Annotated in this window: 103 protein-coding genes (2 of these 103 cut by a window edge); 44 read left to right on the top strand and 59 right to left on the bottom strand. The window is 72.1% G+C overall.

What is annotated here, in order from left to right; genetic code table 11:
- The 5 genes from HQN59_RS08505 to HQN59_RS08525 all read right to left on the bottom strand — a co-directional run.
- Positions 1-1925: the 5' portion of a hybrid sensor histidine kinase/response regulator gene (locus HQN59_RS08505; RefSeq protein ID WP_176068091.1), read on the bottom strand. It extends 76 nt beyond the left edge of the window; only the first 1925 of its 2001 coding nucleotides appear in the window; the start codon lies at positions 1923-1925; its stop codon lies off the left edge, out of view.
- 221 nt (positions 1926-2146) lie between these two features.
- A complete protein-coding gene (locus HQN59_RS08510) occupies positions 2147-2836 on the bottom strand; it encodes an ArsR/SmtB family transcription factor (protein WP_176068093.1) in 690 nt (229 codons plus the stop codon).
- Between the two features lie 51 nt (positions 2837-2887).
- Positions 2888-3226, bottom strand: a complete 339-nt coding sequence (locus tag HQN59_RS08515) for an NIPSNAP family protein (RefSeq protein WP_176068095.1) — start codon at positions 3224-3226, stop codon at positions 2888-2890.
- A gap of 163 nt (positions 3227-3389) precedes the next feature.
- Positions 3390-5312: a bifunctional sugar phosphate isomerase/epimerase/4-hydroxyphenylpyruvate dioxygenase family protein gene (locus tag HQN59_RS08520; protein ID WP_176068096.1), complete on the bottom strand. Its 1923-nt coding sequence runs from the start codon at positions 5310-5312 to the stop codon at positions 3390-3392.
- A 9-nt stretch (positions 5313-5321) separates the two neighbouring features.
- Complete coding sequence (locus HQN59_RS08525) at positions 5322-6155, bottom strand: shikimate dehydrogenase family protein (protein ID WP_176068098.1); 834 nt, start codon at positions 6153-6155, stop codon at positions 5322-5324.
- A gap of 412 nt (positions 6156-6567) precedes the next feature.
- Between HQN59_RS08525 and HQN59_RS08530 the strand changes: the two genes are divergently transcribed.
- On the top strand, positions 6568-7578 hold the full coding sequence (locus HQN59_RS08530; protein ID WP_176068100.1) for a TRAP transporter substrate-binding protein: 1011 nt from the start codon (positions 6568-6570) through the stop codon (positions 7576-7578).
- Positions 7579-7689: 111 nt separating this feature from the next.
- On the opposite strand, the gene HQN59_RS08535 is transcribed toward HQN59_RS08530, so the two are convergent.
- The 3 genes from HQN59_RS08535 to HQN59_RS08545 form a co-directional block, all read right to left on the bottom strand.
- The gene (locus HQN59_RS08535; RefSeq protein WP_176068102.1) at positions 7690-8079 is read right to left on the bottom strand and encodes a VOC family protein; all 390 of its coding nucleotides are present in this window, start codon (positions 8077-8079) and stop codon (positions 7690-7692) included.
- 94 nt (positions 8080-8173) lie between these two features.
- Positions 8174-8836 (bottom strand): hypothetical protein, encoded by a 663-nt coding sequence (locus tag HQN59_RS08540; protein WP_246294771.1) that lies wholly within the window; start codon positions 8834-8836, stop codon positions 8174-8176.
- A 212-nt stretch (positions 8837-9048) separates the two neighbouring features.
- The gene (locus HQN59_RS08545) at positions 9049-10491 is read right to left on the bottom strand and encodes a flagellin N-terminal helical domain-containing protein (RefSeq protein ID WP_176068104.1); all 1443 of its coding nucleotides are present in this window, start codon (positions 10489-10491) and stop codon (positions 9049-9051) included.
- Positions 10492-10653: 162 nt separating this feature from the next.
- On the opposite strand from HQN59_RS08545, the gene HQN59_RS26490 reads away from it, so the two are divergent.
- The 4 genes from HQN59_RS26490 to HQN59_RS08560 all read left to right on the top strand — a co-directional run bounded on the left by HQN59_RS26490 (position 10654) and on the right by HQN59_RS08560 (position 16096).
- Positions 10654-10779, top strand: coding sequence for a hypothetical protein (locus HQN59_RS26490; RefSeq protein ID WP_259372716.1), 126 nt, complete (start codon positions 10654-10656; stop codon positions 10777-10779).
- A 15-nt stretch (positions 10780-10794) separates the two neighbouring features.
- Positions 10795-12366 (top strand): phospholipase D-like domain-containing protein, encoded by a 1572-nt coding sequence (locus HQN59_RS08550; RefSeq protein ID WP_176068107.1) that lies wholly within the window; start codon positions 10795-10797, stop codon positions 12364-12366.
- 123 nt (positions 12367-12489) lie between these two features.
- Positions 12490-13446, top strand: coding sequence for a CysB family HTH-type transcriptional regulator (locus HQN59_RS08555; RefSeq protein WP_176068109.1), 957 nt, complete (start codon positions 12490-12492; stop codon positions 13444-13446).
- A gap of 181 nt (positions 13447-13627) precedes the next feature.
- A complete protein-coding gene (locus tag HQN59_RS08560) occupies positions 13628-16096 on the top strand; it encodes a DUF6351 family protein (RefSeq protein WP_176068111.1) in 2469 nt (822 codons plus the stop codon).
- A 168-nt stretch (positions 16097-16264) separates the two neighbouring features.
- Here the strand turns inward: HQN59_RS08560 and HQN59_RS08565 are convergent, their stop codons facing one another.
- The 6 genes from HQN59_RS08565 to HQN59_RS08590 all read right to left on the bottom strand — a co-directional run bounded on the left by HQN59_RS08565 (position 16265) and on the right by HQN59_RS08590 (position 20927).
- Positions 16265-16972 (bottom strand): DUF998 domain-containing protein, encoded by a 708-nt coding sequence (locus HQN59_RS08565; protein WP_176068114.1) that lies wholly within the window; start codon positions 16970-16972, stop codon positions 16265-16267.
- Positions 16933-18012 carry a hypothetical protein gene (locus HQN59_RS08570; RefSeq protein WP_176068116.1) on the bottom strand — a complete coding sequence of 360 codons (1080 nt, stop codon included), beginning with the start codon at positions 18010-18012 and terminating at the stop codon, positions 16933-16935. Before HQN59_RS08570 ends, HQN59_RS08565 begins: the two co-directional genes overlap by 40 nt.
- Before the next feature lie 166 nt (positions 18013-18178).
- Positions 18179-18682, bottom strand: a complete 504-nt coding sequence (locus HQN59_RS08575; RefSeq protein WP_176068118.1) for an Hsp20/alpha crystallin family protein — start codon at positions 18680-18682, stop codon at positions 18179-18181.
- 216 nt (positions 18683-18898) lie between these two features.
- Positions 18899-19618 carry a host attachment protein gene (locus HQN59_RS08580; protein WP_176068120.1) on the bottom strand — a complete coding sequence of 240 codons (720 nt, stop codon included), beginning with the start codon at positions 19616-19618 and terminating at the stop codon, positions 18899-18901.
- A gap of 213 nt (positions 19619-19831) precedes the next feature.
- Positions 19832-20110 (bottom strand): DUF3297 family protein, encoded by a 279-nt coding sequence (locus tag HQN59_RS08585; RefSeq protein WP_176068122.1) that lies wholly within the window; start codon positions 20108-20110, stop codon positions 19832-19834.
- Between the two features lie 97 nt (positions 20111-20207).
- The gene (locus HQN59_RS08590) at positions 20208-20927 is read right to left on the bottom strand and encodes a PEP-CTERM sorting domain-containing protein (RefSeq protein ID WP_176068125.1); all 720 of its coding nucleotides are present in this window, start codon (positions 20925-20927) and stop codon (positions 20208-20210) included.
- A gap of 387 nt (positions 20928-21314) precedes the next feature.
- Between HQN59_RS08590 and HQN59_RS08595 the strand changes: the two genes are divergently transcribed.
- Entirely contained in the window at positions 21315-21722 is a 408-nt protein-coding gene (locus tag HQN59_RS08595) for a cupin domain-containing protein (RefSeq protein WP_176068127.1), read from the top strand.
- Positions 21723-21740: 18 nt separating this feature from the next.
- Here HQN59_RS08595 and HQN59_RS08600 read toward each other — a convergent pair whose 3' ends face one another.
- Complete coding sequence (locus HQN59_RS08600; protein ID WP_342451160.1) at positions 21741-22571, bottom strand: amidohydrolase family protein; 831 nt, start codon at positions 22569-22571, stop codon at positions 21741-21743.
- 506 nt (positions 22572-23077) lie between these two features.
- Here HQN59_RS08600 and HQN59_RS08605 point away from each other — a divergent pair.
- On the top strand, positions 23078-23326 hold the full coding sequence (locus HQN59_RS08605) for a hypothetical protein (RefSeq protein ID WP_176068131.1): 249 nt from the start codon (positions 23078-23080) through the stop codon (positions 23324-23326).
- 46 nt (positions 23327-23372) lie between these two features.
- On the opposite strand, the gene HQN59_RS08610 is transcribed toward HQN59_RS08605, so the two are convergent.
- Together HQN59_RS08610 and HQN59_RS08615 are read right to left on the bottom strand one after the other, a co-directional pair.
- A complete protein-coding gene (locus HQN59_RS08610; protein ID WP_176068133.1) occupies positions 23373-25568 on the bottom strand; it encodes a SagB family peptide dehydrogenase in 2196 nt (731 codons plus the stop codon).
- Between the two features lie 78 nt (positions 25569-25646).
- Positions 25647-26603, bottom strand: coding sequence for a CvpA family protein (locus HQN59_RS08615; RefSeq protein WP_176068135.1), 957 nt, complete (start codon positions 26601-26603; stop codon positions 25647-25649).
- Between the two features lie 245 nt (positions 26604-26848).
- Here HQN59_RS08615 and HQN59_RS08620 point away from each other — a divergent pair, with 245 nt between their 5' ends.
- Positions 26849-30448, top strand: a complete 3600-nt coding sequence (locus tag HQN59_RS08620) for a DUF349 domain-containing protein (RefSeq protein ID WP_176068137.1) — start codon at positions 26849-26851, stop codon at positions 30446-30448.
- 242 nt (positions 30449-30690) lie between these two features.
- Here HQN59_RS08620 and HQN59_RS08625 read toward each other — a convergent pair whose 3' ends face one another.
- Together HQN59_RS08625 and HQN59_RS08630 are read right to left on the bottom strand one after the other, a co-directional pair.
- Positions 30691-31452 carry a ParA family protein gene (locus HQN59_RS08625; RefSeq protein ID WP_176068139.1) on the bottom strand — a complete coding sequence of 254 codons (762 nt, stop codon included), beginning with the start codon at positions 31450-31452 and terminating at the stop codon, positions 30691-30693.
- Between the two features lie 60 nt (positions 31453-31512).
- The gene (locus tag HQN59_RS08630; protein ID WP_425342699.1) at positions 31513-32847 is read right to left on the bottom strand and encodes an MFS family transporter; all 1335 of its coding nucleotides are present in this window, start codon (positions 32845-32847) and stop codon (positions 31513-31515) included.
- 202 nt (positions 32848-33049) lie between these two features.
- Here HQN59_RS08630 and HQN59_RS08635 point away from each other — a divergent pair, with 202 nt between their 5' ends.
- Positions 33050-34204: a zinc-dependent alcohol dehydrogenase gene (locus HQN59_RS08635; protein ID WP_176068142.1), complete on the top strand. Its 1155-nt coding sequence runs from the start codon at positions 33050-33052 to the stop codon at positions 34202-34204.
- Positions 34205-34233: 29 nt separating this feature from the next.
- Positions 34234-34908, top strand: coding sequence for a hypothetical protein (locus tag HQN59_RS08640; protein ID WP_217703967.1), 675 nt, complete (start codon positions 34234-34236; stop codon positions 34906-34908).
- A gap of 146 nt (positions 34909-35054) precedes the next feature.
- On the opposite strand, the gene HQN59_RS08645 is transcribed toward HQN59_RS08640, so the two are convergent.
- The gene (locus HQN59_RS08645) at positions 35055-35546 is read right to left on the bottom strand and encodes a hypothetical protein (RefSeq protein WP_176068144.1); all 492 of its coding nucleotides are present in this window, start codon (positions 35544-35546) and stop codon (positions 35055-35057) included.
- Positions 35547-35763: 217 nt separating this feature from the next.
- Positions 35764-36213, bottom strand: coding sequence for a DUF4383 domain-containing protein (locus tag HQN59_RS08650; RefSeq protein WP_176068146.1), 450 nt, complete (start codon positions 36211-36213; stop codon positions 35764-35766).
- 157 nt (positions 36214-36370) lie between these two features.
- On the opposite strand from HQN59_RS08650, the gene HQN59_RS08655 reads away from it, so the two are divergent.
- Together HQN59_RS08655 and HQN59_RS08660 are read left to right on the top strand one after the other, a co-directional pair.
- Positions 36371-36733, top strand: coding sequence for a hypothetical protein (locus tag HQN59_RS08655; protein WP_176068148.1), 363 nt, complete (start codon positions 36371-36373; stop codon positions 36731-36733).
- A 175-nt stretch (positions 36734-36908) separates the two neighbouring features.
- Positions 36909-37421 (top strand): DUF2231 domain-containing protein, encoded by a 513-nt coding sequence (locus HQN59_RS08660; RefSeq protein WP_176068150.1) that lies wholly within the window; start codon positions 36909-36911, stop codon positions 37419-37421.
- 42 nt (positions 37422-37463) lie between these two features.
- Here the strand turns inward: HQN59_RS08660 and HQN59_RS08665 are convergent, their stop codons facing one another.
- Positions 37464-37754 carry a hypothetical protein gene (locus HQN59_RS08665; RefSeq protein WP_176068152.1) on the bottom strand — a complete coding sequence of 97 codons (291 nt, stop codon included), beginning with the start codon at positions 37752-37754 and terminating at the stop codon, positions 37464-37466.
- 112 nt (positions 37755-37866) lie between these two features.
- On the opposite strand from HQN59_RS08665, the gene HQN59_RS08670 reads away from it, so the two are divergent.
- The 4 genes from HQN59_RS08670 to HQN59_RS08685 are packed head-to-tail and all read left to right on the top strand — an operon-like array spanning position 37867 to position 39837.
- Positions 37867-38244: a hypothetical protein gene (locus tag HQN59_RS08670; RefSeq protein ID WP_176068154.1), complete on the top strand. Its 378-nt coding sequence runs from the start codon at positions 37867-37869 to the stop codon at positions 38242-38244.
- A 31-nt stretch (positions 38245-38275) separates the two neighbouring features.
- Positions 38276-39115, top strand: a complete 840-nt coding sequence (locus HQN59_RS08675) for an SAM-dependent methyltransferase (RefSeq protein ID WP_176068156.1) — start codon at positions 38276-38278, stop codon at positions 39113-39115.
- A gap of 27 nt (positions 39116-39142) precedes the next feature.
- Positions 39143-39496 (top strand): YidH family protein, encoded by a 354-nt coding sequence (locus tag HQN59_RS08680; protein WP_176068158.1) that lies wholly within the window; start codon positions 39143-39145, stop codon positions 39494-39496.
- A gap of 2 nt (positions 39497-39498) precedes the next feature.
- Positions 39499-39837 carry a DUF202 domain-containing protein gene (locus HQN59_RS08685; protein ID WP_176068160.1) on the top strand — a complete coding sequence of 113 codons (339 nt, stop codon included), beginning with the start codon at positions 39499-39501 and terminating at the stop codon, positions 39835-39837.
- Positions 39838-39882: 45 nt separating this feature from the next.
- On the opposite strand, the gene HQN59_RS08690 is transcribed toward HQN59_RS08685, so the two are convergent.
- The 5 genes from HQN59_RS08690 to HQN59_RS08710 form a co-directional block, all read right to left on the bottom strand.
- Complete coding sequence (locus tag HQN59_RS08690; RefSeq protein ID WP_176068162.1) at positions 39883-41250, bottom strand: glutamine synthetase family protein; 1368 nt, start codon at positions 41248-41250, stop codon at positions 39883-39885.
- A 15-nt stretch (positions 41251-41265) separates the two neighbouring features.
- Positions 41266-41529 (bottom strand): gamma-glutamyl-gamma-aminobutyrate hydrolase family protein, encoded by a 264-nt coding sequence (locus tag HQN59_RS26495; protein WP_176068483.1) that lies wholly within the window; start codon positions 41527-41529, stop codon positions 41266-41268.
- 112 nt (positions 41530-41641) lie between these two features.
- Positions 41642-42085 (bottom strand): hypothetical protein, encoded by a 444-nt coding sequence (locus tag HQN59_RS08700; protein WP_176068164.1) that lies wholly within the window; start codon positions 42083-42085, stop codon positions 41642-41644.
- An 87-nt stretch (positions 42086-42172) separates the two neighbouring features.
- Entirely contained in the window at positions 42173-42403 is a 231-nt protein-coding gene (locus tag HQN59_RS08705) for a DUF167 domain-containing protein (RefSeq protein WP_217703968.1), read from the bottom strand.
- Between the two features lie 22 nt (positions 42404-42425).
- On the bottom strand, positions 42426-43913 hold the full coding sequence (locus HQN59_RS08710) for a glycoside hydrolase 5 family protein (RefSeq protein ID WP_217703970.1): 1488 nt from the start codon (positions 43911-43913) through the stop codon (positions 42426-42428).
- A 186-nt stretch (positions 43914-44099) separates the two neighbouring features.
- Between HQN59_RS08710 and HQN59_RS08715 the strand changes: the two genes are divergently transcribed.
- On the top strand, positions 44100-44309 hold the full coding sequence (locus HQN59_RS08715; protein ID WP_176068168.1) for a DUF3606 domain-containing protein: 210 nt from the start codon (positions 44100-44102) through the stop codon (positions 44307-44309).
- 90 nt (positions 44310-44399) lie between these two features.
- Here the strand turns inward: HQN59_RS08715 and HQN59_RS08720 are convergent, their stop codons facing one another.
- A complete protein-coding gene (locus HQN59_RS08720) occupies positions 44400-46508 on the bottom strand; it encodes an FUSC family protein (RefSeq protein ID WP_176068170.1) in 2109 nt (702 codons plus the stop codon).
- 128 nt (positions 46509-46636) lie between these two features.
- Here HQN59_RS08720 and HQN59_RS08725 point away from each other — a divergent pair, with 128 nt between their 5' ends.
- Complete coding sequence (locus tag HQN59_RS08725) at positions 46637-47134, top strand: flavodoxin family protein (RefSeq protein WP_176068173.1); 498 nt, start codon at positions 46637-46639, stop codon at positions 47132-47134.
- A gap of 50 nt (positions 47135-47184) precedes the next feature.
- On the opposite strand, the gene HQN59_RS08730 is transcribed toward HQN59_RS08725, so the two are convergent.
- Positions 47185-47805: a rhomboid family intramembrane serine protease gene (locus HQN59_RS08730; RefSeq protein WP_176068175.1), complete on the bottom strand. Its 621-nt coding sequence runs from the start codon at positions 47803-47805 to the stop codon at positions 47185-47187.
- A gap of 208 nt (positions 47806-48013) precedes the next feature.
- Here HQN59_RS08730 and HQN59_RS08735 point away from each other — a divergent pair, with 208 nt between their 5' ends.
- Both HQN59_RS08735 and lhpI read left to right on the top strand, forming a co-directional pair.
- Entirely contained in the window at positions 48014-48481 is a 468-nt protein-coding gene (locus tag HQN59_RS08735) for a hypothetical protein (RefSeq protein WP_176068177.1), read from the top strand.
- Between the two features lie 90 nt (positions 48482-48571).
- Complete coding sequence (gene lhpI, locus HQN59_RS08740; protein WP_176068179.1) at positions 48572-49510, top strand: bifunctional Delta(1)-pyrroline-2-carboxylate/Delta(1)-piperideine-2-carboxylate reductase; 939 nt, start codon at positions 48572-48574, stop codon at positions 49508-49510.
- A gap of 40 nt (positions 49511-49550) precedes the next feature.
- On the opposite strand, the gene putA is transcribed toward lhpI, so the two are convergent.
- Complete coding sequence (putA, locus tag HQN59_RS08745; RefSeq protein WP_176068181.1) at positions 49551-53384, bottom strand: trifunctional transcriptional regulator/proline dehydrogenase/L-glutamate gamma-semialdehyde dehydrogenase; 3834 nt, start codon at positions 53382-53384, stop codon at positions 49551-49553.
- A 191-nt stretch (positions 53385-53575) separates the two neighbouring features.
- Here putA and HQN59_RS08750 point away from each other — a divergent pair, with 191 nt between their 5' ends.
- The 3 genes from HQN59_RS08750 (at position 53576) to HQN59_RS08760 (ending at position 57644) form a co-directional block, all read left to right on the top strand.
- Entirely contained in the window at positions 53576-53857 is a 282-nt protein-coding gene (locus HQN59_RS08750) for a hypothetical protein (protein WP_176068183.1), read from the top strand.
- A 128-nt stretch (positions 53858-53985) separates the two neighbouring features.
- Positions 53986-55365 carry a lipase/acyltransferase domain-containing protein gene (locus tag HQN59_RS08755; RefSeq protein ID WP_176068185.1) on the top strand — a complete coding sequence of 460 codons (1380 nt, stop codon included), beginning with the start codon at positions 53986-53988 and terminating at the stop codon, positions 55363-55365.
- On the top strand, positions 55362-57644 hold the full coding sequence (locus tag HQN59_RS08760) for a TCAD7 domain-containing protein (RefSeq protein ID WP_176068187.1): 2283 nt from the start codon (positions 55362-55364) through the stop codon (positions 57642-57644). The genes HQN59_RS08755 and HQN59_RS08760 overlap by 4 nt, the downstream gene beginning before the upstream one ends.
- Positions 57645-57759: 115 nt before the next feature.
- Here HQN59_RS08760 and HQN59_RS26675 read toward each other — a convergent pair whose 3' ends face one another.
- The gene (locus HQN59_RS26675; RefSeq protein WP_280926626.1) at positions 57760-58890 is read right to left on the bottom strand and encodes a transglycosylase SLT domain-containing protein; all 1131 of its coding nucleotides are present in this window, start codon (positions 58888-58890) and stop codon (positions 57760-57762) included.
- Between the two features lie 159 nt (positions 58891-59049).
- Between HQN59_RS26675 and HQN59_RS08770 the strand changes: the two genes are divergently transcribed.
- Both HQN59_RS08770 and HQN59_RS08775 read left to right on the top strand, forming a co-directional pair.
- Positions 59050-59865 carry an SHOCT domain-containing protein gene (locus HQN59_RS08770; RefSeq protein WP_176068189.1) on the top strand — a complete coding sequence of 272 codons (816 nt, stop codon included), beginning with the start codon at positions 59050-59052 and terminating at the stop codon, positions 59863-59865.
- A gap of 139 nt (positions 59866-60004) precedes the next feature.
- On the top strand, positions 60005-61225 hold the full coding sequence (locus HQN59_RS08775) for a PEP-CTERM sorting domain-containing protein (protein ID WP_176068191.1): 1221 nt from the start codon (positions 60005-60007) through the stop codon (positions 61223-61225).
- 16 nt (positions 61226-61241) lie between these two features.
- Here the strand turns inward: HQN59_RS08775 and HQN59_RS08780 are convergent, their stop codons facing one another.
- A complete protein-coding gene (locus HQN59_RS08780; protein ID WP_176068193.1) occupies positions 61242-61664 on the bottom strand; it encodes a hypothetical protein in 423 nt (140 codons plus the stop codon).
- Between the two features lie 217 nt (positions 61665-61881).
- Between HQN59_RS08780 and kaiC the strand changes: the two genes are divergently transcribed.
- From kaiC to HQN59_RS08800, 4 genes are read left to right on the top strand one after another with little or no spacing between them, the layout of a single operon-like run.
- Entirely contained in the window at positions 61882-63471 is a 1590-nt protein-coding gene (kaiC, locus tag HQN59_RS08785) for a circadian clock protein KaiC (RefSeq protein ID WP_176068195.1), read from the top strand.
- A complete protein-coding gene (locus HQN59_RS08790) occupies positions 63471-63797 on the top strand; it encodes a circadian clock KaiB family protein (protein WP_217703971.1) in 327 nt (108 codons plus the stop codon). Before kaiC ends, HQN59_RS08790 begins: the two co-directional genes overlap by 1 nt.
- Positions 63798-63833: 36 nt before the next feature.
- Positions 63834-64127, top strand: a complete 294-nt coding sequence (locus tag HQN59_RS08795; RefSeq protein ID WP_176068197.1) for a circadian clock KaiB family protein — start codon at positions 63834-63836, stop codon at positions 64125-64127.
- A 38-nt stretch (positions 64128-64165) separates the two neighbouring features.
- Complete coding sequence (locus HQN59_RS08800; protein WP_176068199.1) at positions 64166-66238, top strand: PAS domain-containing hybrid sensor histidine kinase/response regulator; 2073 nt, start codon at positions 64166-64168, stop codon at positions 66236-66238.
- A gap of 3 nt (positions 66239-66241) precedes the next feature.
- Here HQN59_RS08800 and HQN59_RS08805 read toward each other — a convergent pair whose 3' ends face one another.
- Entirely contained in the window at positions 66242-66694 is a 453-nt protein-coding gene (locus HQN59_RS08805) for a DUF1810 domain-containing protein (protein WP_176068202.1), read from the bottom strand.
- A gap of 104 nt (positions 66695-66798) precedes the next feature.
- On the opposite strand from HQN59_RS08805, the gene HQN59_RS08810 reads away from it, so the two are divergent.
- A complete protein-coding gene (locus HQN59_RS08810; RefSeq protein WP_176068204.1) occupies positions 66799-67131 on the top strand; it encodes a hypothetical protein in 333 nt (110 codons plus the stop codon).
- A gap of 34 nt (positions 67132-67165) precedes the next feature.
- Here HQN59_RS08810 and xth read toward each other — a convergent pair whose 3' ends face one another.
- From xth to HQN59_RS08825, 3 genes are all read right to left on the bottom strand, one after another.
- A complete protein-coding gene (gene xth, locus HQN59_RS08815; RefSeq protein WP_176068206.1) occupies positions 67166-68044 on the bottom strand; it encodes an exodeoxyribonuclease III in 879 nt (292 codons plus the stop codon).
- 139 nt (positions 68045-68183) lie between these two features.
- On the bottom strand, positions 68184-68516 hold the full coding sequence (locus tag HQN59_RS08820; protein ID WP_176068208.1) for a thioredoxin family protein: 333 nt from the start codon (positions 68514-68516) through the stop codon (positions 68184-68186).
- A 19-nt stretch (positions 68517-68535) separates the two neighbouring features.
- The gene (locus HQN59_RS08825; RefSeq protein ID WP_176068210.1) at positions 68536-69375 is read right to left on the bottom strand and encodes a hypothetical protein; all 840 of its coding nucleotides are present in this window, start codon (positions 69373-69375) and stop codon (positions 68536-68538) included.
- Between the two features lie 127 nt (positions 69376-69502).
- Here HQN59_RS08825 and HQN59_RS08830 point away from each other — a divergent pair, with 127 nt between their 5' ends.
- Positions 69503-69967, top strand: a complete 465-nt coding sequence (locus tag HQN59_RS08830; RefSeq protein ID WP_176068212.1) for an NUDIX hydrolase — start codon at positions 69503-69505, stop codon at positions 69965-69967.
- A gap of 128 nt (positions 69968-70095) precedes the next feature.
- Complete coding sequence (locus tag HQN59_RS08835) at positions 70096-70464, top strand: hypothetical protein (RefSeq protein ID WP_176068214.1); 369 nt, start codon at positions 70096-70098, stop codon at positions 70462-70464.
- Positions 70465-70697: 233 nt separating this feature from the next.
- Here HQN59_RS08835 and HQN59_RS08840 read toward each other — a convergent pair whose 3' ends face one another.
- From HQN59_RS08840 to HQN59_RS08860, 5 genes are read right to left on the bottom strand one after another with little or no spacing between them, the layout of a single operon-like run.
- A complete protein-coding gene (locus HQN59_RS08840; RefSeq protein WP_176068216.1) occupies positions 70698-71450 on the bottom strand; it encodes a haloacid dehalogenase type II in 753 nt (250 codons plus the stop codon).
- Positions 71451-71460: 10 nt separating this feature from the next.
- Positions 71461-73674, bottom strand: coding sequence for a cyanophycin synthetase family protein (locus HQN59_RS08845; RefSeq protein ID WP_176068218.1), 2214 nt, complete (start codon positions 73672-73674; stop codon positions 71461-71463).
- Complete coding sequence (locus HQN59_RS08850; protein WP_176068220.1) at positions 73661-74575, bottom strand: cyanophycinase; 915 nt, start codon at positions 74573-74575, stop codon at positions 73661-73663. The genes HQN59_RS08845 and HQN59_RS08850 overlap by 14 nt, the downstream gene beginning before the upstream one ends.
- Positions 74572-75003: a hypothetical protein gene (locus HQN59_RS08855; RefSeq protein WP_176068222.1), complete on the bottom strand. Its 432-nt coding sequence runs from the start codon at positions 75001-75003 to the stop codon at positions 74572-74574. The genes HQN59_RS08850 and HQN59_RS08855 overlap by 4 nt, the downstream gene beginning before the upstream one ends.
- Complete coding sequence (locus HQN59_RS08860) at positions 74996-75262, bottom strand: hypothetical protein (RefSeq protein ID WP_176068224.1); 267 nt, start codon at positions 75260-75262, stop codon at positions 74996-74998. Before HQN59_RS08860 ends, HQN59_RS08855 begins: the two co-directional genes overlap by 8 nt.
- Positions 75263-75487: 225 nt before the next feature.
- Between HQN59_RS08860 and HQN59_RS08865 the strand changes: the two genes are divergently transcribed.
- Positions 75488-76222: an SGNH/GDSL hydrolase family protein gene (locus HQN59_RS08865; RefSeq protein ID WP_176068500.1), complete on the top strand. Its 735-nt coding sequence runs from the start codon at positions 75488-75490 to the stop codon at positions 76220-76222.
- Positions 76223-76372: 150 nt separating this feature from the next.
- Complete coding sequence (locus tag HQN59_RS08870; RefSeq protein WP_176068226.1) at positions 76373-77509, top strand: sensor histidine kinase; 1137 nt, start codon at positions 76373-76375, stop codon at positions 77507-77509.
- Positions 77510-77617: 108 nt separating this feature from the next.
- Here the strand turns inward: HQN59_RS08870 and HQN59_RS08875 are convergent, their stop codons facing one another.
- From HQN59_RS08875 to HQN59_RS08895, 5 genes are all read right to left on the bottom strand, one after another.
- Complete coding sequence (locus HQN59_RS08875; RefSeq protein ID WP_176068228.1) at positions 77618-78103, bottom strand: Dps family protein; 486 nt, start codon at positions 78101-78103, stop codon at positions 77618-77620.
- A gap of 288 nt (positions 78104-78391) precedes the next feature.
- Positions 78392-79690: an HD-GYP domain-containing protein gene (locus HQN59_RS08880; RefSeq protein ID WP_246294772.1), complete on the bottom strand. Its 1299-nt coding sequence runs from the start codon at positions 79688-79690 to the stop codon at positions 78392-78394.
- A gap of 69 nt (positions 79691-79759) precedes the next feature.
- On the bottom strand, positions 79760-80338 hold the full coding sequence (locus HQN59_RS08885; protein ID WP_342451161.1) for an acyl-homoserine-lactone synthase: 579 nt from the start codon (positions 80336-80338) through the stop codon (positions 79760-79762).
- 90 nt (positions 80339-80428) lie between these two features.
- Positions 80429-80800: a DUF4902 domain-containing protein gene (locus tag HQN59_RS08890; RefSeq protein WP_176068231.1), complete on the bottom strand. Its 372-nt coding sequence runs from the start codon at positions 80798-80800 to the stop codon at positions 80429-80431.
- Between the two features lie 129 nt (positions 80801-80929).
- Positions 80930-81643 carry an autoinducer binding domain-containing protein gene (locus HQN59_RS08895; RefSeq protein ID WP_176068233.1) on the bottom strand — a complete coding sequence of 238 codons (714 nt, stop codon included), beginning with the start codon at positions 81641-81643 and terminating at the stop codon, positions 80930-80932.
- 345 nt (positions 81644-81988) lie between these two features.
- Between HQN59_RS08895 and HQN59_RS08900 the strand changes: the two genes are divergently transcribed.
- Positions 81989-83275, top strand: a complete 1287-nt coding sequence (locus HQN59_RS08900; protein ID WP_176068235.1) for a M20/M25/M40 family metallo-hydrolase — start codon at positions 81989-81991, stop codon at positions 83273-83275.
- A gap of 142 nt (positions 83276-83417) precedes the next feature.
- Here the strand turns inward: HQN59_RS08900 and HQN59_RS08905 are convergent, their stop codons facing one another.
- From HQN59_RS08905 to HQN59_RS26505, 3 genes are all read right to left on the bottom strand, one after another.
- On the bottom strand, positions 83418-85664 hold the full coding sequence (locus HQN59_RS08905) for a helicase-related protein (RefSeq protein WP_176068237.1): 2247 nt from the start codon (positions 85662-85664) through the stop codon (positions 83418-83420).
- A gap of 186 nt (positions 85665-85850) precedes the next feature.
- Positions 85851-86387 carry a superoxide dismutase family protein gene (locus HQN59_RS08910; RefSeq protein ID WP_176068239.1) on the bottom strand — a complete coding sequence of 179 codons (537 nt, stop codon included), beginning with the start codon at positions 86385-86387 and terminating at the stop codon, positions 85851-85853.
- A 51-nt stretch (positions 86388-86438) separates the two neighbouring features.
- Positions 86439-86561 carry a hypothetical protein gene (locus HQN59_RS26505; RefSeq protein ID WP_259372710.1) on the bottom strand — a complete coding sequence of 41 codons (123 nt, stop codon included), beginning with the start codon at positions 86559-86561 and terminating at the stop codon, positions 86439-86441.
- 159 nt (positions 86562-86720) lie between these two features.
- On the opposite strand from HQN59_RS26505, the gene HQN59_RS08915 reads away from it, so the two are divergent.
- From HQN59_RS08915 to HQN59_RS08925, 3 genes are read left to right on the top strand one after another with little or no spacing between them, the layout of a single operon-like run.
- Positions 86721-87248 carry a (2Fe-2S)-binding protein gene (locus HQN59_RS08915; RefSeq protein ID WP_176068241.1) on the top strand — a complete coding sequence of 176 codons (528 nt, stop codon included), beginning with the start codon at positions 86721-86723 and terminating at the stop codon, positions 87246-87248.
- Positions 87245-88279, top strand: coding sequence for an FAD binding domain-containing protein (locus tag HQN59_RS08920; protein ID WP_176068242.1), 1035 nt, complete (start codon positions 87245-87247; stop codon positions 88277-88279). The genes HQN59_RS08915 and HQN59_RS08920 overlap by 4 nt, the downstream gene beginning before the upstream one ends.
- Positions 88276-90513 carry a xanthine dehydrogenase family protein molybdopterin-binding subunit gene (locus HQN59_RS08925; protein ID WP_176068244.1) on the top strand — a complete coding sequence of 746 codons (2238 nt, stop codon included), beginning with the start codon at positions 88276-88278 and terminating at the stop codon, positions 90511-90513. The genes HQN59_RS08920 and HQN59_RS08925 overlap by 4 nt, the downstream gene beginning before the upstream one ends.
- Positions 90514-90646: 133 nt before the next feature.
- Here the strand turns inward: HQN59_RS08925 and rocF are convergent, their stop codons facing one another.
- From rocF to HQN59_RS08965, 8 genes are all read right to left on the bottom strand, one after another.
- Complete coding sequence (gene rocF, locus HQN59_RS08930; RefSeq protein ID WP_176068246.1) at positions 90647-91564, bottom strand: arginase; 918 nt, start codon at positions 91562-91564, stop codon at positions 90647-90649.
- A 4-nt stretch (positions 91565-91568) separates the two neighbouring features.
- Entirely contained in the window at positions 91569-92456 is an 888-nt protein-coding gene (locus HQN59_RS08935; protein WP_176068248.1) for an LOG family protein, read from the bottom strand.
- Positions 92457-92710: 254 nt separating this feature from the next.
- Positions 92711-93466, bottom strand: a complete 756-nt coding sequence (locus HQN59_RS08940; RefSeq protein WP_176068251.1) for a HesA/MoeB/ThiF family protein — start codon at positions 93464-93466, stop codon at positions 92711-92713.
- 127 nt (positions 93467-93593) lie between these two features.
- The gene (locus tag HQN59_RS08945; protein WP_176068253.1) at positions 93594-95030 is read right to left on the bottom strand and encodes a S41 family peptidase; all 1437 of its coding nucleotides are present in this window, start codon (positions 95028-95030) and stop codon (positions 93594-93596) included.
- Positions 95031-95312: 282 nt separating this feature from the next.
- The gene (locus tag HQN59_RS08950) at positions 95313-95732 is read right to left on the bottom strand and encodes an Hsp20/alpha crystallin family protein (RefSeq protein ID WP_176068255.1); all 420 of its coding nucleotides are present in this window, start codon (positions 95730-95732) and stop codon (positions 95313-95315) included.
- 32 nt (positions 95733-95764) lie between these two features.
- Positions 95765-96205: an Hsp20/alpha crystallin family protein gene (locus HQN59_RS08955; protein WP_425342704.1), complete on the bottom strand. Its 441-nt coding sequence runs from the start codon at positions 96203-96205 to the stop codon at positions 95765-95767.
- A 199-nt stretch (positions 96206-96404) separates the two neighbouring features.
- On the bottom strand, positions 96405-97157 hold the full coding sequence (locus HQN59_RS08960) for an ion channel (RefSeq protein WP_246294773.1): 753 nt from the start codon (positions 97155-97157) through the stop codon (positions 96405-96407).
- Positions 97158-97898: 741 nt separating this feature from the next.
- On the bottom strand, positions 97899-100946 hold the full coding sequence (locus HQN59_RS08965; protein ID WP_176068259.1) for an ATP-binding protein: 3048 nt from the start codon (positions 100944-100946) through the stop codon (positions 97899-97901).
- Positions 100947-101239: 293 nt separating this feature from the next.
- Between HQN59_RS08965 and HQN59_RS08970 the strand changes: the two genes are divergently transcribed.
- The 5 genes from HQN59_RS08970 to HQN59_RS08990 all read left to right on the top strand — a co-directional run bounded on the left by HQN59_RS08970 (position 101240) and on the right by HQN59_RS08990 (position 108998).
- Positions 101240-102115 (top strand): hypothetical protein, encoded by an 876-nt coding sequence (locus HQN59_RS08970; RefSeq protein ID WP_176068261.1) that lies wholly within the window; start codon positions 101240-101242, stop codon positions 102113-102115.
- A 24-nt stretch (positions 102116-102139) separates the two neighbouring features.
- On the top strand, positions 102140-105127 hold the full coding sequence (locus HQN59_RS08975; RefSeq protein ID WP_176068263.1) for a hypothetical protein: 2988 nt from the start codon (positions 102140-102142) through the stop codon (positions 105125-105127).
- Complete coding sequence (locus HQN59_RS08980; protein WP_176068265.1) at positions 105124-106059, top strand: hypothetical protein; 936 nt, start codon at positions 105124-105126, stop codon at positions 106057-106059. Before HQN59_RS08975 ends, HQN59_RS08980 begins: the two co-directional genes overlap by 4 nt.
- Before the next feature lie 87 nt (positions 106060-106146).
- Positions 106147-108678: a hypothetical protein gene (locus tag HQN59_RS08985; RefSeq protein WP_176068266.1), complete on the top strand. Its 2532-nt coding sequence runs from the start codon at positions 106147-106149 to the stop codon at positions 108676-108678.
- Between the two features lie 26 nt (positions 108679-108704).
- Entirely contained in the window at positions 108705-108998 is a 294-nt protein-coding gene (locus HQN59_RS08990) for a hypothetical protein (protein WP_176068269.1), read from the top strand.
- Between the two features lie 299 nt (positions 108999-109297).
- On the opposite strand, the gene HQN59_RS08995 is transcribed toward HQN59_RS08990, so the two are convergent.
- Together HQN59_RS08995 and HQN59_RS26770 are read right to left on the bottom strand one after the other, a co-directional pair.
- Entirely contained in the window at positions 109298-109540 is a 243-nt protein-coding gene (locus HQN59_RS08995; RefSeq protein WP_176068271.1) for a hypothetical protein, read from the bottom strand.
- Positions 109537-110760 (bottom strand): transposase, encoded by a 1224-nt coding sequence (locus HQN59_RS26770; RefSeq protein WP_176068273.1) that lies wholly within the window; start codon positions 110758-110760, stop codon positions 109537-109539. The genes HQN59_RS08995 and HQN59_RS26770 overlap by 4 nt, the downstream gene beginning before the upstream one ends.
- On the opposite strand from HQN59_RS26770, the gene HQN59_RS26775 reads away from it, so the two are divergent.
- Positions 110728-110823, top strand: the 5' portion of a protein-coding gene (locus HQN59_RS26775) for a hypothetical protein (RefSeq protein WP_176068275.1). The gene runs 1329 nt beyond the window's last position; only the first 96 of its 1425 coding nucleotides appear in the window; its start codon is at positions 110728-110730; its stop codon lies off the right edge, out of view. The genes HQN59_RS26770 and HQN59_RS26775 overlap by 33 nt on opposite strands.

The raw sequence follows: 110823 nt of genomic DNA on the forward strand, positions 1-110823 counted from the left end.
CCCGCCTCGGCCGTTCGCGCGCGGTCGCGGTCCTGGCCCCAGCCGGTGAGCGCGACCAGCAGCACCGATCGATGCTGGGGCAGCGTGCGGATGCGGCGCGCCGCCTCGATGCCGTCCATCACCGGCATGCCGAGGTCGAGGATCACGACGTCCGGCCCGACCGCGTCGAGTCGGTCGAGCGCCTGCTGGCCGTCGCCGACGGTCCAGACGTCGTGGCCGAACAGGCGCAGCATCTCGGCGAGCGATTCGGCCGCGTCGCCGTTGTCGTCGGCGACGAGGATGCGCTGGCGCTGGCCGCGCGCCTCGGCGCCGGCCCGGGTGTCGCCGGCGCCCGCGTGCGGCGCCTCGATCGCGGGCAGGCGCACGGTGAAGGTGCTGCCCTGGCCCTCGCCGGCGCTCGTCGCCTCGACGCTGCCGCCGTGCAGCGCGACCAGGCGCTTGACGAGCGCGAGGCCGATGCCGAGTCCGCCGCCGTAGCGGCCCTGGTGCTCGCGCACCTGCGAGAAGAGGTCGAACACGTGGCCGACGGCGGCGGGCGGTATGCCGATGCCCGAGTCGCTGACGCGCACCCGGGCATCGTTGCCGTCGCGGTCGAGCACGACCCGGATGCTGCCGCCCGATTCGGTGTACTTGGCCGCGTTGCCGAGCAGGTTGACGAACACCTGCGACAGCCGATCGTGGTCGCCCAGCACCCACAGCGGCTCGTCCGGAGCGTCGACGACGAGGCGGTGCTCGCGCGACTCGACCGTGATGCGGGTCGATTCCATCGCGCTCGCCAGCGCCCGGCCGATCTCGATCGGCTGCTGCTTGAGCTCGAGCTTGCCGGAGCTGATGCGCCCGACGTCGAGCAGGTCGTCGACCAGCCGGACCAGATGCGACAGCTGGCGGTCCATCATGCCCAGCGTGTTGCGCAGGCGGTCGTCGGTGCGACTGTTGAGTCGCGCGATGTGCAGCCCGTTGCGCAGCGGCGCGAGCGGGTTGCGCAGCTCGTGCGCGAGCGTGGCGAGGAATTCGTCCTTGCGGCGGTCGGCGTCGCGCAGCGCTGCTTCGGCGCGCTTGCGCGCGCTGATGTCGTTGAACAGCACCGCCACCCGATGCTGCTCGGGCGCGCCGACACGGAATGCGAACACGTCGAACCAGCGGTCGTCGACGTGCTCGGCGTGATTCTGAAAACGCATCGGCTCGCCGGTCCGCGCGACCCGACCGTACATCTCGAACCAGTGCGCCTCGTGCTTGGGCGCGAACTCGCGGATCGTGCGGCCCAGCGCGCCGGCGAGTCCGGTGTGGCGCTCGAACGCCGGGTTCAGCTCCAGAAAGCGGTAGTCGAACGGCTGCCCCGACTCGTCGAACAGCATCTCGATGATGCAGAAGCCCTCGTCGATGGCATCGAACAGCATGCGGTAGCGCTGTTCGCTCGCGACCAGCGCCTGCTGCTGTGCGGCGAGCAGCGCCTGCTCGGCCATGACCTTGTCGGTGGTCTCGAACGCCGCCGACAAGAAGCCGCGCACCTCGCCTTCTTCGTCGCGCAGCGGCGACCACGAAAACGTGAACCAGCTCATCGGTTTGCCGGGGCGACCGCGCAGCGCGACGGGGCGGTCGACGAAGCCGTGCGGGCGACCGGCCATGGTCGCCTCGACGAGCGGGCGGAACTCGTCCCAGACCTCGGCGAAGACCTGCGAGAACGGCTGGCCGAGCGCCGACGGGTGCTTGGCGCCCAGGATCACGGCGTGGCCATCGTTGTAGAGCGACGTGAGGTGGTCGCTCCAGACCAGGAACACCGGGTGGGCGGACTCGAGCATCAGGTCGACCGCGCTGCGCAGGCTCTGCGGCCATTCTTCGATCGGCCCGAGTGGGGTCGTCGTCCAGTCGAAACCGGCGATGCGCCTGGCCATCTCGCCGCTCGCGTGCGGCCAAACCTTGTTCATGCCGCTCCGTCGGCAACGTCGATGCCCGAGGATAAGGGTCGCGCCGGAGCGGTCACCGGCGGTGCGCCGCGCCGAGCGTGCGATACGCCGCATGCAGGCGCCGTCGGAACGCCGCGTGAAGAAGCCTGGCGAGCACCTCCCGGCCGACAGCTCCCGAGGCGCGGCAGCCGTTCCGCGCGCGGGCGATCGCGCGTCGGCTCGCGGGGGGCCGGGCGGTTGGGTCAGCGCGCGCCCTCGCGCAAGCGCGGCATGAGTTCCCGCTCGCCCGCCGGCGTGATCTCGACCGCGCGCCCGGAGCCGCGGCGCAGCCAGCCCGCGGCAACGCAGTGCCCGTAGATCGCGTCGGCGAGCGAGCCCGCGAGGTGGTCGCGGCGCTCCGACCAGTCGAGGCAGCGGTACGCGAAGCGGCGCCGGCCGCTCCGCGCCGGCGGATGCATGCCGAGGTTCCCGAGCCAGCGCGTGCCCGTGTCGGTGAGGACGTAGCCGTCGGCGCTCTCGGCGAGACAGTCGTCGCGCTGCAAGGCGTCGAACACCAGCACGCCCAGGCGGCCGGCGAGATGCCCGTAGCAGCAGCGCGCCTCGCGCAGGCGCCGGCGCTCGGGGTGTGCCCACGCGCGGTCGTGCGTGTCGCGTTCCGCGACCAGCGCCATTGCCTCGAGGGCGTGGGCGACGTCGGCGTCGGCCAGCCGGTAGTAGCGGTGCCGGCCGCGCGGTTCGCAGGCGACGAGGCGCGCGTCGAGCAGCCTCGCCAGGTGCGTGCTTGCGGTCGCCGGCGTCACCGACGCGACCCGCGCCAGCTCGCCGGCGCTCGCGTACTCGCCCGACAGCAGATACGCCAGCATGCGCGAGCGCGCCGGGTCGGCCATGGCGGCGGCGACCCGGGCGACGCGCGGCTCGTGCGGCGTGCTCATCGGGGTCGTCTCAGAAGAGCGACGCGCGCGAGTCGCTGGGGGCCTGCTCGATCATGGCGTCACCTCGGCGGGCCGGTCGCGCGTTGCCGGCACGTCCTCGAGCCAGTCGCGTTCCTCGCGCAGGATGAAGCGCTCGCGTTGCGCGAACTCGAAATTGGCGCGCCCTTCGGGGTCGGCCTTCAGCCGCGCGCGATAGCGCTCGTACGCGGCCATGTCGGCGAAGCCGATCAGCCCCCAAGCGACGTCGTTGTGGCCCTCGTGCGGCAGGAAGTAGCCGATCAGGGTGCCGCCGCAACGCGGAATGATGCGGCCCCAGGCGTTCGCATAGCGCGCGAAGGCGTTGCGCTGGAACGGGTCGATCCGGTAGCGGATGAAGCAGGTGATGGTCATCGCGTGCGCTCGTGTGGTGGCAGGACGCCGACTGTGTGGCGGTGGCGACGGGCGATGTTTCGATGCGCGGCGAAGCGAGGGCTGGCGGCGCGTGCTCGCGCGCGTCGATCGCAGCGCGGCGTGCCGTGCGATCGCCGCCGGAGGAGACGGCTGCGGGCGGCGTTCAGCCGCCGCGCTCCGCGGCCTGCGCCTCGGATGCCAGTCGCGCCGGCGCGTTGAGCGCGCCGTACGCGTCGTAGCCACCGACGCGTTGCACGATCTCGAAGAAGAAGCGGCCCGCGAACGAGGCGGTGTAGATGTGCAGGTAGTCGCCGTCGGCGGAGCGGTCGAACAGGATGCCGAGCTCGCGCAGCGTCGCGAGCCGCTCGGCGCCGAGGTCGATGCGCGCGGCGAGGTCGTCGTAGTAGTTGGCCGAGATCGGCACGAACGGCACGCCGGCGGCGCGCATCTGCCGCACCGTGGCGACGATGTCGTCGCACGCGAACGCGATGTGCTGCACGGCGACGCCGCCGCTCGCGCTCGCGCTGAGCGCGGTCCGCGTCGCCCGGCTGCTCGAGGTGTTGAAGACGATGCGCAAGCTGCGCCCGCGATCGGCGACGCCGAGGCTGCGCACCAGGCCGAACGGGTCGGCGAGCTCGAGGCTGTCGCCCGGCTCGAGTCCGAGCACGGCGCGGCTGAACAGCACCCAGGTGTCGAGCTGGTCGGGCGAGAGGCCGAGCGCGACATGGTCCACGTGGCAGAGGCCGCTGCCGTCGTCCGGCGTCGTGTTGTCCGCGGCCACGAAGTCGGCGCCGATCGGGTCGACGCCGGGTCCTACCCCGGCGACGAAGTGCACCAGGTTGCCGCCCGGCGAGACGATCGCCGGCATCGCGAGCTCGCGCGCGCCGCGCGGCCCGTCGAAGCGCGCCGACTGCAACGCGACCGCGCGGTTCACCGCGCGTTCCGCGTCGGCGGCGGCGATGCCGATGGCGCACACCGAAGGCCCGTGCTCGACGAAGCGGCGGCGCGCGAACGAGTCGGGCTCGGCGTTGATGACGAGGTTGATCGCGCCCTGCCGGTACAGCGTCACCGCCTTGGAGCGATGCCGCCCGGCGCGCACGAAGCCCATCGCGTGGAGCAGGGCGGCGAGCGCCTCGGCCGCGGTATCGTCGACCGCGAATTCGAGGAACGCGTAGCCGCCGAGACGCGGCACCGCCGGCGGGTCGAACAGGGCGACGCGCTCGCTCGCCGCGCGTGCCGTGCCGTCGTCGCTTTCGGCGGCCTCGCGCGCGAGGCGCTGCCGCACCTGACTCTCGAGCAGCAGCAGCGAGCGCATCGCGTCGGTCGCGGTGCGCCGGTTCGGCGTCTCGCGGAACACGTCGTTGAAGATCTCGAGCGAGAGCGGGCCCGCGTAGCCGGCGCGCAGCACGCGCGCGAGAAAGGTCTCGAGGTCGAACTGGCCCTGCCCCGGAAAGCAGCGGTGGTGGCGCGCCCACTGCAGCACGTCCATCGCGAGGATGGGTGCGTCGGCCATCTGCAGGAAGAAGATCTTCTCGCCGGGGATGGTCGCGATGGCCGACGGGTCGTCGCCGAGCGAGAGCGTGTGAAAGCTGTCGAGGATGAGGCCGAGGTGCGGGTGGTCGGCACGCTCGACGATCGCCCACGCCTCGCGATAGCGCTTGACGTGGCGCCCCCAGGCGAGCGCCTCGTAGCCGATGCGCAGGTTGCGGCGCGCCGCGCGCTCGGCGAGCTCGTGCAGCTGCGCCGCGCTGCGCTCGGCGTCGCCGAGGCTGCGCGGCGACGTGTTCGAGCACACCAGCAGGGTCGGCGCCCCGAGCGCCTGCATGAGGTCGAACTTGCGCTCGGCGCGCTTGAGGTTGCGCGCGTGGTCGGCGTCGGGCATGCCCTCGAAGTCGCGCAGCGGCTGGTAGAGGTCAATGGTCAGACCAAGGTCGCCGGCCATCGCCGCGAGTTCGGCGGCACTGCCGTCGAAGCTGACGAAGTCGGGCTCGAACAGCTCGATGCCGTCGAAGCGGGCGGCGGCGATCGCCTGCAGCTTCTGGCGCAGCGTCCCGCTCAGCGAGACGGTGGCGGTCGATCGGCGCATGGTGCGGGGTCAGTAGCTGAGGCGCGCGAGCGAGCGCAGCACCTCGGGCGTGGTCGAGGGAAGGCCGAAGAACTCGAGGTAGGCCGGGATCTGCTCGAACAGCATGTCGGTTCCGATCTGGAACCGGCAGCCGCGCGCTGCCGCCGCTTGCAGGAACGCGGTCATCTCGCTCTTCATCACGACCTCGCCGACGAAGCTGGTCGGCGCGATGCGGGCGACGTCCATCGGCATCGGATCGCCCTCGTTCATGCCGAGCGGGGTCGCGTTGACGACGATGTCGAAACCCGCCGGATCGCTGGAGCCGGTGCGTACTTCGAGCGTGGGGTGATGCGTGCGCAGCCGCCCCGCGAGCCCCTCCGCGACCTCGGCACGTGCGTCGAAAAGGCCGATCGCTGCCACGCCGGCACCCGCGAGCGACGCCGCGATCGCCGAGCCGACGCCGCCGGCGCCGACCACCAGCGCGCTCGCGCCGGCGACCTGGCAGCCCTTGCGCGCGAGCCCGCGCACGAAGCCTTCGCCGTCGAACAGGTCGCCGACGAGACGGCCCTCGGCGTCGCGCCGCACCGCGTTGCACGCGCCCGCGATCTGCACCGCCGGCGATGCGACGTCGAGCAGCGCGGCGGTGCCGACCTTGTGCGGCATGGTGACGAGCGCACCGCGAATGTTCTCGAGCGTGAAGACGGCGCGCAGGAACGCGGGGTAGTGCGCCTCGCGACAGCCCATCGGCACGACCACGGCGTCGATGCCCGCGTGCTCGAACCACGGGTTGTAGATCATCGGCGCCTTGAAGGCGTGAGTCGGCCAACCGATGTGGGCGACCAGGGCTGTCGTTCCGCGAATCATCGAAACCTTTCCGGTCGCTGGCGCAGCATCCGAGTGTGCACGGCTGCGCGGCGGCGCGTTTTACCCGCAGCCACGATGAAGTTCAACCCGGGTTGATGCGCAAGTGAACACCCCAGGCTTCACAAAATCTCCAGCCGTTTTTTTTGGGCGCTTGGCCCACAGAATCGCGACCGACCGGACGGGACGATCGTCGTCGCCGCGTGCCGCCGCGAGCGCCTCCGCGCCCGCGGCGATGCACGCGACGGAACCCGCCTCGAGCGTCGTGGGATCAGGGCGAACCCTTGGCGCGCGATGTATCGGGCTGACGCTGTCAGCGCAATCGACGTCGTCACGTTGTCTCCCTTGCGCTTGGGTGCCGCGCACACACCGGGCCAGATCGATCCTTCACCTTGCTTCGTACACAGGAGAAACCATGAAACTGAAGCTGATCCGCCTGACGGCGATGCTGTCGCTGCTGGCCGCCGGTAGTGTGGCAATGGCCCAGAACATCCAGGAACGGACGATTCGTTTCGGCCACCTGAACAACCCCGACCACCCGACCAGCATGGGGGTCAAGAAGTTCGCCGAGATCGTTGCGGCCAAGAGCGGCGGCAAGCTGACGGTGAAGGAGTTCCCGTCGAGCCAGCTGGGCAACGAACTGCAGCAGCAGTCGGCGCTGCAGGGCGGCGTGCAGGAGATGTTCGTCGCCTCGACGACGTCGCTCACCGGCATCGTCAAGGAGTTCGGCCTGTTCGACTTCCCCTTCCTGTTCAGCAACGCCAGGCAGGCCGACGCGATGGTCGACGGCCCGCTCGGCAAGATGATCACGGCGAAGCTGCCCGAGAAAGGCATCGTGGTTCTCGGCGCGTTCGACCTGGGCTTCCGCAACGTCACCAACAGCAAGCGCCCGATCACCAAGGGCGAGGACCTCGAAGGTCTCAAGCTGCGCGTGATCCCGAACCCGGTGTTCCTCGACACGTTCAAGACGTTCAAGGCCAACCCGATTCCGATGCCGTTCGCCGAGCTCTACAACGCGCTCGAGAGCAAGGCCGTCGACGGCCAGGAGAACCCGTACACGGTGATCCTGTCGAGCAAGTTCTACGAGGTGAACAAGTTCGTCAGCGGGACCAACCACGTGTACGCGCTGAACCCGGTGCAGGTCAGCAAGCGCTTCTGGGACCGCCTCTCGCCGGCCGAGCAGAAGATCCTGCAGGACGCCGCGATCGAAGCGCAGAACTACCAGCGCACCGTGAGCCGCGAGCTCGCCGGCAAGGCGCTCACCGAGCTGCGCGCCAAGGGCATGGTGTTCAACGAGCTCGCGCCGGCCGAAGTGGCGCGCATGCGCAAGGAAGTCCAGCCGATCTACGAGAAGTTCGGCTCCTCGTACGACCCGGCGGTCATGACCCTGTTCAAGACCGAGCTCGAGCGCGTCTCGAAGCTCTGAACGCCGCCCCGGCCGGGAGCGGCCGGCTGAGGGCACGCGAGGCATCGCCCGGCGTGCCCTTTTTCTTTGCCGGCATGGCTGCCGTGCGGGGTGCTGCGTCGGACCGCGCGATCAGGCGTCGACGCTCTGGAACTGCAGCTCGACACCGTTGCCGGCCGGGTCGCGCATGATGAGCTGGACCAGCGCGGTGCCAGGTACGGTGGTGCGCCGGAACGCGATGCCTCGGCTTTGCAGCAGCGCCTCGGCGTCGGCGAGGCCGCTGCAGGTGAACGAGACGTGGTCGATGATCGGCCCGCGCGCGCCGGTCGCGGCGGCGACGCCGTCGTCGTCGACCAGATGCACCGCCGGCACGTCGCCCAGGTAGAGCCAGTAGCCCGTCGACTGGAACGGCGGGCGCCAGCCGGCTCGCAGCCCCACCACGCTCTCGTAGAAGTCCTTCAACTCGGCGACGAGCGCCCGCGGCGCGCGGATGTTGACGTGGTTGAGGGCGTGAACGGGCATGCGGCGGCTCGGGAAAAAGGAATGGCCGCGGACGTCGAACGCCAGCGGCCATGCGGACGGAGGGAGCCTGGAGCTCCCGGCGCTCGGCGAGAGCTTAGCGCCCGTCGCCGTCCGAGTCGCCCGGGATCGCGCGCTCGACGGTGTTGCTCACGCGCGTCCAGGCGTCACGCGAGGCATGCTTGGCGCGCTCCCAGCCGAGCGACGAGCTGCCGCGGTTGCTGTCCCAGTCGCGTCCGAGGTCCGACTCGACATCGTCGAACGAGCGGTCCGGATACTTCTGGTAGGCGTTCACGCCGTGGCGGTACGCAGGAGCGTAGTCGTCGTAGCTCGAGCCGCTTTCGACGTACGGACGCGACGAGTAGTTGTCGCGCCAGTAGTTGTCCTCGGCGACCGGGTCGACCGCCTTGGCGATGCCCTTGCCGGCGAGCGCGCCGGCAACCGCGCCGACCACCGCGCCGACCGCGGCGCCCACCGGGCCGGTCATGCCGCCGACCGCTGCGCCGGCAGCCGCGCCTCCCGCCACCCCGCCGCCGACCCCGCCAATCACCGCGCCGATGCCGGTCGCTGCCGGATGCGAGTCGTCCGTCGTGGTGCGGGTGGTGTCGCTCAGGTTGCTGGTCGAACCGGTGCCGGTGCTGCCCACGTTGGTGCCGGTCGTGCCCGGGCTGCCGCCGTAGTTGCCGCTCGTGCCGCTCGTCCCCGAGCCCGTGCCCGTCGTCCCCGAGCTGTAGTTGTTGCCACTGGTGGTGTTGTCCATCACGAACTCCTTGAATCCAAGCAGGAGCCTCAGCGTAGGTCACCCGCCGAGCCGTGCCGCTCGGGCTGTGCCGCGTCGGCCCGTAGGCTGGTGCCGGCCGCGCGTGTCAGCCGGAGGCCGACAGGAACTGCGCGATCGCTTGGAGGCTGAACGTGCACGGGTGGCGCAGCCACGCCCGTGCAGCGTCTCGCTCGCGCGACGTCGGCCGTGGTTCAGCTGCGCAGCAGCTTCAGCACGTCGGCACGCCTCGAGTTGGCCTGCGCCAGCATCGCGAGGCCGGACTGCTGCAGCACCTGAGCGCGCGTGAGGGCGGCGATCTCGACCGCGTAGTCGGCGTCGACGATGCGGCTCCGCGCGGCGCTGGCGCTCGTCGACTCGGTGTGGATGGCCTCGAGTGCCGCGGCAAAGCGGTTCTGCGTGGCGCCGAGCCGCGCGCGCATCGCGGCGACGGTCGCGAGTGCCGCGTCGGCGGTGAGGAGCGCCGACGCGGCGCCGCCCGCGCTCGCGAGATCGATCTGGCTGACCCAGCCGCCGCTCGTCGGCGGCGGTGGCGGCGCGGTCATTGGCGGCAGCCCCAGGGCGCTTGCCTTGCTGCCGGCGATGGTGAGCCCCCCGCTGCCGGTGTAGCTGAGGTCGACGTGGCTGTAGGTGACGCCGTCGGTACCGACGCCGTAGGTGATGCCGCCGAGGCCGAGCGCGGACGGATCGCCCGTGCCGACGTTGAGCACGACGTTCGAGCCGTCGGCGCGCGTCAGCGTCAGGCCGTTGCCATTGTCGACCGCGGTCGTCCCCTGCCAGACATTGGCCTGGTTGAAGAGCCACAGCATCGTCGAAGTCACGGTACCGGGCGGCGCGTTGGTGAAGTCGTAGTACAGCCCCGACCCGTTGATGAAGATGGTGCCGGCCGGCGACGCAGCCGGGTTGAGCGAGCCGACCGCCGTCAGCGGCGCGGCCGTGGCGACGAGGCCGGCAATGCCGGCGGCGTTGATCGCGGCCGCCAGGTTCTTCGCGTCCGCCGTCACCGTGCTGCCTTGCCACACGTCGACGCCGTTGATCACGAGCTGCCCAGGGCCGGTGATGGTGCTGGCGGCGGTCAGGTCGGCGCCGGCGACGCTGGTGGTGGTGGGCGGCGGCGGGGTCGGGGCGACACCCAGGGCACCGGCGCGGACGCTGGCGAGCGTGCCCACGTCGGCGGTCTGCCCGGGGTCGCTGCCGACCTGCAGCGCGGCGGTCGAGAAGCTGCCGTCGAGCAGCGCCTGGCCGTTGAACCGCGTGGTGCGGGCGACGCGGTCGATCTCGTCGACGAGCCCGGCGGCTTCCATCTGCAGTGCGGCGCGTTCGGAGCTGCCGTTGCTGGCGTTCGCCGCCTGCACCGCGAGCTCGCGCACGCGCTGCAGGTTGCCGGCGATGCTGCCGAGCGCCGCTTCGGCCGTCTGCGCCATCGAGACGGCGTCGACGGCGTTGCGCCCGGCCACCCTGAGGCCGCGCACGCGCGCGTCGAGGCGCGACGCGGCGGCGAGCCCCGCGGCGTCGTCGGCGGCCTCGGCGACGCGAAGACCCGACGCCAGCCGTCGCGTGATCTTCGCGAGGTCGGTCTGCGCACGGTCGAGCGCGCCGCCCGCATGGAGGCGGTTCGGGTTGAGGGAGAGCGGCACGGCTCGATTCGAAACGACAGGGGAGGACTGCGGGTCGATCGTTATCGGCCGCCGGCGATGGCGCTTGAGTCGATCCTGCGGCGCGACGGCGTCCGTGGACAGCGACGGGTGCACCCGATCGGGGGTGTTCGCGGGTAAGCTGCGCCGATTCAGGAGGCAGGGATGTCGTTGGCCGTCGCAAAGCGCCTGATCCGCGTCGGCATCGATCACGCCGGCGCAGCGATGCTCGCGTCGAGTGCGCGGCGCGTCGGCGTGGCCCATTCGTTCCGTCGCATCGACCTCGCCTGACGCGAGAAGGCGCGCATGCGGTCGCTGTTCCGGCACGTCCTTCTCGTCGTCGTGCTGGCCGCCATCGGCGGCTGTGCGAGCCTGCCGCCGAACCCGCCGCGTACGCCCGAGTTCGCCGGCACCGACACCGCCGAGACGCCGCTCGGGCGCATCGCCGCGGCGAGCGTCGGCGAGCCGGCAAGCCCCGAAATCTCGGCGTTCCGCCTGCTGCCGATCGGCGATCAGGCGTTCAACGCGCGCCTCGCGCTGACGCGCCGCGCGACCAAGTACGTCGATGCCCAGTACTACCTGCTGAGCCCCGACGACGTCGGCCTCCGCTTCGTCACCGAGTTGCGCGACGCGGCGGCGCGCGGAGTGCGCGTGCGGCTGCTGGTCGACGACCTCTACGCCGGCGGCAGCGACGAGTTGCTCGGCACGCTGGCCGCGCACGACAACGTTGAGGTGCGCATCTTCAACCCGCTTCCGGTGCGCGGTTTCGACATGGTGCCGCGCCTGCTGCTGTCGCTGCACGAGTTCGGGCGCATCAACCGCCGCATGCACAACAAGCTGTTCATCGCCGACAACGCGTTCGCGATCACCGGCGGCCGCAACATGGCGGCCGAGTACTTCATGCGCCACAGCAGCGCCAACTTCATCGACCTCGACCTGCTGTCGGCCGGCCCGGTGGTGCACAAGCTCTCGAGCGTGTTCGACGACTACTGGAACAGCCCTTACACGTATCCGGCGCAGGTGCTGGGGCTGGTGCCGGTCGATCGGGCCGAGGCGCGGCGCCGCTTCGACGCGCTGGTGCGCGCCGCCGCGCCCGATTCGCCGTCGAGCCCGCTCGATCCGTTCGACCGCCCGCCGGTGGAGTTCGAGCTGGCACGCGGCCACGTCGGCCTGGTGCGTGCGCCGGTGCAGCTGTTCGCCGACTCGCCCGAGAAGGCCGGCGGCCGCACGGCGGTCGGGCCCGGCGCCGACACCGTGACCGAGCGCGCGCTCGCGGTGTTCGACGCCGCGCAATCGGAGGCGGTGATCGTTTCGCCGTACCTGATCCCCGGCAAGCGGGGCCTTGCGATGCTCGAGCACGCCGCCGCCCGCCACGTCAGCGTCAAGCTCTTCACGAACTCGCTCGGCTCGACCGACGAGCCGCTGGTGCACTGGGGCTACAAACGCTATCGCAAGGCGATGCTCAAGCTTGGCGTGCACATCTACGAGGTAGGCGCGACGCTCTCGCGCCAGTCGGGTCGCTTCGGCGAGTTCCGCCGCTCGCTCGGGCGCCTGCATGCCAAGGCCGCGCTGATCGACCGGCGCTGGCTCTACGTGGGCTCGATGAACCTCGACCTGCGCTCGTCGCGCGTCAACACCGAACTCGCCCTCGTGATCGACAGCCCGCGCCTCGGCGAGGAGGCGATGCACCTGCTCGAGCGCGACGGCTACGCGAGCATGTATCGACTGCGCCTGCGCGAGCCGGACGATCGCATCGAGTGGGTCTCGGTCGGCCCCGACGGCGAGGACATCGCCACCGTCGACGAGCCCGAGGGCAGCTGGTGGCTGCGCTTCAAGACCTGGCTGCTGTCGCCGCTCGCGCGCGAGGACCTGCTGTAGTCCGCACGTCTGCACGCACCGCCGGGGTGCTTATGCCGGCAGCGCGATAGCAAACGCGTATATGTTCGAAGCGGACGCTTCTAGGCTGCTCAAAATGCGGAAAGCAAATATCGACCCCCTGCCTTGAACTTCCAGCAACTCCGTTCGGTCCGCGAGGCGGTGCGCCAGGGCTTCAACCTGACCACCGTCGCGCAGACCCTGCACACCTCGCAGCCGGGCGTGAGCCGGCAGATCCGCGAACTCGAGGACGAGCTCGGCATCGAGATCTTCGGGCGCGCCGGCAAGCGCCTCACGGGCCTCACGCCGCCGGGTGCGACCGTGCTGCCGATCATCGAGCGCCTGCTGCAGGAGGCCGACAACCTCCGGCGCGCCGGCGACGACTTCGCGTCGGCCGGGCGCGGCGTGCTGACGATCGCGGCGACGCACTCGCAGGCGCGCTACACGCTGCCGCCCGCCGTGCGCGACTTCAGCGCGATGCACCCCGACGTGCTGCTGCGCATGCACCAGGGCTCGCCCAAGCAGGTCGCCGAAATGCTGATGGCCGGCGAGGCCGACATCGGTGTCGCCACCGAAGCGCTCGCCGACTACCCGGCGCTCGTCGCGCTGCCGAGCTACCAGTGGACGCACAGCGTCATCGTGCCGGTCGGCCACGCCCTGGCGGACGAGAACCGGCGCGGCGTGCCGCTGACGCTCGAGCGCCTGGCCGAGCTGCCGATCATCACCTACGAGACCGGCTTCACCGGCCGCAGCCACATCGACGACGCGTTCGCGCGCAAGGGGCTCGCGCTCAACCTGGTGCTGTCCGCGATGGACGCCGACGTGATCAAGACCTACGTCGAACTCGGCATGGGCGTCGGCATCATCGCCGGCATGGCGTACGACGAGTCGCGCGACCAGGGGCTGTGCGCGGTCGACGCGCGTCACCTCTTCGCGTCGAACATGACGCGCCTGGCGCTGCGCCGCGGCACCTTCCTGCGCAGCTACGTCTACGACTTCATCGGCGCGTTCGCATCGCCGCTGACGCGCGAGCTGGTCGACCGTTCGCTCGCCGCCGCACCCGGCACGCACTTCGACATCTGAGCGGCGGTCGCGGCGCGTCGCGCCGCCGCCTGCCCGCGGAGCCCGGGTTTCCACCCGTCGCATCCGCGTCGCAGGGGCGGGTTTACCGGGTGTCGACGACGATGCCGCCTTCGTAAGCTGGCCCGACGGTGCCCGTCGCGGCGCCGCATGCCCCCGGCCCAGAGCCGAAACAGGAGACTCCATGACCCGCCCCATTCCGAGCCGCCGTCCGCGGCGGCTCCGTCTTGCCGTGCTCGTCGGCACGTCCCTCGCCATCGCGTCCCTCGCGGGCTGCGGCGGCGGCGACGATGACGACGCGGTCGAGATCCGCACCCTTTCGAACCGCGCCGACCTGATCAGCGACGGCGACGCGCTGGTCGAGATCGTCGCCCCCGACGGCGCGAGCGGCAGCGGCCTCTCGGTCCGCGTCGGTACCCGCGACGTGACGAGTGCGTTCGCCAAGCGCGCCGACGGCCGCATCACGGGCCTCGTCAGCGGCCTCGCGGTCGGTGACAACGTCCTCGTTGCCTCCATGGACGGCGCCAAGGCGGCGCAGCTCACCATTACCAATGCGCCGCGCAGCGGCCCGGTGCTCTCGGGCGCGCAGACCAAGCCGTTCTACTGCGCGACGCCGACGCCGACCGTCGCCAACGGCAACACGCCGGCCACGCCGGGCAGCGGCCTCAGCGGAACGCCGGACGCCAACTGCAACGTGCCGGCCGAAGCCAAGCTCTACTACCGCACCACCGCCGCCGCGCAGAGCACGGCGAACCCAACCGGCTGCTCGTTCGGGTTGCCCGACCCCGTGTGGAACATCGGCGCGACCGCGACCACGGTGCCGGCGGCGCCGACCGCGCCGGCCAACGGCTGCTTCAAGCCGTACACCGGCGGCACGCCCGCCGACATCGCGACGACGACCACCGACGCCGGCGTCACGGTGCCGTTCATCGTGCGTGTCGAACGCGGCAGCATCAACCGGGGCATCTACGACATCGCGGTGCTGACGAATCCGACCCAGCCGTGGACCGCGGTCAGCCCGCAGAACACCTGGAACGGCAAGGTCTACTACACGTTCGGCGCCAGCACCGGCCAGCCGCGCCGCCAGGTCCGCCCGGCGACCAACTGGACCTCGGCCGAGGACCAGCTCAAGCGCGGCTACCTGGTCGCGACCAACAGCATGACCGACTCGTCGCGCAACTCGAACCGCGTGATGATGAGCGAGACGGTGATGATGATGAAGGAGCACATCACCGACACCTACGGGCCGATCAAGTACACCCTCGGCACCGGCTGCTCGGGCGGTTCGATCAACTCGAACATGAACGCGTCGATCAACCCGGGCCTGCTCGACGGCATCGTGACCAGCTGCACCTACCCCGACTCGGAGACGACCACGCTCGAGGTCGGCGACTGCGTGGTGCTGGTCGAGGCGTACCAGAAGTCGCAGATGCTGAACCTCTGGACGGGCCTCGGCCTCACGCAGGACCAGATCAACACGCGCAAGGGAGCCATCAACGGCCACCCCGACCAGACCGCGTGCCACGGCTGGTACAACGCCTTCGGCAGCAACGGACGCGCCGGCCTGTTCCAGCAGCGTCTGGTGTCGAACAACGTCACCGGCGCGATCACGCAGGCGACGACGTTCTCGAACAACTGCGAGCTGCCGAACAGCGCGGTCTACGACCCGGCGAACCCGGTCGCCACGGCCAACCTGCCGCGCTGCAACGCGTGGTCGTGGGCCGAGTCGATCTGGGGGCGAGTCGCCGGCAGCCCGGCCGCACGCGACACGCGCGACAACGTCGGCGTGCAGTACGGCCTGAAGGCGCTGCGCGACGGCGCGATCACGCCCGAGGAGTTCGTGACGCTGAACGAGATCGCCGGCGGCATCGACCGCGACTCGACGCCGCGCAACGCGCGCACCGCGGCCGACCCCGAGGCGCTCGACGTCGCGTACCGCTCGGGCATCGTCGCCAGCGGCAAGCAGCTCGCCAAGACGGCGATCATCGACCTGCGCGGCTGGGACGATTCGAACATCGCCGCCAACCTGCCGCCGGGCCAGACGCCGGGAACGATCCCGATCCACCACCAGTGGTACAGCTGGGCGATCCGCGACCGCATCACCCGCGACGCGGGCGACGCGCAGAACCAGGCGCTCTGGCGCTTCGCGCGCACGGGTCTGGCCGCACCGGGCACGCTGGGCACCGACGCGTTCCTGTCGATGGATGCGTGGCTGACGGCGCTGAAGGCGAACACGAGCAACGCGACGCTCGAGCAGAAGGTGCGCGCCGCGCGCCCGCTCTCGGGTGCCCGCGACACGCGTGACTTCTGCCTGCTGCCCGAGGACGCGACGCAGTCGAACAAGGTCTACGACATGGCCGCCTGTGACGCCAACCGCTTCCTCAAGCCGTCGCTGTCGCCGCGCCAGGTGGCCGGTGGCCCGCGCGCCGAGGACGTGCTCAAGTGCCAGCTCAAGCCGCTGGTGCAGTCCGACTACGCCGGCATCACCTTCACGACGGCGCAGTTCACGCGCCTGCAGGCGGTGTTCCCGAGCGGCGTGTGCGACTGGAGCAAGCCGGGGGTCGGCCAGCAGGTCGCGGTCAGCCCGCTGACGTTCAAGGCCGGCCCGGGCGGTCAGCCGCTCGGCGCCGCGCCGGAGTCGCGCGAGCAGTAAGCGTCCGAACCAGCCCGCAGCCGGTCGTCGAACCGGCGCGGGTTTTCGGCAACGGGTCGGTGGTGTCGCGGGGCAGCAGCTTCGCGGAGCCGCCGGCCTTTTTCTTCGTGGTTGGATGCGGGGGCTCTCGCGTAGCGGCGAGACATTCCCGCGAACGACGACCGAGTGTCAGCGTGCCCGGCGCGCCTGCCGAGGCAGGGTCGTGAGCAGCCACGCTCCCGTCAGCGCCTCCCACGCGACGATGGTGTAGACGCTGATGCGCTCCCAGGCGCCGCCCGCAAGCACGTCGATGCGCGTGCTGGCGACGTCGACGCCGAGCATCAGCAGCGCCGCGATGCCGGCGCCGCCGAGCACGAGGCTTGCACGACGGTGCAGCGGCGAAAGGCCGAGCGCCGCGCCGACCCGCGCTCCCGCCATCACCGCGGCATTGCCGCCGGCGATCGCCGCGAGCGCGCCGGCCCGGTGGATCCACAGGCTGGCGTCGACTCCCGCCGCCGCATCCGTCGGGAAAGCCGCAACGAGCGCGAGCCCAGCGCCGTGCGTGAGCGCGAGCGCCGCGAACGCCGTGCGGCCGGTCCTGGCGGCGCGGCCCGCGGCGAGCGCCGCCGCGGCGAACAGCAGCCCGTGCAGCACGAAGGCGGCGTTCATCAGCGCGTGGCGCGGCGAGCAGATCGCGCGGCCGTCGATCACGATGCCGCAGTCCGGCACCCCGAGGTCGCTGATGTAGTCGATCGCGTAGCGGTACGGCGGCACGAACGCGACGGCAGCGAGCGCTTCGCCGCCGAGGTAGACCGCAGCGGCAGCGAGCCAGAGCGCCGCTGCCAGGGCGGCGGGCGTCAGCCGCCCGGCACGATCCAGCGGCAGCTGCTGCGCCACACGTGCACCGGTTGCCGCGCCGGGTCGCGCCGGAACGCCTCGCACTCGGCGATGGCGGTGCTCGCGAGCACCGGAAACAGGCGGCGCACCTCGGCCCAGGGTGCGCCTTCCCACTCGTCGCCCTCGAACCAGAACGCGTGCTCGGGACGCGCGTCGATCATCTCCCGCTCGGCTTGTCGCAGCGCGGCAGGGGAGAGCGCTGCGACGCGGTCGAGCCGCGCACGGGCGCGCACCGGTGCGAGACGCAGGCCGAGCGGCACGTACACGCGCGCGACGGGCAGATCGTTTGGGTGGCCCGCCTCGCGCAGCGCCTCGGCGACCGATTCGCCGGTCGACGCGCCGAAGTTGCCGCGCATGAAGGCGGCGCCGAGCTCGTCGAGGCGTGCGGTCGCGCCGCGCACCCAGTCGTCGTACCAGCCGAGGCGCTTCAGCGTGGCAACGATGTCGGCGCGCCGCGCCGGCGCGACGCCAGCGGCACCGGCGCGCTCGAGCAGCGTCGTCTTCAGGCGTGCGTTGGCACGTACGGCATCCGGGTCGGCGGCGATCCACTGCAGCGCGCGCTCCTCGCCGGCCACGTGCCGCGCCTCGCCGTAGAGCGGAACGATCGCGGCCGGGCTGAGCGCCAGCACCTCGCCGATCATCTGCTCGCGCCCGCGCCGGTCGGCGAACGAGCGCATCTCCTTGAGATGGCAGACGCCGAACTCGACCTGCCGAGCGAGCAGCACCGGGTTCGTCGCGACGCTGCCGAACTGCGCGCGCAACTCCTTCACCAGTTCGTAGGCGCGTTCGCAGTCGCTGCGCATCGCTTCGCTGACGCCGACGATCGCCTTCACCGCAAGCGCGTCCCAGGCGGCGCTGCGCTGGGTCGGCGCGACGTCCTTCAAGCGCGCGACCGCCTCGGCGTACTCCCGGCGCGTGACCAGGGCGTCGAGGTCGGCCATCGAGTAGCCCTGCGCGTGGGCCGCAGAACTCGCGAGCAACGCGGCGACGAGCGCCGGCACGAGGCGTGTGGCCGCGGCGCGCAGGGTGCGGAAGGTCATCGCGCGATTGTCGTGGCGCGCGTGATCCGGCGCGTGATGCCTTCCCTGCTGCGGCGCCGCGGCGGCGGCCGCGCGCTGCGAGAGGGCCGGTCGGCTCGCACGCCCCGCGAGCCCTCGAGCCGAAGCGATGCCGTCGCGGCGCCCTCCCGCCGCTGCCGCCGCGGGATCAGCTCACCGGCACGCTGAACCGGCTCGCCGCGCCGCCGGGCGCCTTCGGCAGCTCGACGCGCAGCACGCCGTCTCGATAGGTTGCGGCGGCGCGCTCGACCTCGACGTCGCCCGGCAGCCGGATCTCGCGGTCGAACGCGCCGTAGGCGCACTGCACCAGGCGGTAGCCACCGCTCGTCGACTCGTGGTCGACGCGCTTCTCGCCGTGGATGCGCAGTGTCTGCCCGCGCACCTCGACCTGGAAGTCCTCGCGGCGCATGCCCGGCGCTTCGAGTCGGACGACGATGCGGTCGTCGCGCTCGATCACGTCGGCGGCCATGAACGCCCAGCGGCCGAGGCGCGGGATGCCCTCGACCCCGCCGCCTCGGAGCGCGTCGTCATCGTTCGAGCGGAAGCGCGTCAGCGCGCCGCCGGCCCTGGCACGCAGCTCGCGCCAGCCCTCGGCCAGCGTCTCGAACGCCTGCTCGGCGCCTTCCTTCAGTTGCCTCGTCAACGTGGTCATCGATCGCCTCCCTTTGCATGAGTCGGACACGATGCCCGGCGCCATGCCGAAGGTTCCTCGAGCGGAAGGCGCCGGACGAACGCGGCCTTGGATGCGGAAGGCGTGGCGCGGGTTCCGCGCCAGGACAGGCAGACGCCGCGAGGCAGCGCCGCTGGAAGGTGAGTCAGAAGAACGACGGCCGCCTTGCGCCTAGGGCTCGGGCGGCGTCGCGGCCGATCAGGCGCCGGCCTGATCGGCGAACAGGCGCTGGCTGATCGCGCGGTTGTCCTCGTGAATGAGGTCCTTGTTCACCTCCTGGGTCACGAGCGCGCCGACCTGCGGCGAGAGCTCCTTGCGCAGGAGGCCGAGGAAGCGCGGCGCGGCGACCAGACGCAGTTCGTCGAAGCGCTTGCGCTGCAGGGCTTCTGCCAGGTGCTGCGCGACGCGCCTGGCGAAGCCCTGCGCTTCCTGGTGCTGCTGGTCCTCGCCGGCCGACGCGGTGACGCTCGAAGTGCCGCGCAGCCTGTGCTGCGGCGTTCCCTGGCTCGAGCCCTGCGGGGCGGCGCCGGCGCGGCGGCCGGCCGCATCGCGGTGGAGGTCGCCCTCCCGCGCGTGGGCGGCCGAATCGCTGAGCGCGTCGATCTCCTCGAGCTCGTTGCCGGTCTCCGGCCATCGAAGGAAGCGTGCGAGGCCCTCGTCGGCGACCACCACCCAGATCGTCCTGGCGTCGGCGCGCGGCACGACGCCTCGGTTGGCCCAGTCGCCGGCATGGCTGCGGCCGCTCACGTCGGACGCGCCGCCGTCGGGTGCGTCGCTGCTCTCGCGGACGTCGCCGGTGCGCTCGGCACCGCTCTGGCCGGCCTGCTGGCCGGGGCGCGCCGGAAGGCCGCTGTCGTTGCGATCCTGCCCTTCGGAGCGGTCGAGGCCGCCCGTGCTTGCCTTCGAATCTTGACTCATCGCCATCGCCGGTTGGTTGTCGAGACCGCCGCGCTGCAAGCGTCGTGCCCAGGGCGGGTCGGCCCGGGAGGTGCGGCGTGCCTGGCGGCCGAAGAGGCAAAGGGCGATGCCGCGCCAAGCAGCGGCGTTCCCCGGCCGTCGCGCAGGCTCGCGACCGTCACCATGGGCTTCGAAGACGACGGCGCGCGAGGCGACGCGCTGCCGCCAGCCGGCTCAGCGGTAGAACGCCTCGACGGTGCCCTTGAGCTTGATCAGCATCGGCCGGCCCTTGCGGTCGAGCGTGCGCCCGGCCGCGACCTTGACCCAGCCTTCGCTGATGCAGTACTCCTCGACGTCGGAGCGCTCGTTGCCGTTGAAGCGGATGCCGATCGGCCGCTCGAACACCTCGGCGACGTGATGCGGGCTGCGCGGGTCGACCGCGAGCCGGTCCGGCAGCGGCGGCAGGGCGGCGTCGGTGGCCGGTGTCTCGGGCGTCGGGGTCGTCTCGTTCATGGGCGCGCAATCTATCACCGTGGTCGAGGCGAACTCCGGGTGCGTCGACCGGCCGAGCAGCGGAGCCAGCGCGGCACCGCTGCTCGGCGCCGGCGCGTCAGGTCCGCCGGCGGCGCGTACCCGCGAGCGCGAGCAGCGCGAGGCTGCTGAGCGCGAGTGCGCCGGGTTCCGGTACCGTGCCGGCGAGCGGCACGAATCCGAGTCGCGCGTCGCCGTAGGTGGCTCCGCCCGCCACGCTGTAGCCGAACGACTGCGACAGGTTGAGGCGGATGCCGGCGGCGGTCTCGCCGGCCGGCAGACCGAAGCCGCCGACGCCGAGCGCGTTCGCCGTGAAGACCGACAGGTCGATCGCCGCCTCGATCACGTCGGGACTTCCGACGTTGTCGAGTGCGACGAAGCGAATGAGGTCGGCCGCCGTGTCGTTGTAGTAGATGCCCGTGTTGGGATTGAACGCTCGGTCGTTGGTGATCTCGAAGGCGATCGACGACCCGTTGTTGCCGTACGTGCCCGGGCCGTAGCGCAGCGAGTAATAAAGATTGCTGAACAACAGTCCTGCTGCATCGCCGCCGCCGGTCGTCTGTACCGCAGCGTAGAGATAGTTGGAGTCGCGGCGCGTGAAGATCTGGTAGGCCGTCGAGTTGCTCATGTTGGTCGGCGCGCCGAAGTTGCTGGTCGGCGCCGCCGGGTTGTACAGCACCTGGACAGGCGTCACGCCGGCCCATTCGGCACCGATGGCGCCGTCGAGCCCGACGGGCGCAGCGAACGAGGAATGGGTGATGGCCGCGATGGCGGCACCGATGAGAACTTGCTTGAGCATGGTCGACTCCGGGTTGGATGCGCCAGCCTCGAATGCAGGAAGCATGCCCTTCAGAGTTATCAACGACTTGGCGGCTCGTCGCGTCGGAGTTGTCAACTCGGGCGACATGTAAATAAGTCACGACTGCAATTCGTGACCGGCGATGCGCAAGTCGCCGAACTGGATGTCGTGTCGGCTTGCCAAGTCGAGATTGCCTCGCTTGCAAGTCGAGTCACCTGGCCGGTGTCAAGTGAATTGTCGGCAGATCGGCCGTCCTCACGCCGAACGGTCGACCGCGGGTGTGTGCGATCGTGTCGTGCGGACGAATGGTGGGGCGGTTGCCGGCGCCCTTGACAGGGGCCTGCGGCGCGCCGCAGTCTCGCCGCGCCGACACTGAAGGAGATCGCGATGGACGCTGCCGACCCCCCCGACGTGAAGCCGATCCGACCGCTCGAGGAGGTGCTGACGCGCCAGCGCCTGCCGTATTTCGTCGGCATTTCGGGATCGACGGTCGGCGCGCGCGGGCTGTCGATGCATCTGGTCGTGATCCCGCCCGGAGCGCGTGCCGACCCGCACTCGCACCGTGGCTACGAAACGGGCATCTACGTGCTCGAAGGCCGCGTCGAGACGCGTTATGGCCCGCGCCTCGAGCAGTCGGTGATCAGCCAGGCGGGCGACTTCCTGTTCATTCCGCCGGGCGTGCCGCACGAGGCCATCAACCTCAGCGCCACCGAACCGGCACGCGCGGTGGTCGCGCGCAACGATCCGGCCGAGCAGGACAAGGTCGATCCGTACCAGCCGGCGGCTGCGGGCTGAGCGCCGGCAGCCTGCCGGCTACGGCGCCGCGAGGCCGAACAGCGCGGCGCCGTTGTCCCACGCGATGCGCCGCGCCACCGCCGGCGGCAGGCTGCCGAGCCAGCCGCGCGCCTGCCGCATCAGGCCCTCGTAGTCGTCCCAGCGGGCGTTGATCCAGGTGTCGGAGCCGACCAGGAAGCGGTCGGGCATCGCGACCAGCAGCGCGCGCCACGCGGCGCTCGCGCTGCCGTCGGCGTCGACGAGCCCGGGCCGGTACGAGAGCTCGCCCATCAGCCGTGGATGGCGCTCCAGCAGCGTGCGCACGCGCTCGACCGGCACGCCGCCGATGCCGGTGTGAGCCCAGATCAGGCGCGCGTTCGGCGCATGCGCGAGCAGCTTCTCGACGGCGACGTCGTCGACGTGCGCCAGCACCGCGAGGTCGCGCTGGGCGGCGAGCTGCATCAGGCGGCGCGCGGTCGGTCCGTCGGCGTTGGCGCTGTCGTAGAGGTGGAACTCGCCGAGCCCGCGGTACGGCCCGGCGGCAGTTCCTGCGGCGAGTTCGCTCAGCACCATGTCGACGATCGTGGGATCGGCGTGCCAGCCCGTGTAGTCGGCGCGATTGCGGTAGAGCCGCACGAACGGCACGACCACGACGCCGGCGCGCCGCGTCGCGTCGGCCGCCGCGAGCGCCTTGCTGCCGTCGTTCGGCCGACTGTTGGCGATCACCGCGCGCACGCCGCTGCGCTGCATGCGGCCGAGCACGTCGGCGAGCGGGTAGCGCTCGGTGGCCTCGACGTTGTAGTGCAGGTGGGCGTCGAACAGGGGGCCACCATACGGCGTCGGCTCGGCGCGCGCGGCGGAGGCGGCCACCAGCGCGGCCAGGGCGAGGCCGGCAAGCTGCGCCGCGACCGCGGTCGCGCCTTTGCGACTCGGCGGCCAGCGGTGCGCATCGCCGGATGCGTTCCCGCTCGCCTGGAACCGCGCCGGCCCTCGCAGCGCGCTGCTGCGTCCGCCCAGCCACCCCCGCACCCTGGAAACGACCGCTTTCCCCACCCGCGCCGACTGCATCCGAACGTCTCCCGTGCGCTTCGCGCTGTAACGCCTGCAGGCGCCGACGTGGCGCCGCACGGGTCGATTCTGTGGCGCCCGAGCGCTCGTCGCACACCGGAACGAGGCCCTACCGCCGGCCGCGCCCGCCGGTCCGGCGCGGCTTGACACTCGCGCCGATCGGGTAACTCCCTGAAACCCGACGCCTTGGCAAGGGCGGGGTGCCGGTGCTAGAACCGGGCCGGCTCGGCGCAGGGCGACGGGAGATGGAGCGGGCTGTCGTGTATCACCGCAGGCGAGTAGCGATCAAGGAGCGCCGGATCTGGCGCATGACGTCGGATGCACCCACGGGAGAGCTGGTGGTGATCAGCGAAGAGGCCGCGAGGTCGGTCTCGCCACCGGCAGCGGCACCGGAACCCGAGGCCGCCCGGCCGCGCCGCGAAATCTCCGAGGCCGGGTGGCTCGGCTCGTCGTTCGACCTCCTGAACGGGGTCGAGATCACCGAGAACGCCGACAACAACGGCGGCGACGTGTTCGACACCTTCTTCAAGGAAGCGCCGCCGCCCCGGCGTACCTGAGGGACGGCGACGCGCCGCGCGCCATCGGTTCGACGGCGCTGCCTGGTCAGTCGGGCACGCCGAGCGCCGCGAAGTGCACGACCCACTCGTGCTCGGGCGAGCCGCCGACGAGCGCCGACGCCTCGGCGTCGTAGAACGCGCCGACCGCGCACGCGCCGAGGCCGCGCGCGGCGGCCTCGAGGTAGATCCGCTCCCCGACCCTGCCGGCTTCGATGAACGCGTGTCGATAGCCGCGTCCGGGGCCGAGCGGGTCGGCGGCGAAGGCGGCGCGATCGATCGACAGCACGAACACGGCCGCCGCCTCGCCGATCACGTCCTGGTGGAGCGCGGCGCCCCGCGCGGCGTCGCGCAAGGTGGCGGGAACCCGGCGCGGCCGCAGCGCGTCGGCCGCCGGGTCGTAACGGTAGGCGCCGGGCACCAGTCCGTCGACCGCGTGGACGACGACGTCGATGCGAACCGCGTGCGACAGCGTCGCTCCGTGGCCGGGCAGCGCCGCCAGCACACCGGCCAGCGCCGGCAGCGGCAGCGGCGCGGCTGCGAAGCGCCGCACCGAACGGCGCGCCGCGATGCGCGCCAGCACCTCGCCCGCGCGCTGCGCGCCGCCGGGCAGCACGAGGGTCGGTGCCGGCGCCGCCGCGCCGGCACGCAGCCCGCTCGCGCGGGGTTCCGGCGCGCGTGCTGCGCGCAGCGACGTCGCCGCATGGATCGCCGCGGTGACGCCGAGCGGCGCGGCTGACGCGAGATCGAGCGCCGGCGCGCGCCAGGCCGTCGGCGCCGCACCGGCGGGATCGCTGCCGCCGACGCCGGTCGCCGGCGCTTCGAGCGTCAGGACCGCGAGCACGCCTTCCTCGGCCTCGTCGATGCCCAGTGCGCCGGCGGCACGCGATTCGTCGAAGGCGGCGAGCGGGCGCGCGACCAGCCCGAGCGCGCCGGCGGCCACGACCAGGTTCTCGAGCGCATGCCCGAGGTCGGCGAGCACATAGCGATAGGTGCGGTCGCGGTACTTGTGTCCGGTGCGCCGGAACATCGCCGTGGCGACGACGCGCAGGCGGGGCGTGCCCGCGGGTGGTGACGCCGCCGCGGCCGTCGACGCGTTCCTGCTCGCCGTCGGCAGCGAGGGCTCGGCGGGGAGGCCCAGCTCCTCGTCGCTCGGGGCCGCGTCGCGCAGCCGTGCCAGCGCGTGACGCTCCGGGTCGTAATGCCAGAGCCCGTCGGCGAGCCCGGCGACTCCGCGCGCGACCACGTACAGCTCGGTCGCGTGCAGCGCTCCGGACGAGGGCGAGGCGCGCAGCAGCAGGCCGCCGCGCCGTTTGGTGACGCCGGTGGTGTGCCACAGCACGCTGCCGACCGCGCCGATCTCGAGGCCGCGTGCGCGCACCGCGCGCGGCGACGGCAGGGCCAGCGTCGGCCGCGCCGGGTCGCGCTTGAACGGCGGCGGCGGGTCGCCCCAGGCGACGTTCGGAACCCGCAGCAGCACGCCGGCGCGCGCGTGCGACGACGCGGCGTGGAAGCGCTCGACCGCCGCCAGCGTGGCGGCGGCGGCTTCGCGGCCCGGCGACCCAAGCAGCACCGACCTGCCCGGCGCCGGCAGCGCGTCGGAACGGCCCGAGCGGCCGATCCGCATGCCGAGCCCGAAGCCCACCGCGCCGGTCGCGAGCGCGGTGCCGGCGACCAGCCAGCGCCGTCGACCGGACCGGACTTCGGTGCCCGCCGGCGCGGCGACCGGTGCGCTGCCGATCTCGTTTGCGCGAGACGGGGCCGGCGCGCTGGCCGGCGCGTCCTCAGGCGAGGCTGCGGGAGCCCCGTGCGTCGTGTTTGCCGCTGCGCCGAGCCGGCGGGCCGCAGGTGGCGCCTCCGAGCTGCCGGCTGGCGAGGAGGGTGTCGTCACGGCGGCGCTCGCCGACCAGCCCAACATGCGCCGCCGCCGCGTCGCGTCGCGCCGCGGCCGCAGGCGCCGCCGCACGACGTGGCGCCACACCACGCCGAAGTTGAACACCAGGTGCAGCGCGACCAGCGCCAGCGTCGCGTAGCCGAACAGGTAGTGCCAGTCGAACACCGGCAGCTGCTGGTTGGCGACCCAGAAGATGCCGAGCCCGGCGGTCGCCAGCAGGTAGGCGAGCAGCAGCACGCTCGACCACACGTTGACCGCATGGCGGCGCGGCGCGCGCCCGCGCAGTGCCTGCACGGCGAACGCGGCTGCCGCGAGCAGCAGCGGGAGCACGATCCACGAGAGCTTGGACATCGACTTCGGGGCCGCGCGCGTTCGCCGTGGCGTTCCGGAGCGCGCGCGAGCCGGCGCCCGATCCTCGCCGATGCACGGTCAGTTGCGGAAGGTCTGGGTGACCATGAGCCCGTGGCGGCCGCCGTCGAGGATGCCGATGCCGACGCGGCCGAAGCGGCGCTGCAGGATGTTGGCGCGATGCCCCGGCGAGTTCATCAGGCCCTGGTGCGCCATCGGCAGGCTGCGCGCGAGGGCGAGGTTCTCGCCCGCTGCACGGAAGCGCAGCCCCGCCGCACGCATGCGGTCGAACGGATCCTTGCCGTCGGGCGTGAGGTGCGAGAAATAGCTGCGCGCGAACATGTCGGCCGAGTGCGCGCGCGCCACCGGCGTCGCTTCGGGGTCGGCCTGCAGCTCCGGCAGCCCGTTCTGGCGTCGCTCCTGGTTCACCAGCACGAGCATCGCCGCCTCGAGATCGGGGCGCGGCTTCGCGTTCTTCACGCTGAACGGCAGCTGCAGCGACTCGCGCGAGCCCGGCTGGACCGTCAGTCGCGTCAGGGTGCGGCTGAACGCCGGCTCGAAGATGGGCGTCAGCTGCTCCTCGACCCAGCCGGCCGGCTCGACGAGCTGCTGGGCCAGGCGGCTCTGGGCCACGTGCTCGGTGATCTCGTCGCTGAACGGCAGCGCGAGCAGCAGGAGCGCGACGATCGCCGCGTTGATGAGGCCTTGCGCGGCGCCCGGCAGCACGCCGAGCGCGCGATTCAGCACGTGGGGGTGCGCCTTCGCCGGCACCCGGCGGATCAGCGCGCCGAGCAGCAGCCCGAGCGCGAGGCGCGCGACCAGGAAGGCGATCAGGAACGCCGCGGGTGCCAGCCACACGCCCCAGCGCGCGCCCTGGGCTTCGATGAAGCCGGCGAGCGGTGGGTAGGCCCAGAACGCGAACGCGGCGCTGCCGAGCAGCGCGATCAGGTCGGCCGCGCCGAGGAGGAAGCCGCGTCGCCAGCCGCCCCAGACGCCGAACACGACCAGGACGACGAGCAGGATGTCGACGAGGTTCATCGCGGCGCCGAGGCAAGTGCGGTTCCCGTGGCTGCGCGCCCGGTCCTGCCGAGGCGGCCGGACGATCGTCCCGCGCCCTGTGTGGCCGTCGCCGTCTCGTTCGGCTTTCGTGCGGCTGGAGCGATCAAGACATCCGAACCGAGCACAAGCCGTTGGCCGCGCGGACCCAGCCGCGACCTCGCGCGACGCGGCGATCCGGCCGCCGCGCACAATGCCGGCCCCGGACCTGTGGAGGCTGTCGCCCGATGCTCGGTTGGTTGTTCAAGAAGAAGCCGCCCCCCGGCGCAGCCGCGTCGGCGCCGCCCGCGCCGGCGCCTGCAGCGCGTCCGCGTGGTTCCGCTCCGACGCCGCCGGCGGCGCCGGTCCTCGCGCCGTCGCCGCCGCCGATCGACTGGGCGCTGCGGCTGCAGCAGGCGAGCGGCGACGAGGCGGCGCTGCTCGAGATCGCCGCCTCGGGCGCACCGCTCGCGGTGCGCGAGGCGGCGATCGAGGCGATCGCGAGCGAGGCGGTGCTGAAGTCGGCCGAACGCAGCCTGCGCGAGCGCGACCGCCGCGTCGCGCGTCTGGCCAAGCAGCGTCACGCCGACCGCGTGGCCGAACGTCAGTCGCGCGCCGAGGCCGATCGCCTGGCGGCGGTCGCCGAGGCACTCGCCGGCGCCGAGCTGATCCCGGTCAACCGGCTCGCGGAACTCGACCGGGCCTGGCAGGCGCTCGACGCGCAGCGGCTCGAGCCCGCGCAGCGCGAGCGCTACACCGCCGCGATGAGCCGGCTGACGTCGCTGATCCGCGAACGCGGCGATGCCGCCTGGAAGGCGGAACGCTGGAGCGCGCGCGCCGAAGCCGCACGGCAGGCGCTGCAGGCGGCGAGCGCCGCGCGGGCCGGCGGAGCCGACGAGCGCGATGCGCTGACCGCCGCGCGCAGCGCCGCCGAGGCTGTGCTCCGCGAGCCGGACGCGCAGAGCGGCGGGGCGCTCCACGACGCGCTTGCCGCGGCGCTCGCGGACGCCGAGCGCGTCGAGGAACGGGCCGGTTTTCTCGAGCGGCTTCGCGAGCGTCCTGCGGCCATTCCGCCTGGAAGCTCCGGCAGCGGCGCGGCGTCTCGACGGCTCGCCGAGCCGGGGTCCGCGCGCGCAAACGGCGCTGCGGAGACCCTCGCGGAGGTGCCTTCAGGTGCAGCGACGGCCGACGCCGCCCCGCACGAGAGCGCTGCCGCGGCGACGCTCGACGCCGTGCCGGCCGGAGTCGATACCTCGGTGCCGCCAGGCGCAGCGCCTGATGCAGCGTCGGCCGGGTCCGGTGCTCCAGTGCCGGCAGGCGGTGCAGCGGCCGACGCAGCGCCGGCCGAAGTCGGCGACGAATCCTCGCCGGTCGAGGCGACCGCTTCTCCGGCGGCCGAGGAGCGTCTGGAGCGCCTCCCGCGCGACGTGCTCGGGGAAGCCGCCGACGTCGCCGCAGGCGCCGCGCCCGAGGTCGACGGCAGCACGACGACGTCTCCGGCCGACGGCGGCGTTGCACCGGCGCCCCGGTCATCCGAAGCGGGGGCCTCGTCGTCCGAGGCGGCTGCGGAGCCCGCGCTGCCTGAAGCGCCTCCGCAGGCACCGCCCGTGGAGGCGGCGTCCTCCGGCGCGCCGAGCCCCGAGTCTGCCTGGCGTGCCTTCGCTCCTCTCGCGGATGCGCAACTGCACGAGCTGCTCGAGCGCCGCTTCGCGGCCTGGCAGCAGGCCGAGGCCGACGCGCGGCAGGCGCGCCGCACCCAGCGCGTCGAGCAGAAGAAGATGCAGCAGCGCGCCGCCCGCGCGGGTCAGGTCGACGGCCTCGACGGCGCGCTCGACCAGGCCGCCGAGGCGCTCGCCGAGGGCCATGTCGACGCCGCGCGCGGGCTGCTCGCCGGCGTCGATGCCCGGGCGGCGCAGGGCGGGGTCAGCGAGAAGCAGCGCGCGCGCATCGGCGCGCTGCACGCCGAGCTGGCGCGCCTCAAGGGCTGGCAGCAGTGGGGCGGCGCGGTCGCGCGCGACGAGCTGGTGGCCGAGGCCGAGGCGCTGGCGAAGCTCGACGCCGACGGGCAGCCGCTGCCGGTCAAGGAGCGCGCCGAGCGCATCGCCGCCCTGCGCGCGCGCTGGAAGGAGCTCGACCGCCTCGGCAGCGCCGGCAGTGCCGCCGCCTGGCGGCGCTTCGACGAGGCGCTCACCAGTGCGTACCAGCCCGTGGCGGCCCACACCGCAGCGCAGCGCGCGGCGCGCGAGCAGAACCTGCAGCAGCGGCTCGAGCTGCTCGACGCGTTTGATGCCGTCGCCGTTCCCGGCCAGGAGCGGCCAGCGAACGCGACGACGGTCGACGCGCAGCAGCCGGTGGGATCGCTGGGCGCCGGCACACGGCCGGAGGCGCTGGGCGACGAGGCGCCAGGCGCCGCTTCGGACGTCGGCGAGGAGGACTCCGGAGAACCCGTGGCACGGCACGCGGCCGAGTCAGCGTCCGCGGACCACGCTGCGCTCTCTGACCAGGTCGTTTTCGCCGGCCAGGTGGCGCCCTCCGACCGCACCGCCTCGGCCGACCCCGCCGGCACCCCTGCAGCGGCCGCCGTGGCGGCCGCGGCCCACGGAGCGGGGCTCGGCGACGACTCGACCCGACCGGCTGGATTGTCGCCCGAGGCGTCAGCGCATGCCTCCGACGATCGCGCCGGGGCAGCGAGCGCCCGGCGCGCGCCGGCGCCGGCGGCTGCCGCGCCCGCGCGAGCGAACGCGCCAGTCCTGGCGAACGATGTCGCGCCCGTCGATTGGCGCGGCGTCGTCCAGGCGCTCGATCGCTTCCGCGCCGGCTGGCGCGCGCTCGGGCCGGTCGAGCACACCGTGCCGCGCGGCGAGCGCGAGCGCCTGCTCGAGCGCATGCGCCGGTCGCTGGCGCGGCTCGAGGAGCCGCTCGCGGCGGTCCGCGAAGCGGCGCGTCGCGAGCGCGACGCGCTCGTCGGCCGGGCCCGCGCGCTCGCCGAGGAAGCGGCCGGTGCGCGCGGCATGCGCGACCTCGGACCGCGCGTTCGCGAGCTGCAGAGCGCGTGGCAGCAGCAGGCGCGCGCGGTTCCGCTGCCGCGCACGGTCGAGAACGCCGCCTGGGCCGAGTTCAGGGCGGCGCTCGACGCGGTGTTCCAGGCGCGCGACGCCGTGCACGACGCGCGCGACGCCGCCCTGCAGGCGAACGCCGCCGAGCGGCGCGCGCTGATCGAGCGTCTCGGCGCGCTCGCGCCGGACGCCGGCGTCGCCGAGCTGCGTCATGCGCTGGCGAGCGCGGACGCCGCGTGGAACCGCTGCGGCCCCGCGCCGCGCGACGCCGTCGCGGCGCTTGACCAGGCGTTCCGTGCGACGCGCGAGGCGATCGCCCGCCGCCTTGCCGACGCGGACGCTGCCGCGCGGCGCGCTGCTGCCGAGGCGCTCGAAGCCAAGCTCGCGCTCTGTGAAGCGCTCGAGCGCGGTGATGCCGGTGTCGACCGCACGAGCATGGAGGCGCGCTGGGCCACGCTGCCGGCGCTCGCGCCGGCGTGGGAGCGTGCACTCGCGCACCGGGCGGGGCTGACAGCGCCGGCGACCAGGGCAACGTCGGGTACCACCGTCGCGACCGACGACCTGCTGCTGCAGCTCGAGGCGGCACTCGGCCTCGCGTCGCCGCCGGCGCTCCAGGAAGCCCGCCGCGCACTCAAGCTGCAGGCGATGAAGGCGGCGCTCGAAGGGCGCGGCGCGGCGCCGGCGACGCGCGACGAGCTGGTCGCCGCGCTGCTCGGGCGCCCCGGTCTCGACGCGGCGCAGCGTGAGCGTTTGCAGCGCGCGCTCGCCGCGCTCGCGGAGGCCGATCGCTGATCCGGGCGGCGCGGCGGCGGCACGCGCCGCCCGGCGCTGCTTCGGTGAGGTGCCGGCAGCGTCCCCATCTCTCGCGGGCACCCAGCACCTAAGTGAAGTGCGGGCAAGTCGTGCCCGGCGCGCTGCGCGGCCCCGCGTCTATCCGGCTGCGGAAGCCAGCGTGGCATCACGCCGCCGGCGAAGCCGCCCTGCGGCGCGAAGCGCCGGAGCAGCGCGTCAGCCGCGCCGTCCAGCGGCGCGCTTCACGCGAGCGCGTCGTGCAGCGCGACGAACTCCTGCGTCAGCTTGTGACGCGGGTCCATGAAGATCATCGGCCACGACTGCTCGTGCGACTCCTTGATGCGCACCGACGACCCGAGGTAGGGCTGCAGCACCGGCAGGCCCTCGTCGACGAGCTCCTGCACCAGGCGCTGCGGCAGGTTGGCGCGCGGCTGGAACTGGTTGACGACGATCCCGCCCACCTTCAGCGCCTTGTTGTGGTCGGCCTGGATCTCCTGCACGTTCTCGAGCAGCGTGTAGAGCGCGCGCCGCGAGAAGTCGTCGCAGTCGAACGGAATGAGGCACCGCTCGCAGGCGATCAGCGCCGAGCGCGTGTAGAAGTTGAGCGCCGGCGGCGTGTCGACGTAGATGCGGTCGTACGAGCCGTCGAGCTCGTCGAACGCCTCGCGCAGCTTGTAGATCTTGTGGCGCGACTCGAGCTTGCCGTGCAGCTCGTCGAGTAGCGGGCTCGACGGCATCACGTGCAGGTCGTCCCAGGGCGACTCGACGACGAACTCGGCCGCCCCCTTCGGACGCATCGTGAACTTGAGCGACTGGTCGAAGAAGCCGGCCACGCCTTCGTTCGCGTCCTCGCGCTCGCCGAGCAGGTAGCGCGTCGAGTTGCCCTGCACGTCGAGGTCGACGACCAGCGTGCGCAGGCCCTGCTGGGCGCTGATCGCGGCGAGGTTGCAGGTGATCGTCGACTTGCCGACGCCGCCCTTCTGGTTGAACACCACGTACCGCATCGTGCCCCGGCCTGCTAGCTGCTGAAGCGTCGATTGTGCACTGCACAAGAACCGGCGTCGTCAGCGATCCTCGTGCAGGTAGCTCGGCTTCTTCGGCAGGCGCAGCGCGACCAGAAAGGCGATCACCATCATCGCGGTCACGTACCAGTAGAACGCCGACTCGTGACCGATCGACTTGAGTCCGAGCGCGACGTATTCGGCCGAGCCGCCGAACATCGCGTTGGCGACCGCATAGGCGAGGCCGACGCCGAGCGCGCGCACCTCGGGCGGGAACATCTCGGCCTTCACGATGCCGCTGATCGACGTGTAGAAGCTGACGATCGCCAGCGCCAGGATGATCAGCGCGAACGCGACGTACGGGTTCGTGGCGTCGTTGAGCGCGCTCATGATCGGCACCGTCGCGAGTGCGCCGAGCGCGCCGAACAGCAGCATGTTGTTGCGTCGCCCGATGCGGTCCGAGAGCGCGCCGAACAGCGGCTGCATGCACATGTAGACGAAGAGGGCGAACGTCATCACGTTGCTGGCGGTCTTGATCGACATGCCCGCCGAGTTGACGAGGTACTTCTGCATGTAGGTGGTGAACGTGTAAAAGATGAGCGAGCCCCCGGCGGTGTAGCCGAGCACGGTGAAGAACGCGGCCTTGTGGTGCCGGAACAGGCCGCCCACCGTGCCCGCCTCCTGGTGCGAGCGGCTCGCCTCGCTCGCCGTCTCGCTGAGCGAGCGCCGCAGGTAGAGCGCGACCACCGCGGTCGCCGCGCCGATCACGAACGGGATGCGCCAGCCCCATGCGCGCAGCTCGTCCTCGCTCAGCAGCGCCTGCAGGACGACGACCACCAGCACCGCGAGCAGCTGGCCGCCGATCAGCGTGACGTACTGGAACGACGAGAAGAAGCCGCGCTGGCCGCGCAGCGCGACCTCGCTCATGTAGGTGGCGGTGGTGCCGTACTCGCCGCCGACCGAGAGGCCCTGGAACAGGCGCGCCATCAGCAGCAGGAACGGGGCCCAGGCGCCGATCTGCGCGTAGGTCGGCAGGCAGGCGATCAGCAGCGAGCCGCCGCACATCATGGTCACCGACACCAGCATCGACACCTTGCGGCCCTTGCGGTCCGCGAGACGCCCCAACAGCCAGCCGCCGATCGGCCGCATCAGAAAGCCCGCCGCGAACACGCCCGCGGTGTTGAGCAGCTGCGCGGTCGAGTCAGATTTCGGGAAGAACGCCGGCGCGAAGTAGAGCGCGCAGAACGCGTAGATGTAGAAGTCGAACCATTCGACCAGGTTGCCCGAGGAGGCGGCGACGATCGAGAAGATGCGGTGACGCTTCTCGTGCGCGGTGTAGGGGTCGGACGGCGCGGCGGTGGGCGCGAGATCCTCGGCGGGGGCGATGTAGGTCGACACGGGCAGGCTCCTGGTGCACGCGGCGCCGGGCCGTGCGGGCCCGCGCCACGCGGGGCCACGGCAAGAGGGATGCCGGTCCGGGGTTGCTCGCCCGGAGGCGCATGCCGGCGCGAGCCGGCGCAGGGACCGCCGGCCGCGCGCCGCCATGGGAGCGCTTCTTGCCAGCTTCGCCGCGCCCCCACCCGAGCCAAAGGACAACCACATGCTTGCCATGGAGTACCGCGGTCCGTACCGCATCCGTACCGTCCAGAAACCCGAGCCGCGAATCGAGCACCCGAACGACGCCATCGTGCAGGTGCTGCGCTCGTGCATCTGCGGGTCCGACCTGCACCTCTATCACGGGCTGGTGCCCGACACGCGCGTCGGCTCGACCTTCGGCCACGAGTTCGTCGGCCGCGTCATCGAGGTCGGCTCGTCGGTGCGGAACCTCGCGATCGGCGACACGGTGCTGGTGCCGTTCAACATCTTCTGCGGGACCTGCTTCTTCTGCCGCAAGGAGCTGTTCGGCAACTGCCACAACGTCAACCCGGAAGCCACCGCGGCGGGTGGCATCTACGGCTACTCGCACACCACCGGCGGCTACGACGGGGGACAAGCCGAGTACGTGCGAGTGCCGCTGGCCGACGTCGGCCCCACCAAGATCCCGCCGTGGATGAAGCTCGACGACGCGGTGCTGCTGACCGACGCGTTCCCGACCGGCTACCAGGCGGCCGAGATGGGGAGCATCAAGGAAGGCGACACGGTGGTCGTGTTCGGCGCCGGTCCGGTCGGCATCTTCGCGGCCAAGTCGGCCTGGCTGCTCGGGGCCGGGCGCGTGATCGTGGTCGACCACGTCGAGTACCGGCTCGAGTTCGTGCGCAACTTCGCCCAGTGCGAGACGGTCAACCTCAAGGAGGTCGACGACATGGTCGTCCACCTCAAGAAGATGACCGACTGGCTCGGCCCCGACGTCTGTGTCGACGCGGTCGGCGCCGAGGCGGTCGGCGACTTCCTGCAGCACCTGACCGGCGTCAAGCTGCTGCTGCAGGCCGGCTCGGCGACCGTGCTGCACTGGTGCATCAACTCGGTCCGCAAGGGCGGCACCGTGTCGGTGGTCGGCGTCTACGGGCCGACCTTCAACGCGGTGCCGATGGGCAACGTGGTCAACAAGGGTCTCACGCTGCGCGCCAACCAGGCGTCGGTGAAGCGCCACCTGCCGCGCCTCATCGAGCACATCGAGGCCGGCCGCGTCGAGCCGCACAAGATCATCACGCACCGGGTGCCGCTCGAGGAGGTCGCCGACGCGTACCACGTGTTCTCGAGCAAGCTCGACAACTGCATCAAGACGGTGCTGATCCCGCCCGGCGTCACGCAGTGAGCGCCGCAGCCGACAGGAGCAACCCCAGCATGGACACATCGAACCAGACGACCACCCATCCGCTCGGCCGCAACGGCGCGAAGGGGTCGCTGCTCGACGTCGGCGACGTCAAGCAGTCCGGCAACAGTCCGATCGGCAATCTCGCGCCTGTCGGGCCGACCCCGATGCGCACCCCGCCGCCGTCGCACGAGCACATCCAGGGCTGGGGCGCCGACCTCGACCACGCGAACCGGCCGGCGTACCCCAAGGAGCGCACGCCGCCGCGGCTCGAAGGCGTGCACTGGGACCAGCCGTCGCCGCAGCCGCGCACGGTCGAGGTGCTGAAGTCGGTCGAGCATCCGGTCATGACGCCGGTGTTCGGTACGACCGTTCCGCCCAAGGGCCTCAGCGGGCAGATGCGGCGCTTCGCGTTCCGCTTCAGCGAAGGCGACATGCGCCATTGGCTGATCCTGCTCGCCGCCGACCGCGTGAACATGGTCGAGGGCCTGATCGACGACTTCTCGCGCGGTACGCCGCCGAACGTCTTCAAGGAAGTCGGCGGACCCGCCGCGATCAAGCACAACCCGGTCGGCACGGCGCGCAAGGCGCTGGTGTTCGGCGCGCTGCTCGGCGCCGGCTACCTGATGCTGACCCGCGACAGCCGGCGCGAGCGCCAGCGCGAACGACCGGCGGCGCGCCTCGAGCGGCCGCGGCGCCGGCGCTAGCCCGCGACGGACCGGCGGGAGCCGGGCGGCCGACCGCCAGCGATCGGCGCCCCTCTGGAAGGCCCGCGAGCGCGCCGGGCCGTGCCGTGCGTCACGCTCGGCCTCGGGGGCGCGCCCCGTGTCTCGCGCTGCGCCGTGACGGCTCGCTAGCGGCGTGCTCCCGGCCCCCCACCGACGCGCGTCATCCTCAGTTCGACCACCGGCATCGCGCCCGCGTGGATGTCCGGACCATGCGCATGCGCGTGATCGTGGCCGTGCGCGGCGTCAGGGTCGACGATGCCCCCGACCAGCGTCTTCGCGTCGACGGGCGCGACGCGGATCGCGAGCGGCGGGCACTGGCGAGCGAGCTTGTCGCGCGCGACGAGGATGTCGAGCTGCATCGGACTGCTGCGCAACACCGTCACCGGAAAGCGATGCCCGGCGCACGCGCCGGAGGCACGGCCGCTCTCGACCCACGTCGCCGCCTTGGCGCCCAGCGTCAGGCGTGCCGCGCGCTCGGGGCGCCCGGCCTCGCGCAGCGCGACGTTCCACGTGCCCGCGTAGATCGACTTCTGCTGCGCCGGCGGGCTCGCCGACGCGAGCGGAGCGCTGCAGGCGAGCGCGAGGACGGCGGACGGAGCAAGCAGGCGAGGCGACATCGGGACCTTCGCGGCGGACAGGGCGCCGGGTGAGACGATCGGACGGCGGCGGGCCGGGCAGCAGGGAATCGCACCACCTGCTGCCGGTCGGACCTCGCCGGGCACGGCCGGGAGGATACGGGCTCCGGAAACGACAGCAGCCCCCGCAGGGGCTGCTCGGGTCGAAGGCAAGCTTCGACGGCTGGCGACGCGCCGACCGAAGCCGGCGCGCGATCGCTCAGCGGGTCGTCGTGGTGCGGGTGGTGCCGGCGGTCGAGACGGTCGCGTCGGCGCGGCGCACGAAGCCGAAGTACGCGGCGATCGCGGCGAGCAGGGCGTGCAGCCAGATGTCGTTGCCGTACAGCGGGATCAGGCCGAACGTGGTGTGCAGGTTCAGCGCCGGGATGAAGCCCATCACCATCAGCAGCGCGTAGATGATCGCCACCGCCTTGGCATAGGCGACCGCCCCTGTCGCCGAGCGTGCCGCGACGAGACCCCAGACGCCGAACAGCAGGTGGACGATGTTGTGCAGCACGTTCACCGGGAAGAGGCCCAGTTCGAGGCCGAGCCCGGAGGTGACGCGCACGTCGGGGTGGGTGTGCTCGACGGTCATGCCCGGGATGAAGCCGGCGGCGCCGACGACGAGAAAGATGATGCCGAAGATGAGTGCGAATCGTTGTGTGGTCATGGTGGGTTCCGGTGGGTCGGGGAAAGCCGCCGCATGGCGCAAGGCCATCCGGCGGACGGCAGGGTCGCGGACACGAAGGCAAGCGCTGTACCCAGGCCGGCACCGCTCCACGTTTGCCGCCCGGAGCGATGGCTGTATGTCTGTACAGTATCGGCCGATGCAGGTCCTGATCCGTCTCTTGCGCCGGCGCGGCGTTCCGATCGCCCCGCCCGTGCTCGAGGCGACGCTGTGGACCGAGGGGACGCTCTGCACCTCGCGCCAGCACGGCGCGCGCTGCCTCGGCATCAAGGCGCTGTCGGCGCACCCCGACGCGGCTCCGATGGCGCTGCTGTTCGCGCCCGCCGTGGTGCGGGTCGACGGCGAAACGCTGGTGCTGCGCGGCATCGAGCGCGTCGAGGACGCGAGCGGCGTGGTGGCGGGCGTGGTGCAGGAGTGGGCGGTGCGCAGCCGACCGTCGCTCGGGCCGCTCGGGCGGCTCTCGCCGCAGGCGCACGCCGTTCGCCCGGACCTGCCGGCGTGAGCATCGCGCGCCCCCGGGCGGCCGCGAACGCGGCGATCGACAAGCAACGGCGACGCACATCGAGCCGATCGCAGGCGCGGGACCGGGCGCGTGCCCCCGGCCCGGGGTTTTGCGCGCGATCCGCACCGCTGGCACTCCGCTTGCCGCTGCGCCTCACCAATCCACGAGGAGTGCCATGGAAGCGAAGGCAAGACTGTTCGGTCACCCGATCCACCAGATGCTGGTGGTGTTTCCGCTCGGGCTGCTCGGCACGTCGGTCGTGTTCGACCTGATCCACCTGTTCAGCGACTCCACCACCGCGGCGACGGTCGCCTACGCGCTGATCTCGGCCGGGCTGATCGCCGGCGTGATCGCGGCGCCGTTCGGGACCATCGACTGGCTGGCGGTGCCGGCCAACACGCGCGCCAAGAAGATCGGAGCGCTGCACGGCGGCGGCAACCTCGTGGTGCTGTTGCTGTTCCTGGCGAGCTGGTTCCTGCGCCGCGACAACGTCGCAGACCCGTCGACGCTGGCCTGGGTGCTGTCGTTCGCGGGTGCCGGCGTCTCGCTGCTCACCGCGTGGCTGGGCGGCGAGCTCGTCGACCGGCTCGGCGTCGGCGTGTCGCCGAACGCGCATCTCGACGCGCGCAGCTCACTCGACGGTCCGGCCGACGCCGCGACCAAGCCCACGCGCGCGCAGGCGCGCTAACGCGAACCGGCCGTCGCGCGCGGCCGGGTGCGCGGCGCGGCTTCAGTTCGCGTTCGGGTCCGGGTCCGGCGCGGTCTGGCCGGCGGCCGCGCTGCCGCCGGCAGTGTCTTCCGGCGCACGCGCCGGGGCATCCTGACTCGAGTGGTGCTCGAGCTTCCAGTCGACCTCGTCCTTTCGCGTGGACGTGCGCCGCTCGGCGTGCATCGCGGCGCTCGGCGAGATCGGGTCGCTTGCCGGGAAGGTCTCCTCGATCGCCTCGTCGAGCAGCTCCTGGTAGGTGCGGGGCGGCTCGGCAGCGGTGGTGGTATCGGGCTTGAGGGTCGGATCGTTCATGGCCACTCTCCAGGGCGGTTTGCTTCGACCGCATCGCAGCATCCGATGTGCCCGCAAGCCTGACCCGACCGCGGGCGCGCGCCTTGCCGACGACGCGGCAACAGGAGGCGCCATGAACGATCCCTTGGTCATCAGCTTCAGCAGCTTCGAGCAGGCGACCGAAGCGCACCGCGCCCTGCTCGACGCGGGCTTCGACCCCGACGCGGTGCAGCTGCGCGTGCAGGAGGACGAATCCGGTCCTGTCGAAGGCAACTTCCTCGTCGGCAATGGCCGCATGGGCACCGGCGAGCAGATGACGGTCGGTGGGCAGCGCCTCGGCCCGGAGACGCCGTACGGCGCGAACTTCGAGGAACCGGTCTGGCGCGGCAGCCACGTCCTGATGGTGATGCCGGCCGACGACGCGCAGCGCAGCCGCGCCACGACGCTGCTGCAGGGGCTCGGCGGGCACGACGTCAACGCGGCACAGGCCGGCGCAGCGCCTGCGGCCTGAGGCCTGCCGTCGCGCCGGGTAAGCTCGGCGGATGACTTTCTTCCGACCTGCCTGGGCGGTGGCGCTCGCCGTCGCCGCCGCGGGCGCCGCGGCGCAGGAGGAGGTGCCGTTCGTCACCTCCCCCGACCGCGTGACGCTCGCGATGCTCGAGATCGCAAACGTCGGCGCCCGCGACCACGTCGTCGATCTCGGCTCGGGTGACGGCCGCATCGTCGTCACCGCCGCGCGCCGCTTCGGCGCGAGCGGTTTCGGGGTCGAGATCGTCCCGGACCTCGTGTCGAGGAGCCGCGCCAACGCGCGCGCCGCGGGCGTCGAGGCACGCGTCGAGTTCCGCGAGCAGGACCTGTTCGCGACCGACCTCGCGCCGGCGTCGGTAGTCACGATGTACCTGCTGCCAGACGTCAACCTCGCGCTGCGGCCGCGTCTGCTGGCGCTCGCGCCCGGCACGCGCGTGGTCTCGCACGACTGGGACATGGGCGACTGGACGCCCGACCGCACGCTGACGATCGACGTGCCCGACAAGCCGATCGGTCGCGAGCGCGTCTCGCGCGTGCATCTCTGGACCGTGCCGGCGCGCGTGCACGGCCTCTGGTGCGGCGCCGACGCCAGCCTCGACATCACCCAGCGTTTCCAGCGCTTCTCGGCCACCTTGACGGCAACCCCGCGGGCGGCGCCGGGCACCAGCGCACCGAACCTGCCGCCGCAGGTGTTCGACGGCCGTGTCGATGCGGCGTCGCTGCGCGAGAACGCCACCGACGCGGTCGTGCTGGTCGCCGACGCCGACGGTCGTACGCTGCGCTCCGCGGCCGACGCCACCCGGCGCCTGGGCGGTGCGGTGTTCACGCGGGCGCCGGCCGCGGGCTGCCGATGATCGCGCGTCCACCCGGGAGCCGCCGCCATGCGTGAGCCACGCTGGCGGCGTGAAGGCGAGGAGCCGGACTACCGGTTCTCGCTCGCCAACGAGCGCACGTTCCTGGCCTGGATCCGGACCGCGCTGTCGCTGCTCGCCGGCGGCGTGCTGCTCGAGCAGTTCGCGACCCGCCTCAGCCCGCGCGCGGCCCTCGTCACCCTCGCGACGTCGCTCGCGGTGCTGGCGGCGCTGCTCAGCCTGATCGCCTACGTGCGCTGGCGCGCCAACGAAATCGCGATGCGTCACAAGCGGCCGCTGCCGAGCAGCGTCGCGCTGCCGCTGCTGGCGCTGGCGGTGTTCGTCGTGGCGGGGGCGATCGCGATGCTCCTGCTGCGCCAGTAGCGATGGCCCGGCCGCCGCGCCTCACCGAGCCGCGCGACGCCGGCCTGCAGGCCGAGCGCACCGGTCTCGCCTGGAGCCGCACCGCGCTGGCGATGTTCGTCAACGCGGTGCTGATCCTGCGGGCCGGCGTCTCGACCGACGTCGTCGCGATCTCGGCGGTCGGGGTGGTGCTGTTCGTGGCCGCACTCGGGGCGACCGCCTGCGGCATCTGGCGGCGCGACCAGCTGATGCGCGGAGACGTCGTCGATGCGGCGTCGCCGCTGATGCTCGGCGCGGTCGCGCTGGCGACGCTGCTCGGCTGCGCGGGGGCGATCGCGTCGATGGTGGTGGGCAGCCCCTGACCGTCACGCGTCAGGCGCCGAAGACTGGCGCCGAGGAGGCTGCCGCTACACGTGCAGCAGCAGGTGCTCGCGCTCCCACGGCGAGATCACCTTCATGAACTCGTCGTGCTCGACGTCCTTGACCTCGGTATAGACGGTGACGAACTCCGAGCCGAGCACCTCGCGCAGGTCGTCGTTCTCGCGCAGCAGCTGCACCGCCTCGCCCAGGCTGCGCGGCAGGCTGTAGTCGCGCAGGTAGGCGTCGGTGGTGCACTCGTCCTCGGGCTCGATGCGGTTGCGGATGCCGAGCCAGCCGCAGGCGAGCGTCGCGGCAAGCGCGACGTAGGGGTTCGCGTCGGCGCCGATCACGCGGTTTTCGACCCGGCGCGCCGCCGGCCCGGCGATCGGCGCGCGGATGCCGACCGTGCGGTTGTCGGTGCCCCACTGGATGTTGATCGGCGCGGCGGTGAAGCGCGCGAGGCGCCGGTAGCTGTTGACGTACGGCGCGAACAGCGCCATCGCGCTCGGGATGTACTTCTGCAGGCCGCCGATGTACCAGTAGAACGCCTGGCTCGGCGAGCCGTCCTCGTTGCTGAACAGGTTGCGGCCGCTCTCGCGGTCCACGAGGCTCTGGTGCACGTGCATCGCGCTGCCCGGCTCGCCGGCGATCGGCTTGGCCATGAAGGTCGCGAACATGTCGTGGCGCAGGGCCGCCTCGCGCACCGTGCGCTTGAACAGGAATACCTCGTCGGCGAGCTCCATGGGGTGCGAATGGAAGAAGTTGATCTCCATCTGCCCGGCGCCGGTCTCATGGATCAGCGTGTCGACGTTGAGCTTCATCTGCTCGCAGTACGCGTAGACGTCCTCGAACAGCGGGTCGAACTCGTTGACCGCGTCGATCGAGTACGACTGCCGCGACGACTCGCGGCGCCCGCTGCGCCCGATCGGCGGCTTGAGGGGCATGTCGGCGTCGTTGTTGCGCGACACCAGGTAGAACTCGACCTCCGGCGCGACGATGGGGTTCCAGCCGGCGTCCTCGAACAGCTTGCACACGCGGCGCAGCATCGAGCGCGGCGCGAACGGGATCAGCTTGCGGTCGCGGTCGTAGCAGTCGTGGATCACCTGCGCGGTCGGGTCGGTCGCCCACGGCACGATGCGCACCGTCGACGGGTCGGGCTCGAGGTGCATGTCGACGTCGGTCGAGCTGATCACGTCGAAGTACGGGCCCTTGAGCGGCGTCTCGCCGGTCACGCTCATCGCGACCACGCCTTCGGGCAGGCGCATGCCGCGCTCCTCGGTGAAGCGTTCGCGCGGCAGGATCTTGCCGCGCGCGACGCCGGTGAGGTCGGGCACCAGGCACTCGACTTCGGTGACGCCGCGGTCGTCGAGCCAGCGCTCGAGCTGGGCGAAGGTTTCAGGGGCGGGGGAAGGCATTCGATTCATGGGAGATCAGGTGAGCCGCGAGGCCCGGAACCCGCGCGCCTCGACGCGCAGCCCCGACGCGAGCCGATCGACGACCTGCCCGTGCAGCGAGTCGACGTCGATCACCGGCTCGCCGAGCAGCGCATCGAGCACGCCGTCGGGTTCGATCGGGGCGTCGCGGGCGGCGCCACACCGCGTCGACGCAAGGCTTGGCGACGACGTGGCACCGCTGCTGTCCGAGCACCCGGTTGCAGTCCGGGACGATGACGATCGGCTGGGCGTCGGGAACAGAAGGCGTCGGCATCGGTTCGGGACGGAAGGCGTCGCGGCGGCATGCCGCTCGCGGCGCGTCGGGCGCCGTGCGCCGACCTGCCCCGGGCGGCAACCGCCGTGCCCGAGCGCGTCAGGAGCCGGGACAAGGCTCGCGGGTCGCGTCCGGCAGGTTGGCCAGCGGCTCGAAGCCGGCGGCCGCCGCGGCCGCCACCCGCTCGGTCGGCACCTCGAAGATCACGATCCGGCCGTCGGGCGCGCCGCACAGCGCCGCCCGCATGCGGCCGTCCCTGCCGCAGGCGGTGCCGAGAACCGGAACGCCGGCCGCCGCGAGCTCGCGCTCGAGGGTGGCGCGCGGCGGCGGCACTTCGCACTGGCGCGAGCCGAGCGGCTTGTAGACGGCGACGGCGCCGCTGGCGGCGCTGGCGGCGCTCGCGCCCGGAGCCGCTCGGCCCGGCTGCGCAACCCCCGGTGCGCTGCACGCGGCAAGCGTCGCGAGCGTGCCCAGCAGCACCGGCAGGCTGCGGCGCTGCGGCCGGCGAGAGGTGCGGTGAGGTCGTCGGGGTTCGCGCGTCATGGCGGGCTCCTTGCAAGTGGCGGACCTGTTCGGTCGTGGGCGGCGCGCGCGATCTCGCGTTGCGAGACGGTCGTCGCTCGGCCCGGCTCAGTCGTCGTCGACCCGGATGCGCTTCAGCCGCGCCGACGCGCCGGTGCGCAGGGTGACGCGGCTGCGCGCGACGCCGAAGCGTTCGGCGACGAGCCTGAGCAGCTCGTCGTTCGCCTTGCCGTCGACCGGCGGCGCCTTCAGCTCGGCCGCCCAGGTGCCGTCCTCGCCCGGCTCGACGAGCACGCTGAGGCGCGCGTTCGGCTGCACCTTGATCTGCAGCAGCTTCACGGCGTGCCTCCACACACGCCAGTCAACCGGCTGGCGTGATCGCGACCGCGACGTCGCACAGGACCTCGCCGCACGGCACCGTGAGCTCGCCGCCGCCATGCGCGAGCACCCGCGTGCCGACGACCTTGCCGCTGCGCGTGTCGAACAGCGTGCAGCGGTAGTGCCCGGGCGCGAGGCCCGGCACGGTCAGGCCCGCCGGCAGCGTGGGGCCGTCGGTGCGCAGCGTGCCGTTCGGCGCCAGGTGGTCGGTGCGCAGCAGCCAGCCGAGCGCCTGATGCTCGTCGCCGCACGCGAACACCGCCAGGCCCGGCGTCGCGCGCGCCTCGTCGTTGAGGTTGCGACGACGGAAGCGCGTCCAGTCGATCAGCGGCAGGAAGCGCGCGAGACCGTGCTGGGCGACCCGCATGCCGTGCGTCAGCACGTGCGGGTGGCGGTTCGGCCAGCGCATGCCGCCGCCGGCGCCGCCGCTCGCGAGGTGAGCCCACTGGATGTGGCGGAAGTACTCGTCGTCGAACGCCTCCGGCAGGATTCGGTGATGGTCGAGAAAGGCGTGGATGGGCCCGTGCTCGGAATCGAATACCGGCCGCCCGTCGCTCGCCTCGCGCACGGCGGCACGCATCAGGCGACCGGTCGCGAGCGCCGGCGCGACGGTGTCGCGCGGGTCGTCGATGGTGTCGCGCTCGTAGAGGTGCGTGTTCGCGAAGTCGAGCCGCGGATGGCGGAACACCGGATCGCAGAGGGCCGGCCAGCGCAGCAGCTCGGGGCCGAAGATCGACACCGTCTGCAGGTGCGCGCGGCCGTGCAGCCGCAGCTCGAGGTCGCGCAGGAAGCTGCCGACATCGTCGATGAACGGCTCGCAAGCCGCCGGATCGTCCTCGCCGTGCGCCGGGTGCATCTCGTTCCAGAGGTCCCACGCGAAGAGCGCCGGGCTCGCGCCCCAACGCCGCGTCGCGAACTCGAGGCGCGCCTTGATCGCCGCACGCGTCGCCGGGCAGGTGATGAGCCGGCGGCGGTCGCTGCACGGACCGCCGTTGGCCGCGTTGTACGGGTGGTGGTGCCAGTGGCGCCAGGTGAAGAAGGTGTCGAACGGCGTCAGCAGCAGGTAGATGCCGACTTCCTCGCAGAGCGCGAACAGGTCGTCCCAGAGCCGCACCATGTTTGGCGCGAAGCGGCCGGCCGGGCGCTCGAGGAAGCGATGCCGGCTCTGCGCGTACTCGAGCATCAGGCGCAGGCAGTTGACGCCGTGCTCCTTGAGCCAGCGCAGATGCGCGCGCACCGCCGGCACGTTGCGGCGCTGGAACAGGCCCGCGAGCTCGGGCCAGCCGACCGCGTCGTTGTGGCCGATCGGCGTCCACGCCTCGGCGCGCTCGGTGACGAAGTACGGCAGACCGGGCCGTGACTCGATCCAGGGCAGGGGAGCGCTGCGGGTGGCGGGTGGCGGGGCGGCCGGTGGCGCGCTCGTTGGCGCGGGTTCGCGGTCGAGAAGGGCGAGGTCGGGTGCGGGATTCACGTGCGCGGCGGGTGGACGGATGGGTTGCGGCAAGCTCGATGCCGGCCCGGGCGCGGCGATGCTAGCGAAGCCCGGCGCCGCGGTTCGGGCACCGCGCTTGCTTCGACGGAGGAACCGGGCGAGACGGCGCCGACACCGGTCCACGCGCCAGGCGGCCGGCAGAGCCGATGACGATCAGGAGCGAACATGACGAGCGAACAGAACGCAGCCGACGACCCGCGCTCGAGCGAGGAGGTCGACGTCGGCGACCGCGCCGCCATCGAGCGCTGGACCCGTGCGCTCGGCGTCACCGACTCGGCGTTGCTGAACGCGGTCCAGGCGGTCGGCCCGCGCGTCGACAAGATCAAGGACTACCTCGGCCAGGGCGGCATGGCGGGGGATCAGTCCGACGCCTGAGCGGCTGCGGGGTCGCGCCGCGGACGACGCGCTGCCGGTGCCCGGCCGCGACCGGCCGGAGACGACCCGGATGCGGTCGACCCGATCGCGTCAACGACCGAGCGCCGAGCGCGCCGCCCGCTGGATCTGCGCCGCCTCGTCGATGAGGAGCCCGAGCCGACGCTCGAGCCACGGGGTGGGATCGTCCGCGGCGGGGCGCTCCGGCAGCAGTGCCAGGTCGGCGGAGCGCGCCGGCTGCGGCTCGACCGGCGGCGCGCGCAGGTCGAGCCTCCGCGCGAGCTCGCCTGACGCGCCGGCGAGCAGTGGATCGACGCGGCCGGCGCTGTCGCGCTCGTCCTTCAGGCGCGCCAGCGTCATGCGGACCATCGACAGGTGCGCCATCAGCCGCTCGCCGTGGTCGAGCACGGTCGCGATCTCGCGCGAGGGCAGGCGCACGCCGCGCGGCTCGACGCGACTGCGCTGCAGCGCCGCCGCGAGCGCCGACAGCGAGTCGTAGGCGCGGCGCCGGGCGAGCCGCTCCTCGACCGGGTCGCCGCGGCCCGGTTGCAGCGAATGCGTCGCGTAGCTCAGCAGGTCGCGCAGGACGCGGCCGACCGACTCGCGCACGCTGCGCCGCTCCCACGACGGCAGCACGTAGCTGAAGCTCCACGCGAGCAGCGCGCCCAGCAGCGTGTCGGCGACGCGCTCGCCGATCGCGAACCCGGAGCCCGGATCGACCGCGTGCGCCTGCAGCAGCGCCATCACGCTCGCCGCGGTCGCCGTCAGCCAGTAGAGGCGCATCACGAACGCATGGGCGGTGCCGAGCGCGACGATGAAGACGCCGTTGAGCGCGGCGGGCGTGGCGACGTGCGACAGCACGACGACCACCAGGCAGCCGAGGATGGTGCCGGCGACCCGCGCGTTGCGGCGCGCCAGCGTCTCGCCAAGCTTGCCGCGCAGCACGACCGCGACGCCGAGCACCAGCCAGTACGGATGCGCGCCCCACGGCAGCAGCAGCGCGAGGTAGTAGGCGGTCGCGAGGGCGAGCGCCATGCGCACGGCGTGACGCAGCACCGGCGAGGTGCCGGTGAGGTGCGGCGGCAGCGCGGCGAGCGGCCAGCCCTCGGGCGCGACGAAGGCCTGCAGCTGTTCGCGCGTCAGCGGCAGGCGCGCCGGCTCGCCCTGCAGCAGGCGGTCGAGCGCGCGGGCGTCTTCGTCGAGCCTGCGCACGCGGTCGCGCAGCGACGGCAGCAGGCGTGCGCGCGGCTCGTCGGCCGGCACGCCGAGGCGCTCGAGCGCGGCGTGGGCGGGCTCGCCGGCGCGATCGGCGGGCCGGGTGCCGTCGCGCACGTGCTCGGCGGCCGCGTCGAGCCGCTCGGCGATGGTGCGCAGCGCGCCGGCGACGGTCTGCCGGATCGCCTGCCCGGTGGCGTCGCTGCCGAGCAGGTCGGCGTCGAGCCGGCTCGCCAGCAGCACGTCGCGCAGGTCGATCGCGCGCAGCAGCACGCCGATGTCGCGCTCGCCCCGAGCGCCGGGCGGCGCCGCGAACAGGAAGTCGCGCGCGATCTGCAGCCGCTCGGCGAGACGTGCCTCGTCGCGGATCCAGGCGCGCAGGGGGGTCGCCGGCGTGCCTTCGCTGCCGGCGCTGCCGAGCACGTCGGCGCGCGAGCGGAACAGCTCGGCAGTGGCGCCGAGCGCCTCGACGAGCGCGAGCGTGCGGTAGCGCGGTTGGCACGCCGCACCCGAGACGAGCGCCCATCCGAGGTAGGCCGCCGCGCCGCCCGCGATCCACGCCGCGCCCTGCGCGCCGTGCGCGCTCGGCGGCACCGCCATCGCGAACACGGTCGCGAGCAGGGGCGCGAACGACACCGCGCCGGCACGCGCGCCCCAGGCCAGCGTCATCATCGCGACGAAGGCGATCGCCCCGATCGCGAGCCCCAGGGCGAGCGGCTGCGCCCTCAGCAGCTCGACCACCAGCGCGGCGAGGACGCTCAGCAGCGCCGCCGCGCCGACGCGGTGCCAGGTGCGCACCGGCGTGTTGGCGAGGTGGGCGATGCTGGCGCAGACCGCGCCCGAGACGACCAGCGCGGCGGCCTGCGGCCCCGCGAGCGTCGCTGCCGCGAGCTGGATCAGCGCGATGCCGAGCGCGACCTCGATGCCGTTGATCGCGAACGCCGGCAGTCGAAGCCAGGGCTTGAGGCGGGGAGAGACGTGGGGCATCGACGGGGCGCGGGACGGGCGCGGCAGCATAGCCGGCTCGGCACCGCTGGCGGCTGCGCCTGCCGCTCACGCTGCGGTCGCGCCCGCTGGGGCCGTCACGGGCAGTGCCCTCGCTATGCTCGGCGCCGATGAAGACGCTGCTGATCGTCTACCAGTCGACCACCGGCGGCACGCGGCAGATGGTCGAGGCCGCGGCGGCCGGCGCCGCCGCCGAAGCCGCCGGCGGCGTGACGACGCGCGTGCTGACCGCATCCGAGGCACGGGCCGATGACGTGCTCGCCGCCGACGGTTACCTGTTCGCGGCGCCCGAGAACCTCGCGACCATGGCCGGCCTGATGAAGGACTTCTTCGACCGCACCTACTACCCCGTGCTCGACCATGTCGCCGCGCGCCCCTATGCGGTGATGGTGTGCGCCGGCAGCGACGGCAGCGGCGCGGCGCGCCAGATCGAGCGGATCGCGACCGGGTGGCGCCTGCGCCGCGTCGCCGACCCGCTGATCGTCTGCACCCATGCGCAGACGCCGGAGGCGATCGCCCGGCCCAAGGTCATCGCCGACGAGGATGCGATCCGCTGTCGCGAACTCGGCGCATCGCTCGCCGCCGGCCTGGCGCTCGGCGTGTTCTGAGCCGCGGCGGCTTTTGCCGGTTCGAGCGTCGCCCGTCGGCCGCGCGTCGCTCAGCCCAGGAAGTGCCGGAACGCCGCCGCGAGAATCGCGGGGTCGGCGAGAGCGACGAACGCGATGCCGGTCAGCGCGCCGGCGAGGTGGGCGTCGTGATTAATGCGCCCGCGTGCCTGGCGCGATGCCCAGATCGTGTATGCGAGATAGCCCACCGCGAACAGCGGCGCCGGGATCGGCACCGGGATCGGCACGATGTAGAGCGAGCTCGCCGGGAAGTACAGGATCGATGCGAACAGCACCGCCAGGATTGCGCCCGAGGCGCCGAGGCTGCGGTACTCCGGCTCGTGACGGTGCGCGACCCAGGTGCCGAGATCGCTGACCAGGAGCCCGAGCGCATAGAGCGCCAGGAACGGCGCGCTGCCGATGCGCCGCTCGAGACCGAAGCCGAACGCCCAGAACGTGAAGCTGTTGAACAGCAGGTGCGCGAGGTCGGCGTGCAGGAAGCCGCTGGTGATCGCGGTGTGGTACTCGCGCCGCCGCACCAGCCAGTACGGACGGAACAGGTGGCGCTCGAGCAGCGCCGGCCGCGCGAGCGCGTACAGGCTGCCGGCGAGGATCAGCGCGAGCAGCAGCGCCGACATCGGCGCCCCGCGGGTTAGGGCAATCAGCGGATCCATGAAGCGTCGGGTCGCAGGGTGAGTGGCAAGGCTGCGCCGGGGCACGCCGCCATCGACCGCGCACCGCCTGCCGCCGCCTGGCGAGGCAGCGCGCAGTATCGCGGGGGCGGCGAGGTGCGCTGCGATGGCAGCTTGGCGGCGGCGTCGAGCGCCCGCAGACCCGGCGCGTTGCCGCTCGCGGAGCGTCGCACCGCGCTACGCTCGCCCGATGTTCGTCGACACCGATGGCCTGGAGGCGCCGGCCGGCCCGCTGCTGCTGCGGGTGCTGCCGAGCCCGGCACTTGCCTCGTTGCAGGCCGCGATCGCTGCCGCGGTGCCGGGGCAGCATGCCGTCGTGGCGCTGCACGTCACGCTCTGCATGAGCGCGCTCGACGCGGCCGGTCTGCCGGCGCCGCCGGCTTGCGTCGAGTTGCTCGACACGGCGCCGCGGCTGACCGGCGCGGAAGGCACCACGTCGGTCTGGCTGCCGCTCGCGAACCCCAGCCAACAGGCGCTTGCCGCCTTCGTGCAGGCGCTCGCGCGCCAGGCGAGACGCCTCGACGTGGTCGAACCCGGCCGCGTGTTCCACGTGAGCCTGTGCAACCGGAGCGGCGAGCGCGACGACTCGGTCGCCGAGCCCTGGCGCGCGCCATCGGAGCCGTTGCCGCTCGAGGCGCCGGCTCGGCGGCAGCGCTGATCGACGATGCCCAGCCGCGCGCCCGCACCTTGTCCATCCGCCTCGTCAACGGAGCCGGCCCGGCTCCGGCCCGGCACGCCGTGACGCCTGATGAGAGTCCATGACGCCGCGGCCGTGCGCGCCGCCTTGCCCTTCAACCGCTTGATCGACGCGCTGCGCGCCGCGTTCGCCGACGACGCCGCGGTGCCGACCCGCCACGTGCACGCGGTCGGCGGCGGTGCGGTCACCTCGCTGCTGATGCCGGCGTGGCAGGACGGCCGCTACTACGCCGTGAAGGTGGTCAACATCGCGCCCGGCAACGCCGCGCGCGGCCTCGCGGGCGTCCACGCGACGGTGCTGCTGCACGACGCGACCACCGGCGTGCCGCTCGCGTGCATCGACGGCAGCGAGCTGACGGCGCGCCGCACCGCGGCGGCGTCGGCGCTCGCGGCGTCGTACCTCGCGCGACCGGACGCGCGCCGGCTGCTCGTCGTCGGTGCCGGCCGCGTCGCCGCGCTGCTGCCGGAGGCCTACCGCGCGGTGCGTCCGATCGAGCGGGTCGACGTGTGGGCGCGCCGACCCGGCGCGGCGGAGGCGCTCGCTGCACAGTGGCGGCAGCAGGGCGTCGACGCGCGCGCGGTGACGTCGCTCGAACGCGCGGTGGTCGAGGCGGACGTGGTGAGCTGCGCGACGCTCGCGACCGCGCCGCTGATCGCCGGCGCGTGGCTCGGCGCCGGCAGCCATCTCGACCTCATCGGCAGCTTCACGCCGGCGATGCGCGAAGCCGACGACGCCTGTTTCGCCGGTGCGCGCGTCTGGATCGACACCGAGGAGGCGCTCGCCAAGAGCGGCGACCTGCTGGACCCGCTCGCGCGCGGCGTGCTGGCGCCCGGCGACGTCGTGGGGACGCTGGCGGGTCTCTGTCGCGGCGCCGCCGACACCCGGGCCTCGGCGGGCGAGCGCACGGTATTCAAGTCGGTCGGCAGCGCGCTCGAGGACCTGGCTGCGGCGGTGCTGGTCGCCGAGAGCAGCGCAACCGGCACGGCGTAGCCGTCGACGCCTCCGGCGCGCGAGCCGCATTCCGGGCCGCTCAGCCGACCGTCATCAGGCTCGCATTGCCACCCGCGGCGGCGGTGTTGATGCTGATGCTGCGCTCGACGCACAGCCCCTCGAGGGCGATGCGGTCGTCGCCGGGCGCGAGGCCGAGCACCGGCACGATGGCGCCGTCGCGGGCCGCCGCGGTCTCCAGCACCGCGCGCAGTGCGGCGCCGTCGCCGTGGGCGAGCACGACGTCGACGCGCGCGTCGCCCGCCGGGTCGTCGACGGGCGCGATGCGCTCGCGCACCGGCGCCGGCAAGGTCGTCGCGAGCGCTCGCTGTGCGGCCGGCCAGACCGCGCGACTGCCGACCGCCAGCACCGCGGCGAATTCGATCAGTTGGTCGTCCGCATCGGTCGCGATGCAGGCCACCGCATGCCGCGGCGCGATCGCGTAGAGGTTCGCCTCGCCGGTGGGACCGCGCAGCGTGCGTGCGAGGCCCGCGGGCGAGGCTGCCGCGAAGCGATCGCATGCCGCGGCGACGCGCGCGTGACCGTGCGCGCCGGCCCAGCGGGCGAGCGCCTGCAGAGCCGCCCGGGCGCCGCGGTCGACGCTCGGCAGAGGAAGGCCGTGCGTCGGCGGCTCCGCGAGCGCCGCGCCGGCGGCTTCGACGCTCGCCCGCGCCGCGTCTAGCGGCCGCTCGGCGAGCAGCCGCAGCAGGTAGAGCGGACCGCCGGCCTTCGGGCCGGTGCCCGAGAGCGCGTGACCGCCGAACGGCTGCACGCCGACCACCGCGCCGATCAGGTTGCGATTGACGTAGAGGTTGCCGGCGGGGAGGCCCGCGGCGACTTCGGCGACGCGTTCGTCGATGCGCGTGTGGACGCCGCCGGTCAGTGCGTAGCCGGTCGCGGCGATCGCCGCGAGCAGCGCCGGCAGCTCGTCTCGGCGGTAGCGCAGCACGTGCAGCACCGGGCCGAACACCTCGTGCGTCAACGCGTCGAGCCGGTCGAACTCGATCAGCGTCGGCGCGACGAAGCTGGCGCCCGCTGGCAGGTCGGCCGGCAGCGCGGCGCGCACGACGCGGCAGCCGCGCGCGCGCATCGCCTCGACGTGCGCCTCGATCGCCGCAGCAGCGGCCGCGTCGATCACCGGGCCGACATCGGTCGCGAGGCGCCGCGGATCGCCGACGCGCAGTTCGCCGAGCGCGCCTTCGAGCATCGTCAGCACGCGCTCGGCGACGTCGCGCTGCACCGCGAGGATGCGCAGGGCCGAGCAGCGCTGGCCCGCGCTGTCGAACGCCGAGGTCAGCGCGTCGGCGACGACCTGCTCCGCAAGCGCCGACGAATCGACCACCAGCGCGTTCTGGCCGCCGGTCTCGGCGATCAGCGGCACCGGCCCGCCGCCGGCGCCGAGGCGCTGCGCGAGCGTGCGCTGCAGTCCTTTCGCGACCGCGGTCGAGCCGGTGAACAGCACCGCCTCGATGCGCGTGTCGGCGGCGAGCGCCGCGCCGACCGTTTCGCCCGGTCCGGGCAGGAGCTGCAGCGCGCCGTGCGGCACGCCGGCCGCGTGCAGCCGGTGCACCGCTTGCGCCGCCACCAGCGGCGTCTGCTCGGCGGGTTTGGCGAGCACCGGATTGCCGGCGGCGAGCGCCGCGCCGACCTGGCCGACGAAGATCGCGAGCGGGAAGTTCCACGGGCTGATGCAGGCGACCGGGCCGAGCGGCCGGTGCGTCGCGTGGTCGAGGTCGCGCCGCACCTGGCCGGCGTGGTGGCGCAACGAATCGACGGCCTCGCGCACCTCGGCGACCGCCGCGGCGAGGGTGCGGCCGGCCTCGCGCAGCACGAGCGCGGCCAGCGGCTCGAGGTCGCGCTCGATCGCGTCGGCGGCGCGTTCGAGCGCGGCGGCCCGTTCGGCGGGGGCGGTGGCGGCCCAGTCCGGCGCGATCGCGACCGCGCGGGTGAGCGCCTGCTCGATCTCCTCCGGGGTCGCGTCGCGGACGTGGCCGACCACGTCGCTCGGATCGGCCGGGTTGCGGATCGGCTGCCAGTCGCCCGGCTGCGGCGCCCGTCGGGGCGTCGCATCGACCGCGGGGCCCGTCGCCCCGTCGCGGTCGGCATCCGCATCGGTCCCGGCGACCCGGCGTTCGTGCGACGACGCTTCGATCGCGGTTGCGATCGACGCCAGCGCGGGCTCGCTCGCCAGGTCGACGCCGCGCGCGTTGCGGCGGTCGGTGCCGTAGAGGTCGCGCGGCAGCGGGATCGCCGGGTGCGGTCGGCCGACCGCGCCCTCGGCGGCCCCAGCGCCCTCGACCGTCCGCACCGGGTCGGCGATCAGCTCGTCGATGCCGACCTCGCGATTGCCGACGCGGTTGACGAACGAGGTGTTGGCGCCGTTCTCGAGCAGGCGCCGCACCAGGTAGGCCAGCAGCGTGTCGTGGCGGCCGACGGGCGCATAGATGCGGCACGGCACGCCGAGCCCGCCGCGCGCGACGCCCGCCACCACCTGCTCGTAGAGCGGCTCGCCCATGCCGTGCAGGCACTGGAACTCGTACGCCGTCGCGCCGCGTGCGCTCGCCAAGGTATGGACGCTGGCCAGCGTCTGCGCGTTGTGCGTCGCGAACTGCGGGTAGACCGCGGCACCGGCGTCGAGCAGGCGGCGCGCGCACGCGAGGTAGGCGACGTCGGTATGCGCGCGCCGCGTGTAGACGGGGTACTCGGCAACGCCGTCCACCTGCGCGCGCTTGATCTCGCTGTCCCAGTAGGCGCCCTTGACGAGCCGCACCATCAGGCGCCGGCTGCTCGCGCGCGCGAGATCGACCAGGTGGTCGATCACCGCCGGCGCGCGCTTCTGGTAGGCCTGCACGACGAAGCCGAGCCCGGCCCAGCCGGCGAGCGAAGGCTCGGCGACGAGACGCTCCAGCAGGTCGAGCGACAGTTCGAGGCGGTCGGCCTCTTCGGCGTCGAGGTTGATGCCGATGTCGAGGCGCCGGGCGCGTTCGACGAGTGCCAGCAGGCGCGGATAGAGCTCGGCGTGAACCCGCTCGACCTGCGCCCGCGAATAGCGCGGGTGCAGCGCCGACAGCTTGATCGAGAGGCCCGGGCTCGCGTCGACGCCGCGCCCGCCGGCGGCGCGGCCGATCGCGTCGATCGCGTGCGCGTAGGCGGCGGCGTAGCGCTCCGCATCGACAGCGGTCATCGCGCCTTCGCCGAGCATGTCGTACGAGAAGCGAAAGCCGCGCGCCTCGCGCGTCCGCGCCTGCGCGAGCGCGGACTCGATCGTCTCGCCGGTGACGAACTGCTCGCCCAGCATCCGCATCGCGAGATCGACCCCGCGCCGGATCAGCGGCTCGCCGCCGATGCCGGCGATGCGGCCGAGCGCGGCGCCGAAACCGCTCGTGCTGTGGGTCGAGACGAGCTTGCCGGTGAGCAGCAGGCCCCAGCTCGCGGCGTTGACGAACAGCGAATCGCTGCGCCCGACGTGGGCGAGCCAGTCGCCGCTGCCCACCTTGTCGCGGATCAGTGCGTCGCGCGTCGCCGCGTCGGGGATGCGCAGCAGCGCTTCCGCCAGGCACATCAGCGCGACGCCTTCGTGCGACGAGAGGGCGAATTCCTGCAGCAGGCCCTGCACGAGCCCGGGCGGCCCGCCGTCGTCGGCACGTTCGCGCAGGCCCTGCACCAGCCGCATCGCGAGCGCACGCGTCGCGGTGGCTTCGGCAGCGGTCAGGCGAGCGGCGTCGAGCAGTGCGGCGACGCAGGCGGGCTCCGACGCGTCGGCGAGCGCCGCGATCGCCTGGCGCGACGGCGTTCGCTCGTGCCAGAGCGTGAACGGCGGGTTCGCGGCGCCGGCGGCCGCGATGGCGCAGGCTTGGTGTGGGTCGACGACGGACATCGGATGCGGGCGAGCTGCGGGCCGGGACGACGCCTCCCGAGCGTCGCCTCGGCCGCAAGCATGCACGCGTCGGCGCTCGGCTGCCCGCGCGGCCCCGCCCCGAGGCGCAGGCGGCGCCCGGTTCGACTATCGTGCGACGGATGCCCGGCGTCGAGCGGCGCCGCAGCGACGCTTCGAGGAGAGACCTGCCGATGAAGTACGACGTGATCAGCCGCGGCGCGCGCCTCGAGGCGATCGGCGCGCACAGCGGCTACCGGATCCGGCTGTCGACGGTCGGGGCGCCGACCGCGTGCGCGTACCCGGTCAACGCCTGGGTGCGGGGCTCCGAGAGCGAGGACGAGGTGAGGGTGCCGATCCCGAAGCGCCACTACGCGAACCCGACCGAGGCGCTCGACCACGGCTGGGCCTGCGCGATCGCGTGGATCGACGCCATGAACCATCGCCTGAGCGATCCCGAGTACCTGCAGTCCTGACGCACGGCGGCCGTCGCGTCGGACGCGGCGCTTGCGCGCGCCGCGTCGCGCGAGCACGGCGGGCGCATGCCCTTGCGCAGCGCCCGAGCGCGGCGCTATAACCCGCCCGCGGCAACCGGGAGAACGTGATGTCCGACTTTCGCGACGTGGTGATCCTGTTGCCGGGCATCACCGGCAGCGTGCTCGCGAATGCCGCCGGCAAGGAGGTGTGGGCGCCGTCCGCGGGAGCGGCCTGGCGCGCGATCACGAGCTTCGGCAGCTCGATCACCGGGCTCGAGCTCGCCGGCGACGATGCCGACGACGGCGTGTCGGCGCCGCGCCTCGTCGCCGACGTGACGCTGGTGCCGGGCCTCGTGAAGATCGACGGCTATTCGCGCATCGAGAACTACCTGGTCGAGCACCTCGGCCTCGAGCGCGGTGCCAACTACTTTCCGTTCCCTTACGACTGGCGGCGCGACAACCGCGTGAGCGCCAGGCGCCTCGAGTCGCAGGCGATGGCGTGGCTCAAGACCTGGCGCGAGCGCTCCGGCAACGCCGAGGCGCGGCTGGTGCTGATCGGCCACTCGATGGGCGGGCTCGTCGCGCGCTACTTCATCGAATGCCTCGGCGGCTGGCAGGCGACGCGCGCGCTCCTCACGCTCGGCACGCCGCATCGCGGCTCGCTCAACGCGGTCGGCTTCCTCGAGAACGGCATGAAGAAGGGCATCGGCCCGTTCGGGCTCGACCTCTCGCCGCTGCTGCGCTCGCTGACCTCGGTGTATCAGCTGCTGCCGATCTATCCGTGCATCGGCACCGGCGCCGGCGAGCTGCAGCGCATCGCGGCCGCTGCCGAGGCGGGGCTGCTCACGCACGTCGATGCCGCGCGCGCCCACGCCGCGCGTGCCTTCCACCAGGAGATCCAGGACGCCCAGGCGCGCAACGCGCGCGACGAGGCGTATGCACGGAATGGTCCGACCCTGGTCCCGGTCGTCGGCATCGAGCAGCCGACGGTGCAGTCGGTGCAGGTGAAGGACGGCCGCATCGAGCTGCTCAACAGCCACGACGGCAGCGACTTCGGCGGCGACGGGACCGTGCCGCGGGTGTCGGGAACGCCGATCGAGATGGGCGACGCCAAGCGAGAGGTCTACGCGGCCGAGATGCACGGCGCCCTGCAGAACGCCGACGGCACGCTCGCCAACCTGCGCGGCGTGCTGACGCGCGACAGGATCGATTTCCGCAAGTTCCAGCGCGCGGAGGACGCCGCGATGCTGACGCTCGACGTCGACGACGTGGTGCTGCCGGGCGACCCGGTCGCGGTGCGCGTGCGGGCGTCGGAAGGCAACCCGCGCATCAGCGTCACGCTCACGCTGGTCGCCACCGGCGAGGCGTTCGACGAGCCGCTCGCGCGCGATCCGGAGCCGGGCTGGCAGCAGGGCATCTTCGACCTCGAACCCGGCATCTGGCGCGTGACCGCGCACGCCGAGGGCGCCACCCCGGTGAGCGACCTCGTCGTCGTCGCGGCGCCATGACGATCGGCTGGAGCGACCGGCTCTTCATCGTCGACGGCGACGCGCCGGCCGTCGATCAGCTCGGCGCGCTGCAGGGAGTCGACGCACCCTGGCTGGTGATCGAGCGGCTCGGCGGCGCGCTGCGCTACGTGTTCAGCTACGAGGAGCTGCTCGACCTGCTGCGCCGCACCCATGTCGCGTTCGACCCCGATTCGCCGAGCAGCCTGGCCGACGTGCTCGGGCTGCACGAGTGGCAGGCGAGCGGCGAGGTGCGTCTCGCCGACCTGGCCGCGGCGGTGATCGACGCCAGCCGGGCCGGCGCGGCCGGTCCGAGCGGGCTGCGTCTGGTGGTGCTCGACGATGCCGGGCGGGTGAGCGCGATCGGTGGCGAGGACGTCGACGCTGCGCCCGAGCCGGTCTGGGCCGCGGCGCCCGCCTCCGCATCGGCAGACCCGTTCGAGGCATTCGGCGCGACGCGCGGCGGCGCTCCGTCGGCAGGCGCCGACGCGGTTCGGGGCGATCCGTTCGGCGCCATCGCCGAGCCCGCAGCGGCCGCTGGAGCCGAGCCGGCGCCGGCGAGCTCGGCCGAAGCGGTCGACCCGGGCGGCATCGCCGCGGGCGCCGGCGACGGCGCGCGCCGCTCGCCACGCGACGACGACGAGGGCACCGCGCCGATCCGCCACCCCTCGATCGAGCCGCGCGGCGAGCTCGTGCCGGCTGCGCCGGTGACGCTCGTCGTCGACCTGCTGCGCGAGGCGTCGAGCAGCACTTCGGGCGGCCCGCTCAGCCTCGGCACGCAGGCCGCCGACTGGCAGACGCTCGACATCGGCGTGACGCTGGTGTCGCCGGCGATCGACTTCGAGCGCAGCGGCCGCGGCCGCGTCACGATCCACCGCAACGCCGCGTCGGTGCCAGCCGAGATCCATGGCCGCGTGCTCGACGACGTCGCGCCGGGCACCGACGTCGAGGTGCACGCGCAGTTCTGGTCGGGGACGCGCTACTCGGGCGGCGCGGTGCGGGTCTTGCGGGTCGCGGCTGCGCCGGCCGCCCACGGTACGGGCGCGCCGTCCGCACTGCCGGATCGCGCGGCGCCACCGGCCGGCGACGCTCGGGCGGGTGCGTCGGGCGGCGACGCTCCTGCGGCGCTGGCGGCTTTCGCGGCCACTGCCGCCGCGCCGGGCGCCGCCGTCGGCACGCCCGCCCGCACATCCGCCGGCGCGACCGGCGCGATCCGTGTCGAGCCCGACGCCGAGCCGCCCGACCTCACCGTCTTCATTACGCTATTCGACAAGGAGCGGCCCGGCCGCATGCACTGGCGCATGACGACCGAGCCGTTCGACGCCCTGCCGCCCAAGCTCGACGCGATCATCGACGTCGGCCAGGACCCGGCCAGCGAGGCGGCCGCCCGCTTCAAGGAGTTCGCCAACCTCGAGCGCGGGCAGCACCGCGAGAGCATCGAGGGCTTCGGCGAGAAGCTCTGGGACAGCGCGCCGCCCGAGTTCCAGGCGGTCTACTGGGCGCTGCACGACCACTACCGGCGCCCGCTCTCGATCCAGTTCGTGAGCGACGATCCGTACCTGCCGTGGGAATTGATGCGGCCGTACCGGGACGGCGAGACGCACCCGCCGCTGGCGGTACGTCACGCCGTCGCGCGCTGGATCGGACGCTGGCACGGCTACATGAGAAATCGCCTGCGCGCCGGACGCCTGATCGCGATCGCGCCGAAGTACAAGACCGTGAGTGCGCGCCTCACGCTCGCCGAGGCCGCCGCGGCGCGGCTCGTTGCTTCGTTCGGCGCCGAAGCGGTCGACGGCACCTGGCCGAGCCTCAACGAGTTGCTGGTGCGACCGTCCGGCGCGCCGATCGGCCTGCTGTACTTCACCGGCCACGGCGTCTTCAGCGGCGACGCGGCAGCGTCGGCCATCAAGCTGACGGACCGCGCGATGAAGGTCACCGAGGTCGGCCGGCGCGAGGTCTCGCTCGGCGAGCGCGACGGCACGCTGGTGTTCTTCAACGCCTGCGAGGTCGGCGCGACCGGGCGCCTGCTCGGCAGCGTCGGCGGCTGGGCCGACGCGTTCCTGTCGCGCCGCTTTCGTGCCTTCATCGCGCCGCTCTGGGCCATCGACGAAGAAGACGCGGCACAGGTCACCGACGAACTGCTCGCGCGCATCATCCGCGAGCGCGTGCCGGTCGGCGCCGCGCTTCGCGACCTGCGGGCCGCGCACGGCGACGTCTCGCCGACGTTCTACTCGTACCTGCTTTTCGGCGACGTCACGGCGCGGGTCGAGTCGAGCGCCTGAACCCGCGCGTCGGTCAGACCATTCCCGCACGCCGGGTCGCGGGTCGAGCGGCGCCGCGTGCGTGCGATGCCGGTCGTCGGCATCTACACCGGCGATCGGCCGCCGCCAGTGCGCCTCAGCGCACCTGCTGGCGCTCGCGGATGCGTGCCATCAGCGGGGACGGCCCGGTGACGCTGCGGTCGAACGGCAGCACGATCGGTCCGACCACGTCGAGGATGCGGCGCACGTAGTTGCGCGTCTCCTGGAACGGGGGCACGCCGAGGTAGCGCTCGACGGCGCCCTCGCCGGCGTTGTAGGCCGCCGCCACGAGCCGCACGTCGCCCTCGAAGTAGGCGAGCAGCCAGCGCAGGTAGGCGACGCCGCCGCGGATGTTCTGCGCCGGGTCGAACGCGTTCTTCACGCGAAAGCGCGACGCCGTCTCGGGAATGAGCTGCATCAGCCCTTGCGCGTTCTTCGGCGACACCGCCCCGGCGTTGAAGTTCGACTCGGCCCGCATGATCGCGAGCACCAGCGACTGCGCGACGTTGTGCTCGGTCGCGATCTTGCCGACCAGGTTGGCGATGATGCGCGGCGCCATGATGCTGGCCGCCGGCACGGGGGCCGACGCGGCCGGCGGCGGTGCCGGCGGCGTCGGCTCGCGCATGCACGGCGGCGGCTCGACCTGCGGATCGCCGGTGACCCGCAGCATGGTCCTGGCCTGCTCGATGCCCTGCGCGGCGGCGGCGCGGAAGAAGAACGCCGCCAGCGCGTCGTCGCGGCGCACGCCGCGACCGTTGGCGTACATCCAGCCGAGGTCGAACTGCGACGACGCGTCGCCCAGGCGCGCGGCTTCGCAATACAGCTCGGCGGCACGCGCGCCGTCGCGCGCGACGCCGTTGCCGTGCTCGTAATCGACCGCCATGCGGCGCAGGGTGGCGATCCGTTCGGCGTCGGCGCCGCTGCGCGCCGGCTCGGTCGCTGCCGCGATGCGAAGCGGCGCGTCGCCACGGCGCGGTGCCGCGATCGTCTCGGCGCTCACGTTGACGGCCGCATGCAGCTCGGACGCCATCGGCGTGAAGGCGGCAGTCGCCGCCGGCAGCGCGACGCCGGCGACCGCGTCGTCCGCCGGCGCGGCGTCGGCATCGGTCCCGCTCGCCAGCGCCGGCGCGCAGGCGGCGAACACCGCCGCCAGCACGAGCACGTCGCGCAGGCGGCGCCGGCACGACGGCGCATGCGGCAGGGGCGGGGGTGACTCGGGGCTCGGCATCGGCGGGGCTTTTCGCGGGAGCGCGAGGTTACTTGAAGCGTCGCCGCGCGTGAAGCGGGTCGGGCCGCCGCGCCGCGCGGACCGACGAACGGCAGCTGCGGCAGGGCTGCGCCGGCGCTCCTAGAATCCGCCCCCCGCCACCACGAGCCGGAGCCTTCGATGCCAGCCACTTCCGCGGACGACGAACGGGCGCTCGCCGACATCGCCGTGCGGCACGGCTTCAGCGTCGACGCGGCGCGCGAGATGGTCGCGGCGCTGCAGCGCGGCTGGGGCTCGATGGCGCAGTTCGACCACCCCGAGTTCGGCGGCTACGGCCAGTGGCTGCGCGGCGGCATGACGATGATCGGCGACATGTTCAACGCGTCGCTGCGCAACCGCGTCGATGCGCTGGCCACCGATCTGGCGGCGTACCTGGCCGGTGGTGGCGGGCAGCTGGTGGCGCCTGCCGGGGCGGCCGCGTCTGCGGCTTCGTCGGCGACGCTGCCGGCTGCGTCCGCCGCGTCGACGGCAGCGAACGCCTCGCGAGCGATCCCGGCCGCCGACCCGACTTGGCCGTCGCCCGCCGCCGCCCCCGCGCCGGTCGAGCCAGCGCCCGAGGCAGGCGCGACGCGACCCGCCGGCGGGCCGTCCCAGTTCCAGCGCCAGGGCGACGCGCGCAGCGCCGCCTCCGTCTCGTCGTCCCCCGGCGGCGGCTTCCCGGCGTTCCGGGAGTTCGGCAACTGGTGGCCCGACGAGCTGAGCGGCCCGAGCAGCACCGGCGCGCAGAACGAGATGCGCTACGCGTACTTCGGCGACCAGCGGCGCCTCGCGATCGACGACGGCCGCACGGTCACCGTCTACGACACGCTCGACCATCGCATCGGCGGCTTCTCGCAGCAGCAGTCGGCAACGCGCACGATGACGATGTCCAGCCAGCACGGACCGATCGACATCGCGAGCCTGCCGGTCGTCTCGACGGCGCCGTCGCGGCGCTGACGCGCTCCGCCGGCGGGCGCCAGCGCGTCGGCCGCGACCGCTCGTCGCGTGGCGGGAAAACCCGCCCGAGAAACGGCGGGTCACCCTTTGACAGGGGGCAGTGCGGCTCCTAACCTCGCGCCGCACACAGGGAGGCTCCATGAAGAAGAAGCTCTTTGCGCTGCTGCTCGCAGCCGGCGCCGTCGGCACCGCATCGGCGGCACCTGTCAGCGTGCTGTTCGTCGGCAACAGCTACACGTTCGGTCGCATCGACCCGGTGATGAGCTACAACGCCGCCAACGTGCACGACCTCACGTACGCGATGTGGCAGGCCAACCCGAGCGGCACCAACGCGTTCGAGCCGCACCCGTGGGGCGGCGTGCCCGGCATCTTCAAGCAGTTCACGGTGCAGGCGGGGCTCGACTACGACGTGTCGCTCTCGACCCGCAACGCGGCCTCGCTGCGCGGGCACTTCCTCAATTCCAACCCGGCCGGCTGGGACCTGCGCGGCAACATCGCCTCGCGCGCCTGGGACAAGGTGGTGCTGCAGGAGCAGAGCGACGAGCCGCTCACGAAGCAGCCGGGCCTCGCGTCGAATCCCGACTACTTCCGCGCCTACGCGAACAAGATCGAGCAGTTCGTCCACCAGGGCAACGCGCATTCGTACCGCGAGCGCGAGATCATCGGCGGCAACGCCGCGGCCTGCCAGGCCGCGACCGGGGCGAGCGCGACCACCTGCAACACGGTGCGCGACGTGCCGGCCAACCCGAACGCGCGCGGCAGCACCGAGGTGTTCCTGTACGAGACCTGGGCGCGGCCGAACCTGATCAACGCGCCGTTCACCACCGTCACCGACCCGGTGACCGGCGCGATCTCGTTCACCACGACCCCGGCGGGCTCGTTCTACGACTCGCTCGAGGAGATGACGGCCGACCTGCACCAGGCGTATTTCGGCGTCGCTGCCGCGAACGCCGGCTTCGCCGGGGTCGCGCCGGTCGGCGACGCGTTCCTGCGTGCGGTGCAGGAGGGCATCGCGACGCGCGACATGTACGCGCCCAACGCGCGGACCGACGGCCTCATCGACCTGTGGTTCGACGACGGCACGCACGCCAGCGTCGCCGGTTCCTACCTCAGCGCGCTGGTGCTGTTCGGCCAGCTCACCGGGCTCGATCCCATGCTGCTCGGCGCCGCCGAGCGGGCCGCACGCGACCTCGGCCTCACCGCCGCGCAGGCGCTCGCCCTGCAGCGCATCGCGAGCGGCGAACTCGGCTTCCTCGCGGTGCCGGAGCCGGCGAGCTGGGCGCTGGTTGCGCTCGGCCTCGGGTGGATCGGCTGGCGCCGCCGGGGCGACGCGCCGAGGCCGCTGCCGGGCGCCGCCTGACGCGCGCCGGCCCGTCTCAGTCGCTGCCCGGGCTCGCCACGTAGAGCAGCGCGCCGCAGCTGCCGCACGAGTGGCCGCGCATGCGCACGTCCTCGGGCAGGCTGCGAACCGCCTTCTTGTGCGAGCCGCAGAAGCGGCACGAGACCTGGCCGTTGTTGACGTGGCCGGGGAAGCTCTTCACGTACCACGCGTACGTTGCCAGCAGCGGCAGCTTGCGCGCGCGCATGCGGCGTGCGAGGGCGCGGCAGAGCAGCGTCGCCTGCACGAGGCCGACGCCGGTCGCGAGCACCGTCAGCGGCGTCGTCGGCGCGAACTGCAGTGCAAGCGCGAAGCGCTCGAGCACCCAGAGCGGCATCGCGAGCGCAGCGCCGAAGACACCCACGAGCGCGATGCGCTGGCTGAGCGAGAGCGTCGGGACGGGCAGGCCTTCGTCGGTCATGGGCTTGAGGGTCGTGTGTTGCCGGTTGTTTCGGACTCGCCGCGGCGTTGCTGAGACCGGTGCCCGCGCGCACCGTGACGTTGTCGACGCTTCCCGCGCGCGTCCATCGGCTCCCGCGCGATGGCTACGCGCTTGCCGGGCTGTCGGGCGCGCCAGCGCCTCCTACAATCGCGCGCTTCGAGGAACAAAGCTCGGCGTCAGCGCCGCAGTCGACGGCATGGCGCGCAAGAGCCCCGCACCGGATCGAGTTCAGCCGCTGCGCGCGGCCAGACCCAGCCCACGCACCGCGGCAGGCGCGAGCGGCGGCGCTGCGCTGCCGAAGACGCCCTCCGGCATTCACGGGCTCGACCAGATCACCGGCGGCGGGCTGCCGCGCGGCCGGCCCACGCTGGTGTGCGGCGCCGCCGGTTGCGGCAAGACGATGCTGGCGGCCGAGTTCCTGGCGCGCGGTGCGAGCGAGTTCGACGAGCCGGGGGTGTTCATGGCGTTCGAGGAGAACGCCCAGGAGATCGCCGCCAACGTGCGCTCGATCGGCTTCGACCTCGGCAAGCTCGAGCGTCAGCGGCGGGTCGTCATCGATCACGTGCAGGTCGAGCGCAGCGAGATCGAGGAGACCGGCGAGTACGACCTCGACGGGCTCTTCATCCGCCTCGCGCACGCGATCGACTCGATCGGTGCCCGACGGGTGGTGCTCGACACGATCGAGGCGCTGTTCGCCGGGCTCGCCAACCACGCCGTGCTGCGTGCCGAGCTGCGGCGCCTGTTCCGCTGGCTCAAGGACAAGGGCGTGACCGCGGTCGTCACCGCCGAGCGCGGCGAGAACACGCTGACGCGCTACGGGCTCGAGGAGTACGTCGCCGATTGCGTGATCCTGCTCGACCACCGCATCGACCAGCAGATCTCGACGCGGCGGCTGCGCGTGGTCAAGTACCGGGGCTCGGCCCACGGCACCAACGAGTACCCGTTCCTGTTGAGCTCGCACGGCATCGCGGTGCTGCCGATCACCTCTCTGCGGCTCGAGCACGCAGCCTCCGACGAGCGCGTCCTGACGGGCGTTCCGGGTCTCGACGCGATGCTCGGCGGACGGGGCGTGTTTCGCGGCAGCAGCGTGCTCGTGTCGGGCTCGCCGGGCACCGGCAAGAGCAGCGTCGCCGCGAGCTTCGCGGCGGCGGCGTGCATGCGGGGCGAACGCGCGCTGATCTTCGTGTACGAGGAGTCGGCGAGCCAGCTGTTCCGCAACATGCGCTCGATCGGGCTCGACCTCGCCAAGTGGGAGCGCAAGGGCCTGCTGCGCGTGCACGCGTCGCGGCCGACGCTGTACGGGCTCGAGGAGCACCTGGTCCTCATGTACGAGATGGTGCGCAGCTTCCGACCCGGCGTGGTCGTCGTCGATCCGATCAGCAATCTCGGCAGCAACCCGTCCGATCCGGGGCTCAAGACTGCCTTGCTGCGTCTCATCGACTTCCTCAAGGAAGAGGGTGCGACCGCGGTGCTGTCGAGCCTGACGTCCGATGCGGCGGGGACGTTCGCCGACTCCGAGGTCGGCGTCTCGTCGCTGATGGACAGCTGGCTGATGCTGGCCAACGCCGCGTCGAACGGCGAGCGGCGGCGCACCCTGCAGTGGCTGAAATCGCGCGGCATGCCGCACTCGAACCACGTGTGCGAGTTCGTGTTCAGCGAGCGCGGCATCCACGTGATCGGCGCCGACGGCACTGCGGCGCCGCCGCTGCGCGGCCCGGGCGAGAAGGCGGCGCCGTCGCAGCCGCCGCGCGCGCGCCGGCGCGCCGCGACGGCGGAGGGCGCCTGATGGTCACCAAGGCACGCGCTTCCGCGCACGGTTCCGACGGCATGCCGAAGGCCGAGTGGCAGCTGCGCCTCTACGTGGCGGGGCAGACCAGCAAGTCGCTCACGGCGCTGGTCAACCTCAAGAAGCTCTGCGAGACCCACCTCGCGGGGCGCTACGAGATCGAGGTGATCGACCTCCTCGTCAATCCCAAGCTCGCGGCCGGCGACCAGATCCTCGCGGTGCCGACGCTGGTGCGCAAGGTCCCGGAGCCCATCCGCAAGATCATCGGCGACCTCTCGAACGAGGATCGCGTGCTGGTCGGCCTCGACGTCCAGGCCGTGCGTTAGGCGCAACGGCGGCACAACGCTTGCCCTTGAGCCCGGATGGAACCCGCCGCGCCACCCGATTTCGCCTTCCGCCTCTACGTGAGCGGCGCCACCCCGGCCTCGGCGCGGGCGCTCGTCAACACGCGGCGCATCTGCGAAACGCATCTGGCGGGGCGCTACCGTCTCGACATCCTCGAGCTCGCCGAGCACGTCGAGCTCGCGACGCGCGATCAGATCGTCGCGGCGCCGACGCTGATCAAGCTCTCGCCACCGCCGCTGCGGCGCTTCATCGGAGATCTTTCCGAGAACGAGGGATTGCTGCGCTGCCTGCCCGCCGCGACGGCGGGCTGATGGCCGCGCCCGCAACCCAGCCGGCGGACTCCCGCCCCATGGATCCCGACGACGTGCAGGCGATGCAGCTCGAGTGCGCCGAGCTGCGCGCTCGCCTCGACGAGGCCGAAGCGACGCTCGCCGCGATCCGCGGCGGCGACGTCGACGCCCTCGTCATCGGCGATCACGTGTACACGCTCGACAGCGCCAACGCGGCGAGCAACTCGCTGCGCAAGGACGTGCTTGCGCAGATGCAGGACGCGGTCGTCGCCTGCGACGACGACGGGCGCGTGATCTACATGAACCCGGCGGCGGAGCGCCAATACCGCCGCAGCATGTCCGAGGCGCTCGGCCACCCGCGCCGCGAGCTGTTCACCGAGACCTGGACCGACGCCGCCAGCGAGGCCCGCTCGCTCGACAGCCTCCAGCGCCACGGCACCTACCGCGCGCACTCGATCCACACGCGCAGGGACGGCAGCCGGCTGCACGTCGAGGCCACGGTGTCACGCCTCGAAGGCGCCGACGGGGCGTCGATCGGCCATCTCGCGGTGATCCGCGACATCAGCGAGCGCGTGCAGAACGAGGAGAGCCTGCGCGCGGCGACCGAGGCGCTCGCGCGGCGCGAGCGCCAGTTCGCGACGCTGGTCGAGAACTCGCCCGACGTGCTGGCGCGCTTCGATCGCGAACTGCGCCACCGCTACGTGAGCCCGGTGGTCGAGCGCTACACCGGGCTGCGGCCCGATCAGTTCATCGGCAAGACCAACCTCGAGCTCGGCATGGACGCGGCGCTCGGCGCCCAGTTGTCCGAAGCGGCCGAGCGCGTGTTCCAGACCGGGCAGGTCGGGCGCACCAAGTTCCGCGTGCGTGCCGTCGACGGCACCGACGCGGTGTTCGAGGCGCGCATCGTCCCCGAGTTCGCCGACGACGGCGGCATCGAGTCGGTGCTGTCGATCGCCGCCGACGTGACCGAGCAGGAAGCCGTCGACGCCGCCCGGCGCGCCGCCGAGGCGTCGCTGCGCGAGTCGGATCGCCGCAAGGACGAGTTCCTGGCGACGCTCGCGCACGAGCTGCGCAACCCGCTCGCGCCGATCCGCAACGCGCTCGGTCTGATGCGCCTCAGCACCGACGGAGCGACGCACGCGAACGCGCGCGCGGTGATCGAGCGCCAGCTGCTGCAGATGGTGCACCTCGTCGACGACCTGCTCGACGTCGGCCGCATCAGCCAGGGCAAGCTCGAGCTGCGCCGCGACTCGGTCGACGTCGCGGCAGCGGTGCAGGCGGCGGTCGAGACGAGCCGGCCGCTGATCGATGCCGGCCGGCACCAGCTCACGATGCATCTGCCGCCGCCGGGCGCGCTGCGCGTCGACGCCGACGCCACGCGGCTGACGCAGATCGTCGCGAACCTTCTCAACAACGCCGCCAAGTACACGCCCGAGGGTGGCCGCATCGAGGTCGCGGCGACGCGCGATGGCCCCGATGCGCTGATCAGCGTCAGCGACAGCGGGGTCGGCATCCCGCCCGACATGCTGCCGCAGGTGTTCGACATGTTCGCGCAGGTCAACCGCACGCTCGATCGCGCGCAGGGCGGCCTCGGCATCGGCCTCGCGCTCGTCAAGCAGCTGGTCGAGCTGCACGGCGGCAGCGTCGTCGCGTCGAGCGCCGGCGACGGCCGCGGCTCGACGTTCACGGTGCGCATCCCCGCCCTCGATGCACCGCGCGAAGGCGACCCCGGCGCACCGCTCGGCGTCGCGGCCTGCGAGTCCGAGGGCGAGTGCCGGGTGCTGGTGGTCGACGACAACGTCGACAGCGCCGAGAGCCTGGCCAAGGTGCTCGAGCTGCTGGGGTTCCAGACCCGGACCGCGTTCGACGGCGGTGAAGCCGTGCGCATCGCGGCCGAGTTCGAGCCCAAGGTCGCGCTGCTCGACCTCGGCCTGCCGGTGCTGAGCGGCTTCGAGGTCGCGACGCGGCTGCGCGAGGCCGACCCGGCGGTGACGCTGGTCGCCATCAGCGGCTGGGGCCAGGCCGACGATCGACGCCGCTCGGCGGCGGCCGGTTTCGACCATCATTTCGTCAAGCCGGTGGACATCGACGCGCTGCTGCGCGTCCTCACGCGAGCTCGCCAGCCGGCCTGACGCTCAGGTCCGCGGGCGTCCTCGCTGCTCGCGCAGCAGCGCGAGCGTCGCCGCATCGGGCGCGCCGTCGAAGAAACGGTCGAGCGCGGCGGCAAAGCGCTGCTCGTCGGGCGCCACGAACGCGAACAGCGTCAGCGACGAGCGCAGCTTCAGGTCGTCGGGCGAGCCGAAGATCTCGTGCGCGCTGCCGCCCGGCAGCGCGAGCAGCGCGTCCACGCATTCCCGCAGGCGCCGGCCGAGCAGGGCGTGGTCGAGGTAGGCGCGCGCCTCGGCTGCCGAGGCGATGCCGTAGTGGCGCGCCGTCGCGCTGCGCCCGAGCGACGTCAGCTGCGGAAACACGAACCACATCCAATGGGTGGTCTTGCGCCCGGCACGCAGCTCGGCGAGCGCACGTGCGTGCACCGGCGCCTGTGCGACGACGAAGCGCTGCAGGTCGTGCGGGTCGTCGGGAGTCATGTGGGCTTGCGCATGAGCGGGAGCGGCGATTCTGGCCGTTCGCGCCGACCCGCGGCGTCGGCGCCTTTGCAGGCGCGCAACGCGGCGCGCCAGAATCATCGGCCATGCCGCGTGCGCCGCGCCTCCGCTACCACGTCTACGTCGTCGAGCTCTCCGACCGGGTGTGGAACGAGGCGCGCTTTCGCGCCGCCAACCCCGACTACCAGCTCGGCAAGCCGTTCGTCTACGTCGGCATGACCGGGCTCGACCCGGACCTGCGCTTCGACCGCCACAAGGCCGGGATCAAGGCCAACCGCTACGTGCGCGACTACGGCCTGCGCCTGGTGCCCGCGCTGTACGAGGTCTACAACCCGCTGCCTTACGACGGTGCGCGCGAGATGGAGGTCGAGCTCGCGATCGGCCTGCGCGAAGCGGGCTACGGCGTCTGGCAGGCCTGACCGACGCCGGCGGCGTCCGCGCCGCGCGGACCGCTCAGGTGAGGCTGAACGCCGCGGGCGTGCCGGGCGCGCCCGCCGCAGCGCCAGGGTTGGCCGCCTCCGCAGTGCCGGCCGAACCGGCATCGCTCGTCGCACCGGCACCGTCGAGCACGACCCAGGTCGGCGCGTGGTCGCTCGGCTTCTCGCGGCCGCGCACCGCGCGGTCGACGCCGGCGTCGACGAGGCGCGCCGCCGCCGGCGGGTTGAGCAGCAGGTGGTCGATGCGCAGCCCGGCATCGCGCGCGAAGCGGTCGCGGAAGTAGTCCCAGAACGTGTAGACCGCCTTCCCGGGATGGCGCGCGTTGATCGCGTCGAGCCAGCCCTGCGCGAGCAGGCGCCGGTACGCCTCGCGCGATTCGGGTTGCAGCAGGGCGTCGTTGCGCCACGAATTGGGTGAGTAGATGTCCTCGATGCCGTCGGTGGCGACCACGTTGTAGTCGCCGACCAGCAGCACCGGGCGTGCCTCGCGGATCAGGCTGGCGGCGTGCTCGATCAGGCGCCCGAACCAGGCGAGCTTGTAGGCGAACTTCGGACCGGGCTGCGGGTTGCCGTTCGGCAGGTAGATCGACGCGACGATCATCCCGGCGACCTCGGCCTCGAGGTAGCGGCTGTGGGTGTCGTCCGGGTCGCCGGGCAGGCCGCGCCGCCGCTCGACCACCGGCGTGCGCGCGAGCACGGCAACGCCGTTGAAGCCCTTCTGGCCGTGCCAGACCGCGTGGTAGCCGGCGGCCTGGATGGCGAGCGCCGGGAAGGTCTCGTCCGACGTCTTGAGCTCCTGCAGGCAGGCGACGTCGGGCCGCGCCTCCTCGAGCCACTCGAGCACCCGAGGCAGGCGGCTGTTGATTCCGTTGACGTTGAAGGTCGCGATCTTCATGAGGGCTGGATTGTGCGCATGCCGCAGGCCGGTCGGCCGCGACGCCCTTCGCGCACGTACGGCCGCGCAGACCGCATGCGGCGGGTGTCGAGGAAGGCGGCCGCGCGCGCGGCCGAGCCGCACGCGCGCGGTCGCCGTTTCAGCCCTTCGGATCGATCTGCTCGAAGGCTTGGTCGAGCGCGGCAGCCGTGTTCGGCCGCACCACGCGCGCGACTTCCTGGCCGTCCTTCAGGAACACCAGCGTCGGCCACAGCTTCACGCGAAAGCTCCGGCCGAGCGGCCGCCCGCTGCCGTCCTCGACCTTGATGTGGCGCACGTCGGGGTGGCCGGCGAACGCCTGCTCGATCAGCGGCTGCGCGGCGCGGCAGAAGCCGCACCAGGCGGTGCCGAACTCGATCACCGTCGGTTCGGCCATGGCGTCGACGGCGCTGCGCGCCGGCTCGGGAATGGTGAAGGCCGTCGTCATGCCCATCGCGTGCTCCTCTCGGCGTTCAGTCGCGGCCGCTGCTGCCGTCCTTCAGGCGGTCGCGCGGCGCATCGTCGACTGGGCCGGTGACCACCTCCGACACGGCGCGGCCGAGCGACTCGAGCGGGCCCTCGTCGCGCTTGGCGTCCGCGGGGCCCAGCGTCTCGGCCCCGGTTCCGGAGCCGGTCACGTCGCCCACGTGCGGCGGGTGCGCCGAGCCGGCCGGACCACCGCCGAAGCCGTGCGCGTCGTCGATGCCGCCGTCGCGGCTACCCGCCCCGGCCGAGCGGTCGGCCGACGCGGCGGCGCGTGCCTGCGCGCTGCCCTGACCGCCGCCCGGACCGGCGGCGTTGCCGCCCGACCCGCCGGTCGTCGAGCCTGCGGACGCGCCGGTCACCGACGCGCCGCTCGCTGCATGTGCGTCGAGCGACCCGGTGGCGCCCCCGGTGCCGCTCGATCCGCCACCCGCCCCGGTCGAGCCCGCGGTCAGCGCCGCGCTCCCGGCCGACTCGGCCGAGGTCGCGCCGATCGCCGAGCCGCCGCTGCTCGTGCCGTCGCCCATCGCACCGACGGATCCGCCGCCGCGGCGTTGCCCGTTCGGGTCGCCCGGTGTCGGCGCGCCGATCGCGCCGGGGCCGCTGCCGGGCGCGTCCTGGCCACCACGATCGACGCGCGGCGTCTCCGCGCCGACCGCGTTGCCGGTCGATGCCACCGCGACCGCGTCGGTGTCGCCGCGCTCGCTCGAGCGCTGCAGCGCGTCGGCTGCGCCGCCGACCATGTTCTGCGCCATGCCGCCGGTGCCCGGGCCGGCCGGGTGCTTGCCCGCTTCGCCCATCGGAATGGCTTCGTCGTTCGTCGTCGTCATGTGTCGATCTCCAGAAGGCTCGTGCCGGTCGTTCGGCAATCCGTGCGCCCGTGCCCCGGCGCGGGTGGGGCGGCGGCGTTCGGTTCCGCACAAGCTCGACGCGTCGGCCGCCTACGATGCGCGAACGATGTCGCCTTCTGCCACGCGCCGGACCAGCTGCGGCGTCCTCGTCTTCCACTCGGCCGGTGCGCTGCTGCTCGGCCACGCGTCGGGAACGCCGCGCTGGGACATCCCCAAGGGCATCGCCGAACCGGGGGAGTCGGCTCTCGAGACCGCGCTGCGCGAGACGCGCGAGGAGACCGGCCTCGATCTCGCCGACGCGCTGCTGCTCGACCTCGGGCGTTTCGCCTATCTGCGCGACAAGGACCTGCACCTGTTCGCGACGCGGGGCGACGACGTCGTCATCGAGCGCTGCGTCTGCTCGACCGCCTTCCGCGATTCGCGGGGCCGCATGCGACCCGAGTTCGACGCCTTCGCGTGGGTGCCGTTCGATGCGGTGCCGCAGCGCGTCGGCAAGAGCCTCGCCGCGCTGCTGAGCGGACGCGTCCCGCTGCCGGCGACGCTGCAGCGGCTCGTCGACCCGGGCGGGTAGGGGACTTCCGACGCACGGAGCCGGCGTTGTCGCCCCGTCGGCAGGGCTGTCCTCCGCTCGCTGCTGCGCCGTTCGGCGTCGAGACTGCGTGAGCGGCAGCACCCGCTGCCACCAGAACGGGAGAAGTCATGAACGTCGCCAGCAAGATCGTCCTCGCCCTCGTCGCTGCCGCCGCGTGCAGCGTCGCCGCCGCGCAGACCTATTCGTCGGACGCCGACCGGCGCGCCGCCAACCGCGAACAGGCGCTCGAGCGCTGGCGTGCGCAACAGGGCACGACCCAGGACAGCCGCTCGGACCGCCGCTACGACAACGATCGTCGCGGCAAGCCGAGCGCGATGCAGTCGGTGCGCAACACCACTCACAAGGCGGCGCAGTCGACGCGCAACTTCACGCACCGCCAGCTGCAGAAGTCGCGCGCCTTCAAGGCGCGTCAGGACCGCCGCGGCAACCCTGGCCCGACCCCCAGCGTGCACGAGCCGCGCGCGATCGGTCGCTGATCGCACTGCCGGCTCGGCCGGCACCACGCCGAAGGGCGAGGCCTGCGACTGGTGACGGTCGCGGGCCTCGCGTGCTTGCGGCTCGCGCGGCGCCGGGTGCAGGAGTTCCGAATCGAAGCTTTGCGGAGCGGGCAAGGCAAAGGCAGTGGGGAGAGCCTCCAGCGCAAGCGCGGAGGAGGCGCTTGGCACCGACGCTCGGCAGACTGCGTGGGCGCGACGTCGCGGCGCAGGCGCTACGCGCCCCCGGCCGTCTCGCCGCAGCCGAGCACTTCCGCGAGCTCCATGAGCGAGCCGACGCTGACGTCGACCGGCACGCTCGCCGCCGCTTCGCCGCACCCGGGCCCGTGCTCGTCGGGACGGCCGACGAACGCGGTGCGCAGGCCCGCCCGGGCCGCCGCCGCGAGGTCGGACGAGTGCGCGGCGACCATCATCACGGCGCCCGGCGCGCAGGCGAACGCGTCGGCCGCGCTGAGGTAGACGACAGGCTTGGGCTTGTAGTCGCGCGCGAACTCGGCACCGAGGATGGCGTCCCAGACGAGGCCGTTGCGGCGCGCAAGGTCGACCATCAGCGCGACGTTGCCGTTCGAGCACGGCGCCACGCGGTACCTCGTGCGCAGCCGCGCCAGCCCTTCGGCGACGTCGGGCCATGCATCGAGGCGGTGCCATGCCAGGTTGAGCTCGACGCGCGTCGTCTCGTCGACGCTCGAGCCGAGGCCGAGACGATCGAGCACCCGATCGAGGTTGAGCCGGTGCAGCACGTCGAGCTTGCTGAACGGCAGCGCACCCGAGCGCACCGCTTCCATCGACGGCTGGTACTCGGCGCGCCAGGCGTCGGCGAACGCGAGCGCGTCGACACCGGGGCCGAGCAGCCGCGTGACCTCGCGCGCGACCGATGTGCGCCAGTCGACCAGCGTGCCGAAGACGTCGAAGACCAGCGCGTGAATGTCGAAAGCGGGGTGGTCGTTGCGGGCGCCGGGGTCTTGCATCGCACGTAGGCTACACCGCCAGTGCTTCGCGCTCGGCGTGCGTGGGCGCCGCGTCGCAGTCGGGTTCGCCTGCTGCGTCGCGGCCGCTCGACGTGAACGCGGCGAGCTCGCGCGCCACGTGCTCGGCCGGTGCGCCGAGCGCGAGCAGCGCCGCGCATGCTGCCATCGCCTCGGCAACGTGCCGGCGCGCGCTGCCGCCGCGCGTCGGCGGCAGCGCGCTCACGGCGACCAGCGGTACCTGCCGGGCGCCCTCGGCCCAGGTGAGCATGCCGTCGCGCTCGTACACGCCGCGTCCGCCGCCGCCGACGTGGCGTGCGAACACGCCGTCCTCCGGTCGCAGCGAGAACCAGACGATCTCGGCGCCACGACGTGCCCGGCCCGCCAGGGCCGCGCAACGCACATCGTCGGCGTTCAGCACCACGACGCGGCGCGTCGCCTCGACCAGCACGCCCTGGACGCGCGCCAGCGTCGCCACGCCGTGCTCGCCGACGCGCTCGCGCTCGACGCCGAGCACGACGCCGACGTCGCAGCGGTCGATCGCGAGCCCGCGCTTGAGGATGCCGGCGCAGGTGGTCTCGAGCAGCGCGACCTCGACCTCGGGCGCGGCGAGCACGCTGCGCGCCATGTGATGTTCATCGGCGTCGCCGTCGAGCACCCGCTCGCCGCCGATCCGCACGCCGTCGCTGCACGCGACGCCGGTGACGCGGCCCATGCGCTGCAGCACGTCGGCGACGGCCAGCGCGACGGTCGTGCTGCCGCCGCCGGTGATCGCGAGCACGGGAATGCGGCCGTTGCCCTCGGGGAACAGCGACTCGACGATCGCGCGACCGACCGCGCGCGGCTCGCCCTGGCTCGGGTGCTCGTGCATGCGGATGCCGGGGGCGGCGTTGACCTCGACGATGGCGCCGCGCTGCGCGCCGAGCGGCTCGCCGATGTCGCTGCAGACGAGGTCGATGCCGGCGACGTCGAGGCCGATCGTGCGGGCTGCGCGCACGCAGGCGCGCTCGGTCTCGGAGTGCACGAGCGCGGTCACGTCGGCCGCGGTGCCGCCGGTCGACAGGTTCGCGTTGCCGCGCAGGCGCACCACGCGCCCGGCGGCCGGCACCGCGTCGGCGTCGAGCCCGTGGCGCGCCAGCTCCTCGAGCGCGGCAGCATCGAGCCGGATCGTCGTCAGCACGTTGCCGTGACCCTCGCCGCGGCGCGGGTCGCGGTTGGCGGCGTCGACCAGCGCACGCACGCTCGAGGCACCGTCGCCGACGACCTCGGGCGGGACGCGGCGCGCCGCCGCGACCATGCGCGCACCGACCACCAGCACGCGGTAGTCGTCGCCGGCGATGTGCTCCTCGACAATGACGCTGCGGCCGTGCGCCTGTGCGCGTTCGAACGCGGTGGCGAGCGCGCCATCGTCGGCGACGCCGGTCGTCACGCCCTTGCCCTGGTTGCCGTTCAGCGGCTTGACGACCACCGCGCCGCATGCCGCGTGGGCGGCCGCCCGCGCCGCGTCGAGCGTCTTCACGACGCGACCGCGCGGCACCGGAATGCCGGCCTCGGCGAGCAGGCGCTTGGTGAGCTCCTTGTCGCTCGCGATGCCGACCGCCACGTGGTTGGTCCGGCTCGTCAGGGTCGCCTGGATGCGCTGCTGGCGATGGCCCCAGCCGAGCTGGAACAGGTTGGCCTCGTCGGTGAGGCGCAGCACCGGGATGCGGCGTCGCTCGGCGGCCTCGACGATCGCGCGCGTGCTCGGGCCGATCGCGCTGCGCGCGACGAGCCGGCGCAGCTCGGCGAGTGCCGCGGCCGAATCGAACGGCTCGGCGCGCGCGGTGCGCTGAACCAGGTCCACGGCCGCGTCGATCGCCGCCGACGCGACCGCCTCGGCGCGGTAGCTGACGACGATGCGGTAGTGCCGCGGCATGCCGCGCAGGTGACGCGTCTTGCCGAAGCCGACCGCATGCCCGGCGAGCACCTGCAGGTCGATCGCGACGTGCTCGACGATGTGCGCCATGTACGTGCCTTCGTGCAGCCGCTCGACGAAGCCGCCTCGGCGGCGCCGCGAACAGCGGTGCTCGGCAAGGCTCGGCAGCAGCGCGAGCAGGCGATCCACGAAGCCGGGGATCGCGGTCGAGGCGACGCCGTCGAGCTCCTCGAGGTCGACGATCGCCAGAAAGCACGGGCGGCGCGAGTGGACGTTCGGGCCGCGCAGCGCGCGGCGTTCAGTCACCCGCATCGTGGCCTCCCGCGCGTTCGGCGGCGTCGCGGATAGACGCGATCGCCCCGATCGCTTGCCTGAGGCCGCGCGGCACCGGTCGCGACGCCGGCTCGCCGGCGCCGGCATCGACGTCGTAGCGCGCGCCGGCAGGCAGCAGGTGCAGCCGCACGTTGACGAGCTCGAGGCTCTCGTGGCGCGCGGCGTCGATGTAGTTGGTGAGCATCTCGCGGCCGTCGACGACGGTCACCGCGCCCTGGCCGATCACCTCGATGCCGCGCCCGGGCCGCACGATCAGCGCGGTGTCCTCGTCGATGCCGGCGCCGAGCAGGTACGGGTTCTGCGCGATCACCGAGAGCAGGCGCCCGAGGCGCTGCCGCTCGGAGAAATGCTGGTCGATGATGACCCGGCTCACCAGGCCGAGCCCGGCGCCGAGGTGCACGGTGCCCTTGGTCGGCAGCGGGTTCGCCTTGCCTTCGGTCAGCATGTGCGCCGACATCGCCGACGCCCCGGCGCTGGTGCCGCCGATGCAGGCGCCGCGCTCGCGCAGCGCCCGGTGCATCGCCTCGTCGATGCGGGTGCCGCCGATCAGCGCCAGTAGCCGCTTCTGGTCGCCGCCGGTCATGAAGATGCCGTCGGCCTCGTACAGCTCGCGCGCGATGCGCTCGTCGCCGGCGTCCTCTCGGCTGGCGATGAGGGCGGTGCTGCGCTGGCGCACGCCGAGCGCCTCGAACGCCTCGTCATAGAGCGCCCACATCTCGTCGTGCAGCGTGCTCGCGGCAGTCAGCACGAAGATCCGCGCGTCGGGGCCGCCGCAGAGTTCGACGAAGCGCGACAGCACGAGCTTGTCGTTCTTGCGGTCCTCCCCGCCGCCGACGATGAAGAGGTGTCCGCGGTGGCCGGACGGGTCATCGGTGGTCATGCGGGAGGCAGGCAGGTGGGCGTCGCGCGCTTGCTCGCGGCCGCGTGGGAGGTCGGCGTGACCCCGATGAGGCCACCGTGGCGGCGCGTCGCCTCCTCCGACGAGAGCAGGTCGTTCCACCGGCTCGCGAACACGTGGTCGGCGACGCCGGGCAGCGTCGGCTCGGCGCCTTGCAAGCGGCGCTGCGTCTCGCGATGCGCGGCGCCGGCGCGGCCGGGCACCGGGCCGCTCCCGGCGTTGCGACCGCCGGCGTCCTCGAGCACGCAGACCGTGGCGAGCGCCGCGGCGAGTGCGTCGCCGTCGCCGGCGAGCACGCCGCGAGCAGCCGCGGCTGCCGCCCGGCAGCCGCCCTCGTGGCTCTTCGAGTTGTCGGCTCCGCCTTCGACGACGATCGCGCCGCTTGCTTCGCCTCTCGCCGAGTCAGCCATCGCACCACCCGGCGAGGCGCGGGTAGCTCGAACGGGCGACCATCAACGGTGCCGGGCGACCCTGGTGGCGTGCGCGCCGCGGGGCCGCCAGGAATGCCAGGCGCGGGCGGCGATAACCGCTGCGCTGGCGCCGGCCGGTCTGCGGCACGAGCGTCAGCCCGTGCGCGGCGCCGCGCGTGCGCACGCCGGGTGAGGAATCGTCGGAGCCAGGGATCACGGTGTGCTTTCTGGGTGGCGCACGCGGCGGGTGCAGGTTCATGCAATCGGCGTGGCGCTGCAACGGCAAGGCGCGTACCCAGCGCCGGCGACCTGACGCGTCCGCCGATCGGTTCGTTCGCCGGAGCGAGACCCCTGCAGCGTCGCGATGCGAGGCCTGATCGGCCAGGCCCCGCCGCAAGCCCGTATGGAGCCTGCATGCGACCGCGCCGCCGTACGGCGGCACATCGATTGCCGTCGCCGCGCCACGACGTCCTTCGTGAACCACATGATCAACCGACGGCAATGGATCGCCGCGGCGTCGGCGGCGCTGCTCGCGCGACCGCTGCTTGCGCGGGACCGCCGCTCCATGCACGTGACCACCCTCTACACCTTCGGCGACTCGGTGCTCGATTGCGGCCACTACAACGTGCACGGTGTGCACCCCGGCCAGCTGCTGGTGCGCAACGACGATGCGCTGTTCCCCGAATTCCGCGGGCGCGACCTTTCGTCGCGGGGCCCGGCGCGCCTCGCGCACCGTGCGGTCGACGGCGCCACCGTCGACGGGCTCGAGCGCCAGCTCGCCGGCGTGAAGAAGGGCGCGGGCGAGGTCGCGATCGTCAGCGTTGGCGGCAACGACCTGCTGCGCGGCCTGGCAGCGGACGGCGGGGCGGGCATGCAGCGCTTCGAGGCGACTTACGAACGCTTCCTCGGCGCGCTGCCGATTCGGCCCGTGATCCTGGCGAGCGTCTACGACCCGACGTTCGGCGACGACAGCCGCAACTTCCTCGGCGTGCCGGCACCGGTCGCGCGTGCCAACCACCGGCGCGTCAACGCGATCATCGCCGAGCTGGCGCAGCGCCACGGCCGGCTCGCCGACGTGCACGCCCACTTCCTGCGCGGCGATGAAGGCTGGTTCACGCGAACCATCGAGCCCAGCCTCGTCGGCGCGTCCGAGGTGCGGCGTGTGTTCCTCGACAACCTGGCCGCGCTCGAGCCGCCGCTCGCGCGCCGTGCGCCGTGAGCGGGCTGTCGGTGCCGATGCCGATGGGTGCGACGGCGAATCGAGGTCGGGTGCTAGCCTTCACGGTCGCACTCGCGAATCGCGGCCTGCCGAGCTCCGTCAGGCGCGCCGGCTTGCCCGCGCCTGTCATCGCATGAGTGTCTGCCAACCATGAGCTTGAGCGCGTTCATCGTCGCCCACGAGAACGAGATCCTGGCCGAGTGGGTCGCCTATACGCGCACGCTCCTGCCGGCAGCGTCGACCCTGTCGGAAGGCGTGCTGCAGGAACACGGGCGTGCCGTGCTGCGCGGAGTGATCGCCGAGATGGCGGTCGAGCGCAGCGCTGCCGAGCTGACCGAGCAGTCGCGCCGCACCAGCCCCGCAGAGCCCGAAAGCGCGGCGGCCGTGCACGGCACGATCCGCCAGCTCGTCGGCTTCGACCCGGTGCAGATGGTCGCCGAGTTCCGCGCCCTGCGCGCCAGCGTGCTGCGTCTCTGGAGCGCGGCGCCGAGGAAAGGCGACCCGCAGACCAGCGTGGCAGAGATCGCCCGCTTCAACGCGGCGGTCGACCAGGCGCTGGCCGAGTCGGTCGAACGCTATTCGGCCGAGGTGGCGCGCTCGCGCGACATGTTCCTCGCGATCCTCGGCCATGACATGCGCGGGCCGCTCTCGGGCATCAGCATGGCCGCCGAACTGCTGATGGTGCCGGGCCTGGCCGAGCCGCTGCGGCTGAAGACCGCGATGCGGATCCGGCGCGCAGTCGGCGCGATCGGCCACCTAGCGTCCGACCTGCTCGAGTACACGCGCAGCCGGCTCGGCGCTGGTATTCCGGTCGAGCGCTCGCCGTGCAACCTGCGCCAGATCTGCGAGGAGGCGCTCGACGCGGCACGCGGCAGCCATCCCGACCGCCACTTCGAATCGCATTGCGAGGGCGACCTGCAGCTGCAGTGCGACGCGCGCCGGATGGCGCAGGTGCTCGGCAACCTGTTCAACAATGCCGTGCAGCACGGCGCCAGCGAACGCCCGATCGTCCTCGAAGCCACCGGAGGGCCCGACGCCGTGCGGGTGCGCATCACCAATTTCGGCGCGCCCATTCTCGAAGACCAGCTGCAGGTGATCTTCGATCCCATGGTGCAGCTCGCGCCCGTCGAGGGGGCGCCGACACGGCGCGGCAGCAGCCATCTCGGGCTCGGCCTCTACATCGTGCGCGAGATCGTGCGCGGCCACGGGGGCAGCGTCTCCGTGACCTCTTCGGAGGAAGAAGGGACCCGCTTCAGCGTCGAGTTGCCGCGCGTGCCCGCGGAGTGACGCCGCGCGCGGCGGCGCGGGCTGGCCGACGGCGCAAGCCCGCGCCGGCTGGCGCAGGCACGACGACGCGAGCGCGATCGCCCGGTCCGCGTCGTCGATGCTCGAGGGCTATTCGAGCAGGCTGCGCAGCATCCACGCCGTCTGCTCGTGCACCGCGAGGCGCTGCGTCAGCAGGTCGGCGGTCGGCTCGTCGTGCGCGTCGTCGGCGGTCGGAAAGATGCCGCGCGCGGTACGCGCCACGCCCTCGTGGCCCTCGACCAGGATGCGCACCATCTCGAGCGCTTCCGGCGGTGACTGCGGCACGTCCTTCAGCGACGTCAGCTGGGCGAACTGAGCGTACGAGCCCGGGGCGGGGTGGCCGAGCGAGCGAATGCGCTCGGCGATGGGGTCGACCGCGTTCCAGAGTTCGGTGTACTGCTCCATGAACATCACGTGCAGCGTGTTGAACATGGGGCCCGTCACGTTCCAGTGAAAGTTGTGGGTCGTCAGGTACAGCGTGTAGGTGTCGGCAAGCAGCTTCGACAGACCTTCGGCGATGGCCGCACGGTCCTTGTCGTCGATGCCGATGTTGATGCGCGGGGCTGGCTTGGGCATGGAAAGGGTCCTCGGAAAAGAACGAACCTGAAAGGCTACCCGGATCGACGCGAGGCTGTCACCGGGCCGCGCGCCCGAGAAGCAAGCGGCGCGCCTTCGGACTGCCGGAGCCCATGAGTGTCGAGAGAAGTCGGCGCCGCGGCGTCGAGCGCCTGCGGCTGCATCGACCACGCCGATGACGCGGTCGCCTCCGACCTTCCGCCGGTGCGTGCGTCAGCGAGCCGGCTGCGATCTTGCAGCCCATGGCTGGCGCCATCGGCGCTGCGGCAGCGGCGCTGAAAGCGCCCGTCAGGCGAGCGGACGACCGGCCGCCTGCGCGAGGTCGGGCGGCGGCGGTGCCGGCTCGAAGAAGTAGGCCACTCGACGCGGCGGGGCCAGGAACTCGAGCGCGGCCGCGGGGAGCTGGCTGGGCTTGAGGCTGCGCCGGATGCCCAGGCCCGGCTTCGCGGCCAGGTCGACCAGCTCGGCGTCGGCGCGCGCGACGCCCGCCTCGTGGATCAGCACCGCCGGGCGGAGCGGCCGCATCGAGTTGACCGAGACGACCAAGCCGAGACGGTCGTCGGTGAGCTGCACCGTCGAGCCCGGCGGATAGACGCCCATCATGCGGATGAATGCGCTCAGGATCGAGATGTCGAGCTTCGCGCTGCGCTGGGTGAACAGGAGCGAGAGGGCTTCGTGCGGCGTCAGCGCCTGGTCGGCGAACGGCGGATTGCAGAGGTTGTCGTAGCGGTTGACGAGCGCGAGCACGCGCGCCGGCACGCTCATCTGCTCGCCGCTCAGTCCTTCGGGAAAGCCGCTGCCGTCGACGTTCTCGTGGTGCTGCGCGATCATCCGCGTCGCGCCTGCGCTCAGCCCCATGCGCTTGGCGAGCGCCACGCCCTCGGCGACGTGCTCGTCGTGCACGCGCCCTTCGACCGGGCCGATGTCGGCCTCGGGCCCGCGCACGCGAGGCTGGCCCAGCGCCTTGCCGACGTCGTGCAGGATCGCCGCGACGCCGAGGTCGAGCATGTCGGCTTCGGTCAGGCTCAGATAGCGCCCGAGCAGCAGCGCAAGCACCGCCACGTTGACGCTGTGCATCGAACCGGGCTCGCCGGCGCGCTCGGTGAGCACGCGGATGTTGAGCTCGCCCTCGATCAGCACCTGGTCGAGTAGGGTGCGCGTGATCGCCTCGGCGAGGTCGCGCGAGTCTTCCGGGAAGCGCGTCGCAAGGTCGGTGGCTTGCTTGCAGGCGCGCGAGGCCTCGTCGAACTGGCGCTCGGCGCGCGCCGCGGCGCCGAGCTTGGCGTCGAGGAGCGGCACGGGCTCCTCGGCCGTGAGTGGCGCGGCATCGGGTGCAGGGGCGTCAGGCGCCATCGCCTCCGGCGCGCTCGCCTCGACTGGCGCCGCCGACGCCGGCTCTGCGGCCGGAGGCAGGTCGCTGCGGGCCGGGTCCCAGCGCACCTGCGCGACGCCCAGGCCGCGGATGCGGGCGAGTTGCGCCTCCGACGTGATCTTGAAACTGCTGCGTGGGAATGGGTGGCTCATCCAGCCGCCGTCGAGATGCACGAACATGCCGACCCGCAGCGCGTCGACCCCGATCGTTTCCAAGGTCGGTGCTCCGGGGTTGCGGGGGCCTCCCTTGCCGGGCAACGGCGAGTCCTGTGACGTTACGGTGCGTCAGTGCGACGACGCGGTGGGCTCGTCGATCTCGATCAGCGCCGCAAAGAGCGGGTGGCCGTCGACGATGCAGGGCGGGGCGGCGCGGTGGGCGATGAACCCGGCGCGTCGCAGCAAGCGCTCGACGCCGAGGGGCGAGACCGTGATCAGGCGCTCGGCACCGCGCGCGGCCGCCGCGCGCAGCGTCGCACGCAGCAGCGCCACGGCGATCGGCGACGAGAACTGCGACATGGCGCTGCTCGAGCGCGCCGTGAAGTCGACCGCTGCGAAGCGCGACAACTCCCAGACCGTCGGCGAGTGCGGCAGCGGCTGCTGATGCAGCAGCTGGGGGAACACCTCGCCGAGCAGATAGGGCCGCGTCGTTGGCAGCAGCCGCGCCGTGCCGGCAACTTCGCCGGAGTCGTCGCGCGCGACGACGTACACGGTATCGGGTCGATCGAACTGGTCGAGCTCGAGTCCCTCGTGGGCGTTCTCGAGATTCCAGCCGAGCGTCTCGACGAAGACCTGATGGCGGAACCGTGCCAGCCCAATCATGATCTCGGACGAAAGACCACCTGAAGTGCCTGCGATGAAGTCCACCTTCTCTCCTTATGAGCGTCGGTGGATTGAACCGAATCGGCTCTGGGCCGGTAACTAGCAACCTTTATAGGTTGGCACGCCCACTATCTTCTAGCAGTATCGATTGTTTACGGCGATCTTCGTCTCTTCCTGCCACGGCAGGGCATCGACGACCGTGCCGAGCACCGCTTCATTGCGCGCCCATGCATACGGATGCTGCGCCGCGTCGAGCAGCAGCAGGTTGCTGCGCGGCGGCCCGATCCGCAGCCAGCGCTCGTCGGCGACCAGCCAGTCCCAGCCCACCGTCACCGGCGGCTCGGTGCTCGCGATCCATTCGGTGTAGCCCGAGATCGTGGTGCGGGCGCCGCAGCGTTCGTCGAGCGCCGGTGCCTCGTCGTCGAGTCCGGAGATGAGGTGGGTGAACGGCAACGCCAGTACGTCGTCGATCGTCATTCGCAGGAAGCCGTCTTCAGTCGGATGCATGGGAACCTCTCGGGAGCGCGACGCGGCGAGATGCGGCGCCGGTTCGCGGCATTGGGCCACAGGCGATGCCGCCTGGGCACTCCCAAGCTTTGCAGGTTCCGACCGCCGGCTGTTAGCGGTCGTGTCAGGCTAATTGAGCAGGCCGAGCATTGCCGCCTTGACCGCGGCTGCGGTGCGGCTCGTCGCGTTGAGCTTGCGCATGGCATTGCTCACGTGAAAGACCACGGTGCTGCTCGAGACGTCGAGGATGTCGGAGATCTCGGGCGCGGTCTTGCCGTCGGCGGTCCATTGCAGGACTTCGATCTCGCGTGGCGTGAGCGCCGACTCGATGCGGTTGAGCTGCGGCGAGATGCGGCGCGACAGCGCGACGTGCGCGATGTTGACCAGCCAGCGCATGCGCAGCTCCTTGGCCTCGAGCTCGACCGGCGTGAGCTCCTCGTCCGACCGCGCCAGAGTGACCATGCCGCCGACGCCGTGGCCGTCGAGGCTGGACTGCACCCAGCCGACGCGCAGGCCGTGGTCGCGCGCCTCGTCCCAGAGGTCGCGCGCGGTCGCGAACAGGTCGTCGCTCCAGAGCACCGGCGCCTGACTGCGCCGGCCGTGCAGCACCGTCGGGTCGCGCGACAGGTAGTCGGCGGCGGCATAGCGCTCCTGCCAGGCCGCGGGGTAGTTGTTGAGCATCACCGTCTGCGGGCGGGTCACCGGAATCGGCACCCGCAGGCCATACGCGCAGTACGGAAAACCGAGCGCCTCGGACGCGACCCGCAGGTGCCCGAAGATCTCGTCCTCCGAGATCTGGGAGTCCTCGATGGCCAGCAACATGTCTTCCTGCCACACGTGCATGAAAGCTCCCCCTCGTTCGCCTCGATCGATCGGACCGCTCGTTGGAGCCTGTCGCGACAGGGTCGCCGGCGTGGCCGGTGCCGTCGGCCCTTGAAGGGCTTCTTTCGACAGACAACGCATGCATTGTTACATCGGAAGCCGCGCCGGCGGAGGCTTCGTACGCCTGGATACGGATACGTGAACGCGTGACACATGCGTCGAGCCGGCGGCCGTGGACGACGCGTTTTCATCCGCTCGACATAATCGGCCGCCCCGGTCGTCGCGGCGCGGCGCCGGCGGCCTCCGACGCCGCGCTCCTCGCGCCATGCCGATCCCGCTCATGAAACTCCCCCGCCAGACTGCCCCATGAACCCGAATCTCCCCTTGTATCGCCGCACGGCGCTCGCGCTCACCTTCGCCGCGCTGTTCGCTGCCGGAACCGCGACGGCGGCGCCCGTGGCGCCGGTGCACGACCTTGCCAAGCAGGAGCAGCAGCCGCTCCTGGACACGCTGCGCGACCTCGTCTCGATCGAATCGGGCAGCAAGGACATTGAAGGCGTCGAGCGCATCGCTGCGCTGGTCGCCGAGCGCCTGCGCCAGCTCGGCGGCAAGGTCGAGGTGATCCAGCCGGCGGAGGTCTACCGCATGGACGACACGCCGCCAAAGGTCGGACCGATGGTGCAGGCCGAATGGCGCGGCACCGGCACCAAGAAGATCATGCTGATCGCGCACATGGACACGGTCTACCTGCGCGGCATGCTCAAGGACCAGCCGTTCCGCGTCCAGGGCGACCGGGCGTACGGCCTCGGCATCGCCGACGACAAGCAGGGCGTCGCGCTGATCGTGCACACCGTGGCCATGCTCAACAAGCTCGGCTTCAAGGACTACGGCACGCTCACGGTGCTGATCAACGGCGACGAGGAGATCAGCTCGCCGGGCGCGCGCAGCACCATCACCCGGGTCGCATCGACGCAGGACGCCGTGCTGTCGTTCGAGGGCGGCGGCACCGACGGCAGCTTGCGTCTCGCGACCAGCGGCATCGGCGCGGCCTACCTCAGCGTCGAGGGCAAGTCGTCGCACGCCGGTGCTCGTCCCGAAGGCGGCGTCAACGCGCTGTACGAGCTCTCGCACCAGCTGCTGCAGCTGCGCGACCTGTCGCAGAACGACAAGGGTCTCAAGCTCAACTGGACGGTCGCCCAGGCCGGGACCAACCGCAACGTGATTCCGGCGCAGGCCACCGCGCAGGCGGACGCACGCGCGCTGCGGGTGGCGGACTTCGACCAGCTGCAGGCGACGCTGCAGGAGCGCGTGAAGAAGCAGCTGATCCCCGAGGCCAAGGTGCAGCTCAAGTTCGAGGTTCGCCGTCCGCCGCTCGAGGCGAGCGCGGCGTCGCGTCGCCTCGGTGCGCTCGGCCAGGCGATCTACGGCGAGCTCGGAGTGCCGATGAAGGTGATCGACGTCGCGACCGGCGGCGGCACCGACGCAGCGTTCGCGGCGCTGCAGACGCGCGGCGCGGTGGTCGAGGGCTTCGGCCTCAGCGGCTTCGGCGCGCATTCGAACGACGCCGAGTACGTGCAGATCGAGACGATCGTGCCGCGCCTCTACCTGGCGACGCGCGTGATCATGGACGTGTCGCAGGACAAGGCGAAGTAGAACGCTCCTAGGTTGACAGCGCGGTGGACACCGCGCGGTCGCGGTCGATGCGATGACCGCGGCGTTGCATGCCGGCGCTTGGTCGACCCGGCTCGCATGGCAGCGCGTGTCGGACAGCAGCGTCCGCACGCACGCCGTGCTCTCAGCGGCGCCGCATGCCGCGTCGCATCTGCGCCAGCGGCCGCTTGCCCTTGAGCTGGCGCTCGATGCCGTTGTTGAGCTCTTCGCGCAGGGCGAGCACCTCGTCGACGTCCCCGTACACGCCTTCGAAGCGCAGGTCGAGCCAGAGCCACAGCGTGCACGAGCGCAGCGCCTGCTCCATGCGGTCGAGCCGGCTGTGGCCGTCGACGTCGCGCAGGAACCAGGGGCTGCCGGCGCGCCCGGTGCTGGCGTGGCTGCTGCTCCAGTCGAGGAACTCCTGCACCTGTGCATCGGTTCGGGTGTCGACCGGCGCCTGCGCGTAGACGAAGCGCTGCTGCAGGCTGAGGCGCGACGCCCTGCGATCGAGCTGCTCGGCGAGTTCCAGCATCTGGTCGAGCTCGGCGACCTGGAAGTGCGCGTTGTCGAGCTTGAGCTGCTCGACGAAGACGCCGAGCACGTCGCGCAGGCGGGTCTTGCCGAGGCGCGTCGCGATGGTGTCGACGTGCCACGCGTTCGGCGCGACGGGCGCCTTGAAGTCGGCCGGCGCACGAGGCGGCGTGGCGAGCAGCTCGCGCAGCTTGCGCAGCGAGCCCGGCTCGGAATCGGCGAGCACGCCGGCGAAGCCTTCCTCGTGGATGCCGTAACGCCCGGCGCGGCCGGCGATCTGGTGCGCCTCGGACTCGCTGAGCGGGCGGTCGCCGACGCCGTCGAACTTGGTGACGGTGCTGAACAGCACGCGCCGGATCGGCAGGTTGAGGCCCATGCCGATCGCGTCGGTCGCCACCAGGATGTCCGACTCACCCTCGGCGAAGCGCTCCGCCTCGCGGCGCCGCACCTCTGGCGGCAGCGCGCCGTAGATCACCGACACCGGGTGCCCCGACGACGCGATCTGGTCGCGCAGCATCAGCACGTCGCGCCGGCTGAACGCGACGACGGCGTCGCCCTTCTGCAGCGCAGGCAGCGGCACGGCGTGCGGCAGCAGTTCGACGTGCTGCATGCGCTCGAAGCGGCGCACCGTCGAGCGCTCGCCGCAGAGGCCGAGCAGGTTCTGGATCGCCGGCACCGCGTAGCTCGAGCAGATGATGATGACCTCGTCGGCCGGCACGCCGACGATGGCCTGGGTCCAGGCCCAGCCCCGGCTGGCGTCGAAGATCATCTGCGCCTCGTCGATCACGGCGACGTCGATCGGCCGGTTCGTCGCGACCATCTCGATCGTGCTCGACACCAGGCCGGCGCCGGGCGCCGGCACGTTCTCCTCGCCGGTCAGCAGCGAGCAGGCGACACCGCGCGCGACCAGGCGATCGCGGCCCTCGAGGGCCAGCAGGCGCAGCGGCGCGAGGTAGGCGCCGGTGTGCGCCTTGGCGAGCCGCTCGAACGCCGCATGCGTCTTGCCGCTGTTCGGTGCGCCGACGTAGAGCGTGATCGTGCGCTGCAGCCGGCGCGCGAGGACGAAGGTGTCGGGGTAGCCCTGAAACGCGAGCTCGCTGTTGAGGCCTTCGAGCGTGTCGAGCTCGACCGCGCGCTGTTCCCAGCGCTCCTGCGCGCGGCTGCACGCGGCGAGCAGCGCCTGGATCGGCTGCGGCCGGTCGCACTCGGCCTGCAGGCGCGGCTGCAGCGAGTCGAGATAGCGCGCCGGAAAGGTCAGGCTGCGCGCGACGAGGGCGTCGAGGTGCGCCCGCAGCGTCTCGGCGTGCGGGTAGGCCGGCGCCGGCCCGAGCGAGGCTTCGAGCGCCGGCAGGTCGCCGCTGCGGTAGAAGTCCCAGATCGGACCCGCGTCGACCGGCGTCTGGAAGCGGACCGTGATCTGCCAGTCGACGTTCTGCATCGCGAGGGCGCGGCTGTGCGTGCGCCGCCACTCCGCGCCGTCGCGGAACACGCCGAGGGTGTCGAGGGTCGCCGTGCGTTCGAGCATCAGCGCCCGCACGGTCGGCCCGTTGCCGACCGCCGCGAGGTGGGCCAGCGCGATATCGATCAGGCCGGGCGCGATCCAGCGGCTCGGCCGCGCGCCCGAGACCGCCTTCTGCAGCTGGATGTAGCCGAGGCGCTCGAACACCGCGTGCGCGCTCGGGTCGGCCTCGCTGGCGATGCCGCAGTCGCCGGGCGTGACGACCTGGGGGAGGTTGTACGCGGCACGCCGGATGCGGTTGAGCTGCTCGGGTCCGACGTGGGCCGGCAGCCGCGCCAGGTGGCGCGGGTCGGGAAGCTCGAAAGCCGGCGGAGGGGTCGTTGACGTCGGGGCCGAAGGCATGCGGGTGGTGCGCCGCGGAACGGGCACATCGCCAGGGGCAATCGGCAGGCCGTCGCTCGAGGCGGCGTGGTCGATGCTTGAGGTGGAAAACGAGGAGCCGCCGGTGCGGCTCACGCCACTCGCCGCGAGCTGCAGCGCGACGGCCGGAGGCTCGGCCGGCGCGTGCTGCGCCGGCTGTGGCGCCGCTCAGCTCGCGCTGATCACGCCGCAGGCGAGGCGGCCGCCGGCGTTGCCGGTCGGCTGCGTCGCGTAGTCGTCGGGCATGGCGTGCACGATGACGCCCTTGCCGACGATGTCGGTGGCAGCGCCCGTCTTCAGGGTGCCGTCGATCTGGAACGTCGCGCTCGCGTTGCCGCTCGCGTCGGACTTCAACGACGGCATGTCGCCGCGGTGATGGGGGCCGCTCTGCGGGCCGTGCGGCTCGGCCGTCGGGTTGAAGTGACCGCCGGCGCTCATCGCGTCGGGCGACGAGCAGTCGCCTTTCTCGTGGACGTGGAAGCCGTGCTCCGAGTTCGGCTTCAGCCCGCTGACGCGCGCGTCGACCTGCACCTTCGAGCCCACCTGCGAGAAGCGAACCGTGCCACTCGTGCTGTTGCCCGCGGTCGGCTGCAGCCGTGCCGTGGCCTCGGCCGACGAGGCCGGCGCCGTCATGCAGCCGGCGAGGGTCGCCAACGTTCCGGCGGCGGTGAGCGCCACGCCCGTCCTGATCCAGCTTGCTGCCATCGTTGCTCCTGCGTTGCCTTGGGGAGCGGCGATCCTAGCAAGCTCGATCGTTCACGCCGTCGCGAGCAGGATCGCGCTCAGCGTCGAGAGCACGAGGACGAGCGGGAAGGCGATGCGTGGGCGCCAGGCACGCAGGGTCGGGCGGACCGGACGGAAGAACGAGAGCTGCAACATGGTGACGCACTGTAGGCACGGCCGGGCCCCTCGCGAATCCACCGGATGTGGGACGGGGGCCCCGCCCGGCAGGCACCCGGCTGCAGCGCCGCGCGTCGAGTCGGGAACCCGAATTGCCGGTGCGCGGGTCCGCCCGCTGCCGGGCCCGCGAGACCCACCATGCCAGCTCACCCGCCCAACCCCGTCGCCGCCCCCGCCATCCCGATCGACTTGCACGTGAACGGCACCTCGCATCGGATCGACGTCGAGCCCTGGGTGACGCTGCTCGACCTGCTGCGCGAGCGCCTGCACCTCACCGGCACCAAGAAGGGCTGCGACCACGGGCAGTGCGGCGCCTGCACGGTGATGGTCGACGGCGAGCGGGTCAACAGCTGCCTCAAGCTCGCCCCAAGCGTCGACGGTTGCCAGGTGACGACGATCGAGGGGCTCGCCAGGGACGGCGCACTCGACCCGCTGCAGCAGGCGTTCATGGACCACGACGCGTTCCAGTGCGGCTACTGCACGCCCGGACAGATCTGCTCGGCGCGCGCGCTGATCGACGAGGGCCGTGCGACCACCCGCGACGAGGTCCGCGAGCTGATGAGCGGCAATCTGTGCCGCTGCGGCGCCTACACCAACATCGTCGACGCGGTCATGGAAGTGCTGCAGCGCGAGCGCAGCACCGTTTCCGCGGAGGGCGCGCCATGAACCGCTTCGAGTTCCACCGCGCGAGCGACGTCGCCGGCGCGACGCGGCTGGGCGCCGGCGGCGCCCGTTTTCTCGCCGGCGGCACCAACCTCGTCGACCTGATGAAGGAGGACGTCGAGCGGCCGCGCACCGTGGTCGACATCACGCGGCTGCCGCTGCGCGGCATCGACGATCTGCCCGATGGCGGGCTCCGGCTCGGGGCGCTCGCGAGCAACGCCGCCACCGCCTGCGACGAGCGCGTCGCGACGCGCTATCCGATGCTCGCCTCGGCGATCCTCGCGGGCGCCAGCCCGCAGCTGCGCAACGCGGCGACCAACGGCGGCAACATCAACCAGCGCACGCGCTGCTACTACTTCTACGACGTCGCGACGCCGTGCAACAAGCGCGAGCCGGGAACCGGCTGCAGCGCGATCGGCGGTGTGACGCGGCAGCACGCGATCCTCGGCGCGAGCGAGCACTGCATCGCGACGCACCCGTCCGACATGGCGGTCGCGCTCGCGGCGCTCGGTGCGACGGTGCAGGTCACCGGGCCCGCCGGCGAGCGCTCGATCGCGTTCGCCGACTACCACCGGCTGCCGGGCGACGAGCCGTGGCGCGACAACACGCTCGAGACCGGCGAGCTGGTGACCGCGATCGACCTGCCCGCCGAGGGCTTCGCGCCGCACAGCACCTACCTCAAGCTGCGCGATCGCCTGTCGTACGCGTTCGCGCTGGTCTCGGTCGCCGCCGCGCTGCGCCTCGACGACGCCGGGCGCATCGCCGAGGCGCGCGTCGCGCTCGGCGGTATCGCCCACAGGCCGTGGCGCGACACCCGCGCCGAGGCGTCGCTGCAGGGCACGTTGCCGGGCGACGATGCATTCGCCGCCTTCGCGACCGCGCTGCTCGCCGGCGCGCGCGGGCAGGGCGGCAACGACTTCAAGATCGAGCTGGCGCGCCGCGCGGTGCGCCGTGCGCTGCGCCAGGCCGCCGACGGCACGCCGCAGTCGCAGGTGGACAAGCGAGTGGCCGCACCGGCAAGGAGCGCAGCATGAAAGCCAGCACGCGCATCGGCGACCAGCCGAACCGCATCGATGGGCCGGCGAAGGTGACGGGCGCGGCGCACTACGCCGCCGAGCACGACCTTCCTGGCCTGCTGTACGGGGTTGCGATCTCGTCCGCGATCGCCAAGGGGCGCGTGGTCTCGATCGACGACGCGGCGGCGCGACAGGTGCCTGGCGTGGTCGAGGTGATCACGCACCGCAACCGACCGCATGTGGCCTGGTTCGACCGCAGCTATCGCGACGAGGTCGCCGTGCCGGGTTCGCCGTTCCGGCCGCTCTACGACGACGAGATCCGGTTCAGCGGCCAGCCGGTCGCGCTGGTCGTCGCCGAGTCCTTCGAGGCGGCACGCGACGCCGCGTCGCTGATCCGCGTCGAGTACGCGGCCGCGCCGCACAACACCGACCTGCACGTCGCGCTCGGCGACCGCTTCACGCCGAAGAAGACGCGCAGCAACTTCGAGCTGCCCAAGCCGCGGGGCGACGCGAAGGCGGCATTCGACACCGCGCCGCTGCGCCATTCGGCGAGCTACGAGATGCCGGTGCATCACCACAACCCGATGGAGATGCATGCCGCGACCGTGCGCTGGGACGGCCCCGGCAAGGTCACCGTCTGGGACAAGACGCAGGGGCCGCAGAACGTGCAGGCCTACCTTGCCGAGGTGTTCGGCTTCGCCAAGGACGACGTGCGGGTGCTGAACCCGTACGTGGGCGGCGCGTTCGGCTCGGGCCTGCGCCCGCAATACCACGTGTTCCTGGCGACGCTCGCCGCCAAGATGCTCGAGCGCTCGGTACGCGTCGTCCTCACGCGCCAGCAGATGTTCACGCACGTGCACCGTCCGGCGGCGATCCAGACCGTCTCGCTCGCGACCGACGCGGGCGCGCGCCTGCAGGCGATCGTCAACGATGCGACCGGCACCACCTCGCGCTACGAGAACTACATGGAGGTCATCTGCAACTGGGGCCTCATGGCGTACGCGTGCCCGAACGCGTCGGCCGAGTACGCCATCGCGCCGGTCGACACCCACACCCCCGGCGACATGCGCGCGCCCGGCGCGGCGACCGGCATGACCCTCTTCGAGATGGCGATCGACGAGATGGCGGCGGTCGCCGGCGTCGACCCGATGGCGTTCCGCCTCCTCAACGACTCGCCGGTCGACGCGATGACCGGCAAGCCCTTCACCTCGAAGGCGCTGCCCGAGGCGTACCGGCAGGCCGCGCTGCGCTTCGGCTGGGACGGCCGGCCGCTCGAGCCGCGCTCGATGCGCGAAGGCGGCGAGCTCGTCGGCTGGGGCGTCGCGACCGGCATGTGGGACGCGATGTTCGACGAGGCGAGCGCGCGCGCGCGGCTCACGGCGGACGGTCGGCTCGAGGTGGCGTCCGCCGCGTCGGACATCGGCACCGGCACCTACACGGTGATGGCGCAGGTCGCCGCCGACACGCTCGGCGTTGCGCTCGACCGCATCGACGTCAGGCTCGGCGACAGCGACCTGCCGAAGGCGCCGGTCGAGGGGGGATCGTGGATGGCGGCATCGGTCGGCGCGGCGGTGCAGCTCGCGTGCAAGTCGCTCGGCGATCAACTGATCCGCGGCGCGCGCAAGCTGCCGACCGGGCCGCTCGGCGACGCCGGTCGCGACGAGATCGACTTCCACGGCGACCACCTGGTGGTGCGCGCCGATCCGGCGCGGCGCGTGACCTTCACCGAGGCGATGCAGGGTGCCGGCGCGACCGAGCTGGTCGCGGAGGAGACCGCCAAGCCCGGGCTCGGCAACATGATCGACATGTGGCTCAAGGCGCGCAACACGCACAGCGCGATCTTCGCGGAGGTCAAGGTCGACGAGGAGCTCGGCGTCGTCCGGGTCACGCGCATCGTGATCGCGGTGGCGGCGGGGCGCATCGTCAACCCGAAGACGGCGCGCAGCCAGATCCTCGGCGGCGTGGTGATGGGCATCAGCATGGCGCTCCACGAGGAGAGCTACACCGACCATCGCTTCGGCCGCTTCATGAACCACAACCTGTCCGAGTACCACGTGCCCACGCACGCCGACATTCACGACATCGAGGTGATCTTCGTCGACGAGCCCGACCCGGAGGTCACGCCGCTCGGCGTCAAAGGGCTCGGCGAGATCGGCATCGTCGGCACGGCCGCGGCGGTCGCCAACGCGATCTGGCACGCCACCGGCAAGCGCGTGCGCTCGCTGCCGATCACGATCGACAAGCTGCTCTGAGAGGCTGACGGGCTGACGGGTCACGAGCCCGCGAGATCCGGCAGCGAGGCGGGCAACCGTGCCGGAGCTCCTCGAGGCCCGGTCGAGCGGTGAGGCGCCCGCGCGCTGCCTGGACAGGCGCGCGAGCGGGCGCCTACTTGCGCATCAGCGTGCTCTTGCCGAACAGGCTTTCGACGAGATCGACCGCGACTTCGGCGGTGCGGTTGCGCACGTCGAGCGCCGGGTTGAGCTCCATCACGTCGAGCGACGCGAGCGCGCCGGTGTCGGCGATCATCTCCATGCAGAGCTGCGCCTCGCGATAGGTCGGACCACCGCGCACGGTGGTGCCGACGCCCGGAGCGACCTCGCAGTCGAGGAAGTCGACGTCGAAGCTGACGTGCAGGTGCGTGTTGGCGTCGATCGTCGCGAGCGCGAGCTCCATCGCGTGGCGCATGCCCATCTCGTCGATGTAGCGCATGTCGTAGATCTCGAGCCCGGCCTCCTGCACCAGGCGCTTCTCGCCCGGATCCACGCTGCGGATGCCGATCTCACGGATCCAGCGCGGGCTGATCGCCGGCACCTTGCCGCCGATCTCGATCAGCTCCTGCGGGCCGTAGCCGCACAGGCACGACACCGGCATGCCGTGCAGGTTGCCGCTCGGCGTGTGGCCGTTGGTGTTGAAGTCGGCATGGGCGTCGAGCCAGAGCACGCGCAGCTTGCGGCCCGTCTCGCGGCAGTGGCGAGCGACCGCGCTGATGGTCCCGATGCCCAGGCTGTGGTCGCCGCCGAGCAGGATCGGCAGACGCTGCAGCACCAGCTCGGCATGCACCGCGTCGTGCACCAGCCGGTTCCACTGCGCCACTTCCGAGAGATGCCGGTAGCCGTCGACCGGCGCCTGCCACGGGTTGGCGGGGCCGGCGAGATTGCCGCGGTCGATGACGTCGATGTCGTGAGCGCGCAGCACGGTGTCGATGCCGGCGACGCGCAGCGCCTCCGGGCCCATGCTCGAGCCGCGTGCGCCGGCGCCGACGTCGGTCGGCGCGCCGATCAGGCTGACGAGTCGCATGCTCATGGCGTCACTCCGCGACGGCGAGGTCCGGCAGGTCGAAGCCGTACGCCGTGGCGAGCTTGTCCCACGCCTCGTCGGCGGTCTCGACGAAATGGAACAGGTTCATGTCCTCGGGCGAGATCATGCCGGTCTCGATGAGGTAGTCGAAGTCGATGAGGCGGGTCCAGAAGTCGCGCCCGAACAGCAGGATCGGGCGCTTCCTCGCCTTGCCGGTCTGCGTGAGCGTGAGCACCTCGAACAGCTCGTCGAGCGTGCCGAAGCCGCCGGGGAAGCACACCAGCGCGATCGCGCGCATCAGGAAGTGCATCTTGCGGATCGCGAAGTAGTGGAACTGGAAGCACAGCTCCGGCGTGATGTAGGGGTTGGGAACCTGCTCGTGCGCGAGCACGATGTTGAGGCCGACGCTGCGCCCGCCGCTCTCGTGCGCCCCACGATTGCCCGCTTCCATGATGCCGGGGCCGCCGCCGGTCACGACGACGATCGGCCGCTCGAGGCGCGGTGACGCGGTCGTCACCAGCGCGGCGAAGCGGCGCGCCTCGCCGTAGAAGCGCGACATGGCAAGGCCCGTCTCCGCGCGCCGGAGCGCCGCCGGGTCGCCGGTCGCGCGCGCGGCCGTGACGAGGGCCTCCGCGACGTCGGGCGGCAGGATGCGCGCGCTGCCGAACAGCACGACGGTCGCTTCGACGCCGAGCTCGTCCTGCACCATCTGCGGCTTGAGCAGCTCGAGCTGCACGCGCACCGAGCGCAGCTCCTTGCGCAGCAGGAAGTCGGTGTCGGTAAAGGCGAGGCGATAGGCGCTTTCAGGGCCTTCGTAGCGGGGCGTCGGCGCGACGGTGTCGGCGTCTTCCTTCGCGGTGGGAAAGATGGGAGCAGTCAGCTCGGGTCGCATGTTCATCGGGGGCAGCTTACCCGGGCGCGCCCGACCTGCGTGCGGCGGCAGCCATTGCGTGCGCGTGACGTCGAGCGGGCGGCGCGCCGGGTGGCGCAGAGTCGGTGTGCCGCGCGAGGGAGCGACGATCTGGTGCGGCCCCGCCAGGCGCCTGCCGTGGGTCCGGCCCGAGCTCCGCTTTGGGAACGACACCGGCGCTCACCGTGAGCGCGGCGGCTCGCTCGTCGACGCAGCGGTGAGCACCGCGCGCGCCGGCAGTGTCAGCCGCCACGCACCCGGCAGACCGGGCACGCCGGGTCGCGCGCCGCCCGGATCTCGGTCCACTCCATCGTGCGCGCGTCGAGCATCTGCAGGCGGCCGGCGAGCGAGCGGCCGACGCCGGCGAGCAGTTTGAGCGCCTCGGCGGCCTGCACGCTGCCGACGATGCCGACCAGCGGCGCGAACACGCCCATGGTCGCGCAGCGCGCGTCCTCGAAGCCGGCGCCCGCGGGGAAGATGCAGGCGTAGCAGGGGGCCTCGGCATCGCGCGTGTCGTAGACGCTGAGCTGGCCCTCGAAGCGGATCGCGGCGCCGGCGACCAAGGGCTTGCCCGCCGCCACGCAGGCGGCGTTGACCGCGTGCCGGGTCGCGAAGTTGTCGCTGCAGTCGAGCACCACGTCGGCCGCGGCCACGAGCTCGGCGAGCCGCGCGCCGTCGGCCCGCTCGACCAGCGGCACCACCCGCACGGTCGGGTTGATCGCTGCCAGCGTCCGGGCCGCCGATTCGGCCTTCGGGCGACCGATGCGGGCCATGTCGTGGACGATCTGGCGCTGCAGGTTGGTGAGGTCCACGTCGTCGTCGTCGACGATCGTCAGCGTGCCGACGCCGGCGGTCGCAAGGTAGAGCGCGACCGGCGAGCCGAGCCCGCCGGCACCGACGATCAGGGCGTGCGCGCCGAGCAGCGCCTGCTGGCCTTCTATGCCGAGCTCGTCGAGCAGGATGTGCCGCGAGTAGCGCAGCAGGTCGTCATCGGTCATCGTGCGACGGCGCGCCGGCGGGAACCGGCTGCACCTGGAAATGAAAACGCCCGTGAGGCACGGGCGTTCGGGAGAAGGGCGCCTGCGGCGAGGCGGTGCCGGAGGGCGGCGCCGGCGGCCGCCGCACTCAGTTCGTGTCGACCTCGGCCTTGCGCTCGACCGCGGTCTTGCTGACGAGAACGCTCTTGCCCTTGAGGCGGTTCAGCGCCTGCGCGAGCTGGAAGTCCTCGGCGGAGCCGAACTCCGGCGGCGGCTTCGGCTGGCTCGCCAAGCGCGCCTCTTCCTCGAACTTCTTGCGCGCTTCCTCGCGCGCCTTCTCGCGCGCCGGGTCCTTCACCTCCGCGCCCTGGCCGCTCTGCAGGTGCTTCTCGAGGTCGGCCTCGCGGGTGCGCAGCGCAGCGAACAGGTTCCCCTCGGCGGTCTCGTCGAGCATGACGTCCGGCACGATGCCGCGCGCCTGGATCGACGTGCCCTTCGGCGTGTAGTAGCGCGCGGTGGTGATCTTGAGGGCGGTTTCCGGCGACAGCTGGCGCACGGTCTGCACCGAGCCCTTGCCGAAGGTCTGCGCGCCCATGATCGTGGCGCGCTTGTAGTCCTGCAGCGCGCCCGCGACGATCTCGCTGGCCGACGCCGAGCCTTCGTTGACCAGCACCACCAGCGGAACCGTCTTCACCCCGTCGGGCAATTTCTTCAGCGGGTCCAGGCCGCCGCGGCGCAGATACGACTCGGGCGACGCCTTGAAGGTCTGCTTGGAGTCGGGAATCTGCCCGTTGGTGGTGACGACCACCGAGTCGGCCGGCAGGAACGCCGCCGAAATGGCCACCGACGCCTCGAGCAGGCCGCCCGGGTCGTTGCGCAGGTCGAGCACCAGCCCCTTCAGGTTGGGCTCCTGCTTGTAGATCTCGTCGAGCTTGCGCACGAAGTCGTCGACCGTGCGGTCCTGGAACTGGCTCACGCGCAGCCAGGCGTAGCCGGGCTCGACGATCTTCGAGCGCACGCTCTGGATGCGGATTTCCTCGCGGATGATCGTGACCGGGAAGCTCCGACTCTCGGTCTTCCTGAAGACGGTCAGCATGACCTTCGTGTTCGGCTCGCCGCGCATGCGCTTGACCGCCTGGTCGACCGTGAGGCCCTTGACCAGGGTGTCGTCGATCTTGGTGATCAGGTCGCCGCTCTTCAGGCCCGCACGGAACGCGGGCGAGCCTTCGATCGGGCTGGTGACCTTCACGAGGCCATCCTCCATGCCCATCTCGATGCCGATGCCGACGAAGCGGCCGGTGGTCGCCTCGCGGAATTCCTTGAACGACTTCTTGTCGAAGTACTGCGAATGCGGGTCGAGCCCCGCGACCATGCCGCCGATCGCGTCGCTGATCAGCTTCTTCTCGTCGACCGGCTCGACATAGTCGGTCTTGACCATGCCGAACACCGCGGCGAGCTGCTGCAGCTCCTCGAGCGGCAGCTGCGCCACCGAGTTGCGCGCCGTGGCCTCGAGCTGCAGCGTGGTGAGAGCGCCCGCGACGGCCCCGATTGCCAGCCAGCCAGCGACCTTCAACTTGACTCCCATCCGTGCAACCCCTTCGGCCCGAGTGCAGCGCGCCAACAACGCGCGTGCGACGGGCCAGTATATTCGCCGGCCTTTTCTCCGGGGCCCGTTCGGCCCCGAAGCTGCATCATTGTTTACGGTCTTTGCCGGCCGATGACGGCGCGGCTGGCTCGCCGCCCGCGACATGCCGGGCTTGCCGGCCCCGGGTGGCGATCGAACTCAACAAAAAGCCCCGCCGGGCAACTACCGGGCGGGGCGATTCCGACGGCGCGCCGACGGGCGCGCCGCGATGGCTGCGGGAACTCAGCCGACGCGGACGTCGATCCGGCGCGGGCGGGCTTCCTCGGCTTTCGGAATGTGCAGGCGCAGCACGCCGTCGCGCAGGCTCGCCTCGATCTTCGACGCGTCTAGTTCGCGGCTCAGCGTGAAGCTGCGCCGGAAGTACGGGTTGCGCACCTCGCCGTAGAGCAGCTCGAGCTTCTCGGGGACGTCGACCGACGCCGCACCCTCGATCACGAGGGTGTCGCCGTCGACGCGCACGCCGAGGCGCTCCTTCGAGACGCCGGGCATGTCGGCCAGCAGCGAGATGCCGACCTCGTTCTCGATGATGTCCACCGGCGGCGCGACGGTGGCCTGCGGTTGCTGGCGCTGGCCCTGGGCTTGCGTTTGCGGCTCGCCGGCACGGCCGGCCTGCGTCACTTGGGTGTTGGTGTTGTCGCTCATGGCAAATCTCCTTCGTCCGAGACGTGTGCGTGTCAGCTGACGGTGATCTGGCGCGGCTTCGACGACTCGCGCTTGGCGACGGTGACGTGCAGAACGCCGTCGCGGAAGCTCGCGTCGACCTTCGCCGGGTCGGCGTCTTCCGGCAGGCTGATCACCCGGCGGAACGAGCCCTGGAAACGCTCCTGCGCGTGCACGTTCGATTTCTCGTCGGCCTTCGGCGCCTCGGAGGTGCGCTCGCCGGCGATCACCAGCAGGCCCTTGTCGACGGTGACCTGCAGCTTGCTCGCGTCGACCCCCGGCGCGAACGCGATCACCTCGACGCTGTCGGCCGAGCTGCCGACGTTCACCGCCGGGAATGTGCCGCGCGCGGAGCCGCGAATGCTCATCCCGTCGGTCTGGAACAGCTGGTCCAGGCTCTGCTGCAGACGGTTCAGCTCGGAAAACAGATCTCCACCAAATCTGAACGATCCGATCATGGTTCCTCTCCTGCGTTGGCAGCCGAAATCAGAGAGCGGCCGCGACCCCATGTCGCCCAGCCGCCGCCGGACCGCTGCGAGCCCGGCAGCCGGCGCCGCGTCGGTGTGCGAACAGCCGGGCGGCGCCGTGTTGCTCCCGAATTAGTGGCAGGGCGCGGCGATTCAAGACCCCGTTTTCGAGCGCCAGCCGCGGCTCTCAGCGCCGCTGCAGCGTGAGCCCGATCAGCCGCGACACCACGCCCGCGAGGTAGAGCACGCCGACGAACATCTCGACGCTTGCCACCGCTCGTGCCGGTGGCCGCACCGGAATGACGTCGCCGATCCCGGTGCTCGAGAGCAGCGCGAAGCTGAGGAACATCAGCTCGGTCCAGCTGCGCGGCCCCTGCGGGTCGGCCGCGGCCGCGAAACTGCCGGGTTGCAGCGCCTGCAGCACGACGAACACGTAGGTGAACGCCCAGGCCAGCAGGGTGAACGTCGCCCCTGCGGCGAACAGCTCGTCGGTCGTCGCGCGCTGGTCTTCCAGCATGTAGGCGATGAGGCTCGCCGCGGCGTAGAAATAGAAGAGCGCCTCCAGGCCGGCCGACCAGGGCAGCAGGTGGTGCATGTCGTAGAGGCCTTGCAGCAGCAGCAGCGCGATCGCCGGCAGCGCGATGCACGCGCTCACCCAGGCGTGGCCCGGCGTCCGGCGGACCATGCCGGTCGTGAAGATCAGCACCACGATCCCCAGCGTGCCGAGTGCCGCGGGCCCCCGCTCGCTCGCCTCGGCGAACGGGTAGAGCAAGAGGCCGGCGAGCTGAACCAGGAGCAGGACTGCCGAGGGGTGGCGGCGGGTGAGGGCGAGCAGGCGGACGTAGCGCATCGCGGGATTCTCGAGCGCGGAGCGCAGGAACTGGTGCTGGTGGGCCCGAAACGACGCAGCGGCGACGGGAAAGAGGCGTGCTCGGCTCATCCGACTCATGTGACCATGCGCCGTTATCCTCGTCCGCATGCGCCCGCTGTTGCGCGCCGTCCTCGCCACGGTCGCCTTCTCCGCCGTCCACAGCCTGCTCGCCAGTCGCCCTGCCAAGGAACTCGCGGCGCGCGCGGTCGGGAGTCGCGCTCGCGACGCCTGGTACGGGCCGCTGTTCAACTTGCAGGCGGTCGTCGGGGCGGCCTGGTGGACGCGTGCGGTGCTGCGAGGCCCGGACCGCGAGCTCTGGCGCGTGCCCGGCTCCGCTGGGCGCCGTGATGGTCGCGGGACAGGTCGCCGCCCTCGTCTGGATTACGCGCGCTGCGACGACGGTCGGCATCGGCCGTTTGCTCGGCGTACCCGGCGCGCGCGCGTGGTAGCGTGGCAAGCCCGTGCCCGCGCCGGCCGAGGCGCAGGGGCGGCACCGCTGGCGGGCTACATGGACGGCCGCGGCCCGTTCGCCGATCGCGTCACGCGCTCAACGCCGCGCCGATACCGATCCTCTGGTTGCAGCCGGTGATGACGCGGAACCGGCTGGTGGCGACGACGCTCGCCACGGCATATCTTGTCGTCGGCTCGCGGCGCGAGGGGCGGCGGCTGGTGCTCGCGTACAGGGAGCGCTAATAGCGGTATGGGAGGGGCGGGTGCGCTTCCGGCTGTGAGGCGAGGTCAGGCGGGCGAGGAAGAAGACGCCCGCGGCCTGACCTCGCTACCAGCTGCACGATGCTGCGACTCGAACGTCTATGCAGAAGTGCGGGCGCGAAGCGCCTCGGCGCGCGCCGCGTGCCAGCGCATCCGCATGCGCTCGAATGCCTCCTGCGCAACGTCGAGGTGCTGCCGCACCGCGGCGAGGTCGCCACCCGCTGCGGCGAGTTCGGCGCGAGCGAGCTGGTTGCGGGCGGCCTCGTGGGCCGAGCCGCGCAGCGCCGCGCACGTCTCGGCGCGGGCCATGCACTGGCGCGCACGCGGGAAGGCGCCAGCGCGAATGGCCGCGCGAGCGAGCGCGCGCCAGCCCATTGCCTCTCCCAGCCGGTCGTGCCGGCGGACCCGCAGCAGCAGTCGGGCTGCGTGGCGGCGCATCTCGTCTTCATGCCCGCACCGCGCGTGCACTGCAACCAACCAGCCGTAGTTGAGCGAGGTGACCAGCGCGCCCTTGCGCGCCTCGATCCAGGCGGTGGCTTCGGCGATCGTCTGCACGGCGACCGGGTCGCCGTGCAGGCGCCATTGCGCGAACCCCCACAGCGCGCGACTCATCGCGAGGAGCTGGCGGCTACGGCAGAGCTCGGCGATGTGCATGGAGGCGGCGGCGACCCTCTCGGCGTCGTCCCAGCGCCCCTGCCACTGGTAGACCGCGCTGATCCAATTGCGCACCGAGCTGCCGACCTGATGCTCGGCGTTGCCGACGAGCGAGAGCGCTTCATCGAACGCCTCCTGCGCGGCGTCGAAGTCGCCGCGGTCGCCCAGAATGCTGCCTTTGCAGGCGAGCGCATACGCGGATCCGACCGCCAGATTGCTGCCCGGCCGCCCGCGCGACCGCTTGCTGTCAAGCGCGCTGCCCAGCAGCGTCAGCGCCTCGTCATATCGACCCGCGGTGGCCAGCGTCTGGCCGAGCGTCGCCTGCACCTGGTCGGCAAGCGGCGCGTCGTCGACCTCGCGAGCGAGCCGCAGCGACGCGTTGCCGTGCTCAAGCGCCTCGGGCGCGTTGCCCTTGGCGTAGTGGATGTAGCTGAGCCAGTACTCGGCGCGCGCAAGCGCCCGCGGCTCGAGCGCCTCGCGCGCCAGCGCCACGCTGCGTTCGAAGATCGCCACGCCTTCGGCGAGCGCGAGCGGATCCCATACGCACGCCATCCCCAGCTTCTCGGCCGCGTGGCACCACGCAAGTCGGTCCTCGCGCGACGTCAGCCCCCGCGCGTCCCTGGCATCGAGCGCAGCGGCGTACTGGGCGCGGGCGCGGTCGAGCGCCGACGTCGCCATTGCCTTGTCGCCCGCGAGCTCCGCAAAGCGCGCGGCCTCCGCCGGCAGGTCGGCTGCGGCGTAGTGGTAGGCGAGCGCCTCCAGTGCCTCGTCGTGCGGGTTGTCGATGCCACGACTTGCGATGGCTTCGGCGGCGGCCAGATGCAGCGCCTTGCGCTCGCGCAACCCGACCAGTTGATACACGACGTCGCGGGTCAGCCCATGCTTGAAGCGCAGCATTCCGGCCTGTCCGGCGTGAAAGATGAAGTCGTTGCCGGCAAGTGCGCCGACGAGCGGCGAGGCCTCGCCATGGCCGGTGAGCTTCTCGAGCAGCCAGCCCGGAAAGACGTTGCCGATGACGGCCGCCGCCGACACGATACGGCGTTGGTCGGGCGGCAGGCGTTCGATCCGCGACTCGACCAAGGCGGCCATCCAGGCCGATCCGAGTCGGTTGGGCGCGGGCAGTACAAGCGGCTGCGCTGCGGCCGAATGGCACAGTTCCTCGATGAAGAGCGGAACGCCGCCGGCATAGCGATGGATGTCGGCCGCCAGGAACGGGTCGCTCTGCGGCAACAGGTGAGCCACGGTGCGACAGGTCTGCTCGAGGCTCAGCGGCGCCAGGACCATCGGCGAGGCACCGCGGGGAAGCACGCCCTCGCCGTCCGACCGACTCGACAGAAGCACGAGCACCGGCCTGCTCATGTCGAGGACGGCGTCGAGCACCCGCTGGCTCAGTTCGTCGGCCCATTGCCAGTCGTCGAGTGCCAGGACCAGCCTGCGACCCGCCGCCAGCGCTTGTATCAGCGCGGCGAACGCCGCGACAGCCGAGCCGGCGCGAAGCGTGCGGCCTGCCTCGCCTCCGCCGAGGGCCAGCAAGCCGAGCAGCGCCTCGCGCGTCGGCGCATCGATCGACACCTGATCGGCGAACGCGTTCTCGACGGCCGAGGTCGCCTCGCTCGCGGGGAGGTCCGGCTTCATGCCGACGACCGCACGAAGGATCTGCATGAAGGGCTGCAGCGGCTCGGCGCTGAGATAACTCTCGCAATAGCCGTTGAGCACGAGGCAGTTCGGGCCGCGCACGCTGCGCAGCACCTCCTCCATCAGGCGGGTCTTGCCAAGGCCCGGCTCGCCCACGACGGCGATGCAGCGCGGGACCTCGTGCTTGGCGAGCACCTCGGCCACCAGCTGGCGCTGCTCGCTTTCGCGACCGACGAACGGGGCCAGGCCGCGAGCCGCATGGGCATCGAAGCGGCGATGCAGCGTCCGGCGTTCGAGCACCCGGTACGCGGCGAGCGGCGTGCTGCGGCCTTTGACGATCGCGCGGCACGGTTCGGTGACGAAGAAGTGGGCGTGCGGCCCCAGCGTCTCGGCCGTGACCAGGATTTCGCCGACGGCCGCGGTGTTGCACAGGTTCGCGGCGGTGTTCGGTGCGTCTCCCAGCACCTCGACCGCGCCGCTCTGGGCGTTTCCCTGCCGCACCAGCGCGAGCCCCGAGTGGATGCCCGAGTGCAGCCGCAGGGTGCGGCCGGCGTAAGCGAGGCCAGGAAGGGTGATCGCCTCGACCGAGTGATGAAGCTCGAGCGCCGTCTCGACGGCGCGCCGGCCGTCATCCTCGCGAGGAAGCGGAAGTCCGAAGATGACCAGCACGCCGTCACCCTGCACGCGTGCGACGCTGCCGCCGTGCCGGCGCACGATGTCGCGGCAGCGCGCGCGCATCGACTCGAGCAGGTCGGCGTAGAGCTCGGCCTCCATGGTCGTGCCAAGGCTGCTGGAGCCGGACAGATCGGTGAACAGCAGCGTGACGTGGCAGCGCCGCGTCTCGCTGGCGGTTTGCATTGCCTCGGTGCCGTCGGCCATGACTTGGGTTGCATCGACCTGGGGGCTCGAGCGTTGCAGTGTCGATGCAACCGCGACCGCACTCCAGCCGTCGCCGCCCATTAGCGCGGCAATGGTGGACCCAACCTGCCGAGTTGTCGAGTTCGGTCAAACACGGCTGTCCTGCGCATTCCCAGAATTGATGATGAGGAGCGCTGCGAAAGTCGAACAATCGCAAGGACTCATTCCGGTGGACTCGGCATTCGCAAGGGCACTGGCCCGAATCGCGAAGAGCGCCATCGACAGGGGAGAGCATGCGGACTGACCTTCTCGTCAAGGGCAAGAGCCTCACGGGGTCGAGCGACCTCACCATCTTCGCGCCATTGAAAAAAGGACTGGTGCCTTCGCTTGAGGCGGTCAGCTACAAGACGCGTACCGAGCGGCTGCTGAGGGTTCTGAACGGTGGCCGTGCCTCGTCGCACGAGTTCTCGCTGCACCGGCCGATCTCCGACTCCGTCGAGCGAGTCGGGCGGATCCACTCGGTCCGTGTCGCGGTCCTGGAGGCCGAGAGCAAGGTAATGCTGGCCGTCACGTTCGACGGCACCTGGGAGTCGTACATCCGCATCCTGTGGCAGAAGGTGGGCACGCTGCTCGACGTCATCTTCTGCAATACGGAAGGCTATGTCCTCTCGACCGAGGGATTCGATCGATGGTGTGCCTGGATCGATCGCGTGCAGGTCGAAACCGGCTTTTTCTACAACACGCATGGACTGACCGTCGCGGACGTGGACTACCTGCGCCGTCAGGTCGTCGCTCATTGCGAGGCCGGAAGTCCGGCAGCCGCTGCGCTGGCGGCCGTGCGTTCGCGCGTCGTGCCCGCCGAGGAGGTTGCGTACTCGGTCGGACAGACCACCACACTGAATGCCGTCGACACCGTGCGGCAGGGGCTTCAGGCATTGACTCAGCTGTTCCGGCTGTCCGATCTCTACCTGCCCGACACTCCCGACGGCGACGTGCTGCTGCGTGCCTCGCGCGACCTGCTCTGCGAGTTCCGGGCGCTGGTCGACGATCCGGACGTGTTCCCCGATGTCATCCGCCCGATCACGCTGCGGTTCGGGCGCCAGCTCGCATGGCTCCGCGCCCGTGGTCGTGCGGCAGTGACGACGCCCCGTGCCACGCCGCAGCTCTAAATTCCTGCGATCCCGAAGGACGACGTGCAGGGCGGCATTCTGGCCGGCTATGAGAACGCCGACCGCGCCTGCCTCATCCTGCTCGCCTTTGACTCGCGCGAGGCAGCCGGACGCTTCCTCGAGCACCTGCGACCGCAGATCACGACGGCCCGAGTGGTACCCGAGGCGGGGGTTCACGCCCAGGCGGGCGGCCTGTTGAAGGAGTCGGGCGACGGCCCGTTCTGCAACGTCGCCTTCACGCACGAGGGTCTGCGGGTGCTGGGCATGACCGAGACCGAACTCGAGAGCTGGTTGCCGCACGAGTTTCGGGAGGGCATGGAGGCGCGGTCGAGCATGCTGGGCGACTTCCGGGCCAATCATCCGCGGCGCTGGTCGCTGCCCCGCATGAATTGGTTCCCTGATGGAGTGTCGTCGGCGATCGAGACGCAGATGTCGGCGGTGCATGCGATCGTTCAGATCCGGGTCGCCGAGGGCGCGCTGCCCCCTGCCGGAAAGGATGAATCGGGCGAGCAGCAGGAACTCGAGCTGTTGCGGCCGTTGATCGAGCGCGCCATCGGCGTATCTGAAGCGACAGGCGACGCAAGCAAGGGCAGCAACGCCGCGTCCGAACCGCGCGCCGCTGTGCGCGTGCTGCACGTCCAGACCATGCGGCGACGCCGAAACGACGACGCCCGAGTCACCGAGCACTTCGGCTTCGTCGACGGCGACGGACAGCCCCAATTCGTGCCGACCGGAAGCAAGGCGTACCCCAACCAGGTCCCGGTGGGCGAGGTGCTGCTCGGCTACCCCAATCAGGCCGACTTCGCCCCGCGCCCGCGCAATCAGGACGACGAGGCGCGCCTGGACTTCCTGCGCAACGGTACGTTCATGGTGGTGCGCAAGCTTCGGCAGGACGTGGGGCGGCTGGATGCGGTGATCAGACAGGCGGCAGCGGATACCGGGCTCGACCCGCGCCTGATCCTGGCCAAGATGATGGGTCGGTGGCAGAGCGGGCCTTCGCTGGTCAGCCCCGCCGACTTCCAGAACGCCTCGCGACCGGAGCCGGATACCGACTTCACGTTCGACGGGGACCCGCACGGCAGCGGGTGTCCGTTCCATGCCCACGTGCGACGCGTGAACCCGCGCAGCCGCCCCCGCAAGGGCGACCAGCCCGGCGCCCGGCTGCCCCGCATCCTGCGGCGTGGCATGGCGTACGGCCCCCGGCCCGCCGCGTACCCCGGCGCCGGCAGCCAGGCCGCAGGCGACGACGCGGACCGCGGGCTGGTGTTCATCGCCTACAACGCCAGCATCGCCGAGCAGTTTGAGGTGGTGCAGAGCTGGATCGCCGGCGGCAACAGCAGCGGTGGGTATTCGGGCTGCAGCGACCCGTTTCTAGGTGTCCCCGAGCCGGGCCAGCAACGCTGGTTCAGCTTCGAGGCCGACGCACCAGCCAAGTCCGATGGCGCTGGTCAACGTGAGACGGCGGACTGCGCCGACGGCAAGCGCGTCTTCCACATCAAGCTCGATTCCGGTCCGGGGCAGTTCGAAGAGCCCGCTCCGTTGGTGCGGCTGCAGTGGGGCTCGTATCTCTTCGTGCCATCGCTTCACACGCTCGACTGGTTGAGCCGACGTGCGTTGGCGCCCCCTGCGTTCGTTGCGCCATGGAACGTGGCGGACGGCGAGCGCGCGGTCCAGAGCCTGCTCGCGCGCTGGGGCCAGGACCCCGCGCCAGAGGCGGTCGCGGCCTGGAAGGCGGCGGTCGAGGACACCGGATCACGCGAACAGATGCTGAACGCTTCGCTGTGGGCGGCGGTTCGCGAGCGCCATGGCGGCGCGCTGCAGACGCCGTACGGCGTGCTGGTCGGGTCCCGCCGCCTGGTGCGAGAGGTGCTGGGCGACGATGTTCGGTTCAGCGTCTGCGGTCAACGCGAGCGCATGGAACGCAGCCGCTTCGAGATCTATCTCGGCCTCGACAGCGGCGAGCGCTACCAGCGGCTGTCGGAGCCGATCAATCGGGCGATCGGCTCGATCTCCGAGGAGGACGCGTTCGAGCAGGCAGCCGCGGCATGCAGTTCGGCACTTCGCACGTTCATCGACGGGGAGCGGGCGGTGGGGCTGGCGACCTCCGGAAAGCGCTGGGAACTCAACCTCGAAGCGCGGGAAGTGTTCGACCTCGTGCTGCAGCGCCTGTGCCAGCTCTGGATCGGGCTCCCGGCGACGGGCGGCCCGTTGCAGCCGGGCAGCTGGCGCTGGGACTGGCACGAAGGCGAGCCGCCGATCTATCCGAGTCACTTCACGCCGCCTTCGCGCTATTTCTTCCAGCCGCGACCGGGTGACGACGTGCGCGATTTCGGCGAGCGGCACGGCCGCTCGATAACGGCAGCGCTCGAGGAGTTCGTGGCGTTCCACCGGCGCCGTGGAACGGTGCCGCATGTTCCGGACCAGGCGCAAGCGGCGCCGCTCGCGGAGCAGATCTTCGCGGCGATGCCGGCCAGCCAGGCCGACGATGCCACCCTGGCTCGAACCCTCGCCGGCGTGCTGATGGGGTTCCTGCCGACGCTCGACGGCAGTCTGCGCAGCGTGCTCCACGAGTGGCTGCGTCTGCAGACCTTCTGGTCGCTGCGCACCCAGTGGGCCGCCGACGCGGCGCCGTCGAGCATCGACAAGGCCAGGCGCATCCTCGGGCCTGCCCTGTGTCGGGCCCTGCAGTTCCGCCCCGCCCCGGAGATCATCTGGCGCACCGTGCGGCGTGACGATGATCGGATCGGCGACGTCGCGGTCAGGCGCGGCGACATCGTGGTCCTCGGCCTCGTCTCGGCGATGCACGAAAGATTGGCGGGTGGTGACGACGACGTGCATGCCATGTTCGGGGGAGATCGCGCGCAGGACCCTCACCCGACCCACGCCTGCCCAGGGTACAAGGCCGCGATGGGCGTGCTGCTCGGCGTGTTCGCTGCCTTGATGGACGTCAAGGAGGTGATGCGGCCGTCGCCTGCATCGCTGGCATTTACGCTGGAAGGGGCACTTCCATGAGCGCCCAGCTCGACGAGGCGTCCATCGCGCGCGGGGAAGCGATGGCCAAGAAGCTGCTGGCTCCCAGGAAACCGGCGACGCTGCGGGACGGCGTGCGTGGCACACGCAAGCCGCTGATCCTGGCGATCGGCGACTCCTGGTTCAACTACTGGCCCCGTGGCGACCTCCTCGACCTACTGGAGGACGCCGGCGGGTGCGCCATCGAGCGCTGCGCTTCTGCAGGCCGCACGCTGGCAGAGATGCTTTACGCGAAGCCGCCGGCGCTCGACGACGATCTTCCCCAAGAGAGCGAGCCTGGCCAAGAACTCGCGTGGCTCATCCGACGACTCGGCGCCCTGACCGATGACGAAAGGCTCAGGCCGCTGTGCATCCTCGTCTCTGCCGGCGGGAACGACGTGGCTGGCCAGCGCGGACCCGACGGCACGAACCAGCTGCTCGCCCGGATGGTCAAGCCATTCGATGGAGGTGCGCCCCAGCTCGAGGAAGAGACCGTCCGGCAGCTCATCGACGTGAACCTGCGCGCGCGCTACGTGACGCTGTTCGCGTGTCTGAGGCAGGTCTCGGCGGCCTTCAAGCTGTCGCCGCGAACCTTCGTTCACGGCTACGACTATCCCGTGCCCGACGGCCGAGGGGTGCTCGGACGAAGCTGGCTGCGACAGGCGCTCGTGGACCGCGGCTACACCGACCTCGATCAGCGCAAGCAGATCATGCGGTGCTTGATCGAGCGCCTCAACGCGCTGCTGGCCGAACTTGCCGCTGACACAAAGCTCGGCAGCGTGACCTACGTCGATCTTCGAGGAACGCTGTCCAACGGAACGAACCACGCGTTGTTCTGGCAGAACGAGCTGCACCCCACCATTCCGATCGGTTTCACGGCGATCTTCGGCAAGTTCTGCGCTGTGCTCGAAGAGCAGGGTATCGAGCTGGGCTGAACCGCCTCGGCTCACCTGCGACGTTCCCGAGTGCGCAGCGTCGAACCAGCTCAGTTGGCGCATGCGGCATCTGCGTCGGAGTACATGATGACCACGACCGTGCAGTCGGAACCCGCATCGGGCGACCCCCACGTGCGGGGATGCTGCGACACGGGCGAGGCCGTCGTGGCCGGTGCACCCGCTGACCGTGCACGGCAGACGCCGGCCGACCACGGCGAGTGGCACGAGCGCACCGCCGAAGTGGTCGTTCACGGCGTCGCCGACCAGGAGCCCGGAACCACTCTGGAGTCAGTGGTGTCGCTCCTGGTCGCTTCGTCCGCGGGATCCACGTACTCGCGGGTGAAGACGGTGCCGCTGACGCTGAAGGTGCCGCCACTGTGTGTTTCGACGAAGCCCAGGGGCGATCCGAATGTCGACAAGACGCTGGCGATCCTCGGCCCCGCCGAGGCGCGAACGGGTGTCTATGTCACCACGGCGATCCACGTCCGGCGCGATGCCCAGGTTCTCGCCGACGGCACGTCCGTTCCGGCAACGACCGTGCACCTGCACGAGATGTATTGGGCCGACCTTTCGCGGCTGTCGGGATCGGTCCCGCGCATCGTGTCCGAGGTGTTCACCCTGATCTTCCGACTGTCTCGCCTCGCGCGCGAGACCATCGACAACGCCGCTCCGAGTGCCGGCGGCCGTCGCCGCCGCGGCGAGGAGGTTGAAGCGCAGCCCCGTGTTACCGGCGGGTTGAGAGGGCGCGACGCTGCGCCGAAGCGTCTTCCCTGGCACTGGCGCCCGCTGTGGAGGCTTCAACCCGTGCTGGACGGTGTGCTGGTCCACGTCGTTGCGATGCTGTTTCTCACGCTGGCGCTGCTCGGCTTCGTCGTCGTCGGACTCGGACTGTCGCGGACCCTGGACGGCGCCAACATCGTGCGCTTGCCCGCGTACTCGTTGGCCGGATCCGCGCTGGCGCTGATACTCGCCGCGGCCTTCGTCAGCCTGCGGGCGTCGGGTGCGCGCAAGGTGACGCCTCTCGCAGTCGCCGCCGTGCTGCTCATGGTGGGCGCTTGGAGGGTGAGTTCCGATCCCTCGGGCCAGCCCTGGGCTGCTCGGTGGGCGATCTTCGGCTTCCTAATGCTGATGGCCGCGCTCATCCATTGGGCCGTCGTGGCGGCGGCTCGGCGGCGTTTTCCGTTCAGGACCGCTTGGGCCTCCGTCTGGGGCCTGGGTGCCGCGATCGTGGTGAGCGTCGATGCGATCCTCGCCTACCGGGAACTCGATGCAGCCGGGCTGGCGTCGATGGCTCCCGGAGACTTCTCGTTGTGGATGCGCAGTACCCTGCTGGGCATCGAACTGGTGCTGCTGGCCACCAAGTGGGTGTGGATCGTTCTTGGCGGGCTTCTCGGCGTGTGGTTCGGATCCAGCGTGCTGGCGTGTTGCGTCGCGACCGACTACCGTCAGCGCGGCGCGATCGCTACGGGGCGGCTCGGGCTCGGCATGTCGGTGCTGGGCTTCCTGATCGTCTCGATGATCATCTGGGCGGGTATCAGCCAGGCACTGGCGAAGGCCGCCGAGGGGATCGAATACCAGCCCCGGGTGTTCGTCCAGGATCTCCGGGCCGTTCGAACAGCGACCGATCCCGCCGCCAACGGGCACGCCGAGAGCCGCTGTGCCGCGACGCCATCTTCGAGCTCGCTGGCGCCCCGATCGGCCGACGCAGTCGAGCCGCCGCGAGCGCCAGTCCGACCGGAGTCGATGGATGCCTCGTGCTTTCTCAAGGTTCGCTTCGACGCCAGCACCGAGGCTTTCGCGCCCGCGGCGTTGCTGCTGCGACTCCTGCTGGTCTACCTGCTGGTCATGTTCGTTCCGAGCATCCTGTCCGAGTTCGGCGTCAAGCTGGGCCGGAATGAGCACGGCACGCCCGGAGGCGCTTACCAGCTGGGTCGGTGGCTGACGCGCTGCCTCGCTGCGTTCGATGCCGTCGTCGGCACCGTGATCGCGGCATCGGTGGCGGTGGCGGTGGTCGTTGCGGCGTTGTTCATGAGCCTGACCGACGTGGGAGACAGCGTGCGGGAATGGTCGCAGCTCTTGCTGAAGCCTTTCGTGATCACCGCGGCGAGCCTGGGTGCGCTGCTGGTCGCATTCGGCGGCGTTCTCTCGAAGCATCTGCCGTCGGTGCGGGCGCCGCTCGACGTCGTACTCGACGTCGACAACTACTTCCGGGTCTTTCCCACAAGCAACGTGCCGCGGGCGAACATGATGGCGCGGTTTTCGGCCCTGCTGGACCGCCTGGAGCAGGAGGGGTTTCGCAGCATCGTCATCGTCGCGCACAGTCAGGGCAGTGTCCTCGCCGCAGATCTCGTTCGCCTGCGCGCGGCGACGAGACCGCGCCAGGGGTCACCGGCCAGCTATCACTTCGTGACCTTCGGAACACCGCTCCGCCAGCTGTACGCGGCGCGATTCCGCGTTGGTACGAGTGGGTGCTGCACCGACCCGCGTTCGACGCGGCGACACGTGCGCACGAGGTGGGTGGGCCGCGCCTTGAAAAGACGGGCTTCGTCCGGTGGATCAACGGGTACTGCAGCGGCGACTACGTCGGGCGTTGGCTGTGGAGCCACGAGCCGCTGGTGAAGGATGGCCGAGGGAAGTCGCTCGACATGAAGGGCATCATCGGCAAGCCCTGGAGCGATCAGCCACCGAAGCTCGTCGACGGCTTCGAAGCGCTGGCGCCCTACGCCAGCTACCCGTTCGCCGCGATCGACCCTATGAAGCTCGTCCGTAGCGCGCGACGGATGGAGTGTTGTCTCGGCTACGGCGCGCATACCCGATACTTCGACGTGGGGCAGACCGGTACGGCGTGGTTGATCGATCAGGCGATCCTTGGAGCGCTCTGGAAAGACACTGCTGATGAGCCGGGCGCGGCTGTCGCCTTGAGCGAGCGCGTGGATTGACGGTGCGCGGCACGTGATGTTTATGTCGTCGAGGCTGCGTTGGCAACACGAGAGGTCTTGGCGCAGGGCAGGATGGCGCCGACAGGAATCGAAGTAGGCGTTGTTGCCTGGGATGGTGACCCTGAGGACGAGGTGCGGACCGCAGATTACCCTCAAAGTTGCCCCCACGCTCCCTGTCGTGGCTCTTGCGGGCCTACAGCGCTCGAAGTCGATGTCGCAGATGCGCCCTCTCATCTTGGCCGCGCCGGAGTAAAGGCGTCATACGGAGACCAGCGGCGCCTGAAGTAATCCAGCCAACCCTAGACGAGCGCCTGCCCGGCGCTGTTCAGACCACAGTCCCCACTGATGCCGACATCGACGGACCCCGTGATCTTCACCTTGAACGACTTGCCGGGAAACTGAGCACCGAGCCTAGTTGCGACCTCCTGCCAGAACGGACGCTCGCCATCCTTGCCTTTGTTGAAGTCGTAGAGGTCATCGTGGGCTCTTGCCTTACCGACGAACTGCCACCTCTCTCCATCAGTGGTGTATTGGCCGTTCAACAGCCAAATGAAACGGCCGATACCTGCCGCATCTGCCCCGGAGGCCACTCCCTCCAGCTTTGAAGCCACGTTGACCACGTCTCCCCTGCCGCACGGGAATCTCGCGATGGCGGCCAACTCCTTGCTCTTCTGCAATGGGGGAGGCTGAAATTGCATGTTTCGAACCTTGGCCGCGGCACCAGTGCCGCCAGCCGCTGCATGAACTCCAGCGGGCTCATCACCAGGTGCGTGGTCCCGTCGCGCCACGGCGTCTTCAGCTTCAGCTCCACCTGCCCCTCAGCGTTGAGCTGCACCCGCTCGTCCGACAGCGCGGGGCGGGTGATGTAGCGGCACAGTTGCTCCAGCCGCTTGCGGTTGTGCGCTTCCACCCGCACCGCGGCATGCAGGCTGAACCCGTCGATGTCGGCACACAGCGGCCGTGCCGGGGCCTCGCGCGGCATTGCGCCTCGCAGCGTCAGCACCTTCTGCCCGGCGCGCGGCCCGAAGGCGATGCGGTACGTGATGGCCGCCGCCTGCAGCGGTCGCAGCGTGCGCGCCTCCTCGCCGCCGGCATCTGGCTCGGCCAGGTAGGTCTGGCCCATGTCCTCGACCAGCACGCCCCGGCGCGTGAGCATCTTCATCAACCGGGCGATGGCCGTTTGAAGCAGCGCGTGAAGCTCGTCGTCCGTGGGCGCAGCCGCCTCGACGAAGGTGGGCGCGCCGTCGGCACCGCAGCGGTACACGCCGTCCAGCACCAGGCAGTGCAGGTGGATGTTGAGGTTGGCGGCGGACCCAAAGCGCTGGATCAGCGTGACGGCGCCGCCGTGGCCTTCGTCAGCGACGAGCCCGGCAGCGGCCAGCAAGTGCCGCGTGACCACGCGCTGCACCACCTGCAGCACCGGCGTGACCAACTCGGGCTGTGCGGCCAGCAGCACGCGCAGCGGGATCGGCAGCGACAGCACCCATTGCCGCACCGGCACATGGGGGATGACGCGGTCCACCAGGTGCGCCGCGGTCTGCGACATCCGCCGCGCACCGCATGACGGGCAGAACCCCCGCCGCTTGCAGCTGAAGGCCAGCAGCCTGTCGTGGCCGCACTCGCCACAGCGCAGCCGCAGGAATCCGTGCGCCAAGATGCCGCACTCGAGGAAGGCGTCGAACTCGTCCTTGATGAAGCGCGGCAACTCGGAACCGGTGCTGGCCTCGGCGTGGGCGATGAAGCTGGCCGCGTGCTGCTGCACCAGTACGACCCGTTCACGACCAGCATCACCGCCGCGAGCACGGCCGGCCCTGGCAATACCGCT

It is taken from the genome of Rhizobacter koreensis, from assembly GCF_013366375.1.
Lineage (GTDB): Bacteria > Pseudomonadota > Gammaproteobacteria > Burkholderiales > Burkholderiaceae_C > Schlegelella_A > Schlegelella_A koreensis.

What these genes read in the sequence shown, in the direction of transcription:
- HQN59_RS08950 (WP_176068255.1), bottom strand. Translation starts at nt 95,732, where the DNA reads ATGAGCGACAACACCAACACCCAAGTGACGCAGGCCGGCCGTGCCGGC.
- HQN59_RS08840 (WP_176068216.1), bottom strand. Translation starts at nt 71,450, where the DNA reads ATGCAAGACCCCGGCGCCCGCAACGACCACCCCGCTTTCGACATTCAC.
- HQN59_RS08845 (WP_176068218.1), bottom strand. Translation starts at nt 73,674, where the DNA reads ATGCGGGTGACTGAACGCCGCGCGCTGCGCGGCCCGAACGTCCACTCG.
- HQN59_RS08965 (WP_176068259.1), bottom strand. Translation starts at nt 100,946, where the DNA reads ATGCAAACCGCCAGCGAGACGCGGCGCTGCCACGTCACGCTGCTGTTC.
- HQN59_RS08835 (WP_176068214.1), top strand. Translation starts at nt 70,096, where the DNA reads ATGAACGTCGCCAGCAAGATCGTCCTCGCCCTCGTCGCTGCCGCCGCG.
- HQN59_RS08890 (WP_176068231.1), bottom strand. Translation starts at nt 80,800, where the DNA reads ATGCATCCGACTGAAGACGGCTTCCTGCGAATGACGATCGACGACGTA.
- HQN59_RS08730 (WP_176068175.1), bottom strand. Translation starts at nt 47,805, where the DNA reads ATGGATCCGCTGATTGCCCTAACCCGCGGGGCGCCGATGTCGGCGCTG.
- HQN59_RS08665 (WP_176068152.1), bottom strand. Translation starts at nt 37,754, where the DNA reads ATGAACGATCCGACCCTCAAGCCCGATACCACCACCGCTGCCGAGCCG.
- HQN59_RS08960 (WP_246294773.1), bottom strand. Translation starts at nt 97,157, where the DNA reads ATGAGCCGAGCACGCCTCTTTCCCGTCGCCGCTGCGTCGTTTCGGGCC.
- HQN59_RS08820 (WP_176068208.1), bottom strand. Translation starts at nt 68,516, where the DNA reads ATGGGCATGACGACGGCCTTCACCATTCCCGAGCCGGCGCGCAGCGCC.
- HQN59_RS08720 (WP_176068170.1), bottom strand. Translation starts at nt 46,508, where the DNA reads ATGCCCCACGTCTCTCCCCGCCTCAAGCCCTGGCTTCGACTGCCGGCG.
- HQN59_RS08535 (WP_176068102.1), bottom strand. Translation starts at nt 8,079, where the DNA reads ATGCCCGTTCACGCCCTCAACCACGTCAACATCCGCGCGCCGCGGGCG.
- HQN59_RS08650 (WP_176068146.1), bottom strand. Translation starts at nt 36,213, where the DNA reads ATGACCACACAACGATTCGCACTCATCTTCGGCATCATCTTTCTCGTC.
- HQN59_RS08645 (WP_176068144.1), bottom strand. Translation starts at nt 35,546, where the DNA reads ATGTCGCCTCGCCTGCTTGCTCCGTCCGCCGTCCTCGCGCTCGCCTGC.
- HQN59_RS08980 (WP_176068265.1), top strand. Translation starts at nt 105,124, where the DNA reads ATGAGCGCCCAGCTCGACGAGGCGTCCATCGCGCGCGGGGAAGCGATG.
- HQN59_RS08680 (WP_176068158.1), top strand. Translation starts at nt 39,143, where the DNA reads ATGCGTGAGCCACGCTGGCGGCGTGAAGGCGAGGAGCCGGACTACCGG.
- HQN59_RS08615 (WP_176068135.1), bottom strand. Translation starts at nt 26,603, where the DNA reads ATGAACCTCGTCGACATCCTGCTCGTCGTCCTGGTCGTGTTCGGCGTC.
- HQN59_RS26505 (WP_259372710.1), bottom strand. Translation starts at nt 86,561, where the DNA reads ATGTTGCAGCTCTCGTTCTTCCGTCCGGTCCGCCCGACCCTGCGTGCC.
- HQN59_RS08510 (WP_176068093.1), bottom strand. Translation starts at nt 2,836, where the DNA reads ATGAGCACGCCGCACGAGCCGCGCGTCGCCCGGGTCGCCGCCGCCATG.
- HQN59_RS26490 (WP_259372716.1), top strand. Translation starts at nt 10,654, where the DNA reads ATGTCGTTGGCCGTCGCAAAGCGCCTGATCCGCGTCGGCATCGATCAC.
- HQN59_RS08850 (WP_176068220.1), bottom strand. Translation starts at nt 74,575, where the DNA reads ATGACCACCGATGACCCGTCCGGCCACCGCGGACACCTCTTCATCGTC.
- HQN59_RS08755 (WP_176068185.1), top strand. Translation starts at nt 53,986, where the DNA reads ATGTCCGACTTTCGCGACGTGGTGATCCTGTTGCCGGGCATCACCGGC.
- HQN59_RS08715 (WP_176068168.1), top strand. Translation starts at nt 44,100, where the DNA reads ATGACGAGCGAACAGAACGCAGCCGACGACCCGCGCTCGAGCGAGGAG.
- HQN59_RS08595 (WP_176068127.1), top strand. Translation starts at nt 21,315, where the DNA reads ATGGACGCTGCCGACCCCCCCGACGTGAAGCCGATCCGACCGCTCGAG.
- HQN59_RS08530 (WP_176068100.1), top strand. Translation starts at nt 6,568, where the DNA reads ATGAAACTGAAGCTGATCCGCCTGACGGCGATGCTGTCGCTGCTGGCC.
- HQN59_RS08865 (WP_176068500.1), top strand. Translation starts at nt 75,488, where the DNA reads ATGATCAACCGACGGCAATGGATCGCCGCGGCGTCGGCGGCGCTGCTC.
- HQN59_RS08895 (WP_176068233.1), bottom strand. Translation starts at nt 81,643, where the DNA reads ATGCACGTGTGGCAGGAAGACATGTTGCTGGCCATCGAGGACTCCCAG.
- HQN59_RS08570 (WP_176068116.1), bottom strand. Translation starts at nt 18,012, where the DNA reads ATGACCTTCCGCACCCTGCGCGCCGCGGCCACACGCCTCGTGCCGGCG.
- HQN59_RS08760 (WP_176068187.1), top strand. Translation starts at nt 55,362, where the DNA reads ATGACGATCGGCTGGAGCGACCGGCTCTTCATCGTCGACGGCGACGCG.
- HQN59_RS08590 (WP_176068125.1), bottom strand. Translation starts at nt 20,927, where the DNA reads ATGCTCAAGCAAGTTCTCATCGGTGCCGCCATCGCGGCCATCACCCAT.
- HQN59_RS08905 (WP_176068237.1), bottom strand. Translation starts at nt 85,664, where the DNA reads ATGCCTTCGGCCCCGACGTCAACGACCCCTCCGCCGGCTTTCGAGCTT.
- HQN59_RS08870 (WP_176068226.1), top strand. Translation starts at nt 76,373, where the DNA reads ATGAGCTTGAGCGCGTTCATCGTCGCCCACGAGAACGAGATCCTGGCC.
- HQN59_RS08700 (WP_176068164.1), bottom strand. Translation starts at nt 42,085, where the DNA reads ATGACGCGCGAACCCCGACGACCTCACCGCACCTCTCGCCGGCCGCAG.
- HQN59_RS08540 (WP_246294771.1), bottom strand. Translation starts at nt 8,836, where the DNA reads ATGGACAACACCACCAGTGGCAACAACTACAGCTCGGGGACGACGGGC.
- HQN59_RS08560 (WP_176068111.1), top strand. Translation starts at nt 13,628, where the DNA reads ATGACCCGCCCCATTCCGAGCCGCCGTCCGCGGCGGCTCCGTCTTGCC.
- HQN59_RS08770 (WP_176068189.1), top strand. Translation starts at nt 59,050, where the DNA reads ATGCCAGCCACTTCCGCGGACGACGAACGGGCGCTCGCCGACATCGCC.
- HQN59_RS08985 (WP_176068266.1), top strand. Translation starts at nt 106,147, where the DNA reads ATGACCACGACCGTGCAGTCGGAACCCGCATCGGGCGACCCCCACGTG.
- HQN59_RS08575 (WP_176068118.1), bottom strand. Translation starts at nt 18,682, where the DNA reads ATGACCACGTTGACGAGGCAACTGAAGGAAGGCGCCGAGCAGGCGTTC.
- HQN59_RS08940 (WP_176068251.1), bottom strand. Translation starts at nt 93,466, where the DNA reads ATGACCGATGACGACCTGCTGCGCTACTCGCGGCACATCCTGCTCGAC.
- HQN59_RS08990 (WP_176068269.1), top strand. Translation starts at nt 108,705, where the DNA reads ATGAAGGGCATCATCGGCAAGCCCTGGAGCGATCAGCCACCGAAGCTC.
- HQN59_RS08830 (WP_176068212.1), top strand. Translation starts at nt 69,503, where the DNA reads ATGTCGCCTTCTGCCACGCGCCGGACCAGCTGCGGCGTCCTCGTCTTC.
- HQN59_RS08625 (WP_176068139.1), bottom strand. Translation starts at nt 31,452, where the DNA reads ATGCGGTACGTGGTGTTCAACCAGAAGGGCGGCGTCGGCAAGTCGACG.
- HQN59_RS08675 (WP_176068156.1), top strand. Translation starts at nt 38,276, where the DNA reads ATGACTTTCTTCCGACCTGCCTGGGCGGTGGCGCTCGCCGTCGCCGCC.
- HQN59_RS08875 (WP_176068228.1), bottom strand. Translation starts at nt 78,103, where the DNA reads ATGCCCAAGCCAGCCCCGCGCATCAACATCGGCATCGACGACAAGGAC.
- HQN59_RS08945 (WP_176068253.1), bottom strand. Translation starts at nt 95,030, where the DNA reads ATGGGAGTCAAGTTGAAGGTCGCTGGCTGGCTGGCAATCGGGGCCGTC.
- HQN59_RS08910 (WP_176068239.1), bottom strand. Translation starts at nt 86,387, where the DNA reads ATGGCAGCAAGCTGGATCAGGACGGGCGTGGCGCTCACCGCCGCCGGA.
- HQN59_RS08860 (WP_176068224.1), bottom strand. Translation starts at nt 75,262, where the DNA reads ATGAACCTGCACCCGCCGCGTGCGCCACCCAGAAAGCACACCGTGATC.
- HQN59_RS08610 (WP_176068133.1), bottom strand. Translation starts at nt 25,568, where the DNA reads ATGTCCAAGCTCTCGTGGATCGTGCTCCCGCTGCTGCTCGCGGCAGCC.
- HQN59_RS08805 (WP_176068202.1), bottom strand. Translation starts at nt 66,694, where the DNA reads ATGACTCCCGACGACCCGCACGACCTGCAGCGCTTCGTCGTCGCACAG.
- HQN59_RS26675 (WP_280926626.1), bottom strand. Translation starts at nt 58,890, where the DNA reads ATGCCGAGCCCCGAGTCACCCCCGCCCCTGCCGCATGCGCCGTCGTGC.
- HQN59_RS08635 (WP_176068142.1), top strand. Translation starts at nt 33,050, where the DNA reads ATGCTTGCCATGGAGTACCGCGGTCCGTACCGCATCCGTACCGTCCAG.
- HQN59_RS08580 (WP_176068120.1), bottom strand. Translation starts at nt 19,618, where the DNA reads ATGAGTCAAGATTCGAAGGCAAGCACGGGCGGCCTCGACCGCTCCGAA.
- rocF (WP_176068246.1), bottom strand. Translation starts at nt 91,564, where the DNA reads ATGAGCATGCGACTCGTCAGCCTGATCGGCGCGCCGACCGACGTCGGC.
- HQN59_RS08795 (WP_176068197.1), top strand. Translation starts at nt 63,834, where the DNA reads ATGGAACCCGCCGCGCCACCCGATTTCGCCTTCCGCCTCTACGTGAGC.
- HQN59_RS08725 (WP_176068173.1), top strand. Translation starts at nt 46,637, where the DNA reads ATGAAGACGCTGCTGATCGTCTACCAGTCGACCACCGGCGGCACGCGG.
- HQN59_RS08735 (WP_176068177.1), top strand. Translation starts at nt 48,014, where the DNA reads ATGTTCGTCGACACCGATGGCCTGGAGGCGCCGGCCGGCCCGCTGCTG.
- HQN59_RS08585 (WP_176068122.1), bottom strand. Translation starts at nt 20,110, where the DNA reads ATGAACGAGACGACCCCGACGCCCGAGACACCGGCCACCGACGCCGCC.
- putA (WP_176068181.1), bottom strand. Translation starts at nt 53,384, where the DNA reads ATGTCCGTCGTCGACCCACACCAAGCCTGCGCCATCGCGGCCGCCGGC.
- HQN59_RS08660 (WP_176068150.1), top strand. Translation starts at nt 36,909, where the DNA reads ATGGAAGCGAAGGCAAGACTGTTCGGTCACCCGATCCACCAGATGCTG.
- HQN59_RS08800 (WP_176068199.1), top strand. Translation starts at nt 64,166, where the DNA reads ATGGATCCCGACGACGTGCAGGCGATGCAGCTCGAGTGCGCCGAGCTG.
- HQN59_RS08605 (WP_176068131.1), top strand. Translation starts at nt 23,078, where the DNA reads ATGACGTCGGATGCACCCACGGGAGAGCTGGTGGTGATCAGCGAAGAG.
- HQN59_RS08750 (WP_176068183.1), top strand. Translation starts at nt 53,576, where the DNA reads ATGAAGTACGACGTGATCAGCCGCGGCGCGCGCCTCGAGGCGATCGGC.
- HQN59_RS08655 (WP_176068148.1), top strand. Translation starts at nt 36,371, where the DNA reads ATGCAGGTCCTGATCCGTCTCTTGCGCCGGCGCGGCGTTCCGATCGCC.
- lhpI (WP_176068179.1), top strand. Translation starts at nt 48,572, where the DNA reads ATGAGAGTCCATGACGCCGCGGCCGTGCGCGCCGCCTTGCCCTTCAAC.
- HQN59_RS08515 (WP_176068095.1), bottom strand. Translation starts at nt 3,226, where the DNA reads ATGACCATCACCTGCTTCATCCGCTACCGGATCGACCCGTTCCAGCGC.
- HQN59_RS08520 (WP_176068096.1), bottom strand. Translation starts at nt 5,312, where the DNA reads ATGCGCCGATCGACCGCCACCGTCTCGCTGAGCGGGACGCTGCGCCAG.
- HQN59_RS08640 (WP_217703967.1), top strand. Translation starts at nt 34,234, where the DNA reads ATGGACACATCGAACCAGACGACCACCCATCCGCTCGGCCGCAACGGC.
- xth (WP_176068206.1), bottom strand. Translation starts at nt 68,044, where the DNA reads ATGAAGATCGCGACCTTCAACGTCAACGGAATCAACAGCCGCCTGCCT.
- HQN59_RS08810 (WP_176068204.1), top strand. Translation starts at nt 66,799, where the DNA reads ATGCCGCGTGCGCCGCGCCTCCGCTACCACGTCTACGTCGTCGAGCTC.
- HQN59_RS08685 (WP_176068160.1), top strand. Translation starts at nt 39,499, where the DNA reads ATGGCCCGGCCGCCGCGCCTCACCGAGCCGCGCGACGCCGGCCTGCAG.
- HQN59_RS08790 (WP_217703971.1), top strand. Translation starts at nt 63,471, where the DNA reads ATGGTCACCAAGGCACGCGCTTCCGCGCACGGTTCCGACGGCATGCCG.
- HQN59_RS08925 (WP_176068244.1), top strand. Translation starts at nt 88,276, where the DNA reads ATGAAAGCCAGCACGCGCATCGGCGACCAGCCGAACCGCATCGATGGG.
- HQN59_RS08620 (WP_176068137.1), top strand. Translation starts at nt 26,849, where the DNA reads ATGCTCGGTTGGTTGTTCAAGAAGAAGCCGCCCCCCGGCGCAGCCGCG.
- HQN59_RS08970 (WP_176068261.1), top strand. Translation starts at nt 101,240, where the DNA reads ATGCGGACTGACCTTCTCGTCAAGGGCAAGAGCCTCACGGGGTCGAGC.
- HQN59_RS08855 (WP_176068222.1), bottom strand. Translation starts at nt 75,003, where the DNA reads ATGGCTGACTCGGCGAGAGGCGAAGCAAGCGGCGCGATCGTCGTCGAA.
- HQN59_RS08775 (WP_176068191.1), top strand. Translation starts at nt 60,005, where the DNA reads ATGAAGAAGAAGCTCTTTGCGCTGCTGCTCGCAGCCGGCGCCGTCGGC.
- HQN59_RS08900 (WP_176068235.1), top strand. Translation starts at nt 81,989, where the DNA reads ATGAACCCGAATCTCCCCTTGTATCGCCGCACGGCGCTCGCGCTCACC.
- HQN59_RS08550 (WP_176068107.1), top strand. Translation starts at nt 10,795, where the DNA reads ATGCGGTCGCTGTTCCGGCACGTCCTTCTCGTCGTCGTGCTGGCCGCC.
- kaiC (WP_176068195.1), top strand. Translation starts at nt 61,882, where the DNA reads ATGGCGCGCAAGAGCCCCGCACCGGATCGAGTTCAGCCGCTGCGCGCG.
- HQN59_RS08670 (WP_176068154.1), top strand. Translation starts at nt 37,867, where the DNA reads ATGAACGATCCCTTGGTCATCAGCTTCAGCAGCTTCGAGCAGGCGACC.
- HQN59_RS08920 (WP_176068242.1), top strand. Translation starts at nt 87,245, where the DNA reads ATGAACCGCTTCGAGTTCCACCGCGCGAGCGACGTCGCCGGCGCGACG.
- HQN59_RS08690 (WP_176068162.1), bottom strand. Translation starts at nt 41,250, where the DNA reads ATGCCTTCCCCCGCCCCTGAAACCTTCGCCCAGCTCGAGCGCTGGCTC.
- HQN59_RS08825 (WP_176068210.1), bottom strand. Translation starts at nt 69,375, where the DNA reads ATGACGACGACGAACGACGAAGCCATTCCGATGGGCGAAGCGGGCAAG.
- HQN59_RS08915 (WP_176068241.1), top strand. Translation starts at nt 86,721, where the DNA reads ATGCCAGCTCACCCGCCCAACCCCGTCGCCGCCCCCGCCATCCCGATC.
- HQN59_RS08935 (WP_176068248.1), bottom strand. Translation starts at nt 92,456, where the DNA reads ATGAACATGCGACCCGAGCTGACTGCTCCCATCTTTCCCACCGCGAAG.
- HQN59_RS08780 (WP_176068193.1), bottom strand. Translation starts at nt 61,664, where the DNA reads ATGACCGACGAAGGCCTGCCCGTCCCGACGCTCTCGCTCAGCCAGCGC.
- HQN59_RS08525 (WP_176068098.1), bottom strand. Translation starts at nt 6,155, where the DNA reads ATGATTCGCGGAACGACAGCCCTGGTCGCCCACATCGGTTGGCCGACT.